Annotated in this window: 118 protein-coding genes and 1 pseudogene (2 of these 119 cut by a window edge); 63 read left to right on the top strand and 56 right to left on the bottom strand. The window is 73.6% G+C overall.

From position 1 onward, the window contains the following. Positions 1-682: the 3' portion of an SCO4651 family lipoprotein gene (locus tag ACZ5NJ_RS04435; protein ID WP_468762634.1), read on the top strand. 158 nt of this gene lie to the left of the window's left edge; only the last 682 of its 840 coding nucleotides appear in the window; its start codon lies off the left edge, out of view; it ends in the stop codon at positions 680-682. A 35-nt stretch (positions 683-717) separates the two neighbouring features. Here the strand turns inward: ACZ5NJ_RS04435 and ACZ5NJ_RS04430 are convergent, their stop codons facing one another. Then, positions 718-1,311 (bottom strand): MBL fold metallo-hydrolase, encoded by a 594-nt coding sequence (locus tag ACZ5NJ_RS04430; protein WP_468762632.1) that lies wholly within the window; start codon positions 1,309-1,311, stop codon positions 718-720. A 175-nt stretch (positions 1,312-1,486) separates the two neighbouring features. Here ACZ5NJ_RS04430 and ACZ5NJ_RS04425 point away from each other — a divergent pair, with 175 nt between their 5' ends. Continuing rightward, a complete protein-coding gene (locus tag ACZ5NJ_RS04425; protein WP_468763143.1) occupies positions 1,487-2,389 on the top strand; it encodes a GlxA family transcriptional regulator in 903 nt (300 codons plus the stop codon). Between the two features lie 254 nt (positions 2,390-2,643). After that, positions 2,644-3,483: a class II glutamine amidotransferase gene (locus tag ACZ5NJ_RS04420; RefSeq protein ID WP_468762630.1), complete on the top strand. Its 840-nt coding sequence runs from the start codon at positions 2,644-2,646 to the stop codon at positions 3,481-3,483. On the opposite strand, the gene ACZ5NJ_RS04415 is transcribed toward ACZ5NJ_RS04420, so the two are convergent. Beyond that, positions 3,428-4,456, bottom strand: a complete 1,029-nt coding sequence (locus tag ACZ5NJ_RS04415) for a GlxA family transcriptional regulator (protein ID WP_468762628.1) — start codon at positions 4,454-4,456, stop codon at positions 3,428-3,430. The genes ACZ5NJ_RS04420 and ACZ5NJ_RS04415 overlap by 56 nt on opposite strands. Before the next feature lie 137 nt (positions 4,457-4,593). Between ACZ5NJ_RS04415 and ACZ5NJ_RS04410 the strand changes: the two genes are divergently transcribed. The 3 genes from ACZ5NJ_RS04410 to ACZ5NJ_RS04400 are packed head-to-tail and all read left to right on the top strand — an operon-like array spanning position 4,594 to position 7,162. After that, positions 4,594-5,295 (top strand): HD domain-containing protein, encoded by a 702-nt coding sequence (locus tag ACZ5NJ_RS04410; protein ID WP_468762626.1) that lies wholly within the window; start codon positions 4,594-4,596, stop codon positions 5,293-5,295. Positions 5,296-5,336: 41 nt separating this feature from the next. Next, positions 5,337-5,876: an ArsR/SmtB family transcription factor gene (locus ACZ5NJ_RS04405; RefSeq protein WP_468762624.1), complete on the top strand. Its 540-nt coding sequence runs from the start codon at positions 5,337-5,339 to the stop codon at positions 5,874-5,876. Then, positions 5,873-7,162 carry an MFS transporter gene (locus ACZ5NJ_RS04400; RefSeq protein ID WP_468762621.1) on the top strand — a complete coding sequence of 430 codons (1,290 nt, stop codon included), beginning with the start codon at positions 5,873-5,875 and terminating at the stop codon, positions 7,160-7,162. Before ACZ5NJ_RS04405 ends, ACZ5NJ_RS04400 begins: the two co-directional genes overlap by 4 nt. Before the next feature lie 47 nt (positions 7,163-7,209). Here ACZ5NJ_RS04400 and ACZ5NJ_RS04395 read toward each other — a convergent pair whose 3' ends face one another. Further along, positions 7,210-8,574 (bottom strand): NAD(P)/FAD-dependent oxidoreductase, encoded by a 1,365-nt coding sequence (locus tag ACZ5NJ_RS04395; protein ID WP_468762619.1) that lies wholly within the window; start codon positions 8,572-8,574, stop codon positions 7,210-7,212. Positions 8,575-9,123: 549 nt separating this feature from the next. On the opposite strand from ACZ5NJ_RS04395, the gene ACZ5NJ_RS04390 reads away from it, so the two are divergent. From ACZ5NJ_RS04390 to ACZ5NJ_RS04365, 6 genes are all read left to right on the top strand, one after another. After that, a complete protein-coding gene (locus ACZ5NJ_RS04390; protein ID WP_468762617.1) occupies positions 9,124-9,600 on the top strand; it encodes a tRNA adenosine deaminase-associated protein in 477 nt (158 codons plus the stop codon). A gap of 258 nt (positions 9,601-9,858) precedes the next feature. After that, positions 9,859-11,121, top strand: a complete 1,263-nt coding sequence (locus tag ACZ5NJ_RS04385; RefSeq protein WP_468762615.1) for a phenylacetate--CoA ligase family protein — start codon at positions 9,859-9,861, stop codon at positions 11,119-11,121. Then, positions 11,118-12,437, top strand: a complete 1,320-nt coding sequence (locus ACZ5NJ_RS04380) for an MFS transporter (RefSeq protein ID WP_468762613.1) — start codon at positions 11,118-11,120, stop codon at positions 12,435-12,437. Before ACZ5NJ_RS04385 ends, ACZ5NJ_RS04380 begins: the two co-directional genes overlap by 4 nt. After that, positions 12,434-13,606: a GNAT family N-acetyltransferase gene (locus tag ACZ5NJ_RS04375; RefSeq protein WP_468762611.1), complete on the top strand. Its 1,173-nt coding sequence runs from the start codon at positions 12,434-12,436 to the stop codon at positions 13,604-13,606. The genes ACZ5NJ_RS04380 and ACZ5NJ_RS04375 overlap by 4 nt, the downstream gene beginning before the upstream one ends. Further along, on the top strand, positions 13,603-14,751 hold the full coding sequence (locus tag ACZ5NJ_RS04370) for a LuxE/PaaK family acyltransferase (protein ID WP_468762609.1): 1,149 nt from the start codon (positions 13,603-13,605) through the stop codon (positions 14,749-14,751). Before ACZ5NJ_RS04375 ends, ACZ5NJ_RS04370 begins: the two co-directional genes overlap by 4 nt. Next, positions 14,748-17,300, top strand: coding sequence for an acyl-CoA reductase (locus ACZ5NJ_RS04365; RefSeq protein WP_468762607.1), 2,553 nt, complete (start codon positions 14,748-14,750; stop codon positions 17,298-17,300). The genes ACZ5NJ_RS04370 and ACZ5NJ_RS04365 overlap by 4 nt, the downstream gene beginning before the upstream one ends. Before the next feature lie 64 nt (positions 17,301-17,364). Here the strand turns inward: ACZ5NJ_RS04365 and ACZ5NJ_RS04360 are convergent, their stop codons facing one another. Next, positions 17,365-18,657, bottom strand: coding sequence for an MFS transporter (locus ACZ5NJ_RS04360; RefSeq protein ID WP_468762606.1), 1,293 nt, complete (start codon positions 18,655-18,657; stop codon positions 17,365-17,367). A 122-nt stretch (positions 18,658-18,779) separates the two neighbouring features. Between ACZ5NJ_RS04360 and ACZ5NJ_RS04355 the strand changes: the two genes are divergently transcribed. Both ACZ5NJ_RS04355 and ACZ5NJ_RS04350 read left to right on the top strand, forming a co-directional pair. After that, complete coding sequence (locus ACZ5NJ_RS04355; protein WP_468762604.1) at positions 18,780-19,739, top strand: helix-turn-helix transcriptional regulator; 960 nt, start codon at positions 18,780-18,782, stop codon at positions 19,737-19,739. Positions 19,740-19,857: 118 nt separating this feature from the next. Beyond that, complete coding sequence (locus tag ACZ5NJ_RS04350; RefSeq protein WP_468762603.1) at positions 19,858-20,712, top strand: dioxygenase family protein; 855 nt, start codon at positions 19,858-19,860, stop codon at positions 20,710-20,712. 41 nt (positions 20,713-20,753) lie between these two features. Here the strand turns inward: ACZ5NJ_RS04350 and ACZ5NJ_RS04345 are convergent, their stop codons facing one another. Further along, positions 20,754-21,485 (bottom strand): TetR/AcrR family transcriptional regulator, encoded by a 732-nt coding sequence (locus ACZ5NJ_RS04345; protein ID WP_468762601.1) that lies wholly within the window; start codon positions 21,483-21,485, stop codon positions 20,754-20,756. A 123-nt stretch (positions 21,486-21,608) separates the two neighbouring features. Beyond that, positions 21,609-22,616 (bottom strand): YVTN family beta-propeller repeat protein, encoded by a 1,008-nt coding sequence (locus ACZ5NJ_RS04340; RefSeq protein ID WP_468762599.1) that lies wholly within the window; start codon positions 22,614-22,616, stop codon positions 21,609-21,611. Positions 22,617-22,837: 221 nt separating this feature from the next. Here ACZ5NJ_RS04340 and ACZ5NJ_RS04335 point away from each other — a divergent pair, with 221 nt between their 5' ends. Genes ACZ5NJ_RS04335 through ACZ5NJ_RS04325 form a run of 3 tightly spaced genes read left to right on the top strand, consistent with a single transcriptional unit; the run spans position 22,838 to position 26,636 of the window. Then, positions 22,838-23,458 carry a 2Fe-2S iron-sulfur cluster-binding protein gene (locus tag ACZ5NJ_RS04335; RefSeq protein WP_468762597.1) on the top strand — a complete coding sequence of 207 codons (621 nt, stop codon included), beginning with the start codon at positions 22,838-22,840 and terminating at the stop codon, positions 23,456-23,458. Beyond that, entirely contained in the window at positions 23,455-24,486 is a 1,032-nt protein-coding gene (locus ACZ5NJ_RS04330; protein ID WP_468762595.1) for an FAD binding domain-containing protein, read from the top strand. The genes ACZ5NJ_RS04335 and ACZ5NJ_RS04330 overlap by 4 nt, the downstream gene beginning before the upstream one ends. Continuing rightward, positions 24,483-26,636, top strand: a complete 2,154-nt coding sequence (locus ACZ5NJ_RS04325; protein WP_468762592.1) for a xanthine dehydrogenase family protein molybdopterin-binding subunit — start codon at positions 24,483-24,485, stop codon at positions 26,634-26,636. The genes ACZ5NJ_RS04330 and ACZ5NJ_RS04325 overlap by 4 nt, the downstream gene beginning before the upstream one ends. A 7-nt stretch (positions 26,637-26,643) precedes the next feature. Here ACZ5NJ_RS04325 and ACZ5NJ_RS04320 read toward each other — a convergent pair whose 3' ends face one another. The 4 genes from ACZ5NJ_RS04320 to ACZ5NJ_RS04305 form a co-directional block, all read right to left on the bottom strand. Beyond that, positions 26,644-27,945 carry a M48 family metallopeptidase gene (locus ACZ5NJ_RS04320; RefSeq protein WP_468762590.1) on the bottom strand — a complete coding sequence of 434 codons (1,302 nt, stop codon included), beginning with the start codon at positions 27,943-27,945 and terminating at the stop codon, positions 26,644-26,646. Between the two features lie 90 nt (positions 27,946-28,035). After that, on the bottom strand, positions 28,036-28,296 hold the full coding sequence (locus ACZ5NJ_RS04315) for a hypothetical protein (protein ID WP_468762588.1): 261 nt from the start codon (positions 28,294-28,296) through the stop codon (positions 28,036-28,038). Then, positions 28,293-28,589, bottom strand: coding sequence for a DUF6247 family protein (locus tag ACZ5NJ_RS04310; RefSeq protein WP_468762586.1), 297 nt, complete (start codon positions 28,587-28,589; stop codon positions 28,293-28,295). The genes ACZ5NJ_RS04315 and ACZ5NJ_RS04310 overlap by 4 nt, the downstream gene beginning before the upstream one ends. Before the next feature lie 100 nt (positions 28,590-28,689). Then, complete coding sequence (locus ACZ5NJ_RS04305; RefSeq protein WP_468762584.1) at positions 28,690-29,544, bottom strand: helix-turn-helix transcriptional regulator; 855 nt, start codon at positions 29,542-29,544, stop codon at positions 28,690-28,692. A gap of 173 nt (positions 29,545-29,717) precedes the next feature. On the opposite strand from ACZ5NJ_RS04305, the gene ACZ5NJ_RS04300 reads away from it, so the two are divergent. Beyond that, complete coding sequence (locus ACZ5NJ_RS04300; protein ID WP_468762582.1) at positions 29,718-30,497, top strand: NAD(P)H-dependent oxidoreductase; 780 nt, start codon at positions 29,718-29,720, stop codon at positions 30,495-30,497. Between the two features lie 3 nt (positions 30,498-30,500). On the opposite strand, the gene ACZ5NJ_RS04295 is transcribed toward ACZ5NJ_RS04300, so the two are convergent. Further along, entirely contained in the window at positions 30,501-31,397 is an 897-nt protein-coding gene (locus tag ACZ5NJ_RS04295; RefSeq protein ID WP_468763141.1) for an endonuclease/exonuclease/phosphatase family protein, read from the bottom strand. A 58-nt stretch (positions 31,398-31,455) separates the two neighbouring features. Continuing rightward, complete coding sequence (locus tag ACZ5NJ_RS04290) at positions 31,456-32,439, bottom strand: LuxR family transcriptional regulator (protein WP_468762580.1); 984 nt, start codon at positions 32,437-32,439, stop codon at positions 31,456-31,458. 147 nt (positions 32,440-32,586) lie between these two features. On the opposite strand from ACZ5NJ_RS04290, the gene ACZ5NJ_RS04285 reads away from it, so the two are divergent. Next, a complete protein-coding gene (locus ACZ5NJ_RS04285; protein ID WP_468762578.1) occupies positions 32,587-33,999 on the top strand; it encodes an aminopeptidase P family protein in 1,413 nt (470 codons plus the stop codon). Between the two features lie 16 nt (positions 34,000-34,015). Here the strand turns inward: ACZ5NJ_RS04285 and ACZ5NJ_RS04280 are convergent, their stop codons facing one another. The 5 genes from ACZ5NJ_RS04280 to ACZ5NJ_RS04260 form a co-directional block, all read right to left on the bottom strand. After that, on the bottom strand, positions 34,016-35,044 hold the full coding sequence (locus ACZ5NJ_RS04280) for a hypothetical protein (RefSeq protein WP_468762576.1): 1,029 nt from the start codon (positions 35,042-35,044) through the stop codon (positions 34,016-34,018). A gap of 162 nt (positions 35,045-35,206) precedes the next feature. Continuing rightward, complete coding sequence (locus tag ACZ5NJ_RS04275) at positions 35,207-35,716, bottom strand: hypothetical protein (RefSeq protein ID WP_468762574.1); 510 nt, start codon at positions 35,714-35,716, stop codon at positions 35,207-35,209. Between the two features lie 76 nt (positions 35,717-35,792). Further along, a complete protein-coding gene (locus ACZ5NJ_RS04270; RefSeq protein ID WP_468762572.1) occupies positions 35,793-36,233 on the bottom strand; it encodes a DUF2267 domain-containing protein in 441 nt (146 codons plus the stop codon). 71 nt (positions 36,234-36,304) lie between these two features. Beyond that, positions 36,305-36,700 carry a DUF2267 domain-containing protein gene (locus tag ACZ5NJ_RS04265; protein WP_468762570.1) on the bottom strand — a complete coding sequence of 132 codons (396 nt, stop codon included), beginning with the start codon at positions 36,698-36,700 and terminating at the stop codon, positions 36,305-36,307. Positions 36,701-36,860: 160 nt separating this feature from the next. Beyond that, positions 36,861-37,289 (bottom strand): Hsp20/alpha crystallin family protein, encoded by a 429-nt coding sequence (locus ACZ5NJ_RS04260; RefSeq protein WP_468762568.1) that lies wholly within the window; start codon positions 37,287-37,289, stop codon positions 36,861-36,863. Between the two features lie 127 nt (positions 37,290-37,416). Between ACZ5NJ_RS04260 and ACZ5NJ_RS04255 the strand changes: the two genes are divergently transcribed. The 3 genes from ACZ5NJ_RS04255 to ACZ5NJ_RS04245 all read left to right on the top strand — a co-directional run bounded on the left by ACZ5NJ_RS04255 (position 37,417) and on the right by ACZ5NJ_RS04245 (position 39,293). Continuing rightward, entirely contained in the window at positions 37,417-38,085 is a 669-nt protein-coding gene (locus ACZ5NJ_RS04255) for an HSP18 transcriptional regulator (RefSeq protein WP_468762566.1), read from the top strand. Between the two features lie 70 nt (positions 38,086-38,155). Continuing rightward, positions 38,156-38,593: a glutaredoxin domain-containing protein gene (locus tag ACZ5NJ_RS04250; RefSeq protein ID WP_468762564.1), complete on the top strand. Its 438-nt coding sequence runs from the start codon at positions 38,156-38,158 to the stop codon at positions 38,591-38,593. A 55-nt stretch (positions 38,594-38,648) separates the two neighbouring features. Then, positions 38,649-39,293, top strand: coding sequence for a GNAT family N-acetyltransferase (locus ACZ5NJ_RS04245; protein WP_468762562.1), 645 nt, complete (start codon positions 38,649-38,651; stop codon positions 39,291-39,293). A gap of 22 nt (positions 39,294-39,315) precedes the next feature. On the opposite strand, the gene ACZ5NJ_RS04240 is transcribed toward ACZ5NJ_RS04245, so the two are convergent. Both ACZ5NJ_RS04240 and ACZ5NJ_RS04235 read right to left on the bottom strand, forming a co-directional pair. Next, positions 39,316-39,765 carry an SRPBCC family protein gene (locus tag ACZ5NJ_RS04240; RefSeq protein WP_468762560.1) on the bottom strand — a complete coding sequence of 150 codons (450 nt, stop codon included), beginning with the start codon at positions 39,763-39,765 and terminating at the stop codon, positions 39,316-39,318. Between the two features lie 256 nt (positions 39,766-40,021). Continuing rightward, complete coding sequence (locus tag ACZ5NJ_RS04235) at positions 40,022-40,201, bottom strand: hypothetical protein (RefSeq protein WP_468762558.1); 180 nt, start codon at positions 40,199-40,201, stop codon at positions 40,022-40,024. Positions 40,202-40,333: 132 nt separating this feature from the next. Between ACZ5NJ_RS04235 and ACZ5NJ_RS04230 the strand changes: the two genes are divergently transcribed. Further along, positions 40,334-40,636: a hypothetical protein gene (locus tag ACZ5NJ_RS04230; protein ID WP_468762556.1), complete on the top strand. Its 303-nt coding sequence runs from the start codon at positions 40,334-40,336 to the stop codon at positions 40,634-40,636. 22 nt (positions 40,637-40,658) lie between these two features. Here ACZ5NJ_RS04230 and ACZ5NJ_RS04225 read toward each other — a convergent pair whose 3' ends face one another. Then, on the bottom strand, positions 40,659-40,958 hold the full coding sequence (locus ACZ5NJ_RS04225; protein ID WP_468762554.1) for a DUF6479 family protein: 300 nt from the start codon (positions 40,956-40,958) through the stop codon (positions 40,659-40,661). A 133-nt stretch (positions 40,959-41,091) separates the two neighbouring features. Between ACZ5NJ_RS04225 and ACZ5NJ_RS04220 the strand changes: the two genes are divergently transcribed. After that, positions 41,092-41,499, top strand: a complete 408-nt coding sequence (locus ACZ5NJ_RS04220; RefSeq protein WP_468762552.1) for a TraR/DksA family transcriptional regulator — start codon at positions 41,092-41,094, stop codon at positions 41,497-41,499. Positions 41,500-41,529: 30 nt separating this feature from the next. Here the strand turns inward: ACZ5NJ_RS04220 and ACZ5NJ_RS04215 are convergent, their stop codons facing one another. Further along, entirely contained in the window at positions 41,530-42,300 is a 771-nt protein-coding gene (locus ACZ5NJ_RS04215) for a class I SAM-dependent methyltransferase (protein ID WP_468763139.1), read from the bottom strand. 278 nt (positions 42,301-42,578) lie between these two features. On the opposite strand from ACZ5NJ_RS04215, the gene ACZ5NJ_RS04210 reads away from it, so the two are divergent. Next, positions 42,579-42,782 (top strand): cold-shock protein, encoded by a 204-nt coding sequence (locus ACZ5NJ_RS04210; protein ID WP_468762550.1) that lies wholly within the window; start codon positions 42,579-42,581, stop codon positions 42,780-42,782. A gap of 80 nt (positions 42,783-42,862) precedes the next feature. On the opposite strand, the gene ACZ5NJ_RS04205 is transcribed toward ACZ5NJ_RS04210, so the two are convergent. The 4 genes from ACZ5NJ_RS04205 to ACZ5NJ_RS04190 all read right to left on the bottom strand — a co-directional run bounded on the left by ACZ5NJ_RS04205 (position 42,863) and on the right by ACZ5NJ_RS04190 (position 44,903). Further along, on the bottom strand, positions 42,863-43,195 hold the full coding sequence (locus ACZ5NJ_RS04205; RefSeq protein WP_468762548.1) for a hypothetical protein: 333 nt from the start codon (positions 43,193-43,195) through the stop codon (positions 42,863-42,865). 186 nt (positions 43,196-43,381) lie between these two features. Beyond that, positions 43,382-43,600 carry a hypothetical protein gene (locus ACZ5NJ_RS04200; protein WP_468762546.1) on the bottom strand — a complete coding sequence of 73 codons (219 nt, stop codon included), beginning with the start codon at positions 43,598-43,600 and terminating at the stop codon, positions 43,382-43,384. Between the two features lie 179 nt (positions 43,601-43,779). Then, positions 43,780-44,250, bottom strand: a complete 471-nt coding sequence (gene cynS, locus ACZ5NJ_RS04195) for a cyanase (protein ID WP_468762544.1) — start codon at positions 44,248-44,250, stop codon at positions 43,780-43,782. A gap of 65 nt (positions 44,251-44,315) precedes the next feature. Next, the gene (locus tag ACZ5NJ_RS04190) at positions 44,316-44,903 is read right to left on the bottom strand and encodes a carbonic anhydrase (protein WP_468762541.1); all 588 of its coding nucleotides are present in this window, start codon (positions 44,901-44,903) and stop codon (positions 44,316-44,318) included. Positions 44,904-45,017: 114 nt separating this feature from the next. Here ACZ5NJ_RS04190 and cynR point away from each other — a divergent pair. The 6 genes and pseudogenes from cynR (at position 45,018) to ACZ5NJ_RS04160 (ending at position 50,489) form a co-directional block, all read left to right on the top strand. Beyond that, positions 45,018-45,936 (top strand): annotated as a pseudogene (gene cynR, locus ACZ5NJ_RS04185) (transcriptional regulator CynR). Positions 45,937-46,060: 124 nt separating this feature from the next. Then, a complete protein-coding gene (locus ACZ5NJ_RS04180) occupies positions 46,061-46,933 on the top strand; it encodes a CPBP family intramembrane glutamic endopeptidase (RefSeq protein ID WP_468762539.1) in 873 nt (290 codons plus the stop codon). Then, positions 46,930-48,222, top strand: a complete 1,293-nt coding sequence (locus ACZ5NJ_RS04175; RefSeq protein ID WP_468762537.1) for a sensor histidine kinase — start codon at positions 46,930-46,932, stop codon at positions 48,220-48,222. Before ACZ5NJ_RS04180 ends, ACZ5NJ_RS04175 begins: the two co-directional genes overlap by 4 nt. Next, positions 48,186-48,830 (top strand): response regulator transcription factor, encoded by a 645-nt coding sequence (locus ACZ5NJ_RS04170; protein WP_468762535.1) that lies wholly within the window; start codon positions 48,186-48,188, stop codon positions 48,828-48,830. Before ACZ5NJ_RS04175 ends, ACZ5NJ_RS04170 begins: the two co-directional genes overlap by 37 nt. Before the next feature lie 79 nt (positions 48,831-48,909). Next, on the top strand, positions 48,910-49,605 hold the full coding sequence (locus ACZ5NJ_RS04165) for an NAD(P)H-binding protein (RefSeq protein ID WP_468762533.1): 696 nt from the start codon (positions 48,910-48,912) through the stop codon (positions 49,603-49,605). Between the two features lie 77 nt (positions 49,606-49,682). Further along, a complete protein-coding gene (locus ACZ5NJ_RS04160) occupies positions 49,683-50,489 on the top strand; it encodes an SDR family NAD(P)-dependent oxidoreductase (RefSeq protein ID WP_468762531.1) in 807 nt (268 codons plus the stop codon). Positions 50,490-50,508: 19 nt separating this feature from the next. Here the strand turns inward: ACZ5NJ_RS04160 and ACZ5NJ_RS04155 are convergent, their stop codons facing one another. Together ACZ5NJ_RS04155 and ACZ5NJ_RS04150 are read right to left on the bottom strand one after the other, a co-directional pair. Next, the gene (locus ACZ5NJ_RS04155) at positions 50,509-50,862 is read right to left on the bottom strand and encodes a YrdB family protein (protein WP_468762529.1); all 354 of its coding nucleotides are present in this window, start codon (positions 50,860-50,862) and stop codon (positions 50,509-50,511) included. Between the two features lie 114 nt (positions 50,863-50,976). Next, positions 50,977-51,558: an SMI1/KNR4 family protein gene (locus ACZ5NJ_RS04150; RefSeq protein WP_468762527.1), complete on the bottom strand. Its 582-nt coding sequence runs from the start codon at positions 51,556-51,558 to the stop codon at positions 50,977-50,979. A 137-nt stretch (positions 51,559-51,695) separates the two neighbouring features. On the opposite strand from ACZ5NJ_RS04150, the gene ACZ5NJ_RS04145 reads away from it, so the two are divergent. Together ACZ5NJ_RS04145 and ACZ5NJ_RS04140 are read left to right on the top strand one after the other, a co-directional pair. After that, positions 51,696-52,382: a DUF5701 family protein gene (locus ACZ5NJ_RS04145; protein ID WP_468762525.1), complete on the top strand. Its 687-nt coding sequence runs from the start codon at positions 51,696-51,698 to the stop codon at positions 52,380-52,382. Positions 52,383-52,537: 155 nt separating this feature from the next. Continuing rightward, positions 52,538-53,095, top strand: coding sequence for a DUF3291 domain-containing protein (locus ACZ5NJ_RS04140; protein ID WP_468762523.1), 558 nt, complete (start codon positions 52,538-52,540; stop codon positions 53,093-53,095). Positions 53,096-53,117: 22 nt separating this feature from the next. Here the strand turns inward: ACZ5NJ_RS04140 and ACZ5NJ_RS04135 are convergent, their stop codons facing one another. Next, positions 53,118-54,284 (bottom strand): cytochrome P450 family protein, encoded by a 1,167-nt coding sequence (locus ACZ5NJ_RS04135; protein ID WP_468762521.1) that lies wholly within the window; start codon positions 54,282-54,284, stop codon positions 53,118-53,120. 180 nt (positions 54,285-54,464) lie between these two features. On the opposite strand from ACZ5NJ_RS04135, the gene ACZ5NJ_RS04130 reads away from it, so the two are divergent. The 8 genes from ACZ5NJ_RS04130 (at position 54,465) to ACZ5NJ_RS04095 (ending at position 60,991) form a co-directional block, all read left to right on the top strand. After that, entirely contained in the window at positions 54,465-55,037 is a 573-nt protein-coding gene (locus ACZ5NJ_RS04130; protein WP_468762519.1) for a dihydrofolate reductase family protein, read from the top strand. Positions 55,038-55,081: 44 nt separating this feature from the next. After that, positions 55,082-55,492, top strand: coding sequence for a nuclear transport factor 2 family protein (locus tag ACZ5NJ_RS04125; RefSeq protein ID WP_468762517.1), 411 nt, complete (start codon positions 55,082-55,084; stop codon positions 55,490-55,492). A 114-nt stretch (positions 55,493-55,606) separates the two neighbouring features. Further along, complete coding sequence (locus ACZ5NJ_RS04120) at positions 55,607-55,876, top strand: hypothetical protein (RefSeq protein WP_468762515.1); 270 nt, start codon at positions 55,607-55,609, stop codon at positions 55,874-55,876. 47 nt (positions 55,877-55,923) lie between these two features. Continuing rightward, on the top strand, positions 55,924-56,580 hold the full coding sequence (locus ACZ5NJ_RS04115; RefSeq protein WP_468762513.1) for a hypothetical protein: 657 nt from the start codon (positions 55,924-55,926) through the stop codon (positions 56,578-56,580). 248 nt (positions 56,581-56,828) lie between these two features. Next, positions 56,829-58,079 (top strand): DNA gyrase subunit B, encoded by a 1,251-nt coding sequence (locus ACZ5NJ_RS04110; protein WP_468762511.1) that lies wholly within the window; start codon positions 56,829-56,831, stop codon positions 58,077-58,079. A 116-nt stretch (positions 58,080-58,195) separates the two neighbouring features. Then, a complete protein-coding gene (locus ACZ5NJ_RS04105) occupies positions 58,196-59,716 on the top strand; it encodes a hypothetical protein (RefSeq protein ID WP_468762509.1) in 1,521 nt (506 codons plus the stop codon). Positions 59,717-59,770: 54 nt separating this feature from the next. After that, complete coding sequence (locus ACZ5NJ_RS04100; protein WP_468762507.1) at positions 59,771-60,478, top strand: hypothetical protein; 708 nt, start codon at positions 59,771-59,773, stop codon at positions 60,476-60,478. 9 nt (positions 60,479-60,487) lie between these two features. Next, on the top strand, positions 60,488-60,991 hold the full coding sequence (locus tag ACZ5NJ_RS04095) for a macro domain-containing protein (protein WP_468762505.1): 504 nt from the start codon (positions 60,488-60,490) through the stop codon (positions 60,989-60,991). Positions 60,992-61,181: 190 nt separating this feature from the next. Here ACZ5NJ_RS04095 and ACZ5NJ_RS04090 read toward each other — a convergent pair whose 3' ends face one another. Continuing rightward, entirely contained in the window at positions 61,182-61,787 is a 606-nt protein-coding gene (locus ACZ5NJ_RS04090) for a DUF6461 domain-containing protein (protein WP_468762503.1), read from the bottom strand. A 138-nt stretch (positions 61,788-61,925) separates the two neighbouring features. Here ACZ5NJ_RS04090 and ACZ5NJ_RS04085 point away from each other — a divergent pair, with 138 nt between their 5' ends. After that, positions 61,926-62,759 (top strand): hypothetical protein, encoded by an 834-nt coding sequence (locus tag ACZ5NJ_RS04085; protein WP_468762501.1) that lies wholly within the window; start codon positions 61,926-61,928, stop codon positions 62,757-62,759. Between the two features lie 148 nt (positions 62,760-62,907). On the opposite strand, the gene ACZ5NJ_RS04080 is transcribed toward ACZ5NJ_RS04085, so the two are convergent. The 3 genes from ACZ5NJ_RS04080 to ACZ5NJ_RS04070 form a co-directional block, all read right to left on the bottom strand. After that, entirely contained in the window at positions 62,908-63,666 is a 759-nt protein-coding gene (locus ACZ5NJ_RS04080) for a trypsin-like serine peptidase (RefSeq protein WP_468762499.1), read from the bottom strand. 411 nt (positions 63,667-64,077) lie between these two features. Further along, positions 64,078-65,154 (bottom strand): protein kinase family protein, encoded by a 1,077-nt coding sequence (locus ACZ5NJ_RS04075; RefSeq protein ID WP_468762497.1) that lies wholly within the window; start codon positions 65,152-65,154, stop codon positions 64,078-64,080. A 46-nt stretch (positions 65,155-65,200) separates the two neighbouring features. Continuing rightward, positions 65,201-65,827: a hypothetical protein gene (locus ACZ5NJ_RS04070; protein WP_468762494.1), complete on the bottom strand. Its 627-nt coding sequence runs from the start codon at positions 65,825-65,827 to the stop codon at positions 65,201-65,203. Between the two features lie 66 nt (positions 65,828-65,893). On the opposite strand from ACZ5NJ_RS04070, the gene ACZ5NJ_RS04065 reads away from it, so the two are divergent. The 5 genes from ACZ5NJ_RS04065 (at position 65,894) to ACZ5NJ_RS04045 (ending at position 69,229) form a co-directional block, all read left to right on the top strand. Then, a complete protein-coding gene (locus ACZ5NJ_RS04065; protein WP_468762492.1) occupies positions 65,894-66,727 on the top strand; it encodes a class I SAM-dependent methyltransferase in 834 nt (277 codons plus the stop codon). Positions 66,728-66,848: 121 nt separating this feature from the next. Beyond that, positions 66,849-67,151 carry a DUF6087 family protein gene (locus ACZ5NJ_RS04060; RefSeq protein WP_468762490.1) on the top strand — a complete coding sequence of 101 codons (303 nt, stop codon included), beginning with the start codon at positions 66,849-66,851 and terminating at the stop codon, positions 67,149-67,151. Positions 67,152-67,177: 26 nt separating this feature from the next. After that, a complete protein-coding gene (locus ACZ5NJ_RS04055) occupies positions 67,178-67,645 on the top strand; it encodes a hypothetical protein (RefSeq protein WP_468762488.1) in 468 nt (155 codons plus the stop codon). A gap of 52 nt (positions 67,646-67,697) precedes the next feature. Then, positions 67,698-68,315 carry a hypothetical protein gene (locus ACZ5NJ_RS04050; RefSeq protein WP_468762485.1) on the top strand — a complete coding sequence of 206 codons (618 nt, stop codon included), beginning with the start codon at positions 67,698-67,700 and terminating at the stop codon, positions 68,313-68,315. A 305-nt stretch (positions 68,316-68,620) separates the two neighbouring features. Further along, positions 68,621-69,229, top strand: coding sequence for an RDD family protein (locus tag ACZ5NJ_RS04045; RefSeq protein ID WP_468762483.1), 609 nt, complete (start codon positions 68,621-68,623; stop codon positions 69,227-69,229). 37 nt (positions 69,230-69,266) lie between these two features. Here ACZ5NJ_RS04045 and ACZ5NJ_RS04040 read toward each other — a convergent pair whose 3' ends face one another. Continuing rightward, positions 69,267-69,704 carry a DUF5959 family protein gene (locus tag ACZ5NJ_RS04040; protein ID WP_468762481.1) on the bottom strand — a complete coding sequence of 146 codons (438 nt, stop codon included), beginning with the start codon at positions 69,702-69,704 and terminating at the stop codon, positions 69,267-69,269. Positions 69,705-69,866: 162 nt separating this feature from the next. On the opposite strand from ACZ5NJ_RS04040, the gene ACZ5NJ_RS04035 reads away from it, so the two are divergent. Further along, on the top strand, positions 69,867-70,745 hold the full coding sequence (locus ACZ5NJ_RS04035; RefSeq protein WP_468763137.1) for a PhzF family phenazine biosynthesis protein: 879 nt from the start codon (positions 69,867-69,869) through the stop codon (positions 70,743-70,745). A 57-nt stretch (positions 70,746-70,802) separates the two neighbouring features. Here ACZ5NJ_RS04035 and ACZ5NJ_RS04030 read toward each other — a convergent pair whose 3' ends face one another. From ACZ5NJ_RS04030 to ACZ5NJ_RS04005, 6 genes are all read right to left on the bottom strand, one after another. Continuing rightward, positions 70,803-72,062 carry a hypothetical protein gene (locus ACZ5NJ_RS04030; RefSeq protein ID WP_468762479.1) on the bottom strand — a complete coding sequence of 420 codons (1,260 nt, stop codon included), beginning with the start codon at positions 72,060-72,062 and terminating at the stop codon, positions 70,803-70,805. A gap of 203 nt (positions 72,063-72,265) precedes the next feature. After that, entirely contained in the window at positions 72,266-73,738 is a 1,473-nt protein-coding gene (locus tag ACZ5NJ_RS04025; protein ID WP_468762477.1) for a hypothetical protein, read from the bottom strand. Between the two features lie 107 nt (positions 73,739-73,845). Then, positions 73,846-74,739, bottom strand: a complete 894-nt coding sequence (locus tag ACZ5NJ_RS04020) for an AraC family transcriptional regulator (RefSeq protein WP_468762475.1) — start codon at positions 74,737-74,739, stop codon at positions 73,846-73,848. 85 nt (positions 74,740-74,824) lie between these two features. Then, positions 74,825-75,487 (bottom strand): hypothetical protein, encoded by a 663-nt coding sequence (locus ACZ5NJ_RS04015; protein WP_468762473.1) that lies wholly within the window; start codon positions 75,485-75,487, stop codon positions 74,825-74,827. Positions 75,488-75,642: 155 nt separating this feature from the next. Beyond that, positions 75,643-76,962 (bottom strand): ParB/RepB/Spo0J family partition protein, encoded by a 1,320-nt coding sequence (locus ACZ5NJ_RS04010; RefSeq protein ID WP_468762471.1) that lies wholly within the window; start codon positions 76,960-76,962, stop codon positions 75,643-75,645. Beyond that, positions 76,959-78,119: a ParA family protein gene (locus tag ACZ5NJ_RS04005; RefSeq protein WP_468762469.1), complete on the bottom strand. Its 1,161-nt coding sequence runs from the start codon at positions 78,117-78,119 to the stop codon at positions 76,959-76,961. Before ACZ5NJ_RS04005 ends, ACZ5NJ_RS04010 begins: the two co-directional genes overlap by 4 nt. A 435-nt stretch (positions 78,120-78,554) precedes the next feature. Here ACZ5NJ_RS04005 and ACZ5NJ_RS04000 point away from each other — a divergent pair, with 435 nt between their 5' ends. Beyond that, the gene (locus ACZ5NJ_RS04000) at positions 78,555-79,283 is read left to right on the top strand and encodes a hypothetical protein (protein WP_468762466.1); all 729 of its coding nucleotides are present in this window, start codon (positions 78,555-78,557) and stop codon (positions 79,281-79,283) included. Between the two features lie 74 nt (positions 79,284-79,357). On the opposite strand, the gene ACZ5NJ_RS03995 is transcribed toward ACZ5NJ_RS04000, so the two are convergent. Beyond that, positions 79,358-79,753, bottom strand: coding sequence for a cupin domain-containing protein (locus ACZ5NJ_RS03995; protein WP_468762464.1), 396 nt, complete (start codon positions 79,751-79,753; stop codon positions 79,358-79,360). Positions 79,754-79,805: 52 nt separating this feature from the next. Between ACZ5NJ_RS03995 and ACZ5NJ_RS03990 the strand changes: the two genes are divergently transcribed. After that, positions 79,806-80,810 (top strand): GlxA family transcriptional regulator, encoded by a 1,005-nt coding sequence (locus tag ACZ5NJ_RS03990; RefSeq protein WP_468762462.1) that lies wholly within the window; start codon positions 79,806-79,808, stop codon positions 80,808-80,810. A 51-nt stretch (positions 80,811-80,861) separates the two neighbouring features. Here the strand turns inward: ACZ5NJ_RS03990 and ACZ5NJ_RS03985 are convergent, their stop codons facing one another. Then, on the bottom strand, positions 80,862-81,392 hold the full coding sequence (locus ACZ5NJ_RS03985) for a hypothetical protein (RefSeq protein ID WP_468762459.1): 531 nt from the start codon (positions 81,390-81,392) through the stop codon (positions 80,862-80,864). Positions 81,393-82,746: 1,354 nt separating this feature from the next. Here ACZ5NJ_RS03985 and ACZ5NJ_RS03980 point away from each other — a divergent pair. Both ACZ5NJ_RS03980 and ACZ5NJ_RS03975 read left to right on the top strand, forming a co-directional pair. Continuing rightward, positions 82,747-83,448: a hypothetical protein gene (locus ACZ5NJ_RS03980; protein WP_468762457.1), complete on the top strand. Its 702-nt coding sequence runs from the start codon at positions 82,747-82,749 to the stop codon at positions 83,446-83,448. A 63-nt stretch (positions 83,449-83,511) separates the two neighbouring features. Beyond that, positions 83,512-83,931: a hypothetical protein gene (locus ACZ5NJ_RS03975; protein ID WP_395509394.1), complete on the top strand. Its 420-nt coding sequence runs from the start codon at positions 83,512-83,514 to the stop codon at positions 83,929-83,931. Positions 83,932-84,074: 143 nt separating this feature from the next. Here ACZ5NJ_RS03975 and ACZ5NJ_RS03970 read toward each other — a convergent pair whose 3' ends face one another. Next, entirely contained in the window at positions 84,075-84,812 is a 738-nt protein-coding gene (locus ACZ5NJ_RS03970) for a VOC family protein (RefSeq protein ID WP_468762454.1), read from the bottom strand. 815 nt (positions 84,813-85,627) lie between these two features. Here ACZ5NJ_RS03970 and ACZ5NJ_RS03965 point away from each other — a divergent pair. From ACZ5NJ_RS03965 to ACZ5NJ_RS03955, 3 genes are all read left to right on the top strand, one after another. After that, on the top strand, positions 85,628-86,731 hold the full coding sequence (locus ACZ5NJ_RS03965) for a bifunctional DNA primase/polymerase (RefSeq protein WP_468763135.1): 1,104 nt from the start codon (positions 85,628-85,630) through the stop codon (positions 86,729-86,731). Then, positions 86,728-88,380, top strand: a complete 1,653-nt coding sequence (locus ACZ5NJ_RS03960) for a DNA primase family protein (protein ID WP_468762452.1) — start codon at positions 86,728-86,730, stop codon at positions 88,378-88,380. Before ACZ5NJ_RS03965 ends, ACZ5NJ_RS03960 begins: the two co-directional genes overlap by 4 nt. Positions 88,381-88,600: 220 nt before the next feature. After that, positions 88,601-88,987: a DUF6009 family protein gene (locus tag ACZ5NJ_RS03955; protein WP_468762450.1), complete on the top strand. Its 387-nt coding sequence runs from the start codon at positions 88,601-88,603 to the stop codon at positions 88,985-88,987. Between the two features lie 151 nt (positions 88,988-89,138). On the opposite strand, the gene ACZ5NJ_RS03950 is transcribed toward ACZ5NJ_RS03955, so the two are convergent. Together ACZ5NJ_RS03950 and ACZ5NJ_RS03945 are read right to left on the bottom strand one after the other, a co-directional pair. Then, positions 89,139-89,504 carry a hypothetical protein gene (locus tag ACZ5NJ_RS03950; protein ID WP_468762448.1) on the bottom strand — a complete coding sequence of 122 codons (366 nt, stop codon included), beginning with the start codon at positions 89,502-89,504 and terminating at the stop codon, positions 89,139-89,141. A 7-nt stretch (positions 89,505-89,511) separates the two neighbouring features. Continuing rightward, on the bottom strand, positions 89,512-90,270 hold the full coding sequence (locus ACZ5NJ_RS03945) for a class I SAM-dependent methyltransferase (RefSeq protein ID WP_468762446.1): 759 nt from the start codon (positions 90,268-90,270) through the stop codon (positions 89,512-89,514). Positions 90,271-90,372: 102 nt separating this feature from the next. Between ACZ5NJ_RS03945 and ACZ5NJ_RS03940 the strand changes: the two genes are divergently transcribed. Beyond that, positions 90,373-91,134, top strand: coding sequence for a DUF4839 domain-containing protein (locus tag ACZ5NJ_RS03940; protein ID WP_468762444.1), 762 nt, complete (start codon positions 90,373-90,375; stop codon positions 91,132-91,134). An 11-nt stretch (positions 91,135-91,145) separates the two neighbouring features. On the opposite strand, the gene ACZ5NJ_RS03935 is transcribed toward ACZ5NJ_RS03940, so the two are convergent. Then, on the bottom strand, positions 91,146-91,847 hold the full coding sequence (locus tag ACZ5NJ_RS03935; RefSeq protein WP_468762441.1) for a nucleotidyltransferase domain-containing protein: 702 nt from the start codon (positions 91,845-91,847) through the stop codon (positions 91,146-91,148). Between the two features lie 115 nt (positions 91,848-91,962). Here ACZ5NJ_RS03935 and ACZ5NJ_RS03930 point away from each other — a divergent pair, with 115 nt between their 5' ends. Both ACZ5NJ_RS03930 and ACZ5NJ_RS03925 read left to right on the top strand, forming a co-directional pair. Next, complete coding sequence (locus ACZ5NJ_RS03930; protein WP_468762439.1) at positions 91,963-92,448, top strand: NUDIX domain-containing protein; 486 nt, start codon at positions 91,963-91,965, stop codon at positions 92,446-92,448. 157 nt (positions 92,449-92,605) lie between these two features. Beyond that, positions 92,606-93,151, top strand: a complete 546-nt coding sequence (locus tag ACZ5NJ_RS03925) for a GNAT family N-acetyltransferase (RefSeq protein WP_468762437.1) — start codon at positions 92,606-92,608, stop codon at positions 93,149-93,151. A 29-nt stretch (positions 93,152-93,180) separates the two neighbouring features. Here ACZ5NJ_RS03925 and ACZ5NJ_RS03920 read toward each other — a convergent pair whose 3' ends face one another. From ACZ5NJ_RS03920 to ACZ5NJ_RS03895, 6 genes are all read right to left on the bottom strand, one after another. Next, a complete protein-coding gene (locus tag ACZ5NJ_RS03920; RefSeq protein ID WP_468762435.1) occupies positions 93,181-93,471 on the bottom strand; it encodes a hypothetical protein in 291 nt (96 codons plus the stop codon). A gap of 172 nt (positions 93,472-93,643) precedes the next feature. Next, the gene (locus ACZ5NJ_RS03915) at positions 93,644-95,092 is read right to left on the bottom strand and encodes an NAD(P)/FAD-dependent oxidoreductase (RefSeq protein WP_468762433.1); all 1,449 of its coding nucleotides are present in this window, start codon (positions 95,090-95,092) and stop codon (positions 93,644-93,646) included. After that, a complete protein-coding gene (locus ACZ5NJ_RS03910; protein WP_468762431.1) occupies positions 95,089-96,330 on the bottom strand; it encodes an MAB_1171c family putative transporter in 1,242 nt (413 codons plus the stop codon). The genes ACZ5NJ_RS03915 and ACZ5NJ_RS03910 overlap by 4 nt, the downstream gene beginning before the upstream one ends. Next, positions 96,327-97,490 (bottom strand): MAB_1171c family putative transporter, encoded by a 1,164-nt coding sequence (locus tag ACZ5NJ_RS03905; protein WP_468762429.1) that lies wholly within the window; start codon positions 97,488-97,490, stop codon positions 96,327-96,329. Before ACZ5NJ_RS03905 ends, ACZ5NJ_RS03910 begins: the two co-directional genes overlap by 4 nt. A 2-nt stretch (positions 97,491-97,492) precedes the next feature. Continuing rightward, complete coding sequence (locus ACZ5NJ_RS03900) at positions 97,493-98,086, bottom strand: toxin-antitoxin system, toxin component (protein WP_468762427.1); 594 nt, start codon at positions 98,084-98,086, stop codon at positions 97,493-97,495. Positions 98,087-98,613: 527 nt separating this feature from the next. After that, complete coding sequence (locus tag ACZ5NJ_RS03895) at positions 98,614-98,883, bottom strand: DUF6225 family protein (protein ID WP_468762425.1); 270 nt, start codon at positions 98,881-98,883, stop codon at positions 98,614-98,616. Between the two features lie 478 nt (positions 98,884-99,361). Here ACZ5NJ_RS03895 and ACZ5NJ_RS03890 point away from each other — a divergent pair, with 478 nt between their 5' ends. From ACZ5NJ_RS03890 to ACZ5NJ_RS03875, 4 genes are all read left to right on the top strand, one after another. Continuing rightward, the gene (locus ACZ5NJ_RS03890) at positions 99,362-99,997 is read left to right on the top strand and encodes a class I SAM-dependent methyltransferase (RefSeq protein ID WP_468762423.1); all 636 of its coding nucleotides are present in this window, start codon (positions 99,362-99,364) and stop codon (positions 99,995-99,997) included. A gap of 54 nt (positions 99,998-100,051) precedes the next feature. Further along, positions 100,052-100,873 carry a phosphotransferase gene (locus tag ACZ5NJ_RS03885; protein WP_468762421.1) on the top strand — a complete coding sequence of 274 codons (822 nt, stop codon included), beginning with the start codon at positions 100,052-100,054 and terminating at the stop codon, positions 100,871-100,873. A gap of 14 nt (positions 100,874-100,887) precedes the next feature. Then, on the top strand, positions 100,888-101,397 hold the full coding sequence (locus ACZ5NJ_RS03880; RefSeq protein ID WP_468762419.1) for a GNAT family N-acetyltransferase: 510 nt from the start codon (positions 100,888-100,890) through the stop codon (positions 101,395-101,397). 453 nt (positions 101,398-101,850) lie between these two features. Beyond that, a complete protein-coding gene (locus ACZ5NJ_RS03875) occupies positions 101,851-102,327 on the top strand; it encodes a hypothetical protein (RefSeq protein WP_468762417.1) in 477 nt (158 codons plus the stop codon). A 40-nt stretch (positions 102,328-102,367) separates the two neighbouring features. On the opposite strand, the gene ACZ5NJ_RS03870 is transcribed toward ACZ5NJ_RS03875, so the two are convergent. Beyond that, entirely contained in the window at positions 102,368-103,372 is a 1,005-nt protein-coding gene (locus ACZ5NJ_RS03870) for a glutathione S-transferase family protein (protein WP_468762415.1), read from the bottom strand. A 268-nt stretch (positions 103,373-103,640) separates the two neighbouring features. Here ACZ5NJ_RS03870 and ACZ5NJ_RS03865 point away from each other — a divergent pair, with 268 nt between their 5' ends. Beyond that, complete coding sequence (locus tag ACZ5NJ_RS03865) at positions 103,641-104,756, top strand: FAD-dependent oxidoreductase (RefSeq protein WP_468762413.1); 1,116 nt, start codon at positions 103,641-103,643, stop codon at positions 104,754-104,756. Between the two features lie 120 nt (positions 104,757-104,876). Here the strand turns inward: ACZ5NJ_RS03865 and ACZ5NJ_RS03860 are convergent, their stop codons facing one another. The 4 genes from ACZ5NJ_RS03860 to ACZ5NJ_RS03845 all read right to left on the bottom strand — a co-directional run. Then, on the bottom strand, positions 104,877-105,050 hold the full coding sequence (locus tag ACZ5NJ_RS03860) for a CsbD family protein (protein WP_468762411.1): 174 nt from the start codon (positions 105,048-105,050) through the stop codon (positions 104,877-104,879). 178 nt (positions 105,051-105,228) lie between these two features. Beyond that, the gene (locus ACZ5NJ_RS03855) at positions 105,229-106,566 is read right to left on the bottom strand and encodes a hypothetical protein (RefSeq protein WP_468762409.1); all 1,338 of its coding nucleotides are present in this window, start codon (positions 106,564-106,566) and stop codon (positions 105,229-105,231) included. Between the two features lie 121 nt (positions 106,567-106,687). Next, a complete protein-coding gene (locus ACZ5NJ_RS03850) occupies positions 106,688-107,041 on the bottom strand; it encodes a hypothetical protein (RefSeq protein ID WP_468762407.1) in 354 nt (117 codons plus the stop codon). A gap of 101 nt (positions 107,042-107,142) precedes the next feature. Beyond that, on the bottom strand, positions 107,143-107,627 hold the 3' portion of the coding sequence (locus tag ACZ5NJ_RS03845) for an ADP-ribosylglycohydrolase family protein (protein ID WP_468762405.1). The gene runs 427 nt beyond the window's last position; the window shows 485 of its 912 coding nt (coding positions 428-912); the start codon falls outside the window, past its right edge; its stop codon occupies positions 107,143-107,145.

Here is a 107,627-nt window from a genome sequence, read left to right as displayed (position 1 = left end):
GGACGAGGCCTCGAAGGCGGGCTCGGCCGAGATCAGCGCCACCATGTCGGGCCCGGCGACCGGCGGCAAGACGGTGACGATGAAGGGCCTCTACTCGTGGGGCGACGGCGGTCTGGCCATGGAGACGGCGATGCCGGCCAAGGACGCCCACATGGAAAACCTGGTCAAGGACGGCACGGTCACCATCCGCCTCGTCAACGGCTCCTACTACTACCGGGTCGACCCCATGGGCAGCGGCCCGTACGAGGGCAAGTCCTGGCTGAAGGTCGAGGCGGCCGCCGTCGTCGGCGAGAAGGGCGCAGCCGGTATGGCCCAGGGGCAGGGTGACCCGACGGCCGGCCTCAAGGGCCTGAAGTACGCCCAGGACGCCGCCTGGGTGGGTGTGGAGACCGTCAACGGGAAGAACACCAAGCACTACCGGGCGTCGATCCCCCCGGCCAAGCTGGGATCCGCCGCCGAAGACATGCACAAGAGCCTGGGGCTTTCCGGCGACGTCGTGATGGACGTGTGGCTGGACGAGAAGGGCGCCCCGGCCCGGCTGAACCAGGTCATGGGCACGACCAGCATATCGCTCGACTTCCTGTCGTTCGGAGGCACGAGGACCGTCGAGGTGCCGCCCGCGGCCGACGTCGCGGACATGACCGCGGTCTTCAAGGAGCAGAGGGACGGCAAGGCGGCCTGAGGGCCCTCCCGGGTGGGGAGACGAGCGGATCGCGGTCAGAGCGGCACGTTCTCGCCCGCCGCGAACGGGGCACCGTGGCCCGGGACGATCAGGTCCGCCGCCGCCAGGACGCGGAGTCGGGCGGTGCGCAGGGCCTCGCGGTCGGGGGCGACCGGGTCGTCCGCCGGGCCCTGGGCGTGCCACCACAGGTCTCCGGCGAAGGCCACCACTCCGGATTCCGTGCCCGCCAGCAGGGTGATGTCCTCCGGGCTGTGCCCCGGGGTGCGGATCAGCCGGAGCGAGGGGGTGAGCTCGTACCCCTCGGCGTCGCGGTCGTGCCACTGGTGGCCGTTGTACTCCGCCTTGTGGTCGTGGACCCGGGCCCGGGGGAACAGTCCGGCGTTCATGATGTTGTCCGGGTGATGGTGGCTGAGCACCACATCGGTGATGTCGTCCGCGGTGAGGCCGAGTTCGGCGAGCGGGCCGAGGATGTCGTCCGGGCTCGCCACCATGCCCGGGTCGAAGACCATGTGCCGGCCGCCGTCGGTGACGTAGGAGACGGTGGCGGCTACGCCGGGGCCGGTGGAGCTGGTGTAACCGGTGTTCAGGATCGTGTAGGCGGCGCTGCGGCCGGCCGGTGCGTCGGTCATGACCCCATCCTCGCCGGGGGCCGGGCGGGCCACGAGTGGCACTGATGACACCGATCGCAGGTTTCGTGCCACTTCCTGCCGAGGTGCCGGCGGCCGACGTGTCCACCCCTGGCAGACTGCCTCCGTGCAGCAGCCCTTCCTCAGCGTCGCCGCCTACGCCCCGCCCGGCGTCGGCATGCTGGCCGTCGGTATCGTCACCGAGGTGTTCGGGCCGAGGGGGCCGGGGGCGCCGGCGTTCGATTTCGGCCTGTGCACCGACCGCCCCGGGACCGTACCCACCGACCTCGGGGTGCCCCTCGCCCTCACGCACGGCCTGGACCGGCTGGCGCGGGCGGACCTCGTGATCGCGCTGCCCTGGGCCGGGTTCCGTACGCCGCCCGCCCCGCCGGTCCTCGAAGCGCTGGCCGCCGCGCACGCGCGCGGGGCGCTCGTGGCGGCCCACTGCGTCGGCACGTTCGCCCTCGCCGCCGCCGGGCTGCTCGACGGCCGGCGGGCCACCACCCACTGGCGGTTCGCCGGCCTGCTGGCCGAACGCCACCCGGACGTCACCGTCGAGGCCGACGCCCTCTATGTCGACGAGGGCCGCGTCGCCACCGGCGCCGGGGCCGCCGCGGGCTTCGACCTGTGCCTGCACCTGCTGCGCCGCGAGCACGGCGCCTCCACCGCCAACGCCGTCGCCCGGGAGATGGTGCTGCCCTCCCACCGCGAGGGCGGGCAGGCCCAGTACCTGAGCGCGCCCGTACCGGAGAACTGCCGGGACGACCGCCTCGCCGAGGTGCTCGCCTGGGCCCGCGCCCACCTCCACGAGCCGCTCCCCGTCGCGGAGCTGGCCCGTCGCGCGCTGATGAGCAAGCGCTCCTTCGCCCGCCGCTTCGCCGCCGCGACCGGCACCACCCCCCACGCCTGGCTGCGCGCGCTGCGGCTGAGCAGCGCCGAGGAGCTCCTGGAGACCACCGACCTGCCGGTCGAGGAGATCGCCCGGCGGGTCGGGTACGGCAGCGCCGCGGTGCTGCGCGAGCAGTTCGTCCGCCGCCGCGGGGTCCCGCCGCGCTCCTACCGGCGGTCGTTCACGCGTTGAGCGCCGAGCAGGGCCACTGGCCGCCGGGAGAGCCGCGTCGCCGACCGTGCCGGGCACCGGGCCGGTGCCGGATGCCGTCGCGGTCCCGGTGAGCCCGGCCACCGCGCCCGTCGGCAGTGCGCGGCGGGCTGCCGCGGCGGGCTGCCGCGGCGGCGCCGGCGGATTACCGTGAGGGTGAGGAGGTCACGGCTCGGGGAGCCGCCCGGTGCCGCCGTCCGGGAGGAGCAGGCCGCGAAACAAACGAGGTGGTGCGGATGTGCCGCTGGCTCGCCTACTCGGGTTCGCCCGTGTTGCTCGACGCCGTGCTCTACCGGCCGGAGCATTCGCTGATCAACCAGAGCCTCCGGGCGCGGATGGGCGTCGAAACCACCAATGGCGACGGCTTCGGCGTCGGCTGGTACGGCGCGGACGGGGACGGCACACCGGTGGTCTTCCGGGACACCGCACCGGCCTGGAACAACCGCAACCTGCGGGAACTCGCGGGGCACGTCCGTTCCCCGCTGTTCTTCGCGCACGTGCGCGCCTCGACGGGCTCGGCGGTCCAGCAGACCAATTGCCACCCGTTCCGTCACGGCCGGTGGCTGTGGATGCACAACGGCTCCATCGCGGAGTTCCACCGGCTCCAGCGGGACCTGTGCATGGCCGTCGACCCGGTGCTCTTCCCGTGCATGGAGGGGTCGACCGACTCCGAGGTGATGTTCTACCTGGCCGTGACCTTCGGGCTCGACCAGGACGTGCGGGGCGCGGTCGCCAGGATGGCCGGGTTCGTGGAGCGGCTCGGCAAGGAGCACGGGGTGCCGGAGCCGCTCCAGATGACGGTGGCGGTGAGCGACGGGCAGCACGTCTGGGCGTTCCGGTACTCCAGTCGGGGCGCGTCCCGGTCCCTGTTCTACAGCAGCAGCGCCGACACCGTCCGCCACCTGCACCCGGATCTCGGCTACCTCCGTGAGATCTCCGACGACACCCGGATCGTGGTGTCCGAGCCGCTCGGTGATCTGCCGGGGATGTGGAACGAGCTCCCCGAGGCGAGCTGTGCGGTCATCCCGTCCGGGCCGGAGCCTGACTACCTCCCCTTCCTGCCGGACGCGGGCTGACGCTCCCGGAGCCGGGGGCGTTCGGGGTGCCGAAGGTGGAGCGGTAGGTCTGGGGGGAGACCCCGGCGTGGCGGGAGAAGTGGCGGCGGAAGGCGGCGGGGGAGCCGAAGCCGGTCTCGGTCGCGATGCGTTCCACGGGGATGGCGGTGGTCTCCAGGAGTTCACGGGCCCGTCGGACCCGGGCCCGGAGCAGCCATTGGAGCGGGGTGGTGCCGGTCTGGGCGCGGAAGTGGCGGTTGAGGCTGCGGATGCTCATCGAGGCCTGGTGGGCGATGTCGTCGAGGGTCAGGGGGTCGTGGAGGCGGGTTTCCAGCCAGCGCAGGGTGGGTTGGAGGGTGGTGCCGGGGGCGTCGGGGGCGGGGTGTTCGACGTACTGGCTCTGGCCGCCGTCGCGTTGCAGGGGCATGACGGTGTGGCGTGCCGTGCCGGCGGCGATCGCGGCGCCCAGGTCGCGGCGCAGGAGGTGGAGGCACAGGTCGAGGGCGGCCGCGATGCCCGCCGAGGTGAGCAGGGTGCCGTTGTCGACGAAGAGGCTGCCGGGGTCGACGTCGACGGCGGGGTGGCGGCGGGCGAGTTCGGCGGCGTGGTGCCAGTGGGTGGTGGCCCGGTGCCCGTCCAGCAGGCCGGTGGCGGCGAGGGTGAAGGCGCCCACGCAGAGGGAGGCGATGCGGGCCCCGTTGCCGGCCGCGGCGCGGAGCGCCCCGAGCGCGGGAGCGGGGGGCTCGTCCAGGAACGTGGCGTGACCGGGGATCACGACGGTGTCGGCGTCCAGGAGGCCGTCGAGGTCCCAGGGGGTGCTCAGGTCGAGTCCGCCGTATCCGGCTGCCGTGGCCGCTCGGCGGCCCGCCGCGCAGACGCGGAGTTCGTAGTGGTCCCGGCCCATCACTTCGTTCGCCTTGCCGAAGATCTGACCGGGCACGGACAGCTCGAACGGGAGCACCCCGTCGAGCGCGAGAATCGCCACAACAGCCATGGCCAGAACGTAGCGGACGGTGTCATTCGTGCCACTGTCGGGGCGGCTCCCGTACCCGCAGGATCGTCCTGTCACCCCCTCCCCCCTCCCCCGGCCCCGGTCTCGCCCGGGGCACGTCACACGAAGGACGCCTCACCGTGCAGCAGCCACCCTCTCCGCCCTCCTCGTACGCCGGCGTGGACCTCCCGCGCTCCGAACTGGCCGTCTCCGCCCTGCGCTACGCCGCGGAGCTCACGGATCCCGTCGTCTTCCGCCACAGCCTGCGCGGCTATCTGTTCGCACGGGCGATCGGCGGGGCACGGGCGCTGCGGGCGGGCGCCGACTACGACGACGAGCTGGTGTTCGTGGCGAGCGTGCTCCACGACATCGGCGTCAGCGACGCGGGCAACGGCGACGCGCGCTTCGAGGTCGACGGGGCGGACCTGGCCGTCCGGTTCCTGCGCGAGCACGGCATGGCGGAGGACCGGGCGGCGGTCGTCTGGGACGCCATCGCCCTGCACACCTTCGAAGGAATCGGCGACCGCAAGGGACCGGAGGTCATGCTCTGCCACGCCGGCATCACCGTCGACATCCTGGGCCGGGGCCGGGACCTGCTCCCCGCCGGTTTCGCCGACCTGGTGCACGCGGAACTGCCGCGCGAGGACCTGGCGTACGTGCTGACCGACGCGATCGTCGCGCAGTGCCTGGACAACCCGCACAAGGCCGGCCCGCTCTCCTTCCCGGGCCAACTGGTCCGCCCCCACCTCCCCCGGGGAACCCTGCCCGACTGGTACGACCTGATCGCGGCCGCCGGATGGGGAGACCGGCCGGCAGAGGGCGGGGACGGGGAGCTCGGGTAAACCCCTTGCGCAATGGTCAAGAAACGTTGACCATTGGGGACATGCCAACCGATGATCTTCCCGAGACGTTTCGCGTCACCACGGACGAGCAACTGCGCGCCGTCTCCAACCTCACCCGCCACCGGATCATGGCCGTGCTCCGCTTCGAGCCGGCGACGATCACTCAGATCGCCGAGCGGGTCGGCCTCGCGAAGGGGAGTTCCAGCTATCACGTGCGGCTGCTGGAGCGGGCCGGCCTGGTGAAGGTGGTGCGGACGCGGAAGGTGCGGGGGGTCAACGAGCGGTACTACGCGATGGCCGCACGGTCGATCGTGCTGCCGGATCCCGGCGAGGGCGGCCCGGACGTGCTGATGCGGCACGCCGTGGCGGACCTGGAAGCCGCGCCGGCGGACGGCGAGCGGCACGTGCGGATGGCGCACCTGCGGCTCACCGACGAGCAGTTCGCGGAGCTCGGGGCGCGGCTGGAGGCGCTGGCGGACGAGTACCGGGCGCTGTCCGACCCGTCGCTGCCGGACACGTCGCTCGTCTTCGCACTGTTCCACCCGGGGTCGCGCGCGCAGGCCGAAGGGGACGTCAAGTGACTTCTGAGGTTCGGAAGCTCCCGTCCGGGTTCGGACGGCTGTGGACCGCGCAGACGGTGTCCTCGCTCGGTGACGGCGTGACGCATGCGGCGCTGCCGCTGCTCGCGCTGACGTTGACGCGGGATCCGCTGGCGCTCGCCGTCGTCACGGCCGCCGGGACGCTGCCGTGGCTGCTCTTCGGGGTGCTCGGCGGTGCGCTGGTGGACCGCTGGGACCGCCGGCGCACGATGTGGGTCGTGGACGCGGCGCGGGCGGCGCTGCTCGCGGTACCCGCGGCGGCGGCCGCGCTCGACGTGCTGAGCATCGCGCTGCTCGCGGGCGTCGCCTTCCTGCTCGGTCTCGGCGGGCTCTTCTTCGACACGGCCGCCACGGCCTATCTGCCGGATCTGCTCGGCCGCGACCCCGCGCTCCTGGAGCGCGCCAACTCCCGTCTGCGCGGCACGCAGACCGCCGCGTCGGGCTTCGCCGGGCCGCCCGCGGGCAGCGCCCTGCTCGCGCTCGGCCGGGCGGTTCCGCTGGTCGCCGACGCGGTCTCCTTCGCGCTCTCCGCGCTGCTCGTACGGTCGCTGCCCGCGGTACCCCGGCCGGTGCCTCAGGCCCGTGAGTCCCTGCTGCGGCAGGCACGGGCCGGCGCCTCGTACGTGTTCCGGGACCGGCTGCTGCTCGGGCTCGCGCTGCGGCCGGCGGTCGGGAACGTCGCGTTCCTCGCGGTGGAGACCGTACTCGCCCTCTTCGCGCACGACCGGCTCGGCATCGACACCTTCGGCTTCGGCCTGCTCCTCACGGCGGAGGCCACCGGCGGTCTGCTCGGCGCGGGCTTCGCCTCCTTCCTCGGCCGGCGGCTCGGCACCGGCACGGCGCTGACCTGCACGGCCGCGGTCGAGGGCCTGGCCGTCCTCGGCCTGGCCGCCGCCCCGAACCCGTACGTCGCCGGCCTCGCGCTCGCCGTCTGCGGGGCGGGCATGGGCGCCACGATGGTGCTCGCGCCCTCCCTCCGGCAGTCGATCGTCCCGCCGCAGCTGATGGGCCGGGTGGCCTCCACCTCCCGCATGCTGGCCATGTGCGCCGCCCCGTTCGGCGCGTTCCTCGGCGGCTGGCTGGCCACCGCCTACGACGTGCGCACCCCGCTCTACGCGGCCGGCGGCCTCCTCCTGGCGATGACGGCGGTCACGGCGACCATGACCGGCAACCGCCGGGTCGAAGCGGCACTCCGCGCCGCCGCCGCACCTTCCGACGAGCCGGAACGCCCGCAGTCCCGGGAGACCGCCCCGGAGCGGGCCCTGTAGGGCCCCACCGCTGCGCGGGGCTCCGGTGGGCGGTCCCCCGTGGCGGGTCAGTCGGTGGGGGGCAGGGACGCCGTGTGGGCGCGTAGCTGGTCCGGGGTCAGGTAGGCGTCGGTGTGTTCGAACTCGCGGAGGGTGGGCGGCTTGGAGGCGCGCAGGCCCATGCGGACGAAGTCGTCGCCGGCCACCGCGTTGAGCAGCCAGTTGGTCAGGACGCGCGTCTTGGCGACGTTGGTGCGCAGCGCGGACCAGTGGTAGCCGCGGGCCACGGCCTGGGCCGGGAGGCCGCGCAGCGGGACGCCCAGCGGCTTGGACACCGCGTCGGTGCCGCCCAGGTCGACGACGAGGCCGAGGTCCTTGTGCACGTACGGCCGCAGCGGCTGGTGGCGCAGCGTCGCGATCAGGTTGTCCGCGAGGGTGCGGCCCTGGCGCAGGGCGTGCTGTGCGGTGGGCGGGCAGACGGCGCCCTCCTGTCCGGCGGCGAGGTCGGGGACGGCCGCGGCGTCGCCCAGGGCGAAGACCCCGGCCGCGCCGGGCACCGTCATCTCGGGGGTCACCAGGAGCCGGCCGCGGACGGTTTCCGCGCCGAGCGTGCCGATCAGGGGGCTGGCGGCCACCCCCGCCGTCCAGATGAGGGTCCTGCTGGGCAGCACCCGGCCGTCGGTCAGCGTCACCTCCGTGGGTCCGGCCTTGGCGACGCTGACGCCGAGGGAGACCTGGATGCCGCGGCGGCGCAGGATGTCCAGGGCCGTCCGCCCCAGGGAGTCGCCGAGTTCGGGCATCAGTTTGGGGGCGAGGTCCACGAGGTGCCAGCTGATCCGGCGGTGGTCCAGGCGGGGGTAGCGCTTCACGGCGTGGTGGGTGAGCCGTTGCAGGCAGGCCGCGGTCTCGGTGCCGGCGTAGCCGCCGCCGACGACGACGAAGCCCAGCCGCGAGGCCCGTTCCGCCTCGTCCTCGCTCGCGTCGGCCAGGTCCAGCTGGGAGATGACGTGGTCGCGCAGGTACGTGGCCTCGGCGAGGGTCTTCATGCCCCGGGCGTGCTCGGCGAGGCCGGGGATGTCGAAGGTGCGGGTGATGCTGCCGGGAGCCAGCACCAGGTAGTCGTACCTCTGTTCCGTCAGCTCGCCGGTGATCTTGCGGATGACGCAGACCTTCGCCCGGGTGTCCACGCCGACGGCGCCGCCGGGGATGATCCGGGTGCGGTAGCGGCTGCTGCGCCGCAGCGAGACGGCGACGGACTGCGGGGTGAGCACTCCCGACGCCACCTGTGGCAGCAACGGCAGGTAGAGCTGGTAGGAGTTGGGGGTGACCAGGGCGATGTCCGCCTCGGCCGGCGCCAGCCTGCGCTCCAGCCGGCGGATGCACTCCACCCCGGCGAATCCGGCTCCCACCACGAGGATCCTCGGTCGTTCCACGGTGTCCGTCCCTTCTCGGGCCTGCCATGTCTCCCCCGCACCTGCCCCGCCCGGCACCGGTCTGCACGCGCAATCGCCCACCCGGGGTGCGGAGGGAGGGGGGAAAGGGAGGGGAAGGCCGCGGCTGGAGCAGCTGCCCGGGCGCACCGGCGTCGTCCCGCCGCGTGCCCGGGGACCGCTGTACGGTCAGTGGTCGCCGGGGGCTTGGGCCGGGCCGGGTCCGCGGGGAGGCGGGGTACGCGGCCGCGGGCCGTGCCTGGGGCGGGACGACGGAGCGGTGCCGTGACGGTGGCCCGCCGGCGGCGTCCCAGGGGGAAGGGGACGCCGCCGACGGTCACCGGCCGCGAGGTCCGCCGGTCCGGTGAGGCGTACCACCGTCATGGCGCGTGTGTCCCCGCACGGCGCCCTCAAACCCCTTGAAGGGAAACGGTTTTCCCGTCGGGCGGCGATCCCGGACGGCCCGTCACGTCCGGAGGCCGACTGCTCCGTGCGGGGTACGCCCGGCGGCATCGCGGCTTACCGGGGTGCGGGCCGGGCAGGTGTGGAGGCGTGAAAGCACACGCGAACCACCGCTACGCCGTCGCCGTCGTCCGCCGCGCCGGGGGCTGGGAGTGCGTCCGGCTGGAGCGCACCGCGCTGACCGGGCTCGACGAGGCGATCAGCGCGGTGCGCGGGGCGGCCCCCGACGACGCGGACGCGGTCTTCGGGTTCTTCAACGCGGACGAGGCGTTCTTCCTCGTCGTGCGCCCCACGGCGGCCGGTACGGACCTGATGCTGTCGGACACCCGGGCCGCCGAGCAGCACACGCTCGCCGCGCAGGTCCTGGACGTCCTGCGCGTCGAGGGGCCGGGGAAGGGGGTGTCCGGTCCTTCGCCGGCCGGCGCGCTGGGCATCCTGGGCGACGCGGGGATCGGCCCGGGCGACATGGCCGCCGTCCTGCGGTCCGGTGCCGTGCCCGACGACCAGTTGCGGGACCTGGCCGAGCGGGCGGGTTTCGGGGGCCGGTTCGAGGCCGCGCGGCGGTAGGGCGGTCAGCGAACCCCCTCTTAGTTGAGCGGAAAATCTTTTCTCTGGAGCCGTGCTGGCCGAAAATATTTTCCCAATTTGGTGTTCGACGCATTGATGTTTCATCATCGTGACTGAGCGTCATGTTCTGGCGCACATCGAGCAGACGAGGGCACCGGGGGGTCCCTCGTGCACCCCGGCCGATCCGGCCGGAGCGTGCCCGCTCGCGCCGCGCACCGCCGCGGCCTCCGTACCGACCCGTCACCTAGGCAAAGGCCCATGTCCGCCCAGCAGCTCTCGGACCTCATACGTTTCGCCCGTCACAACTCGCCCTTCTACCAAGCGCTCTACGCGTCCCTGCCGCCGCACACCGACCGCCTCACCGACCTGCCGGTGGTCGACCAGCAGGCGTTCTGGGCGGCCAACACCCCGCACGACAGCCGCGTCCTGACCGGCCCGCTCAGCGAGGCCACGGTCTACAAGACCGGGGGCACCACCGGCTCCCCCAAGTTCTCCGTCTACACGCGCGACGAATGGCGCACGTTCGTCACCGCCTTCGGCCACGGGCTCGTGGACGCCGGCCTGCGCCCGGGGCACCGCGTCGCCGACCTCTTCTACGCCGGGGAGCTGTACGCCAGCTTCCTGTTCGTCCTCGACTCGCTGGCCCACGCGCCCGTGGACAACGTCCGCCTGCCCGTCGGCGGCGGCGCGCCGCCGGAGTCGACGATCCCCACGCTGCGCGACCTCGCCGCCCAGGTGCTGACCGGAACGCCGACCACCCTGTGCCGGCTCGCCGAGCAGGTCGTCTCGTCCGGAGTCCGGCTCGACGCGGTCGAGCTGCTGCTCTTCGGCGGCGAGGCCCTCTTCGACGACCAGCGGCGCCTGCTGGCCGCCGCGTTCCCGCGCGCCGAGGCCCGTTCCGTCGGGTACGCCAGCGTCGACGCGGGCCTGCTCGGCCGCCCCGTCCCCGGGCCCGACGCCCGGGTGCACCGTGCCTTCACGCCGTACTCGGTCGTCGAGATCCTCGACGACTCCACCGGTGAGCCCGTCACCGAACCGGGCCGGCCCGGCCGGGTCGTGGTCACCAGCCTCTTCCGCCGCCTCATGCCGATCATCCGCTACCCGGCGGGCGACCGGGCCGAGTGGACCGGCACCGGACCCGGGCACTTCCGTATCCTCGGCCGCGCCGAGGAAGGCGTACGGGTGGGTCCCGTCTCCCTCTACACCCAGGACGCGCAGGACGCCGTGGCCGCGGCGGACACCGCGGGCCGGGTGGTCGGCGTGCAGCTCGTCGTCCGCCGCTGGGACGGCCGCGACGGGCTCGTCCTGCGGCTGGCCACGGCTCCCGGCGACCACGGCCGGGAGGAGCTGGCCGGGGCCGTCGTCGCGGAGCTGGAGAAGGTCCGGCCGCTGTATCCGGACAGCGTGCGCGCCGGGTTCGTGCACCCGCTGTCCGTGGAGTGGGTGCGCCACCGCGACCTCGCCGTCAACCCGCGCTCGGGCAAGCTCGTCCGGGTCCTGGACGAGAGGCCGACGGCATGACCACCGCCCCACCCCTGGCGGAGACCGGGGCCGGCCGGCGGCGCGTTCCGCTGGTCCTGCGCAACCGCGCCTTCGGCGCCGTATGGCTCGGGCAGGTCCTCACCCAGGCCGCCGTGCGGATGTTCCAGGTCGGCACGGCCTGGTGGATCGTCGCCTACGCCGTGCGCGACGCGCGCGGGCTCGCCTCCGGGCTGTTCATGGCGGCCTGCACCCTGCCGGCCGTGGCACTGGCGCCCGTGGTGGCCGCCGCGGTGGCCCGGTTCGCGCACCGTTCGGTACTGCGGACGGCCGCCGCCCTGGCCGGGGCCGCCTCGGGGGCCCTCGCGCTGTGGGCGTCCGGCGGTGGGCCGCCGCTCGCCACCGTGTACGCGGCCGGTCTCGCGCTGGCGGCCTGCCAGGCGTTCTTCGACCCCTGCCTGACCACCTCGGTACCCGAACTCGTCGACGACGCCGACATCGAGGCCGCCACCGGCTTCGAGCTGTCCACCCAGTCCCTGGCCGGCCTCGGCGGAGCCCTGCTCGGCGCCCTCACGGTGGACCGGGCCGGTGTGGCCGGGCTGGCCTCCGGCTGCGCGGCCGCCTACCTGGGGGCCGCCCTGCTCGTCGCGAGCGCCCGGTTCCGTACCGCCGACGCGGGCACCGGCGGCGACGCGCCGAGCGCCGATGCCGGCGTGCCGGTCGCCGGGGCCGATGCCTCGGCGGCCCCGGGCGAGCGGCGCACGCTGCGCCGCATCCTCGGGGAACTCCCCTACGTACGGCGGATCCTGGTCTGCTTCACCGCGGCGAACCTCTTCACCACCGCCGTGTTCGTCGTCATCCCCCTCTACACCCGCTCGGTCCTCGCGGGCGGCGGCGCCACCGTGGCCCTGCTGGAGGCGTCCCTGGGCACCGGCGCGCTCGTCGGCTCCTTCACCGGCACCCGCGTGCCGGGCCGCCCCACGGTCGCCGGTGCCTGGTGCCTGGGCCTGATGGCCCTCGCCCTCGCGCTGCCGGGGCTCCTCCCGCACCGCCCGGCCGTCGCGGGCTGCCTGGCCGTGGCCGGCTGGTGCGCCGGCGCGGTCAGCGTCCGCTTCGTGGCCCTCTTCCAGCGGCTGGTCCCGCCGGCCGACAAACCCGGCTTCTTCGCCGTGATGCAGGCCGTGCTGGGCGCCTCCCTGCCGGTGGCCTCCCTGGCCTTCGGCTTCGCCGGGGACTTCGTCTCCCCGCAGACCCTGTGCCTGGTGCAGGGCGCCGGACTGGTCCCCGCGGCCTGCGCCCTGGCCCTGCTGAAGTCGCCCGCGACCGCGACCGCGCCGTCCGCCGGAGGTGTGCTGTGAACCCCCGCGCCACCGCCCCCGCCACCCCCACCCCCGTCGTCACTCCCGCCGCCTGCTCGGACATCGCCGAGCTGCGCCAGCTGTACTACGCCGTCTACGGACCCCACTACCCCGTGGCCCTCGGCACCGACCCGGCCGAGATGGCCCGGCTCATCGAGGACCCGTACTCCCTGTGGCTCGTCGGCCGCTGCCCGGACACCGGGGCGCTGACCGCGTCCGCCGCCATCCACGGCGAGGCCGGCAGCCGCATCGGCCGCCTGGAGGGCATCGCCGTCCACCCCGGGCACCGCTCGGCGGGCCTGGCCGCCACCCTCACCGAGGCCCTGTGCGCGGGCATGCTGGACACGGGCCGGCTGGACTCGGTGTACGCGACCGTGCGCACCGTCAGCGCCGGCCCGCAACGCGTCGTCGCGCGCAACGGCTTCCGCCCGCTGGGCATCCTGCCCAACGCGGTGGACCTCCGCAGCCGCGAGAGCCTCGCGCTCTACGCGCGTCACTCCGCCGGGGTGCTGGAGCGCCGGATCCCCGTCACCGAAGTGCCCGCCCCGCTCCTGCCGTTGCTGCGCGCCGCCGAAGGCGCCCTGGGCATCGGCTACCCCGGGGTGCGCGGTGTTCCGGCGGCGCCCGGGCCCGGGCCGCGGGGCGCCGACGACCGGCTGGAGCTGATCGAGGCACCGGCCTTCGTACGCCGCCGCTTCCGCGAGCGGTTCCCGAGCGCCGAGGGCTGGTTCTACCCGCTGCACACCCCGAACGTGCTGCTCACCCCCGAGGACGGCCGGTTCGAGGTGTACGCCTACCTCAACCGCGCCGGCGGCTACTGCTCGCTGCTCACCGCCCACCCCGACCCGGCCGCCGCGGCCGCCTGCCTCGAACCCGTCACCCGGGCCCTGGCCCGCGCGGGAGCGGGCTACGTCGAGGCCCTGGTGCCGCTCGCACACCAGGAGGTCCTCGCGGCGTTCCTGGCCGAGGGGTTCGTCGCCGGGGCCGTCTACCCGGCGATGCGCGCGGACGGCGACGGCTTCCACGACTACGCCGTCCTGTCCCGCTCCGGCGAGCGCGTCGACTTCCGCGGCGTCGCCGTCGAACCGCCCCTCCAGCCCTATCTGGACTGCTACGTGTCGGCCTGGGCGTCGGCACACCTGCCCACACCATCCGAGGTTGCCCCATGAACCCCCATCTCGCGCCGGTCGCCGTACCCGACCCGGCCCTCCTGCCGCACGTACAGCAGCTGTGCGACCTGACCGACCCGTACGCCTTCGGGCCCGCCGAGGACGAGCTGTTCGCCGCCGCCATGGCGGAGAGCCACGCCTGGCACGTGGAGCGCTCGCCCTTCTTCCGCTCCCTGTACGAGGCCACTCCCCCGGCGGCGCCGTACCGGACGCCGCTCGTCCACGCGAACTTCTTCAAGCGGCACGAGGTCCTCTCCATCCCGCGCGAGGACGTCGAGCTGCACCTGACCTCCTCCGGCACCACCGGCCAGAAGTCGCAGATGTTCTTCGACCGGTGGACGATCCGCTCCGCCCAGCGGATGGTCGCCCGGATCTTCGAGCGCAACGGCTGGATCACCCCCGACCAGGAGGTCAACTACCTCCTCTACAGCTACGAACCGGCCCCCTCCCTGAACCTCGGGACCGCCTTCACCGACAACTACCTCTGCGATTTCGCCCCGGCCCGCAGCGTCGCGTACGCCCTGCGCAACACCGGCGGCGACCACGAGTTCGACCCCTTCGGCTGCATCGCCGCGCTGCGCCGCTTCGAGCGGGAGGACGCCCCGGTGCGCATCCTCGGCTTCCCGGCCTTCCTCTTCTTCACCCTGGAGCGGATGCGGGCCATGGGGCTGCCCCCGCTGCGCCTGCCCGAGGGCTCCCTCGTCGTCCTCGGCGGCGGCTGGAAGGGGCACGCCGACCGGCGCATCGGCAAGGAGGAGCTGTACGCCCGCGTCACCGAGCAGCTCGGTGTCCCGGGCGAGCGGATCCGGGACACCTTCGGGTCGGTGGAGCACTGCATCCCGTACATCGAGTGCGACCACCACCGGCTGCACGCCCCCGTGTGGTCGCGGGTGACGATCCGCTCCACGCGCACGCTCGAACCCCTGCCGTACGGGGAGCGGGGCTACCTGCACCTGGTGTCGCCGTACATCACCTCGGTGCCGGCGCAGAGCGTGGTCATGGGCGACCTCGCCTCCCTCCGGCCGGGCGACGCCTGCGGGTGCGAGCTGAAGACCCCCTGGTTCACCGTCCACGGCCGGGCCGGGGTGAGCCGCAACCGCAGCTGCGCGGTGGCCGCAGCGGAACTGATGAAGGGCATGGCGTGACCGTGACGGAGAACATGACCGGGGCCGTGGACGCGCCCCACTTCTGGCAGGGTGCCTTCATCGGCGACGAGGAGGCCGGGCGGCGCCTGGCCGGCCTGCCGGCCGCCGTGGAGGCCGCGCTGGCCACGGTGGTGGAGACGGAGACCGTGCTGGCCGCCTGCGACGCCCTCGCCACCGCGCTGTGCGACCCGGCCCACCCGGTGCGCGCCCGGCTCGCCGCGCACCTGCCGGCGGGGGAGGACCCGGCCGTGCTGGCCGAGCTCGGCGGTCTGCTGGGCCGGCGGGAGCTGACCCGCAAGCTGCGCCGCGAACTCGGCGGCGCGACGCCCGGCCGGCTGGACCGGGCCGATCCGCGCGAGACCGTCTACGAGGCGTGGGCGCCCGTCGGCCTGGTCGCCCACATCGCGCCCGGCAACGCCGCGACGGTCGCGCCGCTGAGCATCGTCGAGGGGCTGCTCGCCGGGAACGTCAACGTGCTCAAGACCAGCAGCGCCGACACCCTCTTCACGCAGCACCTGGTGGCCGAGCTCGCGGCCCTCGATCCCACCGGTGCGCTGGCCGCGCGGGTGGTCGTCCTGCGCTTCCCGTCCTCCCGGCAGGAGTGGCTGCGCCTGATGTGCGCGCCCGCGGACGCCGTCGCCGTGTGGGGCGGGGAGGACGCCGTCCAGGGGATGGCGGCCCATGTGCCGGCCGGATGCCGGCTGGTGGAGTGGGGGCACCGGATCTCCTTCGCGTACCTGACGGGCGACGCCTGGTCGGATCCCGGCACGCTCGAAGCCCTCGCGGACGACGTGTGCCTGCACGAGCAGCAGGCCTGCTCCAGCCCCCAGGCGGTCTACCTCGACACCGAGGACGAGGCGGAGGTGTTCGCCTTCGCCGAACGGTTCGCCGCGGTCCTCGCGGCCCGCCCCCCGGCGGCGGACGACGCGTCGGCGGATGACGCGTCGGCGGACGACGCGGACCCCGCCGAGGCCGCCGAGCTGACCACCACCGAGCTGGTGGCCCGGCTGGAGGAACACCTCGGCCTCACCCGGGTGTTCGCCGCGCCCGACGGCTCGTGCCGGGTCATGGCCGACACCCGCTCGCCCCTCACGGCCTCGCCGCTGCACCGCAGCGTGTGGGTCAAGCCGCTGCCCCGCGAGCGGCTGATCGCCACCCTGCGCCCGATGCGCCGCTACCTGCAGACGGCGGGCCTCGCGGGCAGCCGGTCCGACATCGCCGAGCTCGCCCGGACCGTGCTGGCCGCGGGCGTCACCCGCGTCACCCCCGTCGGCGCCATGCTGGAGAGCTACGCGGGCGAGCCGCACGACGGGGTCTACGCCCTCCAGCGCTACAGCCGCCGCGTCGCGGTCCGGGCCGACCCGGCCCGGTTCGCCACCACCGCCTGCCTCGACGACCTCGTCCGGCCCGTCGTCCTGCCGCCGCCGACGGGCCCGCTGCGGGGCAAGGAGGACATGCGGGGCCCGGCCCGGGAGCTGGCCCGGGCCGATGCCGAGCTGTACTTCCACAGCGGCGGCAGCACGGGCGCGCCCGCCCTGTCGGTGTTCAGCTACGACGACTACGACACGCAGATGCACGCCGCCGCCCGCGGCCTGCTCGCCGCCGGCTACGACCCGGCCGGGGACCGCACCGCCAACCTCTTCTACTGCGGCGGCATGTACGGCAGCTTCATCAGCTTCTTCTCCGTCCTCGAACGGCTCGGCGGGGTACAGCTGCCGCTGGCCGCCGGACCGGACCACCGGGCCACGGTCCGGGCCCTGGTCGAACACCGGGCCGACACCCTCTTCGGCATGCCCTCCTACCTGTGGCAGCTGCTGCACGCGGAGGAGGACGCGCTGCGGGCGTACGGCGGCCTGCGCAAGGTCTTCTACGGCGGCGAGCACTTCACGCGGGAGCAGCGGCGCACGCTGGAGGAGAGGTTCGGCATCGAGGTGATCCGCTCGATCACCTACGGCAGCACCGACCTCGGGCCGCTGGGCTACCAGTGCGAGGACAGCTCCGGCGGCGTCCACCACCTGCACGCCGACCTGCACACCCTGGAGGTCGTGGACCTGGCCGAGGACCGGCCGGTGGCCCCGGGCGAGACGGGCCGGCTGGTGTTCACCACGCACGCCCGGCGCGGCCAGCGGCTCGGCCGCTACCTGATCGGCGACCTCGGCCGGGAGCTCCCGGGCCGCTGCCCCTGCGGCCGGCGGTCGCCCCGCTTCGAGCTGCTGGGGCGCACCGGTGACGTGATGCGGGTGGCCACGTACTTCCTCAACCACCGCCGCTTCCTGGCGCTGGCCGAGGAGGAAGGCGGCCACCGCGGCGAGCTGCAGGTCCGGCTCGACGCCGCGCGGGCGCGCGAGCGGCTGACCGTACGGGTGGAGCGGACGGCGGCGACGGAGCCGGAGCGGCTGCGGGAGGTCTTCCTGTCCGGCTACCCGGAGCTCCGCTCGGCGGTGGCGGAGCGGCTGCTGGACCTGGTGGTCGAGGCGGTCGACGGGGCGTCGCTGGACCGCAGCCCGACCAGCGGCAAACTCCTCACGGTGGTGGACGCGCGCCGCTAGGAGACGCGCACCCTCCGGCCCCGGGGGCCGGAGGGTGCCGGCCCCGGGGCGCCGGCGGCCGTCGTCAGCGGTCGAGGGGCTTGTGGGCGGTCTCCGGCAGGCGCAGGTACACCGCCGAGGAGACCAGGCACAGGGCGGCGACGTACCAGGGGAACAGGCCGGGCCTGCCCAGGTCCTGGAGCAGCGTGCCGAGGTAGGGGGCCGTGCCGCCGAAGAGGGCGACGGTCAGCGAGTACGGGAAGCCGATGCCCGCCGCCCGCACCCGGGCCGGGAAGACCTCCGCGTTCACGGCGGCCGAGATCGAGGTGAAGCCGGTGAGCAGCACCATGCCCGCGCATTGGACGAGCAGCAGGGTGGCGAACGAGCCGTCCAGGGCGCGCAGCAGCGGGACGACGAGCACGGCGAAGCCGAGGCCGAAGAAGAGCAGGAGCGGCTTGCGTCCGAAGCGGTCGGACAGCAGGCCGCCGACGGGCTGGAGCAGGGCGAAGAAAGCCAGGGACAGCGTCCCGGCGAGGAGGGCGTCGCGCTTGGCGATGCCGGTCTCCAGCTCGGCGTAGGTGGGCAGGTACGAGGTCCACGTGTAGTACGCGAGGGTGCCGCCGGCCGTGATGCCGGCGATCCGCAGCGAGGCGCGGGGGTGGTGGCGGAGCGCGTCGAGGAGCCCGGGGCGGGGGGCCGCGGCGGGGTGGGCGGTGAGGGTCTCCTGGGCGCCGCGGCGGATCCAGAACCCCGCGAGGCTGAGGAGGGCGCCGAGGAGGAAGGGCACGCGCCACCCCCAGCCGTTCATGGCGTCCTCGGGGAGCACGGCCACGAGCAGCGCGGCCAGGCCGGAGGCGGCGAGCTGGCCGAGGGTGGTGGAGACGTACTGGAACGACGAGAAGAGGCCCCTGCGGCCGGGTCCGGCGGACTCCACGAGGAAGGTGGTCGAGGCGGCGAACTCCCCGCCGACGGACAGGCCCTGGAGCAGCCGCGCGGTCACGAGGACGACCGGTGACAGCAGGCCGACGGCCGTGTAGGCGGGCGTGAGGCCGACCAGGAGGCTGCTGCCTCCCATGAGCAGGATGGTGACGGTCAGCGCGGTGCGCCGGCCGCGCCGGTCGGCGATGGCGCCCATCAGGAGCCCGCCGACGGGGCGCATGAAGAAGCCGACGGCGAAGACGGCGAAGGTGGAGAGCAGCGGGACGAGGGAGCCGCCCGCGCGGGACGGGAAGACCTGCCGGGCGATGTGGGTGGCCAGGAAGGTGTAGGCGTACCAGTCGTACCACTCGACGGCGTTGCCGACCGAGGCGGCGAGAAGCTGGCGTAACGGGTGACGGGGCGGGGCGGGGGCGGGGGCGGGCGTCGCGATCTCTGTCATGATCATGCTCTGCCCGTCGGGGGCCGCCCTCACGCCATGGCGTCCTCCGGGGCGGGGGCCGGCCGCACAGCTCCTCCAGGTTTGGTCTGTACCTGTCGCGGGACGGGCCGGAGACTGCGGGGATGGACCGGATCCGGAACACCCGCCTCCCCGACCTGCCCCTGCACCACCTCGACGTCCCCCTCCCCCACCTGCTGCCCTTCGCGATCGGGACGTTCGACACCATCGGCCCGCTCTCGCGCGCCGCCTTCCCGCACCGGCACACCTTCTACGAGATCGTCTACCTGACCGGCGGGAGCGGCGCGCACGTGCTGGACCTGGTCCGCCGGCCGGTGGAGCCCCCGCAGGTGTGCGTGATCGCCCCCGGCCAGGTCCACCACTGGGCCGAGGCGGAGGAACTCACCGGGCACGTGGTGCTCTTCAACGAGGACTTCCTCCTGCCCCACGCGGACGACGCCTCCGCCCTGCGGCTGCTGGCCGGCCGGCCCGGGCACCCGGCCGGCGACCAGGCCGCGCCGCTCGCCGCGCTCCTGGCCGACATGGGCGGCGAGTACCGGGAGCTGCGGCCGGGGTACCAGAACGTGCTGCGGGCCTGCCTGCACATCCTGATCGCCCGGGCGTCCCGGACGCTCGGGGGTCCCGGGGGGCCGGGGGGTCCCGGGGGTCCCGGCGGGCCGGCGGACGCGCCTGCTCCGGTGCCCGACCGGGCCGCGGAACTCGCCTCGGCCTTCGGCCGGCTGCTCTGCGAGCCCGGCGGAGCGGGGCGGCCGGTCGGCTGGTACGCACGGGAGCTCGGCATGTCCGCCGGGCACTTCCAGACGCTCGTGCGGCGGGCCACGGGACGTTCGCCCGGCAGCCTGATCCGTCAGCAGCAGACGCTGGAGGCGAAGAGGCTGCTGTCCGGAACGCAGCTGACCGTCCGGCAGATAGCGGGCCTGGCCGGCTTCGCGGATCCGGCGTACTTCTGCCGGTTCTTCAGGAGGGAGACGGGCATGTCGCCGGGCGAGTTCCGGAACTGGGCCGGTCGAAATCACCACGATCCCCGGATCGAGTCCATCGCCGCGCACCCGGACGGACCGTAGGTTGACTGCTGGCCGCGATCGGACGGGCCGCCCGGGCGGACGCCCCGGCGGTACCCGCCCTCCCCCGTCGCGCCCCCCACCCCCCAGCCCCACCACCCGTCCAGCCGAGGAGGCCTCGATGCCCGCACCGGAGGAGCCCACCACCACACCCGAGACCCCGGCAAGCGGACGCCGGGTCAGCCGCAAGACCGTGCTGCGCGCGGCCGCCGCGCTCGGCGCCGCCCCGCTGCTGATCGGGGGGCGCGTCGCGCTCGCCCGTGACCAGCCGGCGTCGGGCGGCGCCACCCTCGCCCCGACCCCCGACTGCCACGACGGCGACGGGCCGACGGTGGAACAGACGGAAGGCCCGTACTTCAAGCCCGCCTCGCCGCTGCGGGACTCGCTGATCACGAGCGGTACGCCCGGCACCCGGCTCACCGTCACCGGATACGTCTTCGGGCGGGGCTGCCGCCCGATCCCCGGCGTGCTGCTGGACTTCTGGCAGGCGGACGACAACGGGGCGTACGACAACAGCGGCTACGGCTTCCGCGGGCACCAGTTCAGCACGGCGCAGGGCTCGTTCGGCCTGACCACCATCGTCCCGGGGCTCTACCCCGGGCGCACCCGCCACCTCCACGTCAAACTCCAGGCACCCGGGCGCCGGGTGGTCACCACCCAGCTGTACTTCCCGGGCGAGCCCCGCAACGGCACGGACGGCCTCTTCGACAGCCGGCTGCTGATGAACCTGCGCCAGGCCGGGCCCGGCCTGGAGGGCACCTTCGACTTCGTCCTGGACGTGCCCCAGGACCCGACCACCCCGCCCACCACTCCCCCGCCGACGATTCCGCCCACGGGCACCTGGACCGCGGGGCGGGCGTACCGGGCCGGCGACGGGGCCACGTACGCGGGACCGGCCTACCGCTGCCTGCAGGCGCACACCGCGGCCGTCGGCTGGGAGCCGCCGAACGTGCCGGCACTCTGGCAACGCCTCTGAGGGCACCGGTCCGGCCGCACCCGCCCGGATCGCGGGACCGGTCAGGCGGCGGACCGGGCGTCCGGGGCGCCGAGGGAGGTGAGGACGTCGGCGACGGCGTGCTCGAAGAGGGGTTCGGGGTCGGTGAGGGCGAAGTCGAGGTGGCCGAAGACCTCCACCGCGACGGCCCCGTACAGCCGGGCCCAGCCGGCGACGAAGACGTAGATCACCTCCAGCGGCACCGGCTCGCCCGCCAGGTGCTCGCGGACCTCCTCCAGCTGGGCCGCCCAGACGGGGTCCAGGTCCGCGGGTGCCCGTACGCCGCCGAGGCGCCAGAGGTCGACCATGAGGTCCAGGACCACCGACCCGAAGCGCCAGCCGGCGTCGTGGGCGGCGGCGCCGGGTGCGGTGTCGGCGTCCGCCACGGGCTTGGCGAAGAGCAGGGCGAACTCGTGGGGGTGGGCCAGCGCCCAGCGGCGCAGCTCCCGGGCGACCTCGCGCAGCCGGGCTCCGGGACGGCTGGCGGGCTGCCGTTCGCGGGCCGAGGCCAGGGTGGCGGCGAGTTCCTCGTACAGGTGGGAGACGAGGGCCTGGACCAGCTCGCGGTGCCCGGCGTAGTAGCGGTAGAGGCCCGGCGCGGTCAGGCCCATCTCGCGGGCGACCGCGCGGACCGTCACCGCGGCGGCCCCTTCTTCGACGAGGAGCCGGCGGGAGATGCGTATCGCGTCGGCCAGGGCCTCCTCGCGCACGCGGTGGCGGCGCCGGCCGGCGGTGCTCCCCTGGGTGTCCGTCATCTCCGCGCGTCCGCCCTCCGCTTGACAAAGTTAACACCTGTCACTTTAGCTTGTCGCAAGAGTTAACGGTGTAAACATCTGCTTTGGCGGCTCATGCCTCGGCGTGCGCGACGGCTTCCGGACCTACGAACGCCACCTCGCCCCCGCCGCCACGCCCGTCGGACCGTCGCCCACGGGCACCGTGTCCGTCACGCGGGCCCGCGCGGTGTCGATGACCGACAGGGCGTCCGAGTCGAAGTCGCTGACGTAGACCCGGGAGCCGTCCGGGGCGACGGCGAGGCCGTTGGGGGCGCGGCCCACCGCCACGGTCGCCGTGACGGCACGGCGGCGGGTGCTGATCACGGACACGGTGTCGGACCCGAGGTCGGCGACGTACACCTGGCGGCCGTCCGGCAGCACCCCGATGCCGGCCGGCCGGTCCCCGACGGGAATGCGGTCCGTTTCCACGCCGGCGCGGAGGTCGACCACCGACACGTCGTCGGAGTCCAGGTTGGAGACGTAGAGGCGACGGCCGTCGGGGGCGAGCGCCAGTGCGGTCGGTCCGCTGCCGACGGGGATGGTGCCGGTGACCGTCGCGTCGGCGGTCCGGACCACCGAGACGGTGCCGGATCCGGCGTTGGCGACGTAGAGGGTGCATCCGTCGGGTGCGACCGCCACGCCCAGCGGGGCGTCGCCCACCTTGATGGTGTCCGTCACGGCACGGGTGCGGGTGCTGATCACCGACACGTCGTCCGAGGCGACGTTGGCGACGTAGACGCTCCGGTTGTCGGGAGAGACCGTCACCCGGCTCGGTTCGTCGCCGACGGGGACGGTGGCGACGACCGTCCTGGTGCGGGCGTCGACGACCGATACGGTGTCCGCCGCGGAGTTGGTGACGTAGACGCGCGAGCCGTCCGGGCTGACGGCCACGCTGTCCGGCCCCTTCCCCACGGGAACGCTGTCCACGACCCGGCCGGTGCCGCCGTCGACGACCGACACCGTGTCGGAGTGGAGGTTGGCGACGTAGACGACGCCGGAGGGCCGCGGGTCCGGCCCGGCGGACGCGCCCGCCACACCCCCCGGTCCCATCAGCGCCGCCGCCACACACATCACCACGGCCACGCGCCGCCCCATGTCCTGATTCCTCGTCACGGGGCCACGCTAGGCCGCCGCACCCCGAACCCCCGGGAGGCCCACGCCCGGGCACACCCGAACGGCCACCCCGGGCTGTTCTCCGTCCGCCCCGGCGTCGGCCGTACGGGGGAGGCCCGGGGAGGGTGTCGGGGGTGTGCGGTGCGGGTGGGGGTCAAAGGGGTCAGGCTGGGGCAGGGGGGCGGACGTCCCTCCCCCAGCGGACGACAAGGGAGCTCGTCGTGGCCCACGCATCCGACCCGCCGCCCCGGCCGGCGCACGGCACGCCGGACGGCGGGGTCGCCGATGAGACCCGCTCCCGCGTGAGCGTGCGCGTCAACGGGGTCCGTCACGACCTCGACCTCGACCACCGCGTCACGCTCCTCGACGCCCTGCGCGAGCACCTGGACCTGACCGGCGCGAAGAAGGGGTGCGACCACGGGCAGTGCGGTGCGTGCACCGTCCTCGTGGACGGCCGGCGCGCCAACAGCTGTCTGCTGTTCGCCGTCGCCCTCGACGGGTGCGCGGTCACCACCGTGGAGGGCCTCGCCGGTCCCGACGGCGCCCTGCACCCGCTGCAGCGCGCCTTCATCGAGCAGGACGCCTTCCAGTGCGGTTACTGCACCCCCGGCCAGCTCTGCTCGGCCGTCGGCGCCCTGCGCGAAGCCGCCGCGGGCGACCCGTCGCACGTCACCGCCGCCGGTCCCCGGTCCGGGCCCGCCGCGCTGACCGCGGAGGAGATCCGGGAGCGGCTCAGCGGCAACCTGTGCCGCTGCGGCGCCTACCCGGCGATCGTCCGGGCCGTCGCCGACGCCGCGGCGGACGCCGCGGCCACCAGGACCGGTGCGGACGTGACCGGATGAAGCCCTTCGCCTACGTACGCGCCACCAGCCTCCGCGAGGCCACCGACGCCCGTGCCGCGCACCCCGGTTCCCAGTACCTGGGCGGCGGCACCAATCTGGTGGACCTGATGAAACTGGGCGTCGAGACCCCCACCGCCCTGATCGACATCTCCCGGCTCCCCCTGGACGAGATCACCGACCTCTCCGACGGGGGTCTGCGCGTCGGTGCCACCGTCCGCAACAGCGACCTCGCCGCCGACCCCCGGGTGCGCTCCCGCTTCCCGCTGCTCGGGCAGGCCCTGCTCGCCGGCGCCTCCGGCCAGCTGCGCAACGTCGCCACCACCGGCGGCAACCTGCTCCAGCGCACCCGCTGCGCGTACTTCCAGGACCTCTCCAAGCCGTGCAACAAGCGCGAGCCCGGAAGCGGGTGCGCAGCGCGGGAGGGCATCCACCGCGACCACGCGGTCCTCGGCCACTCCGAGCACTGCATCGCCACCCACCCCTCCGACCTGGCCGTGGCCCTCGCCGCGCTGGACGCCGACGTCGAGCTGTACGGGGGACCGGACACCACGCGCACGGTCGCGGCCGCCGCGTTCCACCGGCTGCCCGGCGACCGCCCCGAGCAGGACACCGTGATCCGCCCGGGAGAGATCGTCACGGCGGTGCTGCTGCCCCCGCCGGCGCCCGGCGCCGTCTCCTCGTACCGCAAGGCCCGCGAACGCGCCTCGTACGCCTTCGCCCTCGCGTCGGTCGCCGCCGTGCTCGACCTCGACCCCGGCACGGGTCGCGTACGCCGGATCGCCCTCGCCTTCGGCGGCCTCGCCCACCGGCCCTGGCGGGCCACCACCGCCGAGGCGCGGCTGACGGGCGCCGTGCCGCATCCCGACGCCGTGCGCGCGGCGGTCGACGCCGAGCTGGCCGCGGCGCAGCCCCTGCGCGACAACGCGTACAAGGTCCCCCTCGCCCGCAACCTCGCGTGCGACACCATCGCCACACTGGCCGGAACGGGGCCACGGACCTCGGACCACGGACCCCAGGACCCACCATGAGTGCCACCTCCGCCACCCTCGACACCGCCACCGAGGCCCTGCTCGGTACCCCCGTCCCACGCCGCGAAGGCCGGGAGAAGGTGACCGGCACCGCGCTGTACGCCGCCGAACGGCACCTGCCGCGACGGGCCTACGCCTGGCCGGTGCCCGCGACGATCGCCCGCGGCCGGATCACCGCCGTCGACACCGCCGCGGCCCTGGCCCCGCCCGGCGTCCTGGGCGTCCTCACCCCGTACGACGCACCGCGCCTGGGCCCCTCCGACGACCCCACCCTCCAGCTGCTCCAGGACCTGCGGGTACCGCACCGCGGCTGGTACGTGGCGCTGGCCGTCGCCGACACCCTGGAGGGGGCCCGCGCCGCCGCCGACGCGGTGCGCGTCACCTACGAGGAGGAGCCGCACGACGTCGTCCTGCACGAGGGACACCCCGGCCTGTACACCCCGGAGGAGGTCAACGGCGGCTACCCCGCGCACCGCGAACAGGGCGACCCGGACGCGGCGTTCGCCGCAGCGCCCGTACGCGTCGACGTCCGCTACGCGGTACCGCCCCTGCACAACCACGCGATGGAGCCGCACGCCGCCACCGCGGACTGGGACGCCGGGCGCGGCCACCTCACCGTGTACGACTCCTGCCAGGGCACCACGGTGGTGCGCACCGTCCTGGCCGGGCTGTTCCGGCTGCCGGAGGACCGGGTCACCGTCCTGGCCGAGCACGTGGGCGGCGGATTCGGCTCCAAGGGCACGCCGCGGCCGCACGTCGTCCTCGCCGTCATGGCCAGCCGGCACTACGGGCGCCCCGTCACCGTGGCCCTGCCCCGGCAGCACATGGCCGCCACCGTCGGGCACCGCGCTCCCACCCTGCACCGCGTCCGGCTCGGCGCCCTCGCCGACGGTACGCTCACCTCCCTCGGCCACGAGGTCACCACGCACACCTCACAGGTGCGCGAGTTCGTCGAGCAGGCCGCCGTGCCGGCGCGGGTGATGTACGCGGTCCGGGACAGCCGCACCACGCACCGCGTCGCCGCGCTCGACGTGCCCACCCCCTCCTGGATGCGGGCCCCCGGGGAGACGCCCGGCATGTACGCGCTGGAGTCGGCGATGGACGAGCTGGCCGACGCCCTCGGCATGGACCCCGTCGAGCTGCGCGTGCGCAACGACCCGGCCACCGAGCCGGACAGCGGCCGCCCGTTCAGCAGCCGGCACCTGGTGGAGTGCCTGCGCGAGGGCGCGGCCCGCTTCGACTGGGCCGGCCGCCGGGCGCCCCGGCGGGAGGGGTCGCTCCTCATCGGCGCCGGCACGGCGGCGGCCACCTATCCCGTGTACGTCGCCCCGGCGGGCGCGCGGGCCCACGCCCGCCCCGACGGGAGCTACCTCGTCGAGGTCAACGCCACCGACATCGGCACCGGCGCCCGTACGGTCCTCTCCCAGATCGCCGCCGACGCCCTGCGCGTCCCGCTCGACGCCGTGACGCTGTCCCTCGGCAACAGTGCGCTGCCGGCCGGCCCGGTGGCGGGCGGCTCCACCGGGACGGCGTCCTGGGGCTGGGCGGTGCACGACGCCTGCACCGCCCTGACCGACCGGCTGGCCCGGCACCACGGTCCGCTGCCCGACGCGGGGCTCTCCGCGTCCGCGGACACCACGCAGTCGGCGAAGCAGAAGTCCCCGTACGCGCGCCACGCCTTCGGCGCCCACTTCGCCGAGGTCCAGGCGGACACGGTCACCGGCGAGGTCCGGGTCCGCCGGCTGCTGGGCGTCTTCGCGGCCGGCCGTATCCTCAACCCGCGTACGGCCCGCTCCCAGTTCATCGGGGGCATGGTGATGGGGCTGGGCATGGCGCTGACCGAGCACAGCGCCCTGGACCCGGCGTTCGGCGATTTCGCGGAACGCGACCTGGCCGCCTACCACGTGCCGGTGAACGCCGACGTCCCCGTCGCCATCGAGGCGCACTGGATCGACGAGCACGACAAGCACCTCAACCCGATGGGCGGCAAGGGCATCGGGGAGATCGGCATCGTCGGCGCCGCGGCGGCCATCGGCAACGCCGTGAGCCGTGCGACGGGCCGCCGCCTGCGCGAGCTGCCCCTGACCCCCGACCGGGTCCTGGCCGCCCTCGGCGCCGGGGACGAATCCGCCCGGCGTCCGGGGCGGTGACGTCCCCTCAGCGGAGGTCGGCCCTGACGACCTGCCGGGCCACCGCGGTCCGGGCCGCGGCGAGCTCCGCGGCGATCGCCGCGGCCCGCTCGTCGCCGAGGTCGACCCGAGCGGACCGGGGCTCGCTCCGCGCCAGGCACTGCAGGCGCAGGTGCGTCGGCGGGTGGGTGTCGTCCACGCCGTGCCCGCGCCGTGCGGAGACCCGGAGCAGCCGCTCGTACTCATGGGCGGGGATGGACGACACGTGCGAGGTCAGCCGCTCCCACAGTCCGCGCTCGGCGGCTTCCCGGGCTGCCCGGCCGGCCGCTCCGCCCGTCATCCGGGCGGCCACCGACTCCCGCCGCATCAGCGTCTGGACGGAGTCGGCGACGAGGAGCCGTTCCATCAGCCCCACCGCGCCGCCGGTCGAGCCGGCCCGTGCCGCGCTCAGGTCGGCCTCGTACTCGGCGCGCTGAGCGGCGCGCAGGGTCAGATGGTCGAGCAGTGCCAGCAGGCCGTACGCCGCGCAGCGGGGCAGGTAGGTCAGGATGTTGAACAGCGTGTCCCATACGGTGGTCGCGCGGCTGGGCGCCAGTGTGTCCACCCACAGGGCCAGGGAACGCAGCGCCTGGCGGATGAGCAGCCCGTGCCGGATGTCACCGTGGGCGAAGTGCCCGAGCTCGTGGCCCAGCAGGGCGACGCGTTCCGGCGGTGTGAGGACCTCCCACAGGCCGAGCCCGAGGAACAGCATGCGGCGCTGGCGCCGGCCGTACGCCGCCACCGCGGCGTTGACGTCGCTTCCGACCACCACGGCGTGCACGCCGGTGGTGCCGGTGACGGCGGCCACGTCGTCGATCAGCTCGAACAGCCGGGGCGCGTCGGCCCGGTACAGGACGGGCCCGTCCTGCGGGATCCGGTGCGTCCGCGGCCGCAGGACGAAGGCGACCACGAGCAGGACGACGCCGGCGATCGGCTGGACCACGGTCTCCCACCCCAGCACGACCAGGAGCAGCCCCGCCACGGCCAGCGCCAGGGTGACGCCGTGGACCAGCAGGGCGATCCCGAGGGCGAGGAGGGATGCGGCGTCACGCCGCGGCCGGCCCGCCCCTCCGCCGGACATGGCGGCCGCGAGCTCCTCTCCGTGCCGCCGTGCCAGACGGCGCCGTGCCGCGGCGAGACGGCCCGGTTCGGAGTCCGGGGCAACGGGGTCCACGTTCCAGTCGCAGGCCGCGCACCAGCGGGGGAACCGCTCGTCGGTGGCGACGAGTGGTTCCGCGCACGCGGGACACAGCTGTCTCTCGGCTGCCCGGACAGCCAGGTCGTGCTCCATGATTCCCTCCCCCCGCGGCCTCCCCTGGCGCGCGGCTACGGCAGCGTAGCCGACCGCCGACCGCCGACCGCCGACCGGAGGGCGCGGGGCTCAGCCGAGCCAGACGATGTCCAGGATGGACAGGTGGCGGGTGAGTCGGTTGATGACGTAGACGACGGAGAGGTGGCCGACGGACGCGGCGCGGACGTCTTCGCCCTCCGGGTCACCGGTGTTCCACTGGGGCCAGCCCCACGGGGAGCGCACCGCGATGTCCAGGACGTCGCGGACCATCTCCTTCGCGTGCTCGGGGAGCGCGGTGAGGACCTTCGCGGCCTGCGGGGACAGGCGCACCGCCCAGGGCCGACCGGTCACCGGCGGGTGCCCAGGATGTCGTCCACGTCCACGAAGGCGGTCTCGTCGCGGCCCGAGTCCATGTACGCGTCCACGGCGGGGGCCGCGGCGACGCGCAGTTGCCAGCTGCGCACGACGTCGTGGAGCGGGGTGAGGCTGTAGGTGTGGCGCGAGTCCTCCAGGGCCTTGGCCCAGTCCCGGTCGAAGGCCGGCACCCAGGTGTCGGCGCGGCGGTCGTCGCGCAGCCGGGCCAGGAGTTGGGCGGCGGCGGCCGGGGCGGGCGGGGCGGGGGCTTCCTCGGGGTGCGCGCTCACGGGCTCCTCCATGCGGGTCGTACGCCCACGGTAGCCGTCGCCGGGGCGCCGGGAGAGGGGTTCGACGAGGAGGGAGGAGGGGGGACGGAGGGGGCTCGGGTCAGTCTCGGGTGCGGGCGCTCAGCGGGGGGCGGGCGTCGGCGGTGTCGGCGTCCAGGCCCGCGAGCAGGCGCAGTCCGTCCTCCGCCGGGCTGCCGGGAGCCGCCGACAGCACCACGAGCTCGGTGCCGGATCCGTCCGGCAGGGCGAAGTTCTCCTGGTGCAGTTCCAGCAGTCCGACCAGGGGGTGCCGGTACGCCTTGGTGCCATGGGTGCGGGCGCGTACGTCCGCGCGGGCCCAGAGGCGGCGGAAGCGCTCGCTGCCCATCGCCAGCTCGCCGACGAGTGAGGCCAGGCGCGGGTCGTCCGGGTACTTGCCCGCGGCCAGGCGCAGGTGCCCGACCACGTCGAGGGTGCAGTTCTCCCAGTTCCCGTAGAGGCTGCGCTCGCCCTCGGCCTCCTCCAGGAAGAGGTGCCGGGCGATGTTCGGGCCCGGCATCGGAAGGCCGAAGAGGAGCTCGGCGAGACGGTTCCCGGCGAGCACGTCCAGCCGGTGGTTCATGATCAGCGCGGGTGCGTCGGCGACCAGGGAGAGGATGCGCAGCAGCTCCGGCCGGACCCGGCCGCCCGGCGCGTTGGCCCGGCGGCCGCGCTGCCGGGCGAGGCGGCAGAGGTGCCCGCGTTCGGTGTCGTCGAGGCCGAGGACGCGGGCGAGCGCGTCGAGGACCTGGTCGGAGGGCTGGGTCGCGCGGCCCTGCTCCAGGCGCACGTAGTAGTCGACGCTGACGCCGGACAGGTGCGCGACCTCTTCGCGGCGCAGCCCTTCGACCCGGCGGCGGTGGTCGGTGGGTATGCCGACGGCGGCCGGATCGACCCGGGCGCGCCGGGTCCGCAGGAAGCCAGCGAGATCGTCCATGGCCCCAGTATGGCCGCTGCTCCGCCGGTGAGGGTGCCGGTGAGGGTGGTACTGCCGTTACCAGGAAGCCCCGTCCGACGGAAGCGGCGCCCCTGAACGCCGGCCGCCGCGGCGGCCAGGATCGAAGGCAGCCGAGAGGCAGTCGAAATGCAGCCCGATCCCAAGGAGTTCCCGTGAAGACGCTGATCGTCCACGCCCACCCGGAGCCCACGTCGCTCAACAGCTCCCTCAAGGACCTCGCGGTGTCCACGCTGGAGGCCGCGGGGCACGAGGTGCGGGTGAGCGACCTGTACGCGATGAACTGGAAGGCCGTCGTGGACGCCGCCGACTACGGCCCCGAGGCGTCGAGTCCGCTGAAGGTCGCCCTGGACTCGGGCCGGGCCTTCGACGCCGGAACGCTCACCCCGGACGTCCTCGCCGAGCAGGAGAAGCTGCTGTGGGCCGACACGATCATCTTCCAGTTCCCGCTGTGGTGGTACACGATGCCCGCGATCCTCAAGGGATGGGTGGACCGGGTGTTCACCTACCGTTTCGCGTACGGCGTCGGCGAGCACAGCGACACCAAGTACGGCGAGCGCTTCGGCGAGGGCACCCTCGCGGGCAGGAGGGCCCTGCTGTCGGTGACCACCGGCGGCCCGGAGTCGCACTACGCCGCTCGCGGGATCAACGGCCCCATCGACGACCTGCTGTTCCCGTTCCAGCACGGCATCCTCTACTACCCGGGCATCGAGGTGCTGCCGCCGTTCGTGCTGTACGGCGCCGACCGGATGACCGGCGCGGACTTCGCGGAGGCCGCCGCGGCGTGGGAACAGCGGCTCCTCACGCTGGAGTCGACGGAGCCGATCGCGTTCAGGCGGCAGAACTTCGGTGACTACGCGATCCCCTCGCTGCACCTGAAGGAGGGCCTGGAGCCGTCGGGCCGTACGGGGTTCGGGCTGCACGTGCGGGGCTGACCTTCAGTCCCGGTTCAGGTCGGCGTACAGCACGTGGTGGTCCGAGTACGGGCTGGGGCGGACGTGGTGCGCGCGCGGGGTGGTGCCGCGCAGGAACACGTAGTCGAACGTGCTGTTCCAGTCGGTGGTCGCCGCGCAGGCCTCGGAGTCGGCTCGGGCAACGGCATCGGCGTCGGCGTCGGCGGTCGAGGGGCGGCAGCCCGGGTCCGTGTCCGTGGCCAGGGCCCACATCGGGCCGAGTTCCGGCGCGTCCGGCACGGCGTTGAAGTCGCCGAGGACGATCGCGCGGTCGTGCCGGGCGACGTCCGCGGCGAGTACCCGTACCTGGCCCGCCCGCGCCTGCGGCTGCCGGCGCTCGGCGAGGTGGGTGTTGAAGACGCGGACGGGACGGCCGCCCACCAGCGTGGTGACGGCCAGGTATCCGCGCGCCTCGGACCCGCCGTCGGGATAGACGACGCTCACCGGTTCCGTCATCGGCGCGGCCGACAGGATCGCCTGGCCGAAGCCGCCCGGCCGCCACGGCAGCCCCCCGCAGCGGTTCCAGTTGCGCAGGACCGTCCCGTACTCGACCCGGTAGACCAGCCCGTAGGTCGCCTCCAGGTGTCGGCGGATCTGCTCGACGTCGCGTACGCACGCCTCCTGCAGGCCGATGACCTGGGGCGCGATCGTGGCGATCTCCTTCGCGCGACCGAAGTCGAGCCCGGTCCCGCCGCACGGATTGCAGAGGTTCCACGTGCCGACCCGGTCCGGTACGGCCTCCCGGGCGGCCCCGCCGAGGGGGGCGCCGCCGGCCGGTGCGCCGGGGCCCAGGAACAGCGCCATGCAGACCGCGGTCAGCACGCCCGCGGCCCGTCGCGCGCCCCTGCTCGCCACCCTCGCCTCCCCGGACTGGACGGACATCATCACACGGCGCCCGCCGGTGCGCTCCCGGTCCGGGAGGCCCGGCGCCGGGCCGGGGTCAGAGCCAGCCGTTGCGCTGGGCCTGGAGGGCCATCTGGAAGCGGTTCTCGGCGCCCAGGCGGGCCATCAGGATCTGGAGCCGGCGGAAGAAGGTGCGGCGGCTGATGCCCAGTTCGCGGGCGATGACCTCGTCGCCCGCGCCGCCGGCGAGGAGGCGGAGCAGCCGGCGGTCGGCGGGCGGCAGGCCGGCCGGGCGGGTGGCGCGGCCGTGGAAGGGCAGGGCCTGCTGCCAGGTCTGCTCGAAGAGGGCGACCAGTGCCGAGAGCAGGCCGCACGGCTGCACCACCAGCGTCGTGTTGTGCACGTCGGCCTCCCGGATCGACAGGGACACCAGCGCGTACGCCTCGTCGATGATCAGCAGCTTGACCGGCACCGCCGGCGCCACCCGGGCCTGCTCGCCCGCCTCGATGCACGGCTCGATGGCCGTCTCCAGCCGCCCGGGCGTCTCCAGCGACGCCTTCGAGTAGACGACCCGCTGCCTCACCCCGCGCGCGAGGGTGGCCAGCGCGTCGTCGAGGGCCTCGGTGTGCGGGAAGTAGGGCGGCGATTCGAGCTGGCGGATCTGCTCGCGGGCGCTGGCCCAGGCCTGGCGGAGCCTCGGGCCGACGGCGTCACCGGTGACCACCTCCACGAGGTGGTCGTCGTACGCCGTGAGCCGCCGGCGGCGGAACGATTCGAACGCGCCGCCCACGGTGATGCGGGAGGCCTCCAGCTCGGCCGCGCGGTGCCGGGCGAGGACCTCCAGGCCGGCGGCGGGCGGGACCGGCGCCACCACGTCCGCGCCCTCCTCGGCGGCGCCGGCCAGCCCGGCGTCGACGAGCTCGGCGTACGCCGCGGCGCTCTCGCCGCGCTCCAGCCCGGCCGCCCGTCCGATGTCGGCGAGCGGTGCGGGGGCCAGTTCCAGGAGTGACAGGTACACACGGCCCGCTGCGGGGCCGATCCCCAGCATCCGCAGGGCCTCGTCGAGTTTCGCGTTCGCCATGCCCGCATTATCGACGGCCCCGGGGCCCGGATGGCCGATCAGTGCCACTGGCACGACAGGGCCTCCCGGGGGCGCGCGGCCGCAGTACCGTCCGGGCAGCGCCGGGGCCTCCCGGTGGTCGGACCCGTCCGGAAGAAGGAGCACGACGTGGCGAACGCACGCAAGAACGGCCTCTACCCGGAGATCTCCGGGGAACTGTCCGCTCTGATGAAGACGGGCTGGGCGGACACCGAACGCCGCGGCCTCCCGCTCGACGAGCAGGCCCCGTACGCGGCCCTGCGCCGCGCCGCGCTCTCCGCGCGCTTCCCCGGGGAGCGGCTGGTGGTCCCGTCCGGCAACCTCAAGACCCGCTCGAACGACGACCCCTACCCGTTCCGCCCGTACTCCGGTTACGTCCACATGACCGGGGACCGGGCCCGTGACGGCGCGCTCGTCCTGGAGCCCCGCCCGGACGGCGGCCACGACGCGTACTGCTACCTCCTGCCCCGCGACGGCCGGGACACCGACGAGTTCTGGCTGGGCTACACCGCCGAGCTGTGGATGGGCCGTCGCCGCTCCCTCGCCGAGTCGGAAGGCGTGCTCGGGCTGTCCTGCCGCGACGTCCGCACGGCGGTGGGCGACCTGGCCGCCGCGCCCGACGTCCCCACGCGCATCGTGCGCGGCGTGGACCCGGCGCTGGAGGCCGCGGTCACCACCGACGCCGGGCGCGACGCCGAGCTGGAGGAGGCGCTGAGCGGGCTCCGGCTCGTCAAGGACGCCTGGGAGATCGGCGAGATGCGCAAGGCGGTCGACTCCACCGTGCGCGGTTTCACCGACTGCGTCGGCGAGCTCTCGCGGGCGGTGGCCTCCTCCGAGCGGTGGATCGAGGGCACCTTCTTCCGCCGGGCACGGCTGGAGGGCAACTCCGTCGGATACGGCTCGATCTGCGCCGCGGGCGACCACGCCACGATCATGCACTGGACGGACAACGACGGCCCGGTACGCCCCGGCGACCTGCTCCTGCTGGACGCGGGCGTGGAGACCCACACCCTCTACACCGCCGACGTCACGCGCACCCTGCCGATCAGCGGCACGTTCACGCCCGTGCAGCGCCGGGTGTACGACGCGGTGTTCGAGGCCCAGGAGGCCGGGTTCGCCGCCGTGAAGCCGGGGGCGGCCTACCGCGACTTCCACGTGGCGGCGCAGCGGTACCTGGCGGGGAAGCTCGTCGAGTGGGGCTTCATCGAGGGCCCGGCGGACCGCGCGTACGAGCTGGGCCTGCAGCGCCGCTTCACCATGGCCGGCACCGGGCACATGCTCGGCCTGGACGTCCACGACTGCGCCCAGGCCCGGACGGAGGAGTACGTCGAGGGCGTGCTGGAGCCGGGCATGGTCCTCACGGTGGAGCCGGGCCTGTACTTCCAGCCGGACGACCTCACGGTGCCGCAGGAGTGGCGGGGCATCGGCGTCCGCATCGAGGACGACCTGCTGGTGACCGTCGACGGCCACGAGAACCTGTCGGCGGACCTGCCGCGCTCGGCGGACGAGGTCGAGGCCTGGATGGCCCGCGTGGCGGGCTGACCGGCGGGCCGGGAGGTCAGGTGTCGATCGGCGTGAGCTCCGGGTGGATGTCGTTCCAGCGGTAGCGGCGGCACCGGAGGTGGAAGTAGACGTAGCCGGCCGTGTAGCGCTCCAGGTGCGGACGCTGGTCGTCGGTGGCGAGGCCGAGGATGCGGTCGCGGGCGGACAGCCCGCTGTCAAGGGTGCGGCGGGCGACCGCCGGGTACGCGGTCCCCTCGCGGACGCTGCCGCGGTAGAGCCTGCTGCGGACGAAGTCGGCCCCGTCGACCGCCTCCTTGTAGGACGACAGCACGTCGTTGAGGTCGTTCAGGAACGCCACGCCGGAGCACAGTGACGCCGCCCAGAACGCCCGGTGCGTACGGGCCTCCAGGCAGGGGTCGGTGAACTGCAGCGAGACGAACCAGAACTGCGAGAAGCCGTTGTAGGCGCGGACGAAGTCGCTGTCGACGCCGTCGGAGACGTCGGGCGTGAACTCCGCCTCCATCAGCACGCCGACGAGGGCGTCGTGCAGGAAGGCCCGGTAGACGGCCAGGAACGTGGGGTCGCAGAACGGCGCGATCCCCGCGAACGCGTGCCGCAGGTATCGGGTGGTCGGCCGGGTCGCGGTCCGCTCGGGCAGCAGGGCCTCCCGCAGGACCGCCGCGGCCTCGGCCGGCTCGCGGCTGCACAGGTCGTCGAGGTGGGTGCCGAACACCCAGACACGGTCGAGCGCGAAGGCGAGGCCGGCGTCGGCGACCGGCACCATCAGGCTGCGCATGAGGGTGATGGTGCGGATCGTCGCGGCCGGGACGGCGAGGCCGAAGGCTTCCAGCTCTGCGGCCAGCAGGCCGGCCCGGGTCCGTACGGCGGCCCGGTCGACGTCCGGCTCGTACGCGCCCGCGAACGCGACCAGCCCGTCGAGGAGGCCGGAATCCAGCAGGCCGGCCACCATGGCGCGGTGCCGCGGGTCGGGGACCGCGGCCAGCCCGGACCGCGCCGTGCGGCGCAGGGTGTCGATGCCGGGCGGGCGGGGATGCCGGATCGCTCGGTACGGGGTCAGGCTCACGCGCTGTCCTTCCCTGCCGGGTGGCCGTCGGCGGGGTCCGCCCGCGGGCTCACCGGCCACGGCTCGCCCGGATGATCACACGGCGGGAGGGTCCGCCGCCTGCGCATCCGGGCGGCCCGGCACGAACGGGTGGTTGCGGGGCGGTGCGCTTGACGTCGGGGGTCAGTGGCCGGTGGCGGCCTTGACCGCCGCGACCGCCGTGCCGATCGCCGCGTCGATCGCGCCGGCGAACAGCGCGAGGGCGGTTCCCGCGCCCATCCGGAGGCCGCCGTAGCAGCCCCAGGCGAAGAGGGTGGCGATGTTGACGCCGGCTGCCGTGTACAGCGCCGTCTTCAGATGCATCGCGCCCAGGGCCGAGACGCCGATCAGGAGGAGCGGGCCCACCGCCGACAGCAGCAGGGGGCTGCTGACGAAGAGCATGAGGCGAAGGTCCCGTCCCCGGGCGAGGGCGCCGTGGGTGACGCGGTGGGCCTGCTGGTCGGCGACGAGGGCGGCCAGCCACAGCCCCACCGCGGCGGTCCCGATGGTGGCCGCGGCCCCGGCGGTGCCCGGGTGGCCGGTGCCCGCGAGACCGATGACGACGGAGATCATGGTGATCGTCGCGTAGAGCCGCTCCTTGAGGTGCGCCGTGGCCGTCGCCGTGTCCACCGCGTCCGTCACCCGTTCCGCCACGGGGTCCAGCGTAGGGTGCGGCGGCCGTGGGGCCGCGGAGCAACGCCCGGCGCGGGGCCGGCGCCCGCGTGATGCGTCAGGCCGCGGGGCGGACGGTGAGGTCGGCCTGGCCGAAGAGGAGGGCGTAGCCGCTGGGGAGGCTGCGCAGGACGCGGGCGAGGAGGTCGGGGCCGGCGAGGCGGGCGACGACGGCGAGGACGGCTCCGGTCTCCCAGCGGGCGACGGCCTGGCTGGTGCCGGCGCGGGTGGCCAGGTCCTTGACGAAGCCCCAGCCGGTCAGCTCGTCGAAGGCGGGCACCTGGGCGGTCAGGACGAGGGCGGCCTCCGTCGGCAGCCGGGCGGCCAGGTCGACCCGTTCGTCACCGGTGAGCCGCCGGCCGAGCCCCGCCAGGACGCGGCGGACGGCCTCGTCCGCGCGCGCGGTGTCGGGGTAGGCACCCTCGTATCGCACCGCTTCCAGCAACTGCTCGTACGTCATCGCCGGTGCGGGCCGGCGGAGTTCGGCCTGGTCGAACACGGGACTGCTGCCTTTCCTGTCGATGGCGGCGGGGGGCGGGGGTGGGTCGGCGTCGGGGCGTCGGGGGTGGGTCAGGCGGGGCCGGGGTGGCCGAAGAGGAGGTCGTACCCCGGGGGGAGCTGGAGGAGGAGTCGTTGGAGCAGGTCGTCGTCGATGGCGTCGGCGACGACGCTCAGCACCGCGCTGACGTCCCAGGCCGCGGTGGCCTCCGTCGCGCCCTCGATCCACGCGGCGGTGGCGCGGACGAACCGCTGCGCGTCCAGCGGCTCGTACGCCTCCAGCGGGTTGAGCAGGATCAGCGCGTACACCTCGGGAAGCCGGGCGGCGACGCGGGCGCGGTCCTCGCCGACGAGGTGGGCGCCCAGGAGGGCGAGGACCACGCGGGCGGCGCGGTCGGCTTCCGCGCGGGAGGCGTACTCACCGCGGTCTTGTACGCGCTCGATGAAGGCGTCCCAGCGCAGGGTCATGACGCGTGCCTCCAGGATTGGGGCGTGGCTCGCGGGGGAGGGAGGGCCGGGGCGGCGCCCGGCGGGGGCGGGAGGAGGGGAGGGGAATCCTCCCGCCCCCGGCCGGTGGCGGTGGCCGCGGTGGCGGGGGCCGCGGTGGTGGCCGCGGCCCGCCGGGGCGTCAGCCGGCGATCTGCTTGATGCTGCCGTCGCCGATGGCGACCTTGCGCGGCTTGGCGCGCTCGGCGATCGGGATCCGCAGGGTCAGCACGCCCGCCTCGTAGTCCGCGGTGATGTGCTCGGTGTCGAGGGTGTCGGCCAGCATGACCTGACGGGAGAACACCCCGAGCGGCCGCTCGGAGAGCTCCATCTGGGCCTGGTCCGACTTCGCGGTCGGCCGGCGTTCGGCCTTGACCGTGAGCATGTTCCGCTCGACGTCGATGTCGATCGCGTCCTTGGCCACACCCGGAACGTCGAAGGCGATCACGTACGCGTCGCCGTCGCGGTAGGCGTCCATCGGCATGGCGGACGGCTTCGACCAGGTCCCCGGGCCCGTCAGCTGCTGGGTGAGGCGGTCGAGCTCACGGAAGGGGTCGGTGCGCATCAGCATGGGAACCTCCTGATCGGTCTGCATCGGGTGCCAGTGCGCTTCAGGCACCTCCGTTGTAACATGTCATCGAAACGATGACAACCACATCCGGCATCGAATGGATGACATCCCCCCTCCTGGAGGCGACGTGCCCGCTGCTCCCCCGCCCGGCCCCCGGTCCGCCGGGTCGCCGGCGTCCTTCCTGGCGGCCGCGGCCGCCCTGGCCGCCATCGAACGGGAACTCGGGGACGCCCACGCCCCGGCCGGCAACACGCCCAGCGATCCGCGGGAGGCCCTGGCCGCCCTCCTGCTCCTGCGCGAGGTGCGCGAGCAGCTCGCGGGCTGGGAGTCCGGCCTGATCGAGACCGCGCGGGCGGCCGGCGCCAGCTGGGCCGACCTCGCCGCCCCGCTCGGCGTGGCCAGCCGCCAGGCCGCCGAACGCCGCTACCTGCGGCTGCGTCCCGGCGCCGAGGGCAGCACCGGCGAACAGCGCGTCCAGGCCACCCGCGACGGGCGCGCCGCGCAGCGCGCGGTGGACACGTGGGCCCGTGACCACGCCGCCGACCTGCGCCAGCTCGCCGGCCAGGTCACCGCCCTCACCCCGCCCGACGCCCCCGGCCGCGCGTCCCTGGGCCAGGTTCGGGCCGCCCTCGCCGGCAGCGACCCCGCCGACCTGGTGGATCCGCTGACGGCCGCCGAACCGTACGTACGCCCGGACGACCCCACCCTCGCGGACCGCATCACCAGCCTCCTCGACGAAACGGCCCGCCTCCGGCACACGAGCGGCCGACAACGCCGCACGGGCCCCGGGAAGTAGCGCGCGCCGGGTCGGGCGGTCAGGAGGGCACGGGGGCAGGGGGGCGGCGAGACGGCATACCATGCGCACCATGACGCGCGCTTGGATCATGCCGATGCTGCTCGTACTCGGCGGCTCGGGCGTCGCGGCCGGGCAGCTGCTCGACGGCAGCCCCGGCACGGCCACGGCGCTCTTCCTCGTGTTCCTGGCGCTCGCCGGCGTCAACTCGCCCCTGATCTTCCCGCCGTCGATCGGTGCCGAGGAGGCACGGCGCCGCAGCGCGGTCGACGGCCGGCCGGTCGTCTTCTGGCGGCCGGGCTGCAAGTACTGCATACGCCTGCGCATCCGGCTGGGCCGCAGCGCCCGGCGGGCGCACTGGGTCGACATCTGGCGCGACCCGGCGGGGGCCGCGGCGGTGAGGGCCGCCAATGACGGCAACGAAACGGTGCCGACCGTCGTCGTGGCGGGCCGGCCCCGGACCAACCCCGACCCCGCATGGGTACGCGAACAGCTCTCCCCTTCCGCGTAAGAGAAGTTGTGTAATGATCCTTATCGTTCGGGGATCATTACAGGCGGGGGGAAGCATGTCCGAGGACCGGCTCATCGGATGGGTGCGGCAGTGGGTCGACGGCTGGACCGTTTCCCGCGGCGCGGCCGATCCCGTCGGCGAACCGTGGGGGTGGACCATCGCCGTCGGGGTGACGAGGGAGGTCGCGCGGCACGTACTGCCCGTGCCGGCGGAGGCCGACGTGCGCCGGCTGGCCGCCACCGCCCCGCCGGGGACCTGGCTCAAGCTCTTCGCCCCGGACGAGGTGGTGCGGCCCTGGGCGGGGGACGCGTGGGAGGCGGACGTCGCCGGCTTCCTGATGACCCTGCCCCTCGCCCCGGTCTCACCCGGGCCGCCGCCGGCCGGGTACACCGTGACGACCTGGAGCCGGGGCGGGGTGCTCAAGGTCCTGGTCCGCGCCGGGGACGGCCGGCTCGCCGCCCGGGGTCAGGCGGGCCTGGCCGGCCGCGTCGCGGTGCCGGACCAGATCGAGACCGCCCCGGACCAGCGGCGCCGGGGCCTGGGCGCCCTGGTGATGCGCACGTTGCAGAACGCCGCGTGGGAAGCGGGGGCGCGGGACGGGGTGCTGGTGGGCACGCCCGACGGCAGGGCCCTGTACGAGGCCCTCGGCTGGACCTTCCGCTCCCCCATGGCCAGCCTGACCCGGAGCGCGGCGGACTGACGGCGGGTGGGTGGAGGGCCCGTCAGACGTTGCCGCGCCAGGCGCCCGTCGCCGTGCCGCGCTCCTCGATGAAGTGCTTGAACCGCTTCAGGTCGCCCTTGACCTGCCGGTCGACGAAGCCCAGCTTGTCACCGATGTTCTCCGCCATCCCCTCGGGATCGAAGTCCATCATCAGCGTCACCTCCGTGCGGGCCGGGTCGATCGGCCGGAAGGTGACCAGGCCCGACTGCTCGGTCTCCCCGCCCACGGTCACCCAGGCGACCTTCAGGTCCGGGACCTGCTCGGTGATCTCCGCGTCGAACTCCCGCTCCACCCCGGCGATCTTCGTCACCCAGTGCGTGAGCGTGTCGCCGCGCTGCTCGATCCGCTCCACGCCCTCCATGAACTGCGGGAACGATTCGAACTGCGTCCACTGGTTGTAGGCCGTCGTCACCGGCACGCCGACCTCGATGGACTCCTTGACCTGCGACATCAGCAAGCTCCTTCGGCTTCGGGTCGTACCGCCGGCAGTCGCCGGCGGCCGGGGCGTCCCCGCCCCGCCGCCTCGCCTGCCCCGCACCGGCCCGCCGACACCACCCGTCCGGGCAACCTTTTCCCGGCGTGACGGCGACGGGCGGGTCAACGGGTGCGACGGGTCAGCGGATGCGGCGGATGCGGACCGGGCCGCGGGCCCGCGCCGGATCGACGGGACGGCATCGCGTCGGGCCCGCGCCGGTCCGGCCCGGCGCTCAGCGGTCGCGGCCGGTCGGCGGGTCGTCCGCCGGCGACAGGCCGAGCATGTCCAGCAGTATCTCCAGGTCCTCGCTGCTGGTGGCACGGGAAGCCACGGTACGGCGGGCCTCGGCCCGGTCCGCGGTACCCGTACGCGCCAGGAGTGCCGGCTCTTCACAGCCGAAGGGATCTCTCATCCCACCGATGCCACCATCCCCGGGGCCGTTCCGCAGCCGAGGCTGCTCCATCAGGCCCCCGTCGCACGAACCTGGTTGCCAGCGCGTCTTCGGGGTAAGGGGGCCGCAGGCAAGGGAGAGGGGGCGGGCGTCATGTCCGACGAAACAGAGGCCGCCGTCGAAGCCGTACTGGAGCCGCACGAGCCGGCACCGGGCGAGGCCGAGGCCCGCGACCGGGTACGGGCCGAGGCCACCGGCATGCGCCACCACCAGGCGGCGGCCGAGCTGGAGCGCCTGCTGGACGGGGTCGACGACCCGGCCGGCGCCGACGCGCCCACCAGGGCGGCCCTGGCGGAATGGCATCGGATCACCGACCTCCTCGCCGGCCACGGCGGCCCCTACCTACCCGAAGCCGACCCCTACGCCCAGGGCCAGCTGACGGCGCGCCACCGTTGACGCGGCCGGGCCCGCGTCGACGTCACGGCCGCTCGTCCTCGGGCGAGCCGAAGTTGCCGTAGCCCTTGAGCTCGTGCGCGGTCCGCCGGCTGCCGTCCGACGGGAAGGCCTGCGCTTCGGTCTCACGGCTCTGCTCGGGGCCGCCCGCGCCGGCCGGCCGTCGGGGCTGCTCAGCCGTGGTGGGCGGCTTCGGCTCGGCGGCACGCCGCTTCACGCCCCACCAGACGGCGCCGATGAGCAGGACGACGACGATCACACCGGCCGCCGAGGCGAAGGCGGTTCCCGAGGCACTCGTCGCGAGTGCGGAGGCAGAGTTGATCATGGAGCCGTATCCTTCCGTCGGACGTCCTGTTCTCCACGGCGCGGCTGCCCGCCGGGTGGGGGTCGAAACGGCGGACGTCCTGCGCGTGGCCGCGTCCGGGGAATCGGGGACCGCGCCCCGGCGTTGCCGCAGCATGGACTCGTCCCCCGACCCGCCACCCGCCCCGGCCACCGTCGCGGCCGCCCGCGGACGGCTCGCGGCCGACCGTGCGGACACCCTCGCGCGGCTGGCCGCGCTGAGCCGCGACTTCGAGGGGATCGTCGCGGCGAACGCCCTGATCGCGGTCGACGACGAGCACGACCCCGAGGGCGGGACGACCGCGTTCGAGCGGGCTCACGTGGCGTCCTTGATGGAGCAGGCCCGCGCGCACCTGGAAGAGCTGGAGCTGGCACTCGACCGGCTCGAACGCGGCGCGTACGGGCGGTGCGAGGGCTGCGGCGGGGTGATTCCGCCGGAGCGGCTGGAGATCCGCCCGGCGACGACGACGTGCGTCCGCTGCGCGGCGGCGGCCCCGGGCCGGCCGCCGCCACGCCCCGCCTGACACCGCGCCCCGGCCCGGGGCGTCCCGCGTTCAGGCTGCGGCGGCGCGGAAGACGTACGCCGTCATCGGCGCGCTGGCCGGCCCGGGCCCGAGGCGGGCCGTCATCTCCTGGATCACGGTCGCGCGGACGGCGGCGGCCGGCCCGTCGCCCCGCTCCTCGACGGCCGCGCGGACCGGCGTCCCGGTGAGGTACCCGGTCGCCAGGTCGGCGATCGACCCGGACCGGCCCTGGAGCGTCACTTCCCGCTGCTCCTCGACGGCGAACCCGGCGGCCGCCAGATCGGCGGCCACGACAGCGGGGTCGGCGTAGCCGTGCGGAACCGTCGGGAAGAACCGCGGCGGGTCGTCCGGAAGGGCCCGCTCCAGCCCTGCCTGCAGCGCGACTTCGAAGCCGTGCGTCTCAAGCGGGCCCCAGGTGTTGAACAAGAACCGGCCCCCCGGGGCCAGGACCCGCCGCACCTCGCCGAAGGCCGCGACGTGGTCGGGGAAGAACATGACACCGAACTGGCAGACGACCAGGTCGAAGCCGCCGTCCGGGAACGGCGGCCGCTGTGCGTCGGCCTGCCGCCACACCGCGCCCGGGACCCGGGCCGACCCGAGGGCGACCATCGCCTCGTTCAGGTCGGTGGCCGTCACCTCGGCCGCCGGCTCCCTGGCGACCAAGTACGACGTCAGCACTCCCGTTCCGGCCGCCAGTTCGAGTACGCGACGGGGGCGGAGTGCGGCCGCCCTCGCGGCCAGGTCCTCGGCGAAGGGCCGGAAGACCACCGGCACCAGGTACTGCTCGTACGCCGCCGGCATGGACTCCGACCACAGATGGTCGGCAGGGGTTCCCGTCACTCCTCCGACGGTAGTACCGCGCCGGCCGACCTCTCCCCCCGCCGCGCCGCGACGGTTCCACCGGCGACGTTCCGCTGATCCGGTACCTTCTTCCCGGCAGTCCTGGCCGCCGCGCCCCGACGCCCCCGGTGTATGCCGTGGGCGCGGTTGCGTATCGCGTGCGCCGGTCGGGGAGTTCGTTGTTTCTGCAGGGTGCTGGTGATCTCCCGCGCTCTGTGATCGTGGCAAGGAGAACAGGTATGGCGACGGGCACGGTGAAGTGGTTCAACGCGGAGAAGGGCTTCGGGTTCATCGCGCAGGACGGTGGCGGGCCGGACGTCTTCGTCCACTACTCCGCGATCAACGCGGCGGGCTTCCGTGAGCTGCAGGAGAACCAGCAGGTCACCTTCGACGTCACCCAGGGCCCCAAGGGCCCCCAGGCGGAGAACGTCTCGATCGGATGACCGGCGCCGCCGTCTCCCGGTAGCGGCCCGGCGCGGTCCCGCCCTCCCCGAGGGCGGGCGGGACCGCGCGGACCCGGCCGTCATCCGACCGGGCCTACGGAGGGGTACGCGCCCGTCCAGGCGGCGGCATGATGCCGGGGCCGGGTCTGGACCTCGTACAGGAGGAACACGAGGCCGGTGACGCACATCGTGCCGGCCGACAGCACCATGGCGACCGGCCACCAGTAGTTGCCGGTCCCCGCCACGCAGGGCCACAGCAGCGCCAAGGAGAGGGCGGAGAACGGGAGCAGCACGCTCCTGGCCCACAGCGGCAGCGAGCGGCTCACCCGCACGTACACGAACCCGAGGAGCACGCCGGGCACGATCGCGGCGGCCAGCCCCAGGGCGATGAGCAAAAGCAGGGCGAAGATCATGCGGCTGGCCTCCGGGGCGCGGCGGAACGGGCACGCGGACGTGCGCGGCGGCCCGGCGATCAACCGGCGGGTGCGCTCGCAGGATTATCCTGACAGAGTCCTTGAACGCGTTCAATAGCGGCCGCCCACGATCACGTCGCCACGTCTTGAGGGGGAGTGCCGATGTCCCGTGCGCCCTCGGCCGGGTCAGGTCACGGTGGGAAGGTGACGTGCCGCTGCCAGGCCGGCCATCGTCCGGAGCTTCGCGAAATAGGCGGCGCAGTACTCCGCATCGATCAGGGGGACGACCTCGTCGAGGTCGGCGATGCACGCCCAGAGGAGGGCGATGCCCCGGTCGTCGAGCCCGCCGTCCAGTTCGGTGTGGACGAGGCCGGCGACATTCGCGTCCAGGAGGATGAGGCTCACGCCCTTGACGTCGACTCCACGAAAGCCGTCGGGGTACGGGGCGCGCCGGTGTTCCTCCCAGAGGCGGGCGAGTGGCGGCACAGGAAGCGGGGCGGCCCGCGGGGGCATGGGATGCACCGGCGCAGTCTTGCCGGGTGAGGGCTTCCGGCGCCAACGGATTTACCTGGAGTCCTGGGGAGTCAGAACGGCTTGGTCGGCAGGTACTTGCCGTCGAGGGTGATGACCGCGCGTTCGCCGCCGTCGGGGTCGGCGACCTTCTTCACGTCGAGCCTGAAGTTGATCGCGGAGATGATGCCGTCCCCGAACTCCTCGTGGACCAGGGCCTTCAGCGTGGTGCCGTAGACCTGGAGCATCTCGTAGAAGCGGTACATGGTCGGGTCGGTGGGGATCCGGTTGGGCATCGAACCGCGGACCGGGATGGTCTGCAGGAGCAGCGCCGCGTCCGCGTCCAGGCCCAGCAGCTCGGCCACGGCCTTCGCGGATGCCTCCGGCAGCGGGTGCTGGCCGAGGACGGCGGCGGTGGTGAAGGCCACCGACAGGCCGGAGGCCTCGGCGATCTGCTTCCAGGACAGGTTCTTGACGGTCTTCGCCGCGACGGCCTCGTCGGCCAGGGCCTCACGGGCGGTCTGCGTGAACTGTGCCTGCACCATGGTCGGTACGTCCTTTCAGGGATGTTCGGGTGAGGGGTGGGAGTGGGGTGGAGTGGGGGCGGGGGTCAGGCCGCGGGGGCGGTGGCCGTGGCGGTGAGGTCCTCGACGCGGCCGGTGGGGATGTCGTAGACCCAGCCGTGCAGCGCGACCCTCCCCTCCGCCAGGGCCCTGGCGACCGACGGGTGGGTGGCCAGGTTCGCCAGCTGGGCGCGTACGTTGTGCCGCACCAGGGACGGGACGTCGCCGGCGGTGGCGGTACGGGCCACCGAGGCGTCGGCGAGCCGCAGCCAGTCGGCCACCGCCGGGGCACCGCTGAGGTCGTGGCCCTGGGCGAGGTCGGTCATCGCGCCGCACGCGGAGTGACCGCAGACGACGACGTCCGCCACGCCCAGTGCGGCGACCGCGTACTCGATGCTCGCCGCGACCCCGTCGGCCCCGGGCGCGTAGGCCGGCACCAGGTTGCCCGCGGTGCGGACGACGAACAGGTCACCCGGCTCGGTGCCGGTGATCAGCTCCGGGACCACGCGGGCGTCGGAGCAGCCGATGAACAGCGTGTGCGGGCTGTGGTGTGTGGCCAGTCGGGCGAAGAGCTCCGCCTTGGCGGGGAAGACGTCCCGCTGGAAACGGGCGACGCCCTGGATGAGGTCCTGCACGGTCACTCCCTCGGTCGGGTGGTGGGCTCGTGAGATTCACCCTGCATGACCTGTGCCTATAGTGTCCAAGAGCTGTTGTCCATAGAAGCTATTGTCCGCATCTATAGTCGTCGCATGGCCGTTCTCGAACTGCGTCACCTGCGCTACCTGCTCGCCGTGGCCGAACGGCACCTTCACGCGCGCCGCCGAGGAGCTCCACCTCTCGCAGCCCACGCTCTCCCAGCAGATCAAGCAGCTGGAGCGCACCCTGGGCGTGCAGCTGCTGGACCGCTCCGGCCGCACGGTGCGGCTCACCGACGCCGGCGCCGTCTACGCCGACCACGCCCGCCGCGCGCTGCGCGACCTGGCCGCCGCCGAACGCGCCGTGCACGACGTCCAGGACCTCTCCCGCGGCCACCTGCGCCTGGGCGTCACCCCCACCTTCACCGCCTACCTGATCGGCCCGCTCACCGCCGAGCTCCACGCCCGTCACCCGGGCATCGGCCTCACCCTGACGGAGATGCCCCAGGACCGCATCGAAGCGGCCCTGCTGGCGGACGGCCTCGACCTCGGCATCGCCTTCGCCGGCGCCCACCCGCCCTCGATCACCGCCACCGCGCTGTTCACGGAGACCCTCAGCCTCGTCACCGCCGCCGCCCGCGCCCGGGAGCTGCCCGACCCCCTCCCGGTCGGCGCCCTCAAGGACGAGCAACTCGCCCTGCTCAGCGCCGACTTCGCGACGCGCGGCCATATCGACGCCTACTTCGCCGGCCAGCGGGTCCGACCCCGCATCGCGGTCGAGGCGAACTCCCTCCAGGCCCTCACCGAAATCGTGCGACGCACCCCGCTCGCCACCGTCCTGCCCGACGCCGTCACCCACGACCACCCCCACCTCACCCCCGTCCCCCTCGACCCGCCCCTGCCCACCCGCACGGTCACCCTCCTGCGCCGCGAAGGCGCCTACGAGAGCGCCGCCACCCGCGCCTTCACCCGGCTCGCCCACGACCTCGTCCGCGCCCGCGGCTACGCCCCGGCCCTGCCGTCGCACGGGTAGCGGGGGCCGGGGGTGTATCCAGGTCCACCCCGGCCCGGTTGCCAGGTGCAGTGGCCCGCCGCGCGGCGGACGGCATCGTGGTCCGCGTGACCGATGGATCGATCGGACGGACGGGGAAGGTGTCATGGGACGTGGGGACGGGGACCGTACGGGGCTGCGGGCGGAGCGTGCCGGGGTGTGGGGCGTCGCGGGTGTGTTCACCGCCGTGGCCTTCGTGGCGGCGGGGGTGCTGGGGGCGGCGCAGCCGGGGACGGGGATACCGGAGGAGGTCGTGCAGCTGACGCAGTTCGGGCCGGCCCTCGCGGTGGGCGCGGTCGCGCTGTGCCGGCGCCGGCAGACGCGTGAGCTGCTCCGGGGAACGGGGGCGGGGCCGGGGCCGGGGGCGGAGGCGGGCGTCCGGTCCCTCGGGGGTGCGGTGCTGCTCGGTGCCGCCGGGCTGATCGTCGCGCTCGCCGTACTCGGGTACTCCGCGGTCCACGGCGGGGCGCGCTTCACACCGCCGGGATCGCTGCACCACCCCTTCGCGCTGATCGCCGTGGCCCAGCTGGTGGGGGCGTGCGGGGAGGAGGTCGGCTGGCGCTGCTGGCTCCAGCCGCTGCTGCGCACGCGTCTGGGAACGGTCGCCTCCTCGGTGACGGTGGGAGTGCTGTGGGGCGCCTGGCACGTGCAGGTCTTCGCCCAGGCACCCCTCTACGCCGCCGGGTTCCTCGTGGCCACGGTGGCGATGTCGGTGGTCCTGGGCGTCGCCCTCGACGGGGTGGGCGGGTGGCGCCGGCTGCTGCTCGCGGGCGGCTTCCACGCCCTGGTCAACCTCGGCCTGCTCCTCTTCATGGACGAGGAGTCCGGAGCCGTCCGGCCCATGCTCTGCTTCGGCCTGTCCTGCCTGCTGGTGGCGGTGGTCTCGGTGGTGGTCCCGCCGGCGGTGGCCGCCCGCAGGACGGCACCGCATGCGCCGGGGGCGGCGCCGGCCGGACCGACTACCCTGCACGGGACATGAGTTCGACATCCCCTCCACCGCGTCCCCTCCGTGCGGGGTGGTCCCGCGGCCTGACCGCCGTCGGCCGCTGCCAGCTCGCCGGCCTGCTGGGCCTGAGGGTGACGGCCGTCGGAGCGGGCGTGGTGGGAGCCCTGCTGTTGCTGCCCGTCGGCCTCGGCCTGTGGCTACTGCCGCCCGCCGCGGCCGCGTTGCGCCGCTGCGCCGACCTCGCCCGGCAGCGGGCGCAACGGTGGTCGGGGGTGCGGATCACGGCGCCGGATCCGCTCCCGCGGGTCGCGGGAGCGCGCGCCGTCCTGGCCGACGCCGGGTTCTGGCGGGAGCTGACCTGGGCGTGGCTGGAGCCGCTGGTGGGCGGCCTGCTGGTCGCGGTACCACCGATCCTGGTGGTACAGGGGCTGTTCGGGGCCGTCGTGCAGCCGTTCGTGTGGCGGCTGTTGGACGACGGTGGCAACTGGTACGCCTTCGTGCCCGTGCGCAGCACCGGTCTGATGCTCGCGGCGGCGGTGCTGGGAGGCGGCTTCACGGCTGCCGGGCTGCTCCTCGCCCCGCCCGTGCTGCGCCTGCACGCGCGGTGGGGCCGGCGGCTGCTGGCCGCCCCGCGCGTCACCGAACTACAGCGCCGCGTCGGGGAGCTGACGGACAGCCGGGCCGGGGTGCTGGACGACCGGGCGGCCGAGCTGCGGCGCATAGAGCGAGACCTGCACGACGGGGCGCAGGCCCGGCTCGTCGCCCTCGGGATGCGCCTGGACAGCGCGACCCGGCTGCTGGAGGACGATCCGCCGGCCGCCCGGGCCGCACTGCTGGAGGTGCGCGAGCTGTCCGGGCGGGCCCTCGAGGACCTGCGCGGCCTCGTTCGGGGCATCCAGCCGCCGGTCCTCGTCGACCGCGGCCTGGGCGACGCCGTGCGCTCCCTGGCCCTCGACAGCTTCCTCGACGTGTACGTCGACGTCCGGACGGCCGGGCGGCTGCCGGCCGCCGTGGAGTCGGCCGCCTACTTCGCCGTCAACGAGCTGCTGGCCAACGCGGCGAAGCACTCCGGTGCCGGCCGCGTGGACGTCCTGCTGGTGCACGAGGACACGGACGCCGGCGGGCCGCGGCTGCGCGTCACCGTCACCGACGACGGCCGCGGTGGTGCGGACCCCTCCCGGGGGACCGGGCTGCTCGGCGTCCGGGGGCGGTTGGCTACCTTCGACGGGAGCCTCGTCCTGCACAGCCCGCAGGGCGGCCCCACCACCGTCACCCTGGAGATCCCGTGCGCGTCGTCCTTGCCGAAGACCTCTTCCTCCTGAGGGACGGCCTGGTCCGCACGCTCACCGAGCACGGCTTCGACGTCGTCGCCGCCGTGGACAACGGCCCCGGACTGCTGCGCGCCCTGCTGGAGGAGCGGCCGGACGTGGCGGTCGTGGACGTGCGCCTGCCGCCGACCCACACCGACGAGGGCCTCCAGGCCGCCCTCGAAGCCCGGCGCCGCCACCGCGGGCTGCCGGTACTCGTGCTGTCGCAGTACGTCGACCAGCTCTACGCGAACGAGCTCCTGTCGAGCGAAGACGGCGCGGTGGGCTACCTGCTGAAGGACCGGGTCACCGACACCGGCCAGTTCGTCGACGCCGTACGCCGGGTCGCGGCTGGCGGCACCGTCCTGGACCCGCAGGTGATCGGACGGCTGCTGGCCCGCGGCCAGGCCCGCGGCACCCTCTCCGCCCTCACCCCGCGCGAGCGCGACGTCCTGGAACTCATGGCGGAGGGCCGCTCCAACGCCGCCATCGCGGGAGCCCTGCACTTCAGCGAGAGCGCCGTCGCCAAGCACACCGCGAGCATCTTCGCGAAGCTCGGCATCGCCCCCTCGGCCGAGGACAACCGGCGGGTCCTCGCCGTCCTCGCCTACCTGCGGCGCTGAACGGCCGGTGTACCCGTACGGATGTGACATCCTGCGGGGATTCCGGCGGGCCGGCCGCCGGCGGCGGAAAGGAACCCCCGTGAACCGCAGCGCGCTCCTGGTCGGAGCCACCGGACTGGTCGGCGGGCAACTGCTGGCGCGGCTGCTGCGCGACCCGCGCTACGACCGCGTCACCGTACTGGCCCGCCGCCCGCTCGGCCTCGTCCACCCGCGGCTGGACGCCCGGGTGGTGGACTTCGCCGCGCTCGGGGCGGACGACCTGCCGGCCGGGCAGCCGGGCGGGACGGACGTGTACGGCGCGCTGGGCACCACCATCCGGCAGGCCGGGTCGCAGGAGGCCTTCCGCGAGGTCGACCAGCACCACACCGTACGGGTGGCCGCGCTGGCCCGCGACGCGGGCGCCGAGCGGATCGCCGTCGTCTCCTCGGTCGGCGCCGGGTCCGGCTCCCGGGCCTTCTACCTGCGGGTCAAGGGGGACATGGAGGCGGAGGTGACGGCGCTGGGCTACCCCCAGACCGAGTTCTTCCGGCCCTCGTTCATCCTGGGGCACCGCCCCTCGCACCGCCCGGGCGAGGGCCTCGGCGCCACCGCCGCGACCGCACTGGCCCCGCTGCTGGCCGGGCCGGCGCGCCCCTACCGGCCGGTGCCGGCGGGCCGGCTGGCCGCGGCGATGATCGCCGCGCTGGCCGAGGACCGTCCCGGGGTCCGGGTCCGCACACACGACGACTTCCTGGCCCTGGCCCCGGAGCCGGACGCGGGCGCGGCCCGGGCGTGACCCGTGCCGCCGGGCGCTCGTTGGGGGGCCGGTGGCCGGGAGGGGCCCGGTCCCGGGGCGAGCGGAGGCGGTGCGCCGTGCGGGCTGGCGAAGGACGGGGCGATCGGACCGATCTGATCGATCTGACCGGCAGGTCGTGCCTGGTCACGGGCGCGGCCAGCGGCATCGGACGGGCCACCGCGGCCCTGTTCGCCCGGCTCGGCGCCAGGGTCACCGCCGCCGACCTGGACACGGCCGGGCTGACCGCGCTGCGCCGGGACTGCGCCGACCGGGGTGACGCGTACGAGGTGACCGTGGTGACGGGGGACGTCGCCCGGCCCGAGGACGCCGAGCGGATGACCGGCGCCGCGGTGACGGCGGGCGGCGGCCTGGACGTGCTGGTCGCCAACGCCGGGATCCTGCCGCTCTCGGGCCTCCTGGAGACCAGCGCCGAGGACTGGGACCGGGTGATGGCCGTCGACGGCCGGGGGATGTTCCTCACGTGCAAGTACGCCATCGCGCAGATGGCCGGGCAGCCGACCGGCGGGTCGGTGGTGTGCGTCTCCTCGATCTCCGGCGTGGCCGGCCAGGCCCGCCAAGCGGCCTACGGCCCGGCGAAGTTCGTCGCCTCGGGGCTCACCAAGCACCTCGCGGTCGAGTGGGCCGGGCGCCGCATCAGGGTCAACGCGGTGGCCCCCGGCACCATCCGCACCGAACGCGTCCAGCGCCTCGCGGACGAGCCCGGGGGCGCCGAGTACCTCGACCACATGGCGACCCTGCACCCGCTCGGCCGCCTCGGTGTGCCCGAGGAGGTGGCCCGTGCCATCGCCTTCCTGGCCTCCGACGCCGCCTCCTTCATCACCGGCAGCATCCTCCCCGTCGACGGCGGCTACCTGGCCCAGTAGCCGCCGCCCTCTTCCGGCGTCAGGCGCGGCGCAGGCGGTCGAGTTCCGCGAGGGCGGTGTTGGCGACGGCCACCACGGCGAAGACGACGGCGGGCTGGGTGCGGCCGAGGGCGTAGAGGGCGGCGGTGGCGGAGCCGAAGAAGAGGGCCTTCACGGCGAGCACGGCCACGAGCGGAACGGTGAAGGTCGCCTTGGGCGCGGCGAACAGACCCCAGACGGTGGCCGCGAGCGCGGGGGCGCCGACGGCCAGCAGGACCCGCACGACGGTGTTCTGGCCGGTGGACCACCCCCACCAGGCCAGCAGGGCCAGCCCGGCCAACTCCATGAGGAACGCCAGGCCTTCGTTGACGACGTGGAGCGGGGTGGGAAGCATCGGCCGGTGTGCCTTCCGTGGGCGACGGCGAGCGGTTGGTGCATTAGACCAGGCCGAGCATGGACATGAACAGGCCAAGCGCGGGGTTCTTTCCCGGCCTCCCGCGGGGCGGGTTCACCGGTGCTCGATGCCCTCCCCGGCAGGCACTGCCCCGCGGGCCGCGGGCGTGAAGCGGTGGTGCGTCGGCTTCGGCAGTTCGCGGAGGTGGCCGAAGTAGTCCGTGTCCGCGGTGCCGGTGAGCACCGCCAGCAGGAAGGCCAGGCACCCCGTGTCGTGGGCCTCCCAGAGGGGGCCGCGCCCCTCGTTGTAGAGCACGGTCCACGTGTCGGGGTGCCGGCCGGGCCGGGCCAGCCAGTACAGGTACGCCCCCGTGCCCTCCTCGCCCGCCCAGGGCAGGACCCTGGCCCCCGCCTCCCGCAGGCCGTCGGGCTGGTCCTCGTACTCCCAGAGTTCGGCGAGGATCTCGTTCCGTTCGGCGGTCAGCGCGAGCAGGTCGAAGTCGTCGTGGGAGGCGTCGGGGACGAGCAGCCGGATCGTCTCGTCGAAGGTGCCGGCGCCGTACGCCCCGACGAGCCGCTTGTAGTCGGCGGGCAGGGCGGTACCGAGGTCCCGCTCGGCCTTCGCCCAGTCGACCACGGGTGGCGGCGGGTCGAGGGGCGGCGGGCAGAGACGGACGAGCGCGTCGAGGGCATTCACGGCACGGACGCTACCGGACGCATGGCCGGTGCCCCGGTGCGAGCCGTTCCGGGGCCGGTCGCCGGGGCTGGGAACGATCCGGCGGGCCGTCTCGTTGAGCCGGGGCCGCCGCTTCGATCACGAAACGAGGGAGTTCCATGCCCACGCCCGAAACCGCCTCCGATTCCGGTTCCGCTCCCGCCCTGCCCCCGCTGTCCCCGCTGCCGCCGCTCGCCGCCCAGGCGGAGCGCCTGATCGAGCTCGGAGTGCCCCGGCTCGCCGGTATGTCCGACGCGGAGCTGCGCACCTACGCCAAGCGCGCCGAGCCCGGGGACGGCAGCGTGCTCCTCGCCCTCCACCCGGACCGGGCCCCCTCCTCCGTGCTGGCACCGCTGCTGCGCCACGGGGACAAGCCGGGCTTCGTCGTCACCGACATGACCGACGTCGACCGCTTCGAGCCCCACCACGCGGAGGTGCCCGACGCGCCCGTCTACCTCGTCTCCGGCCCCGACCGTGGTGACCGCATGGCCGACTGGAGCCCGGAGGAGGCCCTGCCCGCCCTCGTCAAGGAGGACCGCACCCCCCTCGTGCTGACCGAGGGGATCCACTGGCTGCTGCAACGGCCCGAGGTGCTGGAGCGCAACCACTGCTTCATGACCATCGGTTCCCGGCTGCGCAAGGCCAACGGCACCCTGGACGCCCGCACCCCGGCGATCTGGATCAGCAACGGCACCGGGCGGGACGGCCGCGAGCGTCGCGACGCCCCCAAGGTGGGCTGGTGCTGGTGGAACAACCGTCACACCTGGCTGGGCTTCGGCTCCGCCACCGGCCGCAAGGCCACTTGAACGGCAAAAACGCAACTTCGACAGGATCCGCGGAGGCGGCTACCTTCACCTGGTCTTCGGCAATCACCCACGGCGACACGGGAGTTCCCGTCCTCGCCCCGCGCGGGTGAGCCCCCGAACCCGTCCACACCAGGCACCCCGGCAGGGAGAGACGCATGCCCCATCTCGCGCTGTACACGTTCGGCATCCTGAAGTCACCCCTCGCCGACCCCGGACCCGTCACGCGCGAGTTCTACGAACGCGGTGAGGCCGTCTACCGGAAGATCGGTCGGCAGCCCGGGTACCTCGCGCACGCCGAACCGGCGGGCAGCGACCCGGGCGTGCTCTTCGACGCGGACTGGGGGGCCTGGGGCGAGTTCGCCGTTCCCACCTGGTACGACAAGGGCCGTACGCCGGAGACCACCGCCCTGGCCGCGACCCTCTCGCTCTGGACCGGCCTGCGCCCCGCCTTCGAGGCCGTCTACGGCGGCCTGCACCGTGCGGCGCTCAACAGGCGTCACGACTGGTTCGAGAGGACGGGGCACCCGAACCACGTGGCCTGGTGGGTCTCCGACGGCGTGATACCCACCTGGCGGGAAGGGGTCTCCCGGCTGGAACACCTCCGGGACCACGACTGCGCGCCGCACGCCTTCACCTTCCACCACGCGTTCACCCCGGAGGCGACCCCGGCCAGGGTCCGCGGCATCGAGCCGAGGAGCGGCCGGGTCGGCTGACCTCGCCCCGGCAGAAGCCGCCCTACGCCGTGAGGACGGGGAGCGCGACCGGCCCGCGGACGAGGCGGGTGCGCCGCCACCGGAGGCGGTCGGGGGGTACGGCGAGGCGGAGCGCGGGGAAGCGGGTCAGCACCGCTCGCAGGGCGATCTCCAGCTCGGCCAGGGCCAAGGGGGCGCCGACGCAGCGGTGGATCCCGTGCCCGAACGCGAGGTGGGAGGCCGCGTCCCGGTCCAGGTCGAGGTGGTCCGGTGCCGGGAACCGGGCCGGGTCCCGGTTGGCGGCGCCGAGGGCGACCAGTACGGGGACGCCCGCCGGGACCTCGGTGCCGCCGAGCGTGACGGCCTGCGTGGTGAAGCGGAACGTGGCCGTGCTCACCGCCGAGTCGAAGCGGAGCAGTTCGTCCAGCGCGGCCGGGATCCCGTCGGGGTCCTCGCGGAGGCGATCCGCCGCGGCCGGGTGCAGGAGCAGCGCGAGGAGGCCGTTGCCGAGGGCGTTGGTGGTGGTCTCGTGCCCGGCCACGAGCAGCAGCACGGCCAGGGAGACCAGTTCCTCCTCGCTCAGGCGGTCCTCTCCGTCCCGGGCCGAGACGAGCCGGTCCAGGAGCGAGTCGCCCGGGGCCCGGCGCTTGGCGGCGATGAGGTCCGTCAGGTAACCGGCCAACCCGTGTGACGCCGCGTCGATGACCTCGGGCTCCCCCGCCGCGAACAGCTCCGCGGACCAGCGCTGGACCGCGGGCCGGTCGGCCCGCGGCACCCCGAGCAGCCGGCAGATCACGATGACCGGCAGCGGCACCGCGAGGCGGGCCACGAAGTCGACCGGTTCGCCGACGGGCCACTGGTCCAGCAGCTCGTCGGTGACCCGGGCGATGAACGGACGCAGTTCCCTGACGGCCCCGGTCGTGAACGCCTTGGTCACCAGCTTGCGCAGCCGGGTGTGGTGGGGCGGGTCGCTGGCCAGCATGGTGTGGGCCACCGCCGGGTGCAGGCGGCGGCGGGACTCCTTGCCCGCGAAGAAGACGCCCGTGTCCTTCGACAGGCGGGGGTCGGTGAGGGCCGCGCGGGCCTCGGCGTAGCCGGTCACGAGGTAGCCGGCACGCCCTGCGGGGCCGGCGGGCAGGGGCTGGACGGGGCATGCGGAGCGCGTGGCCGCGTACGGCGCGTAGGGGGCATAGGGGTCTGTCTCCGCCATTCCCCCGCCCCCCTCCTCCGTACGGCCCGGCCCGATCCGGCCCACCTGGCTCACCTGGCTCACGTCACAAAATAGCCGGTCGGAAATCGGGCCGCGAGGACCGATGAGTTTCTCCCCGACCGGCAGTCAGAGATCATGACTGGACGACCCAACCGCCCCACAGGACACCGAGGACCTCAGATGCGCACCCTGATCAGCACCGCTTTCCTCTCGCTCGACGGCGTCGTCGAAGCCCCGGGCGGCGAGCCCGGCTACCGCAACTCCGGGTGGACCTTCAAGGACATCGAGTTCCTCCCCGAGGCCTTCGCCATCAAGGGCGCGGAGCAGAAGGAGGCCACCGCGATGCTGCTGGGCCGGACCAGCTACGAGGCGTTCAGCCCGGTGTGGCCCGACATGCCCGACTTCGCGGACTACAAGGTGATGCCGAAGTACGTCGTCTCCACCACCCTCACCGAGCAGGACCTGGTGACGAACTGGGGCGAGACGACGATCCTGCGCTCCCTCGACGAGGTCGCCGCGCTCAAGGAGACCGAGGGCGGCCCGATCATCGTCCACGGCAGCGCCACACTCCACCACGCCCTCTCGGACGCCGGCCTCGTCGACCGCTACCACCTGCTCGTCTTCCCGCTGCTCCTCGGCGCGGGCAAGCGGCTCTTCAGCGCCACGGACAAGGACGCCCAGAAGCTGAAGCTGGTCGAGCACGAGGTCTACGCCAACGGCCTGCAGAAGCAGATCTTTGACGTCGTCCGCTGAGCGGTACCCCGGGCCTGCATCAGCTCGATGTGGCCCATGCACGCATGAGCGGAGTGAACGACGAGGTGAACGACGAGGTGAGCGACGAGGTGAGCGAAGCGATCGCTTGCGAGTTGCGCCTGATGGACCCCAGCGTGCGCATGTCGCAGGCGGCGGCCCGGCGGCTCCTCGACCCCCACTTCGTGGAGGTGGGCGCCTCGGGCCGGCGTTGGACGTACGAGGAGATGCTCGCCGCGCTGCCCGAGATGGCCGGTGCGGCGGAGGACGGCCCGCGCTATGAGCCCTCGGAGATGGTCGGCGTCGTGCTGGCGCCCGGTCTGGTGCACCTCACCTACGAGACCACGATCGGCGGAACCCGCGCACGCCGGAGCTCGCTCTGGCGGAGACAGGACGCGGACGCCGAGTGGCGGATGTACTACCACCAGGCCACCCGGGTTCCGCCCGAGGGCGGGTGACGGCAGACTGTTGCCTCCCTACGGAGGGGGCCTGCCGATGGACCGACAGCCGATGGACCTCGACGCGTACGTGCGCCGGACGCGGATCTGGACGAGGCGGCCTACGGCCGGCTGATGCTGGTCGTCCGGGAGGTGGCTCTCGCCGTCGAGGCCGTGTGCGGGCCCGAGCGCACCTACCTCTACTCGCTCGGCAGCCAGCAGGGCAACGCGCACCTCCACTGGCACATCGCCGCCCTGCCGCCGGGCGTGCCCTACGCCGAGCAGCAGTTCCACGCGTTGATGACGGAGAACGGGGTCCTGGCACCGTCGCCCGACCAGTCGGCCGCGCTGGCCGCCCGCCTGCGCGAGGCGGTCCGGGCCCGGGGCCGACTCGGGCGCGCCTGACCGGATCCGCCTCACCGCCCTGCCGCGTCGCAGGGGAAGATCGGGGGATGACGACCTCCAGGAAGACGCGGGACCGGCTCGGGATGCTGCCGTTGGCGGTGGTGCTCGTGCTCACGGCCGGGTGCGGAACGCAGCGGGGAGGGGACGCTGCCGCTACCGCCCGGGGTTCGGGTCCCGCGCCGTCCGCTACGGCCGCGCCGAGCGCACCGGCGGACTTCCCCTGCCCGGGCGAGAGCCCCGCGCCGGCGAAGTCCGCGCCGTCCGGGACGCCCCCCATACCCGCAACCCCCCTCTCCCCCTCGCCGGCGGACCCCTCGGACACCGGCACACCCGGCCCGCCGACCGCCCCGCCCGCCGACCACTACGCCGAGAACCACGCCTTCAGGGTCCCCCTCCCCCTCCACGGCCAGAGCCGCTGCGACGGGCTCGCGGCCGTCGGACGTGTCGAGCGCGCCCTCGAACCCCTCCGCCGACGCGGCGACTTCGCCCCCGAGAGCGTCCGCGGCGCGCTCACCGCCCTCGGCTACGACGCCGGGAAGGTGCGGGCGTACCAGAACGGCCTCACCGGCGTCGGCTTCCTCGTCGACGTCGGCGCCTCCCCCTGGTGCGTGGAGGGGACGATGACCAGTGCTTCCACCAGGGCGGAGGCCTTCGGCGGCTACCCCGACGGCACCGGCTGCGAGCCCCCGAGGGGCGGCCACTGACCGCAGCCGTACCCCACCGACCGAACCGGTTGAATCGGGGACCCGAGGGCCCCCGGAAACGGTGTCCCGGGCTGCCTCCACAGGGTCGTGGCCGTCCTCCGGGAGCCTCCAGGCCCCCTGTGCCCCACCAGGCCCCGGCAGGGGTCCACCGGGCCGCCCAGACCCTCGCCACAACAGCTCTGACCTGGCGTTTCTCCGGATTCCCCCTAGGCTGTGGAGGTCTACTGGACGCTACCGAAGGAGACTTCGTGAGTGAGGACCGGACCACGTACGACGCCTCCCCCATCCAGGTGCTGGACCCTCGGGAGGCCATCCGGAGACGGCCGGGGATGTACGTCGGCTCGACCGGCGAACGCGGGCTGCACCACCAGCTGTTCGAGCTCTGCGACTGGGGGGTGAACGAGGTCCTCGCCGGCCGCGCCGACCGCGTGGACGTCACCCTCGCCCCGGGAGGGTGGGTACGGATCGCCGTCGACGGCCTGCGGGTTCCGCCGGACGGCGGCGCCGAAGCCGCCCATGGCCCTGGTCTCGACGCCCTGTTGGCCGACCTGGGCGCCCACCCGCTGCCGCGCAGCCGCACCTTCGTGGAGCTCACCCGCTTCGGCTCGCGCATGGGCCCCTTCGTCGCCAACGCCCTGTCGAGCCGGCTGACGGCGGAGTTCGGGCACGGGCACACCCGCCGGGTGCACCGCTACGAGCGCGGCTTCGCGATCGAACCGGAGACGGCGGACGCCCCCCACGCCCAGGACGGCCCGCGCACGCCGGACGGGCCGCACACGCCGGACGGGCCGCACACGTCGGACGCGCCCGGAACCGTCATCACCTTCCGGCCCGACACCGACGTCTTCGAGACGGTGGAGCACTCGTTCGACGCACTGGCGGACCGCTTCAGGGAACTGGCCTTCCTCAACCCCGGCCTCGACATCCACCTGTCCGACCAGCGGTCGCCGGCCCGAGCCCGGTCGGAACGGTTCCGCTTCCCGGGCGGCACACGGGACTTCGTCGCCTTCCTGGCCGGGCAACGGACCCCGGGGTCCGCGTACGGGAACATCCACGGCCTCACCCTGGAGGAGCCGCGGATGGCGGGCTCGCTCGACGTCGCCCTGAGCTGGGGCAGCGCCACCGGCGAGGAGGTCCGTACGTTCGCCAACAGCTCCCCCACACCCTGCGGCGGCACGCACCTGGAGGGCTTCCGCGCCGGGCTCACCGCGGCGGTCACCGCCTTCGCCCGCCGGCGCGGGCTGATCACGGCGACGGACCCCGGTCTCGACGCGGCCCGGATCAGCGGGGGCCTGACGGCGGTGGTCTCGGTGAAGCTCGACCGGCCGGAGCTCACCGGTGCCACCCGCGGTGCGCTGGGGAACGCCGACGTACGCGACCGCGTGGCGGAGGCCGTACGGGAGCACCTGGGCACCTGGCTGGCCGAGGACCCGCAACTCGCCGCGACCGTCGCCTCCCGCATCACCCCACCCTCACCCCCGCACCCTCACGGCGACTGACGCCGACGCCGACGAGTACCGCACAGTGGACCAGCGCACCGAGCCGGAGCGGGCCGGAGCCCGGCAGCGGAAGAAAGGGGAGGCGCACCGCTCCGTACGTGCAGCAGGATGACCCGGTGCATCCCGCGCTCCTCGGCCTTGCCGTGAACCCCGCCCTCCCGTCCCACCTCCTCGACCGGCTGATCGTCATGGCGGACGAGGACCTCGCCGCAGAGCTGGCGCAACGCGCGGACCTGAGCCGTTCTCAGGTGCTGGCGCTGGCGGCCCGGTTCGAGGGTGAGGCCGCCGGGCTGGCCCGCGACGGCCGCCTCGGGCCGTCGGACGTCGATCCGGCCACGCAGCCGCTCGCCGCGCTCGCCCTGCTCGACCGGGGGGCCGGCCCGCCCTCGTGGGCGCGGCGGTTCGCCACGGATCCGCTCGTGCGGCACCGGGAGTGGCTGGCCGAGTGCCCCGGGCTCCCGCCGGACGTGGCCCGTCGCCTCGCGGACGACCCCGACGTCCGGGTCGTCACCGAGTTCGCCCTGTGGGCCCCGGCCCCGCTGGCCGCCGCGCTCGCGCGGCACCCGCACGCCGCGGTCCGCCGGTCGGTCGCGGCCAACGCGTCGACGCCGCCGGAGGTATTGGCGGCGCTGCTCGGCGGCGAGGGGCTGCCGCCGGTCCGGTCCTGCCGGGTCTGCGACCAGGAGGAGACGCCGTTCGTCCATGCCGGGGACTGTCCGCGTACGGACTGCGCGCTCATGCCCGGGGACGCCTGCGACGGGCGGTCCCACCGGTCCGCCGTGCACGAGGTCCGATGGCAGGCACTGCACCATCCGGCAACCCCGGCGGCGGCCGTGGCCCGTTTCGCGGACGACCCGTCGGCGCTGCTGCGCGAAGCGGTCGCCGCGCGCGAGGGGCTTCCGCGTCCGGTCTACGAACGGCTCGCCGGGGATCCGGTACCGATGGTCCGCGCGGCACTGGCGCGGAACCCGTCGATCGACGAGGCCCTGATGCGCCGGCTGGCGGAGGACGGCGGACACGACGTCCGGGGCTCCCTCGCACATCACCCGCGCCTGCCGCTGGACCTGCTGGCGCCGCTCGCCGCCACCGCGAAGCCGGGCTCCGGGCCGCTGCCCCGGATCTCCTCGGCCACGCCGGCGGAGCTCGCCGCCCTCGCGGCGTCGGCGGATGCGGGCGTACGCAGGCTCGTCGCGCTGCGCCGTGACCTGCCGGACGCGGTACGGGACGCGCTCGCCCGCGACCGGGACGCGAAGGTCCTCGGCGCGATCGCCCCGCACCCGGGCCTGGCGGAGCCACAGCTTCTGGCCATGATCGACCGCCACGGCACCCGCGTCGCGTCGGCCGTCGCCACGAACCCCGACGCGACGGCCACCGTCCTGGAGCGCCTGGCCCTCCGGCCGGGTCCGGGGCGGAAGGTCTTCCGCGAGATCGCCCGCCATCCGAACGCACCGCTCCGGGCCCTCCTCGCCTGCCTGGCCGCCGACCCGCGGTCCCGCGCCATCGCCGCCGCCCGTCCGGAGCTCCCCGGCCCCGTCGTCGTGCAGCTGCTGACCGACGAGGACGAGCGGGTCGTCGAGGCGGCCGCCGCCAACCCCTCCCTCCCCGCCACCGCGATGCCCGCACTCCTGCGGCCCTGAAGCGCGGCGCACGGCCGGCTCACGTTGTCAGCGCGGGCGTGTTCCATGACGGGCATGAACGGCATGAACGGCATGACGGTCCGCGAACTGGTGTCCGTACTGGCCACACCCGAGACCCTGCGCACCCGCTGCCGAGCCCTGGCGCTGCTCGGCCTCCTTCTCGACGACCCCTTCCCGAGACACGGCTACCTCCCGAACTGGCGCCCGGGCGTGGACCTGGCGACGATGGACAACGCCTCCGGTGACCTGTACCGCATCGTCTTCGACCCGGCCGGGACCTTCCTGTACGGCTTCGACCACGCGTGCGAGGCCACGCCGTGGCGGGAATGGCCCCGGGCGCACTGGCCGGGGCTGCTGGACGGCCTGCCCGCCGCGCTGGCCCGCTATCCGGCGGACCCGGAGCTCCACTTCGAGGGCTTCTTCGACGCGACGGTGTGCGCGTGGCGCGCCGCGGCCGCGGGGGCGTGGGAGTGCGGGCCCGTGGAGTTCGGGCCCCAGCAGTCCGACGGGGCCGACTGGCTCTTCGAGGCGCTGGCGGACGGCGGCGCCGAGGCCCTCGCCCAGGACGCCCAGGACTACCACGGCCGTCCCGTCGACCGACGGGCCGTCACCGCCCTGCTCGCGGGCGCCCCATTGCGCCCGCGCACGGTGGCCGCGCTCAACCCGGAGGCGGACTTCGACACGATAGCCGACCACGCCCGCGCCCTGGGCCACCCGGTGACGGACGGGCGCCGGCCCGGGGGTGTCAGTGGTCGCCCGTAGGCTCGTGACATGACGCCGATCACGATCATCTCCGGGGATGCCACCAGCCCGCAGGCCAAGGGACCCAAGATCATCGCGCATGTGTGCAACGATCTCGGCGGCTGGGGCAAGGGCTTCGTGCTGGCGATATCCAGGCGCTGGCCCGAGCCCGAGAAGGACTTCCGGGCCTGGCACCGCGGCCGCGCCGGCAACGACTTCGGACTCGGTGCGGTCCGGCTGGTCCGGGTCCGGCCGGACACCTGGGTCGCCAACATGATCGGCCAGCGGGGCATACGCACCGGCAGCTCGGGGGTCCCGATCCGCTACGACGCCCTGGAACGCTGCCTGACCGCCCTCGCCGGCCACGCTCTCGAACTGGGCGCCTCGGTCCACATGCCCCGCATCGGCTGCGGACTGGCCGGCGGCAAGTGGTCACGCGTGGAGCCACTGATCAGCGAGGCCCTCTCCGCGAAGGGCGTGGCGGTGACGGTGTACGACCACGACGGCGCGGGGTCTACGCCGTCCCGCCACTGACCACCACCCCGGCGGTGGAGCGGTGGGTGCCCCGGGGCGGCTTCCGCCGGGACACCCACCAGCCTGCGGCCGTCGCCCGGCCTCGCGGCGGACGGGCGACGCGCCGGGTTCGAACGCTAGTACCGGAGCGAAATGTTCCGACCCGGGTACCGGGGAAGTGGCCTGAACATGGTGCCGAAGTGCGGCAGCATTACCGGATCCGGACGGTGGCACAGGTGAAGGTCGCGCCCTGAAGCAGTGCCGGGGTGACGGCCACACCGGTCAGATGCTCGGCCAGGGCGAACGCCGCCGACGCGGAAAGGTCCGTTCCCGGCGGTTCCTCGTCGAGCGGGAAGCCGATCCGCCGCATGACGTCGAGGAGTTCATCGGCTGCGATGCCCCAGCGGTCCTCCGGGAACAAGGGGTCGAAGCACAGGCGCACGGTCTGGTCCTCGACCCAGAGGAACGTGCCGACGCCGTTGACGTTGACGAAGTGCGAGATCCAGCTCGTTCCGGTGGAGGCCGGCAGCACTCGGCCCTCGGTGACGCCGAGGTACCCGTTGGGCTCGATCAGGAGGGCCCAGTCCCCCACGGTCGCCATGGCGATCAGCTGGCGTTCGCCCTCCGCTCGGTCGTACTGGGCGAAGGCGGCGTCGGTGGCCGCGGCGATGCCCTGGAGGGGCGCCTCCGGCCGGCCGTCGAGCCGCGTCACCACCTCGGCGGGCGACAGCCCCCGCACCAGCGTGAAGCAGTACGCCTCGGCGATGTCGGGAAAGTCCTTCTCGAACCAGGTGTAGTCGGCTGCGGTCTTCGTCATGCCGCCCATCCTCCCCTCCCCTCCCTGGCCGGGCCGGGCCGGGCCAGCTGCCACATCCCTTATTATCGTCGCAACGACGATAATAAGGACGGGAACGTGCCCGTTCGCGGCCTGCAACACCACCTCCGGAGCACTGAATTGACGATCCGTCAGCGCCTGACCACCCAGGCCGGCGCCCTTCCCAGTCCCATAGCCGCCGCCCGGGCCGTGGCCGGCCCCTCCGGTCCGGACCGCATCGAGGACCCGGTCATCACCTGGGTACAGGGCATCCGGACGGCACTGGGCATGGCGGCCACCGTCTGGCTCCTCCTCTCCTACCCCCTGAGCAGTGGCCGCCAGAGCTTCGTGCTCGGCAAGCTGGCGGAACTCCTGATCGGCTGCGGCATCGTCGTGGTGACCGGGATCCTCGGCGTCACCGTCTGCATCCTGATGGCTCGCCCGCCCCTGCGACGCTTGTACGTTCGACGCCTCCCGGGCCCCCTGATGGCCCTCGGCGCGCCGCTGCTCGGAGCCGGTGTGATCTGGCTGATGGTGGCGGCCCTCAGCGGTGACATCGTCTCGCCCTCGGACTTGGGCGCGCACGACATCACCTTCGGATTCTTCGGTACGTTCCTGGGCACGATCATCACCGGTCTGCTGGTCTTCCTGTTGTTCGCGGCCGCCGCCGTGGTCTGCGCCGGCGTCTTCGTCATAGCGGTGCTCTTCACCCTCACCGCCGCCGTCGTCGGCCTGAACGGCTGCTTCCGCATGGGGGACGTGCACGAGCTGCTGCCGGCCCTGCTCTCACCGCTGCTGGTCTGGTCGCTCTTCGGCTTCCAGCTGTTCGACGGCCCGGACGTGGCCGCACCGCCCCTCGTGCTCTACACCTTCATGCTCGGCGGCCCGCTGTCCGTGACCGCCCTGTCGCTATGGGAGATACACCGCCTGCGCACCCGCCACGGCCTGCCCCTGACCTCCCTCTTCGGCCGCTGACCCACATCACCCCACCGAGACCACCCGACGCCCTTCAGGAGCCCGCTTGGGGGGATCCCTCAGGAAGACCACCCCGAGATCACCGCAGCGGCCCGCCACCCGCGACACTCCAGCGGTGCTACGTTCTCGCAGGGCGGAGGCCGGCTCGTCAGCCGTGCTCGGACTGCTGGTAGAGGTCCTGTGCGAATGCGCCGAGAGCTGTTCCGTAGCTTGCGTGCTCATCACCGCTGACGTTCACCGCGACGACGCTGCCCTCCGCCGAGTCGCCCGAGAGGTACGGGCCGCCGCTGGACCCCACCCCCATCACGCAGGGAACGCGCACCATCGTCCTGCGGGCCGCCCAGGTGGTGGCGCCCGAGCAGTGCAGCACCCGGTCCGTGTAGGGGTAGCCGAAGAAGTGCGCGGGCGTGCCAGGTTGCGCGGTGAATGATATGGGCTGTGCTCCGACGACGTCGGAGATGTTCCGTCCGTCGGTGTCGGGGTTCATCTCCAGCATCGCGACATCTCTTCCGCCGGTCTGCCAATCCTCGGCCATCCGTACCCGGCGAACCGTGAAGCCGCCGTGCGGCCCCGCCCCACCCTGGTAGCCCGGCACGAACAGGAGGTTCTGATCCCAGGCGGCGGCGCGCGCAGGTGTCCCCTCGGTCGACGTCCTGACACAGTGCGCGGCGGTGATCACCGTACGGACCCCCACAACGGTTGCCGTGCACGCACCCGAGCCGCCGTCCACTCCCGACGAGGCGTACAACCGGCCGACCGTACGGGCTATCGATCCGCCGCCCGTCCAGGCCGGCTGGACCAGATCGTCCTTGGCGTCACCCCGGGCCACCTCGGCCATGGCTCCGCCGGTCCAGTAGGCCTCGACGACGCGGCGGTGCTCCTCGGTGGTGGCGGCGTCGTGGCTCACGGTGCTCACTTCGGCCGGTATCCCAGGGCTCCCGGACAGCGTGGCCCGACCGCAGCCCGAGACCCCCGCGAGGATACAAGCCGCCGTAGCTGCCGCGGCCGCTGCACGCATGTTCCCCATGTCCCTTACGCCTCATCCCAGTTCTTCGTTCGCCTCCCGGATCCATCGGGGCTCCGTGGCCTCCCGGTCGCGGTTCGACCGTCCCTCGTGCCCGGTCGATCACTGCGCGGAGCCTACGACAGCGCCGACAACGGACAACAACCGGTCCGCCGCCACGGGGACGGCGCGCGACGGGACGCCCACGCGCTCGCGGGTGCGTCTGGACCGGATCGCCTCCCTCGACGACGAGGACGGCGGACCTGCCGGGCGGCGGCGGGGCGGCGGGGGCGCGGTCCGGGGTGGCCGCGTCCCTCACGCGCGTGTCGTCCCGGCGGCCGCGGCGCGGTCGAGCTCGGCCGCCGGGAACGGCGTCCGCTTGCTCTCCCTGAGCAGCCTGCCGTAGAAGCCGTACAGGATCACGGCGGTCCGGACGTGCCGTTCGATGATCGCCGCGATCTCCGGCGGCACCCCGTCCGGCCTTCGGCCCGCGATCCACTCCTTCAGGAACGCGTCCCTTTCCGTCGCGCCCCGGAGGCGGTCGACGAGGTGCCGGCGGAGCAGATGGCCCGCGGTGTGGTGGCGGTCGTACGCGAGGTGGTCCGACAGGAACTGCCTCTCGTCCGGCGCGAGTTCGAAGCCGGAGCTCAGGGCCAGTCCGAAGTCGGCGAAGTAGATCTGCCGGCCGTCGGTCAGGACGTTGTCGAAGTGGGCGTCGAAGTGCACGAGCCCGCGCGAGCTCATGAACGCCGCCCCGCGCGCCAGGGCGTCCTCCACCCAGGAGCAAGGGGAGCCGGGGCCGGCCGGCGAGGCGTCCAGTCGCTGCTCGTGCAGCCACGCACCGAGGGTCTGCGGCACGTGCTCAAGGAAGAGCACCAGGCTGTGGGAGGACCGGCCGATGGCCTCCAACCGCTCGCGGACCGCCGGGGAGCCGTCCCAATATGCGACCGCTCCGTCGATGCCCCCGAGCTCGTCCATGAACCCCTCGGGAGGGGTGTCGGGCAGGACGCGCCAGTGGTACATGAGCGGGAAGGCCCCGTACTCCCTCCCCAGGACCCAGTTGGTGGTCATGGTGTGGACCGCCAGCTCCCGCCAGGCGCCGAACCCGGCCGAGCCCACGCCGTACTGGTAGTACATCGGCAGACCGAAGAGGTTCGCGGTGGACCGTACGTTCTCCGGCCGCATCTCCAGGTCCGTCAACGGCACCCTTTTGACGAAGACCCGTGTCCCGTCGACGTCCAGCTCCGCCGACCTGCCGCCGACGCCGGACCCGGCCGGGCGGGCGGACGCCACGAGGTCGCCGAGCCGCCGGTCGCTCAGCAGCGACAGACCGGTCGCCACGGTCTTGTAGGCGGCCAGACGCGCGGCGTACGGGGAATCGCGGTGGCCCATCGACGATTCCTCACCGCTGCCCCCGAGCATCCTCCCCCTCCCCGCCTCAGCCACCGAGCGGCCACTGCGCCGGTTCCGCGTTGTACCCGCGGAACAGCTCGACCGCCGCCGGCTTCTGCCCGGCCGGGATGAGGAACGCGGTGCAGACCTTCTCCGACTGGCCCGGACCCAGGATCTTGGTGGTCTGCACGGGCGGGCAGTCGGCCCACTTCGCCGAGCCCATCATGACGATCAGGGCACGCGTCCGCAGGCCGGACTCCGTCCTGATCATGATGTCCTGGTCCATGTCCCCGAGTTCCATGGGCGTACCGCTCTTGTGGGTGAGCGTCGACCAGACGAAGACGGGGATCTGCGGACCGTCCTTGTCGTCCTTGCGCAGACCGGAGTTCTGCAGGTCCGCCTCGGTACCGGTGCGCACCTCCTGCGGCGTCACCGTGAACCGCGCGTCCTGCGAGTTGAGCTTCGGGCTCTCGTGCAACGGCCCCGCCTCACCCAGGCGGTACGTCCTCTTCACCCCCGCGGCGCCCGCCTTCCCCGGCTGCCCCGGCTGCCCCGAGGGGGACCCGCCGGATCCGCCGGCCTTCCCCGAGCCCGGCCCGTCGCACCCGGTCAGCACGGCTACGGCGGCCAGCGCGCCGGCCGCGCCCAGCGCAGCCCTCGTCCACGTACGCATACTCGTCACCCCACACGATCCAAACGATCATTCTCGCAGAAGCGGCCGGGGTCATAGGTTGGTCCCGTGACGACCACGACGAGCACCGCATCGCAAGAAGCGTTCCTGCAGGCGTTCCACGCCGCGCATCCGGCGGTGACCGCGGAGGCGTTCGCCCACGGCCGTGCTCCGGATGGCCGGTCCAGCTATGAGCTGTTGTGCGACCGGGTCGCCGGGTGTGAACGCGTCCTGGACCTGGGTTGCGGGGACGGCCTGCTACTCGACTTCCTGGCCCGGGAGGGCGGGCGGAGACAGCTCGCGGGCCTGGACCTCTCTCCGGAATCCCTGGCACTGGCGCGGCGCCGGCCAGCGCTCGCCGGAGCCAGGCTGGAGGAGGGCCGGGCCCAGGCCCTCCCCTTCGCCGACGACAGCTTCGACGCCTGCGTGTCCCACCTGGCGCTGATGCTGATGGGCGACATCGAGCGCGTCGCGGCAGAGGCCGCCCGTGTCCTGGCACCCGGCGGCGTCCTGGCGTGCGTACTGGGAGGCGGGGCGGTCGGTGGCGAGGCCTATGACCGGTTCCTCGGGCTGCTGCGGGACACGATCGCCCGGGCACCCGCCGCGCAGCGGATCCCGGCGCTGGGAGACAGGAGGACGCGCAGCCGCGACGGACTCGACGGGGTGCTCACGCCGGCGGGCTTCACGGCGGTGGAGTGGGAGACGGTTCCCATCGACCTGAGCGGGCCGGTCGAACAGGTGTGGGCCACCGTCTCGGGCCTCTACGACCTCGGGCCGCTCGACGGCCCGGCCGTGGACCGCCTGCGGGACGCCTTCTTCGCCGGCGCGCGCGACATGACAACACCGGAGGGCACCGTCCCCTGCGGCTTCAGGATCCACATCGCAACGGCCCGACTGCGCTAGCTTCGCCTCAGGGGGCCGACTCCTCTGCGGGACGCGAGTGGTGCGCACCGGCTGGTCGAAGCTCGCCACAGCGCCTGCGGCGTAGCGGTAGGGTGCTGCCCCTGCCGAGGGAGGTACGACGATGGACCCTGAGGACGAGCCTCTGGAACTGTGGGCCGCGCGGCGTCAGGGGCGGCTGCGCAAACCGGGCGAACGGAAGGCCGTCACCCTCGGGAGCGGCCCGCAGCGTGCCGCCCACGTGGACCCCGGTGCGCCTCGCCTGATCCTGGAGTGGGACGGTTTCGCCTGGCAGCCGCTGGCCACGGTGAAGGACTACGCGGCGGCCCGCCAGTTCCTCAACCCGGTCCCCACCCCAGCCGCTCGGCAGCCCGCACAGCCCGTCCCGAAGAAACAGCCCGGCCGGCATCGCAAACCCCGGCCCTGACGGCCACTCGGTCCGAGAGGAAATCGATGCCCAGCAGCCCGTCCGCGGAGGAGGCCCTCGGCGTCCTGCGCACCGAACTCGCTGCCGGGCAGCCGCCGTTGAGGGGCTTGACCACATGGGACGTCTGGTCGGCCTACCTGCGCTTCGGTCAACGCCGCTTCGCCACCGCTCCCGTACCCGACGCGGATGGCCTGCTCGTCCAGTACGGCACCCACGCCTTCACCGGTACACCGACCTTCACTCTGGATCTCGCACGGCAATTCGCCGTCGTCGATGCCCACGGCGAGCACGCACACTACCTACAGGTCCACTGCGAGCTCCGCTACGAGCCCACATCCGACCTGGAACGCCTCGGCAGCTTCCATTCCTGGTTCTTCCACGACGCCGATGCCGATGCCGATGTCGCCTCGTGGGCCCACGCGACTGGTGGTCATCTCGCGCCGCTGCTCGACTGTACGCCCAGTGAAGTCAAGCTCTACCTGGAACAGGTGTAGGCGGCCCGCGGAGCAGAACCGCCGGTGGCCGCTGCTGTCTATGCTGCGGCTCATGGGACTGGACCTCACGCTGTTCATGGCGGACTGGGAGCGGTTGGGGACCTTCCCCGTCGAAGACCGGATCGACGCGCTCGACGACACCGTCTGGCCGCCCGGCGCCGACGAGAGCCTGCGGTGGGGGCGGTCCGGCGGCTGGCGGTGGCCGCCGGACGCGCGGGCGGGGTGGTGTGCCGCGTACGAGTTCTTCACCACGACCGGTTCCTACCGCCCGCATTCCCGCGCGGGCGACGGGTGGGCGGACATGCGGCCGTTGATCGACGCGCCGGTGCGGGAGGCGATGGACGCCTTCCTCGGGGGTCTGATCTGGGACGCGGAACCGGCCGAGGATCCTGCGCTGAGGGGCGGCGAGGGGTTCTTCCCGCCGGTCACCGATGTGTTCCGTCCCCACCTTCTGCTGGTCTGCCCTCCGGTGTCGGTGGAGAGGAAGGCTGCTGCCTGGAAGGAGGCGGAACCGTGCCTCGACGCACTGCGTGCGCCGTTCGCCGCCGAGTGCGAGGGCTGGGCGGGCCGCCCGGAATCCTTCGACGGCTTCGTCGCGCTGCTCCGCGAGTGGGGTGACGTGGTCACGGAGGCTGCCGGGCGCGGATGGGGCTTGGTGGGGGTTCCGTAGCCGGGTGGCGGAGCGCGGGTGAGCGGGGGGCGGGTGAGCGGGGGGCGGGTGGCGTCGGCCTGACCGGCATGCGGTGCGCTCTCGCTGGTGGGGGCCTCGTGGCGGTGGGTCGGTGTGGTGTGCTCCGCATTGGATCCGGCCACCGGCCTGTAGCCGACCCGCGTTGGCGATTGGACAAATGATCACGTGGGCAACCACGATGACGCAGCGACATCACGACTGCCCAGGGGGGCGACCGGGCGCGTGGTGCTGTTGCTCCGCGCGGTCCGCATCGCCCCCGTTTCCGACCCCGGAGAAACTTCTTCATGAGCTTCGGCGACCCGAACAACCCCTACGCCCAGCAGCCCCCGCAGGGCCAGCCCGGATACCCGCACCCGCAGCAGCAGGCGCCCCAGGGCGTACCCCCGCAGTACGGCTACCCCCAGCAGCCCCAGCAGCCGCAGGGCGGCCCGTACGGCTCCTACCCCGCTCCCGGCATGCCGGGCGGGGCGCCCGAACTCGCCCACTGGGGCCTTCGCGTGGGCGCCGACCTGCTCGACACGCTGATCATCCTCGGCCCGATGTACGCCCTGGGCTTCATCGACCTGGCCGCCGCCGCCGACCCGGAGACGGCCCAACCCGGCATCTTCTTCACCGTCGGTGTCGTGTACGCGATAGCGATGGGCTTCTTCCAGCTCTTCAAGGAGGGCTCGACCGGCCAGAGCATCGGCAAGAAGGTGCTCGGCATCAGCCTGCGCCGCGAGGCCGACGGCAGCACCCTGGGTTTCGGCATGGCCTTCGTCCGCAAGCTGGCCCACATCCTCGACAGCCTCCCCTGCCACCTCGGCTGGCTGTGGCCGCTGTGGGACCCGAAGAGGCAGACCTTCGCCGACAAGGTGTGCGGCACCGTCGTCATCCGCACCCCCAGGGGCTGAGCCACGCCCTTCCGCGGGCAGCGCAGCGCGGTCCGGCTCAGCGGGCGTCGGCGAGAGCGTCCGGCAGCCGGCCGAGCCGGGAGGCGGCGCGGGCGGCCCAGCCGTCCCGCAGGTTCAACGGCACGGTCACCGTCACCCCGCTCTGCACCGGGTCGCGGACCTCCACCACGAACGGGTCGGCGGCGCTCAGCCGCAGGTAGGCGCTGCGCCCCGCCTCGGGCCAGTCGGTGGACGAGCCGTCGGGCGGGGCCCCGTCCTCCTCTGCGGCGGCGCGGGCGGCGAGGAAGGCGACGAGGTCCGCCAGGTCGGCGTCGGTGCAGTGCACCGGCAGGCGGGCGCTGACGAAGCCGGTCTCGATCACGATCTCGGCCTCGTACCAGCCGTCACGACGCCCGCCGCCCGGCGCGTCCTCCAGCACCACCGCTACGCTCCGCCCGCCCCGGTCCGCGAACCTGACGACGTCGAGATCCCCCACCCGCACTCCTCCTTCGGTTGCGCCGCAGCGGCCATCCGACCGCTCCCGGCGCCGGCATCATGCCACGTGCCGCCGACAGTGACCCGAACGCCTGCGCCTTCCGGCTTCGGTTGAGAGAGTCGAAGGACTACTACCGCCGAGGGAAAGGGAGTTCATCGCGTGATGGAGGCCGGAGCGACCGTGATCGTCCGTGCCTGCCTGCGGAACGGCGCGGGGGGCAGCCCCACCGCCGTGGTGTGGGACGACGGGCGGCTCAGCGAGGAGAAGCGTCGGCGCGTGCCCGTGGTGCACGGGACTTCGCACGCGGTCTTCGTCGAGGCGGAGCAGCAGACGGCGCGGGGCGGCCCCTCCCCCGCCGTGGGCCTGCGCTTCTTCACGTCGGAGGGGGAGCTGCCCGCGTGCGGGCACGGTACGGTCGCGGCCCTGGCCTTCCTCGCCTCCCGCGCCGAGGCCGAGGGTGACTACCGGGCCGTTCTCCGCACGGGCATACGGACCTTCGCGGGCCGGGCGGGGCGGAAAGGGGCGCATCACGCTGCGGCCTTCGACCCCGGACCCGTCAGCCTCCGCCCGGCCGGCGCTGCCGAGCGGGGGCTCGTACTCCCCGTGCTGGGCATCGCGGCTGCGGACGTCGGCCGGGAGGTGCGGGTGGCCGGGGTCGGACGCGAGCGCCTCCTGGTTCCCGTGGGCGACCGGGCGGCGCTCGCCGCCCTCGACCCGGACCTCGACGGACTCCGTGACGCCTGCGATCGCCTGGGACTGCTGGGGGCGTACGTCTACTCGACCCCCTCCCCCACCGGCGCGTTGGCGGCCCGGATGTTCGCACCGTCCATCGGGGTCCCGGAGGACATCGCCAACGCCAACAGCACCGCCTGCCTGGCCGCCCATCTCGCGGGGGCGGGCACCACCCGCATCTCCGTGGACATGGGCGACGCCGTCGGCAGCCCCGCCACCATCACGGCCACGACGCACCAGGACCCGTCGGGCCCCCGGATCCGCGTGGGCGGCACGGCCGCGGTCGAACCGCCACTCCCCCGCGCCTGAAGTCTCCTCAGCTGAACTGGACGGCTCCTTCCTCGGCCTCGTCGAAGAGCTTGATGGTCAGTTCCCTTGGAGTGCGTGTGACATCCGCGGCGGCCGACTTTTGTCCGCGGACAAAAGTCGGCCGTCGCGCCGCTGGAGGAGTGCCAGGGCTTGCTCGACCCGGCCGAGGGTGATGAGGTGGCCGGCCAGGTGGGTGGGGTGGGCGTCGCCATGCGGCTCTATGACGGTGACGGCCTCCTCGGTGCGGCCGGCTGCGGCGAGGAGGTCGGAGAGGGTCCAGGCCGTGGGCCAGGTGTCGCCCTCGGGGTGGGTGCGCGCGAGACCGATCGCCTCGTCGAGCCGGCCGCAGGCGGCCATGAGGCCCAGCCGCAGCCTCAACCGCTCCCCCGCGTCGTGGCCATCGCGGCGTGCCGTGAGGGTGTCGAGGTAGGCCAGGCCGTCGGCGGCGCGGCCGTGGTCGGCGTACAGGGTGCAGAGCATCGCGACTACATGGTCGTCAGGGCCGCCGCCGGAGGAGTCGGCGAGGGTGTGCATCACGTCGACCGCTTCGTCGACCCGGTGATGCCGGGCCAGCAACCGGGCGAGCGCCACCGCGGCGTGGAACCGGTCCATCGGTGGATCGTGCCGGAGCACGGCGATGGCGCCGTCCAGGTCGCCGCGCCCCTCCCGCAGCTCGGCGAGACGCTGTGCGGCATGCCCGTGGGGGTCGGAGCCTGCGTACGTGCCTAGTTCTCCGACCCGCTGCTGCCGCGCGAGCAGCTCGGCGAGCTGGTCCTGGCCTGACGGAAGTGATCTGACGGGTACGCAGCAGGGCGATCGCTTCGTCGACGCGACCCTGCCGCTCACGGACCGCGGCGAGCAGACCGATGGCCGTATCGGGATCGAGGCCCCGGCAGCACCAGGGGTCCTCGCACCGGTGCCCGTCCGGGATACGGACGGCGAGGAGGAGGGCGATCTCCTCGTCGGTCCCGCCCCCTCGGTGAGCTCGACGAGGGCGGAGGCGAGGGCCGCGTCTTCGATCCCGCCGCTCAGCAGCGCGACCGCTTCGTCCAGGTGGCCGTGCCGGGCGAGCAGGCGCGCGAGCAGCTCCAGCTTGAACCCTCCGCCCCGGGCGGGCGGACGGGCCTGGGCGATCGCCTCCTCCACCCTCCCCCAGGCCTCCAGCAACAGCACCTGGGCCCGGACGGCCGTCCACCAGCCCGTGGCGACGTACGGGGCGAGCACCGCCAACGCCTCCTCCTGCCGCCCCCGGTCACCGAGCAACCGCGCCCACTCCAGCGCGCAGAACCACTCCCCCTGGCCGGCCTGGCGTTCCACTTCCCCGTCGTGCGGCGATGCGGCGGCCGGCTCTGTGGCGCCGTCTTCGACGGGTAGCTCGGTGAAAGCGGTCCCTCGTCGCCGGCGCCCGGGTGGTCGCGCGCCCTCGACTTTTGTCCGCGGACAAAAGTCGAGGGCGTCCGCGTCCGCGATCGGGGAGCGACCTCATGGAGGTCCGACTTTTGTCCGCGGACAAAAGTCGGTCAGCGGTGCAGGCAGTGGTCGAGGAGGGTGTGCAGGCGGGGGGCCGGGAGGGACGGGTTCGATGCGGCGCCCTCCGCGGTGCGGGGGCCGGTGAGGAGGGGCTCCAGGGCGTCCGGTCGGAGGGTCGGGTTGGCGGCGGCCGCGCGGCGTACCGACGCGTCCGGGTCGGTCAGTGGGGGCGCGGGGAGCGTGGGGTCGGCTGCGGCCAGGGTGCGTACCTCGGGGTCCGGATGGGTGAGGAGGTGGGCCAGGCCGGTGCGGGGGAGGTGGGGCAGCGTGAGGAGGTGGGGACGGTGGGCGGGGCGGGTGACGAAGACGGCCAGGAGCAGGGCCGGGGGAGCCAGGGGGTGGTGGCAGGCGAGGCGGATGCGGACCTCCTCGTCGTCGTCCCGGGAGAGGGGCTCCACGAGGTGCGCCGGCAGGCCCGGCCAGGTCGCGGCGACCCGGCGGAGTACCGGCTCCTCGGACACCGCGCAGGCGGCGTACCAGTCGGGGGAGGGCTCGGCGGCCGGCTCGGTGAGGGGGCAGGTGCAGTCCGGGCCGTGTCCGATGACCCGTTCGATCGCCCCGTACTCGGGCCAGGTGCGGGGGAAGGGGTGGAGGCGGACGCGCATCCGTACGTCTTCGTCCGGATCTCGCCCCAGTGCGGTGGCCAGGTCCGCGCCGAGGTCCGGGCGAGCGGCGATGATCTTCCTGATCTCGGCGTCGGGGTGGCGGGCGAGCCGGGCAAGCGCGGAGGCCGGGGTGTGGCGGTTCCAGGCCAGGGGGCGCACCGTGTCGTCCGCGAAGCACTGCTCGACGAGCCCGGGGGACAGGGCGCAGGTGCTGAGCACGAACGGCTTGCTGAGCGAGCCGATGGACGGCAACTTCGCCTCCACCGCTTCCGGGTCCAGTTCCCAGCTGCTCGTCCGCGCCGCTTCCCGGACGGCCGGGTCCGGGTCGTCAAGGAGGGCCTGCCGCTGTGCGGGGGTGAGCAGCTGCCACCTGAAGGAGGCCTGGATCCGGAGTTCGGGGTGCTCGTGATCGGCCATGGCACGGTGGAAGGACAGGGGGATCTGCCGGGAGGAGAGCAGCTCCTGGATGATCTCGGGTGCGGTGAGCAGCCCGTCCTCACCACCGCCCTGGGCGGTGAGGAGGGTGACGAGGATGTCGTCGGGCAGCGGCCGCACCCTGCGGGGGCGGGGCCAGGGATTACCGGCCAGGCACGCCCGGACTGCGCTGGAGGGGTCGGTCGCCAAGGGGGCGAGCCGTGCGGGGTCGACGTGCCGGTTGAGGGCCAGGGCGCGGCGGACCTGTCGATCGGGGTGCCGTAGTACGGCGTCGACGACCTCGTCCGGTAGGTCACGGCTCTCGCACATCAGCTGCCGGGCCGGGCCGGCCGACGCGTCCAGCAGGCGTATCAGGACGTCGGACGGCGCGGCCGGATTGAGGGCGATGCCGCGCAGCCAGGCTTCACGGAGGGAGTCGGACACCGCGTCATCTTGTCACCCGCCGCTGGTGCGGTGCTTTAGGGATGGCGACGGCCCGACTTTTGTCCGCGGACAAAAGTCGGGCCGTCGTGGTGGGCGGCTCGGGCGGCTCAGACCGCGGTACGGGTGCCGGTGCCGGTACGGCTCACCGGGATCCACAGCTGCGCGTCGGAGTGCGTCGGGTCGTCCTGGGACGGGCGGGTGCGGAGGATCTCCGGGCCCGGGCGGTACTCGTACGGGTTGGAGGGGATCCACTGGGCCGCCACGTCGCCCCACATCCGCTGCAGCGCCTCCGGGAACGGCCCGGTGTTCTCGAAGACGGCCCAGGTGCCCGCCGGGCAGTCCAGTACGTCGAGGTCGTCGGGCAACTCGGCGCCGGCGGCGGCGACCACCGCGTGGTAGTAGTCCAGTTCGCTCCCCTCCTCGAAACCGTCCGACAGGCGCACCGTCGCCGACACCACGCCCTCCGGGTCCTGGCCCGAGAGGCCGACGATCCGCAGCATCGTCTCCGCGGGGATGCTCTGGATGTGCTCGGCGATGTGCGGATTGACCCCCTGGTAGATCAGCGGGACGCGGGCCTTCTTGCCCACGACCCTGAAGGCTTCCTTCTCCACGATGCGGTACCGCATGGTGCTGTTCCCTTCGACGGTGAGGCGGAAGGAGAGCCGGGGCTGTGCGTGCAGAGCCGCACCGGTGCGCCTGGCCTCGCCGGGACCGACACCGTGCACGCCGCGGAACGCCCGGGCGAAGGCCTCGCCGGAGGTGTAGCCGTAGCGAACCGCGATCTCCAGCAAGGTCGGCTCCCCGGCCAGCACGTCGGCGGCGGCGACGGTGAGCCGCCGGCGCCGGACGTACTCCGACAGCGGCATTCCCGCCAGCGATGAGAACAGCCGCCGGAAGTGGTACTCCGACGTGACCGTGATCCGGGCGAGCTCCGACACCTCGATGTGGTCGTCGAGACGTGCCTCGATGTACTCCATGGCATGGTTCAGCCGATCCAGCAACCCCGGCCTCCTTCCCTTTCGATCACCACGTTAGGAAGGATCAAGCCTGCACCACCCGACATCCTGTGCCCGCTCCGGTCGGGTATCAGCTGGTCCCCGGGGCGGGGGTCGGACCGACGCGGTAGATCCGCTCGCGGAGTTCTGTCTCGGCCCAGTCGAGGTCGGCCCGCAGGTCGAGCCAGACCCGGTCCTTGCGGTGTCCGGGCTGGTCGAGTCCGACGGCGACCCAGGTGAACACGCCCTGCAGGGTCTCCCGGGCATTCCCGGGGCTGATCACGGACAGCGCGAAGGACACCGCGATACCGGCTCGGGTGACGGTCATACGGTTCGGGTCGGCCGGGTGGGGACGGCCTCCGGTGAGGTAGCGCGGATCGTCGAGGATCTTGAGCCATTCCACGACCGCGCCCGTGACCTGCTCGCCCAGGATTCCCGCGATGGAGTCGCGTACGGCGGCGGCGGGCTGGTCGGAGAGCCATTCCAGCCAGTGCCCGGAGTCCGTGAGCTTGGTGAAGTCGTCCTTGGGCGGTCCGTAGTTCGGGTTCTCGACGAACTCGCCGGTCAGCTTTCCGTCCTGGCCGACCACCCAGACGCCCTGCACGGCTTCCCCCGGAACGTATCCGTTCGGGTCGCCGACGAGGGCCGGGTCGATGACGGCGACCGACCCGCCCGGGTTCGCGGCCGCCTCCGCGACGAGCTCGGGCGGAGGCGACTGCAGGATGCGTCGCCGCTCGGCTGATGTGTCCCCCATGTGAGCAACCCTTCTCTGATCTCTGGTTCTTCATCGCTCCGTCTGGTGCGTGCTTCCATGATCACGGGTGGGGTGCGGCTTACGACAACGGCCCGACTTTTGTCCGCGGACAAAAGTCGGGCCGTTGGGAGGAGGGTGGATCGACCGGCGGTCAGTCAGCGACCGCCGGTGGTCCTGCCGTTGCTGTCGATCAGGAGCATGGTCAGCTCCGCGCGCTGCTTCGGCGGCATGTTCAGGCGGATCGCCTCGAAGACCGCCTGGGGGTCGGTCCATGCCACCGCGCCCGTCTCGGGGCTCGTCGCCTGTTCCGGGATGACCGTCTCCGTCTCCGTCTCCGGCTCCGTCTCCGGCTCCGTCTCGGGCTCCGGCTCAAGGGCGGGGGCGGGAGCCGCCTCGGCCCCGGTCGGCGCCGGAGCGGCCGTCGGGGGAGCGGTGAGGGGGGCTGCCGGAGGAGACTCCGGGGCCGGACTTTTGTCCGCGGACAAAAGTCGGGGCTCCCCGGCCGCCTGTTCCGGGCCGGTTGCGGCCGGGCCCGGCTCGGCCGCAACCGGCACCGGGGACGGCTCTGCCACCGATACCGACACCGGTACCGGGGCCTGCGCTGGGGCCTGCACCGGGGCCGGTTCCTGCGCCGCAACCGGCACCGCAACCGGCACCCCGACCGGCGCCGCGAGCGGCTCGCGTGCCTCGCGCAGGATCTCCCGCTGCGCCGCCTTCGCCCGCGCCTCCTGCGCCTTGTTCTCCTGGAGGAGGTCCAGCAGCGCAGCCGCGTCCACGCCCGGCCGGTCCTTCGCCGCCCGCGCCAGGAGGCGTCCGTCGCGCTCCGGCATGTCACCGGAGCTCAGCATCCCCTGGATCTCCTCCGGGAGTTCCAGCAGCACCAGCTGGTTCGTCACCCAGGACGGCGACTTGCCCAGCCGCTCCGCCGCCCGCGACTTCGCCCCGTGCTCCCGGCCCTGCTCGGCGCAGGAGTCGACCAGCTGCTGCACGCCCCGGGCGCGCTCGATGACGTCGAAGTCCTCGCGTTCGAGGTTCTCCGCCAGCAGGTGGTCGAGGAAGTCGGTACGGGAGGCCGCCAGGTCGTCACGTACGACGAAGTCCAGCGCCTCCAGCCCCACGTGCACCGCGCTGCGGAAGCGGCGCTCGCCGTTGATGAGGACGTACGCGGCCGCGCCGATCCGGCTCTCGTGGTCCGGGTAGAGGGACAGGTACGCGCCCCTGCTGACCGCGACGCACGCCGAGAGCTGCGCCTGGCGGAGCTCCTCGCCGAAGCGGGTCTTCTCCTCGTCCGTGCCGAAGTTCCGGCGCGGGTTGAGGGGGGTGGGGGAGACCTGGTCGAGGGGGACGCGGATCAGCTCGTACGCCGGTACGTCGCCCTGCGCGAGGGCCTTGGCCCGGCCGCGCTCGCTGCGGCCGGCGGTGCGGCGCGCGTTGCTGAAGGCGGCGCCGGTGCCGAGGAGGTCGCTCTTGCTCATGCCGCGATCCTCCGGGCGATCTCGCGCATGGCCTCGGACTGCTCGCAGTCCGGCGCGTAATGCAGCAGGGGCAGCTTGACGCGAACGGCCTCGCGCTGCTCCTTCAGGTCGGCGATGACGGTGATGACCGGCGGGTCGCCGAACTCCTTCCAGCTGTTGAGGGAGGAGGTGACCACGTAGCCCTTGCGGCTGTCGTAGAGGTTGACCACGAAACCGAGCTGGGTGATCTCGATGCCGAGGTCGTCGACCAGGTCCTCAAGCTGCTCGCTGAGCATGTCGTACGCGTCGGCCGAGGTGTCCTCCGCCTGCACGGGGATGATCACGCCCGAGGTCTTGCTGGACTCGCCCTCGCGGGTGCGGGCGTAGTAGAGGGCGGTGTCCATCGTGTAGCCGAGGCTGGGCGGGCAGTCGACGACGATGTAGTCGAACTCCTTCTCCAGCTCTTCGAGCGCCTTCTCCAGCGCGGTCTCCTTGGTGCGGACGTGGCGGGTGGTGGCCAGCCGCGCGTCGAGGAGGAACGCGTCCTTGCAGGAGGGGAGGAGGAAGAGACGGCCGGCGAACACGCCGTGCTCGATGGGGACGAGGAGGTCGCGGACGCGGCCGTCGATCTCGCCGAGCATGTACTTGGCGAGGCTGGGCTCCTTGATGCTGAGCATCTGGGCGCCGAGGTGGCGGGTGAGGTGGCCCTGCGGGTCGAAGTCGATGACGCAGACGCGGGCACCCGTCTCGGCGAGGGCCTGGGACAGGCCGTTGCTGATGGCGCTCTTGCCGACGCCGCCCTTCTGGTTGCAGACCACGATCCGGCGCGCACCCTCGTTCGCGGGGCGGCGGCGGCCGGTGGGGGAGGGGTGGGTGTCGAGCCAGAGCCGGATCGACTGGGCGAGGCCCTGGTTGTACGGGACTTCCCGTACCCGGCAGTCCTCCTTGAAATCCCCGTACAGGCCGGTGGGGAGGTACGTCGAGAAGGAGGAGGCCCCTGAGGTGTCGACGACGGTCGCCGCGGACGCGTCGGCACGCCAGGCGTGGACGCCCTCGGTGACGGCGTCCTGGATGTCCACGCCCAACTGCGCTGCGCGGACCTTGAGTTCCTGCCGCAGGGAGGAGGGCAGCTTCGCGACTACCTTTTCCCTGACTTCCGGATCGTATGGAGCGGTCATGCGGGTACCTTACTAACCTTCTGGCGGGAAGGCGAAGAGGCACACCGAAGTATGTTGCCCTGGTATGGGGTCGGTTGACAGGAATGATCACCGGTTACCTTGGCCCGGCACCTGCGGTGAAGGCCGCCGGGCGGCGTTGCTCCGTCAAGGTGACGGCCCGAAACCTTGAGGCGGCTCCACCTTCCACAAACGCGCTGTGCGCCCCGCTGGCGGCCTGTGGCGACGTAGAAGGTCGCGGCATACCGGGGCGACGGAGTTCGGCGCCCTGAGGGCCCGTTCTGGCGGTCACTTTTTGCCCGTTCCGCCGGAAATGCCGTTCGACGGGGCGCGCCTGCCGATCCTGAACCCGATCGAGGGGTCTTTGCCTGTGGTAACTTGAACGCGTTCAGTTGAACATGTTCAAGCCGGGGGGGTGGGGTCGTGGGCGCAGCGTCCATGGAACGGAAGGTGCGGGCGCGGCAATGGGGGTGGGTGGTGGTGGCCCTCGTCCTCGCGGTCCCCGGGGTGGCGATAGGGCTCTTCACCCCGCTGGCCCTCCTGTTCCTGGCGCCGACCGCTCTCATCGCCCTGCCGCTCGGCCTGCGGCGTGACCCGGAGGTGTTCTCGCGGGCCTGCCTGTTCCTGGGGATCGGGGTGGGGTGCTGGGCCGTGATGGCCGTGAGCCTCTGGCAGTTCTTCTTCCTCCCCTCGGCCTCGCTGCTGGTGCTGGCCGCCTTCACCGACGGACGCAACCGGCCCGGCCGGCGCTGGCAGCTCGCCGCGGCCGGAGCTGTGGTGGTGGCCTCCGTACTGGTTGCCGTGGGAGTGTCGGTTCCGGACCCGAACACGTCCTCCCTGTTCAGCGCCGGATCTTCGGACGCGCGGGAGCCGTACTACCGCGCGTCCCTCGACTCACCTGACCGGATGAACGACCCCGACCTGCTGAGCAGCGTGCGGTGGCTGAAGTCTCAGGGGGTCGAGTCCACCGACACCTACCAGCTCGAAGGACGCCCCTACCTCTCCGTCAACGTCAGCCCCTGGGTCAACGGGGAGGCCGCGAAGGCCCTCCGGCACCGTGTCGAGGGCCTGGCCGGCGTCGTCGAGGTCAGCATCTGCCGGGGGCAGACCTGCCATTCCATGACCGGGAAGACGACGCGGCGAGACGTGTGGGAGAGCGCGGGGTAACTCCCGCAGCGAGCGGTCGAGCCGATGGTCGAGGTGTGAGGCAGCCCGGTCAGATCAGGTCCGGTCAAGTCCGATCAGGTCGTGAGTGTGTGCCCCGTCGTTGCGTCCACGTGGTCCGGGATCTCGTCGTGGCGATCGCCCACGCTCGGTGTCCCGGTGGGTTCGAACATGAGGATCGCCGCGCCGGACGGGGCGTACGGCCTGTGCTCCGTGCCCCGGGGGACCGTGAAGACCGACCCCCGAGGAAGCAGGACCGTGCGTTCCCCGGCGGGCTCGCGCAAGGAGATGTGCAGTGCGCCGTCGAGTACGAGGAAGAACTCGTCGGTGTCGTCGTGAACGTGCCAGATGTGTTCGCCCTCGACCTTGGCGACGCGGACGTCATAGTCATTGACGCGTGTGACGATACGGGGGCTCCACAGGGCGTCGAAGGAGGCCAGAGCCTTGCCGAGGGAGATGGGTTCGCTGCTCATGAGCTCATCCTGGGCCGTTTCGCATGCCGCCCGTGAGTGCTAGGAATCGCACATGTCGAAAGAATCCTCGCATCAGGTTCAGGGGGGCGGGGCCGCTGCCGGCGTGCACCGGGTCGTCGTGATCGTGGACGAGAACTCGAACCCCTTCGAGCTCGGCTGCGCGACCGAGGTCTTCGGTCTGCGCAGGCCGGAGATCGGCCGTGACCTCTACGACTTCAGGCTCTGTTCCCCCGAGCCCCGCACCCTGATGCGCGACGGGTTCTTCACGCTCACGGGAGTCGCCGGCCTGGACGCGGCGGACACGGCGGACACCCTGATCGTCCCCAACCGACCGGACGTCGACGTGCCGCGGCGTCCCGCCGTACTCGACGCCGTCCGCCGGGCCCACGCGCGCGGCGCGCGCCTGGTCGGCTTCTGCAGCGGCGCCTTCACCCTGGCTGAGGCCGGAGTCCTCGACGGGCGCCGGGCCACCGCGCACTGGCAGTGGGCCGATGCCTTCCGGGCCCGGTTCCCCTCGGTCCGGCTCGAAGCGGACGTGCTGTTCGTGGATGACGGCGACATCCTCACCGCGGCGGGGAGCGCGGCCGCCCTGGACCTGGGACTGCATCTGGTCCGCCGCGACCACGGCGCGGAGATCGCCAACTCGGTGAGCCGACGACTGGTCTTCGCGGCGCACCGGGACGGGGGACAGCGGCAGTTCGTAGAGCGGCCCGTCCCCGACCTGCCGGACGAATCCCTGGCGCCGGTCCTGGCCTGGGCCCAGGAACGGCTGGACTCGCCGCTCACCGTGTCCGACCTCGCGGCCCGTGCGACGGTCAGCCCGGCCACGTTGCACCGCCGCTTCCAGGCACAGCTGGGCACGACACCGTGGGCGTGGCTCACGGGGGAACGGCTCGCTCTGGCATGCCGGCTGATCGAGCGGGGCGAGTCCCGGTTCGAGGTCGTCGCCCGACGCAGCGGGCTGGGCACGGCTGCCAGTCTGCGCACGCTGATGCGCCGCGAGACCGGCATCACGCCGTCGGCCTACAGGCGGCGGTTCGGGCCGGAGGCGCAGTGACGGCAGCCATCGGACCGGCGGCCCCGGACCCGCAGCCATCGGACCGGTGCCCTAGGGGTGGTTCCACTCCTCGCTCGGCAGGGAGTGCCACAGGTCGAGCCAGTCGTGGAGGAGGAAGAGCGGCCGGGTCAGGACGACGTCGCCGGCCCGTTGGCCGCGGAGGGCCAGGCCGAGGGAGCCGAACACCGGATCGCCTCCGGGGCTGTACCTCAGGAGGCCGGGCCGCACGGCTTCGGTGTGGTGGACGAGCCAGTTCTCCAGCCGCGAGGGCACACAGCCGGTCAAGGGGGCCGGTCCCACGCGTACCTGGGGGCCGGTGAGCGCCTCCGCCGCCACGCACCCCAGGCGGCCGTAGCGGAAGAGGGCTCTGATGCCGGTGGTGGTGAAGTCGGCGGAGTCCAGGTGCCGGACGGCGCCGTGGTGGTGGCTGGAGGACGTGCGGGTCGGGGGTTCGCCGAGGGCGGCGGTGATCTCGTCCAGGGTCATGCCGAAGTGCAGCGGACCCACCCCGATGTACGGCGTGAAGGCCCACTCCGCCCGCTCCCCGGCCCCGGAACGGGTTCTCCGCCAGGGTGCGGGCACGCTCCAGGGCCTCCTCCTGCTCCTCCTCGGCGTCGAGGAGCCCGGTGATGTCCGATCCCCAGGCCGCCAGCCGCTCCCGGGCGACCCACCGGTAGTACGAGTCCGGGCTCGTCGCCAGGACGCTGCGGACGGCGGGCGCGTACGCGGGTGCCGTCGGCGCGAGGGCCGGGTCTGCCAGCAGCAACGCCGTGGCCGCGAGGGCGGCTTCCCTCACCCGCGGGTCGTCGTCCTGACAGAACACCGCCACACGGGGGTGGAGCACCGGTCGCACCCTGCGCGCAGCGGCCACATCCTGCGCGGTGGCGGCGTCGCCCTCGTCGCCCTCGTCGCTCTCCTCGTCCAGGCGGGCGAGATCGGCGAACGCGGCCAGCCAGCTCAGCAGTTCCGCGCGCAGCGGCCGCCGGCACGCCCGGCGTTCCCAGGTGTCCTCGGCGAGGGTCAGCGTCGAGCACCCCGAGGAGGATCTCCGGGGTATCGGGCAGACCGTGCCGGCCCGTACTGCAGTGTGGCAGCCGCTCCCAGGCAGCACCGCCGAGTTCGGCCTGTGCCGCAGGCGGCAAGGCGCCGACCGGGGTGCCGGTCCGCTGGTCGAGGGGGATCGCGTGGGTCACCAGCGCAGTGTGGCAGCCCCCACTGACAACCGGTGCGTGCGGGCGCCCAGGGTCGGTAGCTCCTCAGCCCTGGCGGGCTTGCGGTGCCCCGCCGGGGTGGCGGGGCGTCGCGGGCGACTGCGGGCCGGAGGGGGCTGGAAGAAGGAAGCGTGGCCAGGACTGGGGGTGGTGCGGGTGGCCGCTGGCCGTGCTCGTTCGTCGCAGCCCGCATGGGGGCTCGCGTGTGGTGGTGCGGGTTCGGGCGGGTCCTCGATCGCTGCAGCGGCACGGAGTTGCTCGTGAAGGGCGTCGTCGGGTTGCTCTTTTAGTAAGAGGGCGCCGCGTTTTCAAGGCTCTGACCTGCTGCTTTGTCCGGAGTGATGTGTCGCCCAGGACACATTCGGGGTGCCTGAGTGTGTACCTGGCGGACACATATCGCGGAAAACTCAAGCAGTGGTTGACTTTTGGGCGGCGCCGGGGCGCTCGGCGACGTCGCAGGTCAGCGCGTTGTGGGGGAGGGGCCGTGCTGGCGCCGGGCATGCGTGGCCGCTACATGAACGTGTCGCCATCGCGGCAACCCAAATCAAGCAGGCGTGTACTTTCGGCGCTTCACGGCGCTGAAAGTACACCGTGCGTGTACTTTCAGCGCCGCGTTCGAACAGAGCGCTGCTCAGCCGCCACCCTCGGCGCGTCGCCGCGTCAAAAGACAAGCTGTGGTTGATTTTTTGGATAGCCTCGGACCGCCTGAGTAACAAGGAGGTCTCGTGACATCTGATCCGCCCGCCCGTCGTCGGCGCGGGCCCCGACCCGTGCCCGCCCCCACCTCGGGGGGCAGCGAAGCCGAGTACGGGGACATCCTGGCGGTCCTGGGCCAGCAGCTCGGGGAGAAGGTCGCCGAAGCCGCCGACCCCGGAGGCCGCCGCAGGCTCAAGGGCGTCCACTTCGAGTACGCCGCCGATCCGAAGGCCGTCCACGACATGGCCGGGGGCTCCGGTTACAGCCTGGCCAGCAACTGGTTCACCCAGCTGCTCGCCCAACTGGCCGTCGCGAACAGCATCACCAAGTCACAGCTCTGCGTCTTCCTCTTCGTGGCCGGCGGACAGGTGCCGGGGACCGGCGTCACCCCGTACACGCAGCAGGAGATCACCGATGGGCTGAACAAGATCGCCGCTCAGAAGGGCGGCAAGATGATCACGCGTTCCACCGTCAACCGCGCGGTGCAGGCCCTGTGCGGCTACAACTGGGTGGAGAAGGCGGGCAGGGGCCGGATCCAGCTCAACGTACGCCTGTGGTTCCACGGAAACAGCAGCGCCCAGCACGACGTACTCGCCGAGATCGCCGACCGGCACGAGCACGACGTCGCGGCCTTCCCCTACGCTGTGGGCCCGCAGGGTGCCCATCAGGAGGAACTCGACCTCGACTTCGGGGCGGCAGCCGACTACCGCGGAAGGAAACGTACCGGGTGATAGTGCTGCCAGGCCCGTCCTCCATCACGGACCACCGCCACCGCTCACGAGGAAGGCCGTCCCATGGCTAACGTCATGTCTCCGATCGTCGCGGAGCGCATCTGGGCCCTGCCCCTGTCAGGGTCCGCCGTCAAGTTCCTCCAGTACCTGGTCGCCCGGAGCGACTTCGGGGGGGCGCTGACGGTCCGGCAGAAGGACATGGCGGTGGAGTACGGGGTCACGCCGCAGGCCGTCAGCGGGCTGATGGCGCCGCTGTGCGAGCTGAACATCGTGCTCAGGCCGCGCAGCGAGGAGCGCACCGGCAACTCCTACCGGCTCCACCCGCTCGCGGCGAAGTACGAGAGCCCCGAGAGCATGGAGGCGGCGTTCCGCGCGGCCCTCGTCCGCATCCAGGCCGGCGACCTGCCCAACCTGAAGCTGCCGACGTACCACCAGGCCCCGCCCACGCCGACGACGGGCCGGCCGAAGCTCCAGGTGGCCTGAGCGGACGCGATGCGGGCAAGACGAAGGGCCCTCCACTGGGTGGAGGGCCCTTCGCGCCTGAGTAACTTGCGGCCCACTATATCCGCCGCACCTGGGTTGGGACAGCTGAACCCTGATGAGCCGTGCTCGTACGGGGTGACGGCCTAGCGCGGGCTGAGGAGGCAGAACTCGTTGCCTTCGGGGTCGGCGAGGATGGTCCAGGAGATGGAGCTCTGGTCGATGCCGGGATCGGTGGCGCCCAGGGCGCGCAGCCGGGCCGCCTCCGCCGCCGGGTCGTCGCCCCGGTAGGGGGCGACGTCGAGGTGGACGCGGTTCCACCCGGTCTTGGTGTCGGGGTTGCGGACGAATTCCAGGTAGGGGCCGACGCCCTGGGCCGAGCGCAGGGTCGCCTGGTCGTCGGTGACCTCGTGGAGCGTCCAGTCCGTGGCCCGGCTCCAGAACCGGGCCATCTCCCGCGGGTCGGTGCAGTCGACGACCACCGCGGCGATCGGTCCGGTGTCCCGGTAGAGGGGGCGGGGCTCCAGGACGCAGAACTCGTTGCCTTCGGGGTCGGCGAGGACCGTCCAGGGGACATCGCCCTGGCCGATGTCGGCGGGGGTCGCGCCGAGGTCCTTGAGGCGTGCGACGAGTTCCGCCTGGTGCGCGGTCGAGGTGGTGGCCAGGTCGAGGTGGACCCGGTTCTTGACCGTCTTGGGTTCCGGGCGGGCAATGATGTCGAGGCAGACGGCCGTGGGGTCGGGGTAGGTGAAGCCCACGGGTTCCAGGTTGGTCACGCCGGGTCCCTCGCTGTCGATGCCCCAGCCGAGGGCCTCCGCCCAGAACCTGCCCAGCGCGGAGTCGTCGTGAGCCTTCATGTTGATCTGCACAAGTCGCGTTGCCATGCCCAAGATCCTAAAACTTGCTCTCTCCCGCACCCTTCTCAGCCCCTCCTTCCTGGGCCAGGGACTGAAGCTCCGTGTCCTCTGCGATGGCCGCCGGGAGACCGTGCGTGGGGCCTCGTGGTGGGGCTTCGTGGTGGGGTGCGTTCGGTCCCTCGGTCCCTTGGTCCCTGAGTCCCTGGAGATTTCCGCAGGTCAGAGCAGGTGTAAGGGAAAAGTCAGGGACTGAAGGGACTGAGAATTCACTCTTCCAGCCTTTACGTGCGTGTGTGTATGCGCGGGCGTAAGGAGTACTGGTGTCATATTGGCGTCATAACTAGAAAATTGAGTCCCTTCAGTCCCTTGGATTCGGGCGGCGAGCGGCTGACCTGCAGGTTTGTCAGTGACTGAAGGGACCAGGGGCTGAACAGGGTCTGACGGCGGTTCCGTCCCTGGTTCAGGGGGAGCGGGGATCCGGGGGAGAGGGCCTTGAGGGGCGCTGGAGCCCTCAGTCCCTGACTCCAGCCGAGGGAAACCCGGCAATTGGGGCGGATGCCCCCACCAGGCCCTGCCGGGGGCCATCCTTCGGAGGGACTCAAGGGACTGAAGAATCAAAACAGTCGCAGCAGCCTGCACTGCCTCGGCGTGTCGCTGCGCTAGGCTCCGGCATTGTGAAAGTTTGGTCCCTTCAGTCCCTGCCCGGGACGGGGGCCAACACCCCCCACCAGCCCACACAGCCGAACCGCCCCACCGCACCGCCGAGGAAGACACACGTGCCAGCCCACAGCGCAACGCCGCCACCAGCGGCAGCAGTCGGCACGGGGCACGGCGGCCTGGACGTGGCGCTCTGGCTGGCGTCCAGGGGCATGCCCGTCCACCCCCTCTCCCCAGGGACCAAGACGCCCCCCGCGAACTGCGCCCGCTGTCGGGAACAGCCCCACGCCCCGTCCGGCTGCCCCTGCCCGGCGGAAGGACGCTGGTGCCACGGCTTCCACGCCGCCACCACGGCCGCCGACGTCATCAGGGACTGGTGGCGCCAGGAGCCGCGGTTCGGGGTCGGCGTCTCCTGTGGTCCGGCCGGCCTCGTCGTCATCGACGTGGACACCCACCCGGCCCCGCTGCCGGACCGTCAGCGCCTGCTGCCCGGCATTCCCATCGACGAACGGGTCGACCTGACCGGGCTCAGCTCCGGCTACGACACCCTCGCGCTCCTGGCCGCCCTCCGCCGACAGCCCGATCCCGCCGGGGACGAGGGCACCCTGCGCGTCCGTACGCCCAGCGGCGGTCTGCACATCTGGTACCGCGCGCCCCTCGGAAGCCCGGCCATCCGCTCCTCCAGCGGCAGCGGCGCCCGTACCGCCCTCGCCTGGCAGGTCGACGTACGGGCCACGGGCGGCTATATCGTCGCGCCCGGCACGCGGACGCCGCAGGGCGCCTACGAGGCCCTGCCAGGCGCCCGTACGCCCGCACCCCTGCCGCTGTGGCTCAACGCCGAACTCGCCCGCACCGGCCACCACCCCGCCCCTCAGGGACCGGACAGCGCTCCCGCCCCCCGGAGCACCCGCACCCGCACCGGCACGGCGCAACCGGCATCGGCAACGGCACGGAAGGGGACGACGAAGGCGGCAGCGGCGGCCACCGCGGCGGTCACCGCGACCGGGAGCGACGACGCCCACCGCATCCTCGCCCCCCTCCTCGCCGAAGTCCGCGACTGCGCCCGGGCCCCGTCCGGCACCGCGTTCAGCGAGAAGCTCAACCGTGCGGCCTTCACCGCCGGAGGCCTCGCGGCCGCCGGCCACATCCCGCTGCCCGAATGCGCCGGCCTCCTCACGGACGCCGCCCACGCGGCCCGCCCGGACCAGCCGCGCCGCAACCGACTCGTCATCGACTCCGCGCTCCGCGCCGGCAGCCACCGCCCTATCCACCCCAAGGGACGCTCATGAGCAGCGCAGGAAGCACCGGCTTCGACGCGCACGCCGCCGCGGAGCAGCTCGCGGTGTTCGCCGCCGAATCCGCGGGAACCGGCGAGTCCGCCGGAATCGCGGAATCCGCAGGGACCACGGGAACCGCCGCCATCGCCGCCACCGTCGAAGCCGCCCACGGCCCGGCCCACGGTCCCGCCGCGACCGCCCAACTGCCCGCCCAGCAGGTCGCCACCCCGGCGGCGGTGTCCCGCCCCGGTGACTTCGTCCAGTCGGGCCTGCTCGTCAACCTCACCGACCGTGGCAACGCCAAGCTCTTCGCCCACCTCCACAACCACCGCTTCCGCCACGTCGAGGGCCTCGGCTGGTACGTGTGGGACGAGTACCGGTGGAAGCGCACCGGCGGCGAGAAGGCGGCCATCTGGGCCGCCGGCGACATGGCCGAGGAGATGCCCCTGCACGACCCCCGGGGCCACTTCACCGACCGCGAGCTCATCCAGCACCGCAAGCGCGCCATGTCGACCTCCGGCGTCAAGGCCATGCTGTCCCAGGCCAAGGCGTCCCCGGAGCTCGCCCTCGACCCCGACACCCTCGACGGCGACAAGTTCGCCCTGTGCACCCCCGCCGGCGTCGTCGACCTGCGCACCGGCGAGCTCCGCAAGCCCGACCCGCTCCGTGACCTGCACTCGCGCGCGACCTTCCTCGCCCCCGAGGCCAGCCCCACCCCCCGCTTCGCCCGCTTCCTGACGGAGACGTTCGGCGACGACGACAAGGGCAGGGAGATGATCACGTTCGTCCATCTCCTGCTCGGCTACTCCATCACCGGCGACGTCGGGGGCCAGGTCCTGCCGTTCCTCTACGGCATCGGCGCCAACGGCAAGTCCGCCCTCATGGACATCGTCATCAAGATCCTCGGCGACTACGCGGACGTGGCACCGCCCGGCTTCCTGATGGAGCGCGGCAAGTTCAACGAGCACTCCACCGAGCTCACCGAACTCCACGGCCGTCGCCTGTTCGTGTGCAGTGAGCTCAAGCCGCACGACAAGTTCGACGAGGCCCGCGTCAAGCTCCTCACCGGCGGCGACCGGCTCAAGGCCCGCCGCATGCGGCAGGACTACTTCAGCTTCGAGCCCACCCACAAGCTGTGGCTGCTCGGCAACCACCGCCCCGAGGTCGGCACCGGCGGACACGCGTTCTGGCGCCGCATCCGCCTCATCCCGTTCGACAAGGTCGTGCCCGACCACCGCAAGATCGACAACCTGGCGGAGGAACTCGTCAACCACGAGGGCCCCGGCATCCTCCACTGGATGATCCAGGGCGCGATGGCCTACCTGAAGACCAAGCCCTCCCTCACCGGACCCACCGTGGTCCGCACCGCCACCCAGGCGTACGCCACCACCGAGGACCACATCGGCCGCTTCCTGGCCGAATGCTGCACCACCGGGGACGGGTCCGACGAGCCGCGCGACTTCAAGGTCGAGCAGGGCGCCCTGTACCGGGCGTACAGCACCTGGTGCCAGGAGGGCGAGGGCCTGCGCCCCGCCACCACCCGCGCCTTCGCCACCCGTATCCGCGCCGAGGTCGGCATCTCCTCACCCGGCGAGATGCTCCGCTCCAACGGCCAGAAGTTCTACCCCGGCCTCGCCCTGCTCGCCGACGAGACGGGGTGAGGGCACACCGGAGCGACCGTCGAACGGGGCGGCTCCGGGGTGAACCGCCCCGGCCTACTGTCCGCCACCGCATCCAGCCGCCTACCATGGACACGCAACGAATGAACCGGCCACAGGCCGCCACCGCCCCGCACACCGGTATAGCCCATGCCCGGCGCCCGGTAGCGTGGCCGGCGCAGCCCGTACAGCAGCTACGTCAGACCGAGAAGGGACCACGGCCATGAGCTCGCTACTCCAAGCAAGCGATCTCACCCACGAGGACAAGGTGGTGTGGCTGGAAGACCCCGCACAGCTCGACTACGTACGCCAGGCCCTCGACAAGACCCCGCGCCGGCGCGGCAAGCCCCGCTACTACCGGGACGGCCGCATGGTCGGCTTCGCCGAGCTCTGCGACAGCGCGGAGGCCGACCCGGACAGCGGGCTGCAGAAGCGCCGCGTCTTCTACCTCCTCCCGCACGACCGCGACGCCGAACCGGACGGCCTCTACCGCGCCGGCGCCCCCGGCGAGGCGGTGGACCCGCGCACGGTGGAGCCCCGGCACGTGGGCATGAAGACGGAACGCTCCCAGCGGGGCGTCGCGGGGACGGGCACGCGCACGGTCGCCTGAGACAGCGCACCCACTTCGAAACTCCGGTCCCTTCAGTCCCTGTCCGCAGCCTTGCCGACGCTCTGACCTGCGATGACCGCCAGGGACCGAAGGGCCCGTCCCGGCCACGGAGGCCAGAAACCGCCGACGCCGCCGCAGGCCGCGCCGAGGCTCAGGCCACGGCGGACGCGGCCGTCACCAGCTCGGGGAAGGCTTCCTCCCAGGCCTCCCTGATGTACCGGCTGACCAGCGTGCGCAGCACCGGCCACTGGGCCAGGAGCAGCTCCCGGTCGAGGAGCCGGACCAGATCCTCGCGCCGCCCCTCGGCCAGGACGGTGCGGTACAGCCCCATGCGCAGGCGCGGCCGGTCCAGGTCATAGGACCGCAGCCCGGACCAGGCGACGTGCAGGGGCAGCTCGACGACGCCGCCCACGGGCCCCACGAGCTCACCCAGCGCCCCGGGCAACCGCCCCGCATACCGAGCCCGCAGCACATCGACCGCCGCAGGGGCGGGGTCGGGGGAGTAGGGGATGGCCACAGCCCGATTATCCCCCGCCGCCCGGTTCACCAGCGGTGAGGACGAAGAACAGGAAGCAGGGTGTGGTCGCGAGGCCGTGGAAGTCGTCGGGGAACAGTTCCCGGGCGGCCGGATCGGGCTGCGGCTCGCTGATGACGGCCAGCCGGAAGCCCGCGGTGGTGAAGGCATCGGTCATGGCGTGCAGCGGCCTGCGCCAGAACTTCATGGGGACGGACTGTCCGCCGAACGTCCAGTCGAAGGCATAGCTGGTGGTCGCGGAGTAGTCGGGCCGAGGATCCTTGTTCGTGTAGGCCACGAACGGGTGGTCCACGGACGTGATGAGCCGCCCGCCGGGCTTGAGGACACGGCGCAATTCCGCCAGTGCCGGCTCCCAGTCCTCCAGGTAGTGCAAGACGAGGGAGGCCACGACGTCGTCGAACTCGCCCTCGTCGAAGGGCAGCCGGTCATTCAGGTCGGCCTGGTGCAGGGGTATCGCGTCGCCGAGCCGGCGCCTCGCCAATTCGAGCATCCGGGCACTGGCGTCGACACCGCTGACCATCGCACCACGGTCGTGCAGCGCGGCGGCCAGGGGGCCCGAGCCACAGCCCGCGTCCAGGATGCGACGACCGGCCACGTCGCCGGCGAGGGCCAGCATCGCGGGCCGCTCGTAGTACGCGTTCACGAGGTTTCCCTCGTTCTCCGCCGCATACGCCTCGGCGAAACCGTCGTAGTCGTTCGCCCGGCCCTGTAACGCGGACCGTGCGTGCCGCTCGGGCCCCTCAATCATCCGATTCAGAGTGGCGCTCGGATGCCGAGTTGCTCGTGGAATCCCCTATGCTCCCGGGGCAGTTGGTGTGAACAGTTCGTTCGTTCAGGGGGGCGGCGTCGGATGGCCGACGAGATCAAGTACGAGTACAAGACCGTGCAGACAGTTCGCGGCACCGACGGCCTGGTGATCTCGAAGATGCAGAAGGAGGGCTGGGAGCTCGTCGGACAGGACCAGGGCCTGCTGCGCTCCACCCTCGACTTCCGCCGCCCGAAGAAGCCGCTGCCGCGGGTTTTGATCGGCGCCGTGGTCGGCGGTTTCGTGGTCCTGGCCGTCGTCATCGGCGTGGGGGCGGCACTTGAGGGTGGAGGCGGGAAGAAGGGCGGGTCGGACAAGCCGACGGCGGCCGCTGCGGGCGCAGGTCCCTCCGCCGCGTCGGCTCCGTCCGCGTCCGTGTCCGCTTCGGCTGCCGCTGCCGCTGCCGCTGCCGCTGCCGCTCCCGCCGTGATCACGCCGCAGAACGACCCGGAGTTCGCGGCGCTGCTGAAGAGCGACTCGTGCGCCGAGGCGAACCTCGACTTCGCGACCAGGCACAAGGGCAAGACGGTGGCGTTCGACGGCTCGATCGTGCACATGGCGCCCCACGGCAGTGCCGACACCCGCTACGACGTCCTCCTGGGCCCGGGCGACGAGGGGCCGAAGACGGGGATCGGGCCGGCCTTCAAGTATGAGGACGTCAACGTCTCCGACCTGAAGCTGACCGGCCCGAACACCCCCGCCACCGTCCGCGCGGGCGACAGGTTCCGTTTCGTCGCCGAGGTGGGCGCGTTCAACGCGAAGCAGTGTCTCTTCTTCCTCCGCCCGGTCTCGACGGAAGTCCGGTAGGCCGTAGTCCGTCAGCGCAGCCGGGCGAGCCAGGGGTGGGGGCCGAGGGTGCGGGTGATGGCGTCCGCGAGCCAGGTGCGCCGGCCGGCGTCGAGGAGAGGGAGGACGGCGTCGAAGTCCTGCTCGTCCTTCGGGCGGGGCCGCTTGGCCTTGTAGTACAGCTGGACCTCAGGCCTCAGGTAGGGGATGCCGTCCGGGCTGACGGCGCCGATCTCGGCCACCGGCCGGCGCACGCCGTCGTCGCGCCGGGACACCCACTGTCCGTCCCGCGACGCTTCGTCCAGCATCACCTGGATCCGCCAGGGCCCGCCCGGCGCGGGCCGGCACCAGACGTCGTGGACCCCGGGGCGCAGATGCTCTCCCGCACGCCACGGACGCAGACTGCCGGGCGGGTCGGCGGCCCACCACTCCCATCCGGCGAGGGCCTCCTGCACGGCGTGCTGGTCGTCCCGCAGGACCAGGACGTCGATGTCGTCGTGGGGCCGCAGTGCGCGGCCGACGGCCAACTCGATGGCATGGCCCCCGGCGATCCACCACGGGCACCCGGCCCGGCCGAACAGGCCGGCCACCTCACGCAGGGGTGCCGGATCCCAGTGTGCGGCCGGTCCGGAGCCCGCCCCGGGCCCGGGCTTCCCGGACCCGGGCAGACCGACCAGCGGTAAGGCGGGCGGCGGCCCGACGGTGCTTTCGCGCACAGGGGTGTTCTCAGACATCCGGGCACGCTACCGCCGCGCGGCCGGATTCCCGCCTCAGCCGTGCCGGGAACGGCGACGGGGTGGTCCACTACGGGTTCCACCACGTCCGCCCGGCGGCCGAAGGAAGGCGCTCATGACCGGTACCTGGCTCCCGCCCGAGGAGTACGTCAAGACCATCGCGCACTCCACCAGCTACGCAGGCTTCTACTTCACCGACACCGCCGGCCGCCCGGTGCAACTGCGTTCGGCCCACAGCGCCGAGACCTGGCAGTGGCCGGGCGGGAACATGGACCCCGGCGAGAGCCCGTGGGAGTGCGCCCTCAGGGAGTGCTTCGAGGAGACGCGGATGACCTTCGCGGGTCCGCGGAAGCTCCTCGCGGTCCACTTCATCGCCCAAGGCACCGGCTGGCCGCTGAACAAGTTCGGCGTGATCTTCGACGGCGGCCGGCTCACCGACGACCAGATCGACGGCATCGTCCTCGACCCCGCCGAGCACACCGAACTCCGCGTCCGCACCCTCGCCGAGTGGGAGGAGGAGATGAGCCCCGAGAGCTTCGCCGGCCTCAAGGCCGCCGACGACGCACGCCGGACGGGGACCGTGGCCTACCTCGAACGCTGATCCTCCGCAGCCGCTCAGCGCCTCGACCTCGTCCCTCCGGCCGGGCCGGTGCGCCCCGGCCCGGCCGGGGTACGCACGCCGGACGGAAAATCCGGGTGCTCCGGGGCCTTCCCCGGTTATCTTGCCTCGTCATGAACAGGCCAGGGAGGTCCACAGCATGAGCAGCAGCACCACGTCGTCCTTGCCCGAGCGGATCGAGCTGTCGGGGGAGGGGCTCGTCCTGCGCGACTGGACGGAGGGGGACCTGGCCGCGATGCCGGCGCTGTTCGACCATCCCGACATCGCGTACTGGACGCCGATCGTCTCGCCCTTCGACGACGCGGCCGCCCGCGCACGGCTGGTCCGGGACCGGCAGTTGCGGCGGGAGGGCACGAGCATCCTGCTCGCCATCACCGTCGACGGCGGCGCACCGCTCGGCGAGATCATGCTGCGGCGCGCGCCCGAGGGGATGGAGATCGGTTACGCGGTCGGCCCGGCGCACCGGGGCCAGGGTCTGGCGGCGCGGGCGGTGCGGGTGATGGCCGCGTACGCGTTCGAGCAGTGGGGTGCGGAGCGGGTGATCCTGGAGCTGGAGGCCGAGAACGCCGCCAGCGTGGCGGTGGCCGGCAAGGCGGGCTTCAGGCTGCTCGACGTACCGCTGATCACGGGCGAGGAGAAGGGACGGCCGTTCGTCCTCCAGACGTGGGGCCTGGACCGCCCTTGACGGACCGCCGCTGACGGACGGGCCGCCGCCTACCCGAGGGGGTGCCGCCCCGCGATGGCGATGAGTTGGACGTCCATCTCGTCGGCCTGGGCGCGCAGGATGCCCGCGACCGCGCGCATCGTGTTCCCGTCCAACGGTGCCGGGGGCGCCTGGCCCTCCGCAGCGGGGGCGGGGTCATCGGACTCGGCGTGCAGGTCGAACGTGCGCGCGAGGTCGCGGAGCAGTTCGGTGACGTCCTGGGCGGCGACGTAGAAATGCCCGTCGGCGCCGCGCCGTACGGCGGTCTCCGCGTCCGTGTGCCGCCAGACCATCTTCCTCACCCCACTGAGATCCCGCCCCACCAGGCGGTGCGTCTCCGCCCGGTCCCATCTTGCTCCCCACGGGTTCCGCCCGCGCAGGGATTCGGGTCGGTCGGCGCGTCGGCGGGCCGATGTCCACTCTTCTCTGGTCCTCCGGAGCGACGGGCTCCTCGGCGGGGCGGGAAGCGGCTGGTCAGCCGGCGCCCCCGGACTCCACGAGGGCCAGCTCCCGTGGGGTCAGGGGCGGTCCGTCCAGGGGCGGGTACTGCGGTCCCCGTAGGGCACCCAGCAGGACGCGCGGCCTGGCCAGCGAGGTCAGCGGAGCCTGGAGCGACGTGACGTGCGTGAGGTCCTCCACCATGCTGAAGCGTCCGCAGCTCGTCCTCACCAGCCGGTCCACGTAGCGGGACAGGATCCTGTCCCGCAGGCCCGGAGCGCCGCCCTGGACCTCCGGGTAGAACACGTCCTGCCCCATGGCCAGTTCCCAGGCCGCGCCGACCGGCTTCGCCATGGCCCTCTGCACGCGCCGCGCGAGGTGCGGTGCCTCCACGCCCCGGGCCTCCACCTCCTCGCGCAGGACGGCCGCCGTCTGCGCGGCGACGGACATGCCGTGCCCGTACAGGGGGTTGAACGCCGCGAGCGCGTCACCCAGGACGACGAACCGCTCCGGCCAGTCCCGCACCCGCTCGAAGTACCGCCGCGTATTGCGGGTGCTCCTGCTCACCGACACGCCCGTCAGGGGTTCGAGGCGGGAGATGATCTCCCCGACCACGGGATGACGGAGCCCGCGCGGGAACGCCGCGAAGTCCTCGGCGTCACCCGTCGGCTCGCCGGCCCTGCTGCCCGTCTCCGTGACGATCCACCGGCCGTCCTCCACCGGCAGGATGCTCGCGCTCTGCCCCGGCCGACCGCTGCGGGGGTCCGACTGCACGCTGACCAGCGGGAACCCCTCGGCCCCGGTCGGGGCGCGGAAGATCCGCGTCGCGTAGACCAGGCCGAGGTCCAGGGAGCGCTCGGGTGCCGGAGGCACCCCCAGCTCCTCCAGGTGGCGGGGAGCCCGCGAGGCGCGCCCGCTCGCGTCGACGACGAAGTCGGCCTCCAGGACGTGCCCGGGGCCGTCCTGCCCGCGGACCCGCACCCCGGTGACGCGGGACGCGCTGCCGGTCAGGCCTTCGACCCGGGTGCGGGGGAGGACCCTGACCCCCGGTCCGGCCAGGACGTGGTCGCGTACGACGGAGTCCAGGAGGTCGCGGCTGCACCCCAGGACGAAGTGGGTCTCGCGGTCCCAGCGCCTCAGCCAGCCCTGGGCGGTGAGCGCGACCATGCCCGTCGGGGTCGGGATGCGGTTCGCGCCGGCGGCCAGCCAGCGGTCGGTGATCCCGGGCAGGACCGCTTCGGCCGCCCGGACGCCGCCGCTCCAGAGCATGTGCGCGTGGCGCGCCTGGGGAAGGCCCTTGCGGGGAAGCGGACCGTCCGGCAGCTCGTCGTTCTCGACGACGAGGACCTCGTCGACCGCGCCGCGCAGCGCGGCGGCGGCCAGCATGCCCGCGAGGCCGCCACCGATGACGAGCGCGCGCCGGCGGACCGTCCGGGGGCCGGGGCCGGGGCCGGGGCCGGGGCTGGAGGTGTGCGGAGCGCTCATGACGCCGCCTTTCGCGGGGCCGTCGAGGGGTTGTGCCCGTTCCGGCCGGCCGCGGGGGCCGCCGGGATCGTACGAGGCGTCATCATGCTCCGTACGGCGTCGGAGAGGCAGACGAGCCCGTCGTCACTGTCGAGCAGGCACTGGATCCCGCTCCGGCCGCCGCCACCCGCATGGTGGTCACCTTCGCGGCCATCGGTGTCGTCGTCGCCCGGCCCCGGACGGGTGCGCAGGGAGTCGAACGCGGCGATGACCAGGGCCGCGTGGGCCGCCGCGGCGGGCTTCAGCGCGCCGGGGCCCTCCGTGAGCGCCCGCGCGTCCGTGCCCGGGCCCCGTTCGAGGTAGGGGGCGAGGAGGCGCAGGCCGTCCCGGATGTCGCACGTCCGCCGCAGATGGCGTCGGCTCAGCGAGGCCCACGGGGGGATCCGTACCAGCTCGTACGGGATGACCACCCGCATGACCTCCCACAGCGGCCCCAGCCGGCGGTACCGCGCCCGGCGCCGCCACCGCTTGCGCAGGCTCTGGCCGAGGGCCGGAAGCGCGAACCCGACGCACTGGAGCAGCGAGGAGAGGGCGGCCATCGAAGGGGCCACCGTGGTGCTGATGCCGTCCCAGTCGTGGCCGGCCCAGCGCGCGCCGACGGCGAGGAGCTTGCCCGCGGTGTACCCGAGCCCCAGCACCCCGCCGGCCACGATGAGGGCGAGTCCGGCGCGCAGCAGGCCGGCCACCTCGCGGGCCCAGCGCCAGCACAGGACCGACAGGATGGCCGTGGCCACCGCGTGGGCCACGAGGTAGAGGACGATCATCTCGCGGAGGTACGGGGTGGTGGAGTAGTACGTGTCGAAGTCACGGAGGCGTTCGTCGGGGGCGTGGCCCAGCGCGAACAGGCCCAGGAGCACCACGATGACGGCCGCGTAGACCCCGGCGCACCAGAGGGTGGCCGCGCGGCGGCGTTCCTCCGGTCCGCCCTGCCACGTCAGCATCAGGTTGATGACGCCGGCGCTCCCGGCCGTGACGACGGCGTAGACCAGCGGGGCGGAGAAGTTGGCGACGCCGGTCAGCGCGTTCACCTCCGACACCGTCGGCGGGGCCGCGAAGAAGAACACCACGGCACCCAGGGGGATCACCACGCCCACGGAACGGACCAGCGGATCACGCCAGTGCCGTACGAGGCCGGGCACGCGCAGCGCGAAGGACACGAGCAGGAGGAGGGCCGGAAGGTAGTAGTAGACGCTGCTCAACAGCCCGCCCCCCGGTGCCCGTGCATGTGCGGGCGCGTCTGCGTGAGCGCCTCTGCGATGCGGACGAGGTCACGGTCCTCGCCCGCCGGACCTTGGAGGGCGCGCGAGGAGGCGATCACCCGCCGCTCGGGGTCGGCACGCATCGTCTCCACCGCGGCCAGGACCATGGCCGCGTCCGCGTCGGCCGCCGCGCGGTCGGTGGTGGCGCCGCCGGCGACGGCGGCGGCCAGCACCCGCTCCCGCAGGCCGAGGTCGAAGTAGGGGTTGAGGGTGAGCAGCCCGTCGTGGATGAGCGACTCGCGCTGGAGGCGCCGTACGCCCACGGAGGCCAGCAGCGGTACGCCGACCGACGCCGGGGTCGGCCCCAGCCCGCCGACCAGCTGGGACAGCGGCTCCAGCCGCCGGTAGCGGGTCCAGTCCTGCCAGCGTCCCCGGAAACGCCGCACGACGAGCGGGAGCACCATTCCGATGGCGATGAGGGGAGCGGCCACCGAGGTGAAGCCCCGTGCCACCTCGGTACTGAGGACGTCCCAGTCCGTGCCGGCCCACCGGGCCCCCAGGGCGGTGAACTTGAGCAGGCCGAAGCCGATCGAGAGGCCGTAGCCCGTCACCACGAGGGCCAGGCCCGCCCTCAGCTCCCCTCCCACGTGGCGCATCCAGCGCCAGCACAAACAGGTCATGACGGTCGACGCCGCGGTGTGGCCGACCAGGTAGAGGACGATCATCTCGCGCATGTACGGGGTGTTGGCGTAGTAGGTGTCCAGGTCCCGCAGCCGTTCGACGGGCGCCTCCGCCAGCGCGAAGAGGACGACCAGGGTGGCGCACAGGGCCCCGTACCCGGCGAGGCACCAGCGGGTGGCCCGCCGGATGCGCTCGGGCGGGCCGCCCCGCCAGTTGATGACCAGCACAATGGCCGAGGCCGCGCAGGCCATGGCCCAGAAGTAGTCGACGGGGGCGGCGGCGTTCGGAATGCCGGTGATCTCGTTGACCTTCGCGACCACCGGGACGGAGGTGAAGAAGAACACCCCCACGCCCGCCACGAGCATCGCCATGACCGCGCGGAGCAGGGGGTCGCGCGGGTTCCTCAGCAGGCCGGGGAGCCTGAGCAGGGCGGCCACGCCGCCCAGCACCGTGGGAAAGAGAACGGTCGGATCGGGCACGGTCAGCCTTGGACCCCGCGGTTGCAGAGCGCGGCCTCGATCCGGCCGGAGCGGGTGGCCCGGTCGAGTCCCGGGGCCGTGGGGGCCGTCAGGAGGTGGCGTACGGCGTGCGCCAGCTCCAGTCCGTAGCGCTCCGCCGCCCGCTCCTCGACCCTGTGCCTGCGGGCGGCGGTCCCGTCCTCCTTCAGCAGTACGGGGCTCTGCCGGCCGGCGACGGCCAGGGCGGAGGCGACCACCTGCCGGAGGTCGGCGTCGTGGTGGAGGAGACGGGCGGCCACGGAACCCTCGGACACGTGCTGGTGGCAGTGGCCGAGTTCCAGGTGGCGCAGCTCGTGCCCGGTGATGACGATCCGGTGCTCGGCCACGGTCCGCTGCTCGACGACGATCAGGTCCCGGTCCCCGAGGTCCAGGGCGAGTCCGCTGGCGGTGCCCGGAGGGAAGGAGGTGCTGCGGAATTCAATCTTCCGGTTCCGTCGCCGGCCCATGGCATCGCAGAGCGCGCGGCAGATCACCTCGGCCGCCACCGGAGACTGCAGATGGCCGAGCCCGCCCAGCATGGCGCTGACGGACTGCCGTAACTCCCGCTGCTTGAACACCTGTCTCCCCCATGCCCCTCATTCCCCGAGGGCAGGAACCCTTGCCCCGGCGGATTCCACGCGACCGGCCCGCACCCCCCTGCCCCGCACCGCCCCGCCCGGTACGGCAGTCGACCGCTTGACGAGTCTCCCCGCCCGGCGACGGCCGGCGAAGGGCCCGATGTGCTCAGTGGTCGAGCCGGGCGAGCGGCGTGGTGCGCTCCCGGTCGGGCGGCGGCGTCGTACCTCTGCGGCCGTGCGCGGTGGTCCGTCGTCGGCCGGCGGTCGCTGCGGAGCGGGGCCCGGACCGGTTGCCGGGGGACACCGCTCTCCCGGGCGATCTCCCCGTGCGTCCCGGGATCCGGCACCTCGTCCCGACTCCGGTCACGCCGCCGATCCTGCCACGGGGGTGGCAGACGAGCCATGGATGTTCGGCCAAAACTGCCACGGGGGTGGCAGGATCGCGACGGTCCCTCGGTGCTTCCGCCGGCCCGAACGGGATACGGCGGTACGACGGTACGGCGATACGGGCCCGGGCCGGGCCGGGGTCAGTCGACGTCGAGGTGGTAGGCGCCCGCCCGGGCGTCCGCGAACAGGGTGAACTGGACGTGCGGCGGGCCGTCGGGGCCGTCGGCGCCGTCGGGGTCCAGCTCGACGGGCTCGGCGTCCACCAGGACGTAGTCGCCGTACCCGTCGAAGTCGCCTGGCCCGTCCGCGACCCCGATGTGGATCGGGGTCTCGTCCGGCAGGTCCGCGAGAGCTTCACGCAGCCGCGCAGCGGTCCATACCTGCGGGGCGTGCTCGAACATGTCAGCCATGTAGAGAAGTTAGGACCCCGGCCGCCGGAACCTGGGTTCGCCGCGCCGTCGGCACACGATCCATGACCCGTCCCGGGTGCCGGCGCAACCTCGCCCGGTGCGGCGACCGCCCCGTCCGGCGGCGATCCCGTCAGGCCTGCGCCGTGCCGCCTACGAGGCCTTCCCCTCGGAGTGGATCCGGCCGAACTCGGGGGCCGTGTCCGGCGACAGCGGCGGCTCCCGCCCGTCCGGCCCCGAACACGACGGCCACGTACGGGCCGCCCGCCCCGCGCGCCGAACCGACGCCGACCACCGACGCGCGCACGGCGCCGGGTGGGGGCCCGCCCAACGCGGCCTACCCGGGCGTGCGTTCGTCGGTGATCCCGTCCGGGCGGTCCGGGCTCGCAGCGGCCGCCTCCCTCTCGGCACGCCCGCCGCAAGCGCGTACCGCACCCACTGCGTCGACCGCAGCGGTTGCCACCCGCTAGCTTCTTCCCCAATGCCGCCGCACCACCACGACCGGACCAGGGCCGCCTACGACGGGGTCGTCGAGCTCTACGCGTCGCTGTTCGCCGACCGCCGCCTGGAGACGCAGCCCTTCGCCCGGGCCATGATCGCCACCTTCGCCGAGCTGGTGCGCGATACGGGTAACCCGCGGGTGGCCGACGTCGGATGCGGTCCGGGACACCTGACGGCCCTGCTGCACGACCTGGGCGTGGACGCCTTCGGCCTCGACCTCTCCCCGGGCATGGTCGCCCACGCCCGGCACGCCCATCCGGACCTGCGCTTCGAGGAAGCCCGGATGGAGGACCTGCCCGCCGAGGACGGCACGCTGGGCGGCGTACTGGCGCACTACTCGATGATCCACACCCCTCCGGCGGAACTGCCCGCCCTCCTCGCCGAGCAGGCGCGGGTCCTGGCTCCCGGGGGCCTGCTCCTGGTGTCCTTCTTCGGCACCGACGCCCCGGATCCGGTCCGCTTCGACCACAAGGTGACCCCCGCCTACAGCTGGCCGGCGGACCGCCTCGCCGCCCTGCTGTCCGCAGCCGGCCTCACCCCCTTCGCCCGCCTCCTCCACGACCCGGCTTCCGAACGCGGCTTCCTCGACGCCCACCTCCTGGCCCGCCGCTCCTGACCGAGCCCGTGCCGCGGGTCCGGGCCGGCCCGGCGCATCCCCTAGGCTGGCCCCATGATCGAGGACGGCGCCACCGACCAGGGCAGCGTGACCACCGTGCGGCGGGTCGGCGAAACGATTCGCCGCCCCGCAGGCGAGTGGACCCCGGCGGTGCACGCCCTGCTGGCCCACCTGGAGGCGGCCGGCTTCACCCGCGCCCCGCGCGCCCTCGGCACCGACGGTGCCGAGGAGGTCGTCTCCCTGCTCCACGGCGAACCGGCGTACTCCCCCTGGCCGCCCGCCCTCCGTTCGACGCCCGGCATCAGGGAACTGGGCACCTGGCTGCGCGACTACCACGCGGCGGTACGCGACTTCCGGCCCCCGGCCGACGCCCGCTGGCGGGGGCAGGAGCAGGAGTGGCGGCCCGGCCTGATCATCCGGCACGGCGACCTAGGCCCCTGGAACTCCGTCTGGAACGGCGACCGGCTGACCGGCTTCATCGACTGGGACTTCGCCGCCCCCGGCGACGCCCTCGACGACCTCGCCCAGCTCGCCTGGTACGCCGTCCCCCTGCGTCCCGCCGAGAGGCAGAGCCGGGAATCCTTCACCGGGGACCACACCCTCCGGACCCGCCTCGACGCCCTCTGCACCGCCTACGGCACGCGCCCGGAGGCGGTCCTGGACGCCTTGGACGCCCTCCAGTCCCGCGAGGCGGACCGCATCGAACGGCTCGGCGGCCAGGGCGAGGAGCCGTGGGCGACGTTCCTGGCCCGGGGCGACGCGGCCGAAATGCGAGCCGAACGAGCCTGGCTCCACGCGCACCGCGCCCCCCTCCTCGGCGCCCCGCCCCTCACCCCGCCACCGACAATCCCGGTGCGGTCCCCCCACTCCGCGTGATACTCCTCCCTCCCATGGGGGAACTTGAGACGGCGCGGCTCGTCCTGCATCCGATGACCGCCGGCGAAGCCGAACGCGTCGTGGCGGGCGCGCCGGACGGCGATGCCCGCTGGGCGACCGGATACCCGACCGAAGGCGACGTGCTCGCCGCCCGGCGCTTCCTGCGGACCTGCGCCGACACCGGCGACCCCGGCCCCTTCGGCAACTACGAGATCCGCCTCCGCGAGGACGGCACGGCGATCGGCGGCGTCGGCTTCCACGGCCCCGCGGACGAGACCGGCACCGTCACCATCGGCTACGGCCTCATCCCGTCGGCCCGCGGCCGCGGCTACGCCTCCGAAGCCCTCCGCGCGCTCCTGCGGCTCGCCCGGGCGCGGGGCGCCGCCCGAGTGAAGGGCGACGCCGACCACGACAACACCGCGTCCCACCACGTCATGACGGCAGCCGGCATGCGGCCGGCCGGACAGGACGAACACGTCAGGTACTTCGAGACGACCTGGACCGAAATCCCCGAGGCCCTCTGACAACCGGGAGGCTGCGCCCTGGGCCGGTTCGTTTGGATCACTTCCGTCTGGGGCCTCGATCCTCTGGCTCGTGGCTGGAGCCGTGATCTTCCTCAGCGCTTCGTACACGCTCGTGCGGGACGTCCGACGGCTCCGCACCGGGCCGACCGCCTGACAGGGGCACCGCTCCGGCCGGCGCCGCCAGTCGTTGTTCGTGTGTGCCGTTGACTGACGCACAGTGGGCGCGAATCGAGCCGTTACTCCCAGCCGGGACCCGATGCGAAGCCGCATGTCGCTGGCGGCCCGCCGTACGTCCTCCGACGGTGCGGGGGCGGTCACGGCCGGCGTGCCGTCAGGACTGCTCGACGACGCGGAAAACTCCTCGACCGGAACACCCCCGTCCAAGATCATGGACCGATGACCCCGGCCGAATCAGCAGCGAGAACCCTGGAAAACCGTGCCGCGCTCTGGAGCATGAGGGAGATCCCGGCCGGCGACGTCGTCAGCGCCGCCTGTGACGCGCTCGTCGCCGGCCTCGACAGCCCCGCCCTGCGGATCCTCGCCGCCTGCACGCGCGCCGAGGCGGACTACGACGTCTGGGACCTCCTCCCGCCCGCCCTCGACGAACTGGGCCTCGACTTCCACCCGGTGAACAGCCACTCAGGACAGGAAGCCGGCGTACGGGCGCTGGCCGACCGGATGCTGGCCGGCGAGATGACGCCACCCGAGCTGGCCTTCCGGATCCACCAGCACTTCGGGCACCGGCTGCCCCTGGCCGAACGGCTCGCCGAACTGGACGACGAGTACGCCCTCCTCGAATGCGGGGGGAGAACAGCGGCCCAGGTCGACGCCGACGTCATTGCCGAAGCCCGTCGGGTCGCGACGCAGCTGCATCCCCGCGTCCCGGCCGGCCCGACGGCCGACGGGGGCCGAGGCCGGGACTGGGGCTGACCCGCCCGGCCTGCCCCCGCCCGCCGGGCAGCGGAACGCGTTACGACCGGGCGCGCTGCGGCGGAACCGTCTCCGCCGCCGAGGGCGGCCCCGGCGGGGTGCCGTGCCCGAACGGGCGCCCGCCCAGGGCCTCCCGGCCGTGCGGTTCGAGCCAGCCCGACGGGTCGGGGCCGGCGGGAACGATCCCCGTCGGGTTGATGTGGGCGTGCACGACGTAGAAGTGCTTCTTGATGTGGTCGAAGTCGACGGTGTCCCCGAATCCCGGCGTCTGGAACAGGTCCCGCGCGTACGCCCACAGCACCGGCATCTCGGTCAGCTTCTGCCGGTTGCACTTGAAGTGCCCGTGGTAGACGGCGTCGAAGCGCACCAGCGAGGTGAACAGCCGGATGTCCGCCTCGGTGATCGTGTCGCCGACGAGGTAGCGCGAGTCCTCCAGCCGCTCCGAGAGCCGGTCGAGGCGGGCGAAGAGACGCTCGTACGCCTCCTCGTACGCCTCCTGTGACTTGGCGAACCCGGTGCGGTAGACGCCGTCGTTGACGTCCCGGTAGATCTCCTCGCCGACCGCGTCGATCTCCGGCCGCAGCGCCGCCGGGTACAGCTCCGGCGCACCGTCACGGTGGTACGCCGTCCACTCCAGCGACAGGTCCAGGGTGAGCTGCGCGTAGTCGTTGGTGACGACGGCGCCGCTCGGCACGTCCACGATCGCGGGCACCGTGATGCCCCGGTCGTAGTCGGGGTCGCGGGCGAGGAACGCCTCCTGGAGGCGCTCGATGCCCAGTACCGGGTCACGGCCGCCCGGGTCGAGGTCGAAGGTCCAGCTGCGCTTGTCGTGCGTCGGTCCGGCGATGGCCATGGGCAGGGCCTTCTCCAGCCCGAGGAGCCGCCGCGTGATCACCGCGCGGTGCGCCCAGGGGCAGGCGCGGCTCACCACGAGCCGGTAGCGGCCGGGTTCCACCGGGAAGCCGTCGCGGCCGTCGGCGGTGATCCGGGTGGTGATGTACCGGCTGTCACGGGAATACCCCTTGGCGGGGTTCACAATGCTCATCCCCGCCCCTTACCCAGGAACCGAGCCGCCGACCGGCCGCTCCACCGGGACTCCGCCGTCCCTCGTCCCCGAGGACGCGGCAACGGCGGTGGCCGCGGCGACCGCGGCGGTGCCGGCTGGCGTGCGGGGCTGTCGGCCGGCTGTCGGTGCCCGTGGGCGGGCTGTCGGTGCTGTCGGCCGCCTGTCGGCCGTCCGTCGGCCGCGCTTGGCACCGTTCGGTGAGACGGCCGGCGCCCATCCCGCCGGCCCCGGTCCCGAAGGAGCCACCATGCGCATCCCGCACGTCACGATCATCGGCGCCGGACTCGGCGGACTCACCCTCGCCCGCGTCCTGCACCTGCACGGCATCCCCGCCACGATCCACGAGGCCGACCCCTCCCCGACGGCCCGCGCCCAGGGCGGGCTGCTCGACATCCACGACCACGACGGCCAGCTCGCCCTCAAGGCGGCCGGCTTGACGGACGAGTTCCACTCCATCGTCCTGGAGGGCCGCCAGGCCCTCCGCGTCCTCGACCGTGAGGGCACCGTCCTGCTCGACGAGCCCGACGACGGCACCGGCGGACGCCCCGAGGTCCAGCGCGGCGAACTGCGGCGGATCCTGCTCGACTCCCTCCCGCCCGGCACCGTCCGGTGGGGGCGGAAGGTCACCGCCGCCCGCGCCCTCGGCGAGGGCCGCCACGAGGTGGCCTTCGCCGACGGCAGCACGCTCGTCACCGGCCTGCTGGTCGGCGCGGACGGCGCCTGGTCCCGGGTGCGGCCCCTGCTCACCCCCGTCACACCCGAGTACGCCGGCACTTCGGTCGTCGAGACCTACCTGTACGAGGCCGACACCCGGCACCCCGCCGCCGCGAAGGCGGTCGGCGGCGGATCGATGATCGTGTCCGGGCGGAACGGCAGGCAGATGTTCGCGCACCGCGAGAGCGGCGACACCCTGCACACCTACATAGGGCTGTCCGAGCCCCAGGACTGGTTCGCCGCCATCGACTTCACCGACCCGGCCGCGGCCACCGCCCGCATCGCACGGGAGTTCGGCGACTGGGCACCGGAACTCCGGTCGCTGATCACCGACTCCGACACCGCCCCCTTCGTGCGCCCCTTCCACACCCTGCCCCCCGGCCACCGCTGGGACCGGGTGCCGGGGGTGACCCTGCTCGGCGACGCCGCCCACCTCGCGCCCCCGAACGGCGAGGGCGCCAACCTGGCCCTGCTCGACGGCGCCGAACTCGGCCAGGCCCTCGCCACCGCCCGCCCCGCCGACGTCGAAGCCGCACTCGCCTCGTACGAGGGGGCCATGTTCCGGCGCAGCAGCGAGGCCGCCGCGGGCTTCGGGGCCACCGCCGAGGCCTTCGGACTGGAGCCCGACGGGCACACCGGCCGGCCCTGACGGCAGCCGGACCGACGGCGGCACCGGCAGACCGGGCCCCGGCCGAGGGGGAGTCGGCCGGGGCCCGGAGGCTACTGCGGGGCGTGCGTCGTCGCGCGTCGTCGCGCGTCCCCGCGCGTTCTAGTGGCGGAAGGTGTCCTTGACGTCTTCCTTGGTCTGCCGCGCATCACCCTTGACCTGCTCGCCCTGGCCTTCGGCGGTCATCCGCTCGTTGCCGGTCGCGCGTCCCAGCACTTCCTTGGCCTTGCCCTTGGCCTGCTCGGCACGGGCCTTGCCCTTCTCCGTACCCGACATCGGGACCTCCTCGTGGTCTGGGGAATCGGTCGTCGTGACCGCTCTTCTGTTCCCGATCGGCGCCGTGAAACCTCCGATTTCCCCGCGAGAAGCGACGGCGGCTGTTCCACGGCCACAGCCACGGCCACGGCCACGGCCACGGCCACGGCCAGAGCCACGGCCACGGCCTGGGCCGCCGTCAGGCGAAGCGGCTGCTGCGCACGGGGCCCGCGGAGCCGATCCGGGTCCGGGGGCCCTCCGCCGGCAGCCCCGCCGTGCGCGTGGCGAACGCGGCCAGTACCGCGTCGGGGTCGTCCGGCGTCTGCCCGTCGCCCTCCGCCGGGGCGGGATCCGCCGCCAGGATCGCCTCGGCCAGCTCCTCGGCCGACCGGCCGTCGGGCTCCGTCCGTTCCGTCTGCCCGCCCTCGGAGAGCCGCAGGCGGGGCTCCCAGGGCGCGGTCACGGTCTGTACCAGCAGGGTGGAGACGTCGGCCGTCGCGCCGGGCATGTCGGTCCAGCAGGTGGCGTGCTCGAAGAGCAGCTCGCCGGCGGCCCGCTCGGTCAGCGCGTCCACCGTGCCGGGGTCGCAGGCGGTCAGGTCGTACGCGACCACCAGCACGTCCGGGGTGCCCGGCCGGTAGGGGGAGGCCGGGACGCCGAGCAGGCGGGCCGCCGCCAGGCCGAGCGCCCGGCTGCCGCGGTCCGGCAGCAGGCCGACGGACGCAGGCCTGCGCCCGGTGGCGTCCAGGACCGTCCGCAGCCGCTCCAGGCCGTGCCGGCAGGAGTCGAAGTCGTCCTGGAGGAACGCCCAGCGGCCGGTCATGCCCCGGTCGAAACCGTGCGGGGAGAGGGTCAGGAGCAGCCCGCCGGTCAGCACGTAGTGCCAGCCGCGCAGGTCCTGCGGGCCCGTCGGCGGCACGGCCGCGGCCCGCTCCAGCATCCGCCCGACCCGTCGGCCCGGTTCCACCCAGACGTCCTCGGGCGCCGAAAGGCCGTCGAAGACCCGCCGGGCGATGTCGATCCGGCCGGCCATCAGGGCGTTGTAGACCGTCAGGTAGCGGTCCGGCCAGTCGGCCAGGAGGGAGTCGTGTGCGCGCAGCAGCTCCAGAGCGTCGGTGTGCCGCTCGACCTCCTCCAGCGATGTCACCAGCTCCAGGAGCACCCGCCGGGGCGCGAGCCGCTTCTCGGCCCGCGGTGTGGACCTGCGGCGGAACAGTCCGGTGCGCTCGGGCGGGCTCGGCAGCGCCAAGGTCAGGCGCAGGGCCGCACGCAGCGCGGGGACGGCCAGGGCGGGGATGCCGCGCTCGACGCAGGCGTAGCCGAACGCGTACAGCCGCTCGGCGTCCGCGGGCTGCGCCGCCAGTCCTGTCGAGGCCTCGGCGAGGTCCGTGAAGCCGGCGCCTTCGGCCAACTTGGCCACGAGCGGGGCGATCTCTGCGGACGCGAGCTCTTCGGCGCCGAGCCGCAGGGTCCGCATCGACCCTTGCGGGTCGCCGGCTTCGAAGAGCTCCCAGGCCTTGGACAGTTGGGTGGTCATGTGTCTCCGGTGATCGGGGGCGAATCCCCAGGATGATCGCTGGCCCCGCGACACCCGGGCAACCGCTTTTGAACCCGGCACCGGCACCTCGGCCCAACCGGACGGCTCCGCCGCCCCGGAGTCAGAGGGACCACCGGCAATACAGGCCCATGCGGCCGGCCCGGGCACGGGAGGCCAGGCCGGCCAGGGCATCCAGGACACGGGCCGCGATATCGGCGTCGACCCGGCCCTGCCGCAGTGGCCCCGTGTCGGACCAAGGCCCCGCGAAGCGCACGAGGTCGTCCGCCGTCGCGGCGGCGAGTGCCTCGGCCAGGGAGTCCGACAGGCTGAACACAAAGGCGCCCTCGGCTTCCGGAGAGGACACCAACTGCCCGGACCGCGGGCGTTGTGCGGCCTCCTCATAGCCGCAGCCGGTCACTATCCCCTCCAACTCGGCCATGGCGACCACCGGGTCGATTCCCTTCAGGAACACCACGTCGAGTCCGGCCCGGGCAGGGCCATCGGGCACCTGGGCCACGGCGGCGGCCGCGTCGTCGTCCTCGGCGGCGAAGTAGTCACACAGTGTTATGTCCTGGATTACGCCTCCCCCACCGGCGGCAGCGGTTCGCAGGCTGCGTGCCAGGCAGGGGGCAGGGCGGTGACGCCCGTGCGCGCGGCGATCACACCGCCCGCGATGGCGCAGGTGGTGTCGATGTCCCCGCGCCCGCCGACCGTGGACCACAGGCCCTCCTGGAGGTCGTCGAGGTGTCCCGCCGCGCACCACAGGGCGTACGGGACGGTGTCGGGGCCCGACATCCGGTAGCCGGAGCCCAGTACCTCCGCGGCGTGCCGCACCGAGGTGTGCTCCGGCATCCGGGCCGCGATCCGCACCCCCGACCGGACGTCGCCCTCGGGGAGTCGCTCGGCGACCGCCCGGAGGAAGTCCGGCCTGGCCGGGGCGGCCCCGCCCCGGCTGCGGGTGGCCAGCGCCGCCGCGAGGGCGACGGCCACCGCCGCGGCGACCGCCTCCGGGTGGTGGTGCGAGACCGCGCCCTGGCGGGCGGCCTGCTCGGCGACCGCGT

It is taken from the genome of Streptomyces sp. NPDC032091 (assembly GCF_055580265.1).
Note: the sequence above shows the minus strand (reverse complement) of the source record. Positions and strands in the feature narration are given on the sequence as shown.

Bases quoted from the DNA above. Each gene is read 5' to 3' on its own strand.
- ACZ5NJ_RS04095 (WP_468762505.1), top strand. From the start codon at position 60,488: ATGACGCCGATCACGATCATCTCCGGGGATGCCACCAGCCCGCAGGCC.
- ACZ5NJ_RS04230 (WP_468762556.1), top strand. From the start codon at position 40,334: ATGTCCGACGAAACAGAGGCCGCCGTCGAAGCCGTACTGGAGCCGCAC.
- ACZ5NJ_RS03865 (WP_468762413.1), top strand. From the start codon at position 103,641: ATGCGCATCCCGCACGTCACGATCATCGGCGCCGGACTCGGCGGACTC.
- ACZ5NJ_RS04145 (WP_468762525.1), top strand. From the start codon at position 51,696: ATGCCCACGCCCGAAACCGCCTCCGATTCCGGTTCCGCTCCCGCCCTG.
- ACZ5NJ_RS04380 (WP_468762613.1), top strand. From the start codon at position 11,118: ATGACCACCGCCCCACCCCTGGCGGAGACCGGGGCCGGCCGGCGGCGC.
- ACZ5NJ_RS03925 (WP_468762437.1), top strand. From the start codon at position 92,606: ATGAGCAGCAGCACCACGTCGTCCTTGCCCGAGCGGATCGAGCTGTCG.
- ACZ5NJ_RS04220 (WP_468762552.1), top strand. From the start codon at position 41,092: ATGGACTCGTCCCCCGACCCGCCACCCGCCCCGGCCACCGTCGCGGCC.
- ACZ5NJ_RS04155 (WP_468762529.1), bottom strand. From the start codon at position 50,862: ATGCTTCCCACCCCGCTCCACGTCGTCAACGAAGGCCTGGCGTTCCTC.
- ACZ5NJ_RS03875 (WP_468762417.1), top strand. From the start codon at position 101,851: ATGAGGGAGATCCCGGCCGGCGACGTCGTCAGCGCCGCCTGTGACGCG.
- ACZ5NJ_RS04125 (WP_468762517.1), top strand. From the start codon at position 55,082: ATGAGCGGAGTGAACGACGAGGTGAACGACGAGGTGAGCGACGAGGTG.
- ACZ5NJ_RS04405 (WP_468762624.1), top strand. From the start codon at position 5,337: ATGCCAACCGATGATCTTCCCGAGACGTTTCGCGTCACCACGGACGAG.
- ACZ5NJ_RS04325 (WP_468762592.1), top strand. From the start codon at position 24,483: ATGAGTGCCACCTCCGCCACCCTCGACACCGCCACCGAGGCCCTGCTC.
- ACZ5NJ_RS04415 (WP_468762628.1), bottom strand. From the start codon at position 4,456: ATGGCTGTTGTGGCGATTCTCGCGCTCGACGGGGTGCTCCCGTTCGAG.
- ACZ5NJ_RS03855 (WP_468762409.1), bottom strand. From the start codon at position 106,566: ATGACCACCCAACTGTCCAAGGCCTGGGAGCTCTTCGAAGCCGGCGAC.
- ACZ5NJ_RS04210 (WP_468762550.1), top strand. From the start codon at position 42,579: ATGGCGACGGGCACGGTGAAGTGGTTCAACGCGGAGAAGGGCTTCGGG.
- ACZ5NJ_RS04010 (WP_468762471.1), bottom strand. From the start codon at position 76,962: ATGAGCAAGAGCGACCTCCTCGGCACCGGCGCCGCCTTCAGCAACGCG.
- cynS (WP_468762544.1), bottom strand. From the start codon at position 44,250: ATGGTGCAGGCACAGTTCACGCAGACCGCCCGTGAGGCCCTGGCCGAC.
- ACZ5NJ_RS04240 (WP_468762560.1), bottom strand. From the start codon at position 39,765: ATGTCGCAGGTCAAGGAGTCCATCGAGGTCGGCGTGCCGGTGACGACG.
- ACZ5NJ_RS04305 (WP_468762584.1), bottom strand. From the start codon at position 29,544: ATGGACGATCTCGCTGGCTTCCTGCGGACCCGGCGCGCCCGGGTCGAT.
- ACZ5NJ_RS04330 (WP_468762595.1), top strand. From the start codon at position 23,455: ATGAAGCCCTTCGCCTACGTACGCGCCACCAGCCTCCGCGAGGCCACC.
- ACZ5NJ_RS04045 (WP_468762483.1), top strand. From the start codon at position 68,621: ATGAGCTTCGGCGACCCGAACAACCCCTACGCCCAGCAGCCCCCGCAG.
- ACZ5NJ_RS03990 (WP_468762462.1), top strand. From the start codon at position 79,806: ATGTCGAAAGAATCCTCGCATCAGGTTCAGGGGGGCGGGGCCGCTGCC.
- ACZ5NJ_RS04205 (WP_468762548.1), bottom strand. From the start codon at position 43,195: ATGATCTTCGCCCTGCTTTTGCTCATCGCCCTGGGGCTGGCCGCCGCG.
- ACZ5NJ_RS04355 (WP_468762604.1), top strand. From the start codon at position 18,780: ATGGACCGGATCCGGAACACCCGCCTCCCCGACCTGCCCCTGCACCAC.
- ACZ5NJ_RS03860 (WP_468762411.1), bottom strand. From the start codon at position 105,050: ATGTCGGGTACGGAGAAGGGCAAGGCCCGTGCCGAGCAGGCCAAGGGC.
- ACZ5NJ_RS04120 (WP_468762515.1), top strand. From the start codon at position 55,607: ATGCTGGTCGTCCGGGAGGTGGCTCTCGCCGTCGAGGCCGTGTGCGGG.
- ACZ5NJ_RS04005 (WP_468762469.1), bottom strand. From the start codon at position 78,119: ATGACCGCTCCATACGATCCGGAAGTCAGGGAAAAGGTAGTCGCGAAG.
- ACZ5NJ_RS04290 (WP_468762580.1), bottom strand. From the start codon at position 32,439: ATGGCGAACGCGAAACTCGACGAGGCCCTGCGGATGCTGGGGATCGGC.
- ACZ5NJ_RS04035 (WP_468763137.1), top strand. From the start codon at position 69,867: ATGGAGGCCGGAGCGACCGTGATCGTCCGTGCCTGCCTGCGGAACGGC.
- ACZ5NJ_RS04425 (WP_468763143.1), top strand. From the start codon at position 1,487: ATGCTGGCCGTCGGTATCGTCACCGAGGTGTTCGGGCCGAGGGGGCCG.
- ACZ5NJ_RS04055 (WP_468762488.1), top strand. From the start codon at position 67,178: ATGCCCAGCAGCCCGTCCGCGGAGGAGGCCCTCGGCGTCCTGCGCACC.
- ACZ5NJ_RS03895 (WP_468762425.1), bottom strand. From the start codon at position 98,883: ATGGCTGACATGTTCGAGCACGCCCCGCAGGTATGGACCGCTGCGCGG.
- ACZ5NJ_RS04295 (WP_468763141.1), bottom strand. From the start codon at position 31,397: ATGTCCGTCCAGTCCGGGGAGGCGAGGGTGGCGAGCAGGGGCGCGCGA.
- ACZ5NJ_RS03940 (WP_468762444.1), top strand. From the start codon at position 90,373: ATGGCCGACGAGATCAAGTACGAGTACAAGACCGTGCAGACAGTTCGC.
- ACZ5NJ_RS03970 (WP_468762454.1), bottom strand. From the start codon at position 84,812: ATGGCAACGCGACTTGTGCAGATCAACATGAAGGCTCACGACGACTCC.
- ACZ5NJ_RS03995 (WP_468762464.1), bottom strand. From the start codon at position 79,753: ATGAGCAGCGAACCCATCTCCCTCGGCAAGGCTCTGGCCTCCTTCGAC.
- ACZ5NJ_RS03885 (WP_468762421.1), top strand. From the start codon at position 100,052: ATGATCGAGGACGGCGCCACCGACCAGGGCAGCGTGACCACCGTGCGG.
- ACZ5NJ_RS04000 (WP_468762466.1), top strand. From the start codon at position 78,555: ATGGAACGGAAGGTGCGGGCGCGGCAATGGGGGTGGGTGGTGGTGGCC.
- ACZ5NJ_RS03960 (WP_468762452.1), top strand. From the start codon at position 86,728: ATGAGCAGCGCAGGAAGCACCGGCTTCGACGCGCACGCCGCCGCGGAG.
- ACZ5NJ_RS04265 (WP_468762570.1), bottom strand. From the start codon at position 36,700: ATGACCCTGCGCTGGGACGCCTTCATCGAGCGCGTACAAGACCGCGGT.
- ACZ5NJ_RS04360 (WP_468762606.1), bottom strand. From the start codon at position 18,657: ATGACAGAGATCGCGACGCCCGCCCCCGCCCCCGCCCCGCCCCGTCAC.
- ACZ5NJ_RS04100 (WP_468762507.1), top strand. From the start codon at position 59,771: ATGAACGGCATGAACGGCATGACGGTCCGCGAACTGGTGTCCGTACTG.
- ACZ5NJ_RS04015 (WP_468762473.1), bottom strand. From the start codon at position 75,487: ATGGGGGACACATCAGCCGAGCGGCGACGCATCCTGCAGTCGCCTCCG.
- ACZ5NJ_RS03955 (WP_468762450.1), top strand. From the start codon at position 88,601: ATGAGCTCGCTACTCCAAGCAAGCGATCTCACCCACGAGGACAAGGTG.
- ACZ5NJ_RS04090 (WP_468762503.1), bottom strand. From the start codon at position 61,787: ATGACGAAGACCGCAGCCGACTACACCTGGTTCGAGAAGGACTTTCCC.
- ACZ5NJ_RS04250 (WP_468762564.1), top strand. From the start codon at position 38,156: ATGACGCGCGCTTGGATCATGCCGATGCTGCTCGTACTCGGCGGCTCG.
- ACZ5NJ_RS03975 (WP_395509394.1), top strand. From the start codon at position 83,512: ATGGCTAACGTCATGTCTCCGATCGTCGCGGAGCGCATCTGGGCCCTG.
- ACZ5NJ_RS04370 (WP_468762609.1), top strand. From the start codon at position 13,603: ATGAACCCCCATCTCGCGCCGGTCGCCGTACCCGACCCGGCCCTCCTG.
- ACZ5NJ_RS03915 (WP_468762433.1), bottom strand. From the start codon at position 95,092: ATGAGCGCTCCGCACACCTCCAGCCCCGGCCCCGGCCCCGGCCCCGGC.
- ACZ5NJ_RS04430 (WP_468762632.1), bottom strand. From the start codon at position 1,311: ATGACCGACGCACCGGCCGGCCGCAGCGCCGCCTACACGATCCTGAAC.
- ACZ5NJ_RS04070 (WP_468762494.1), bottom strand. From the start codon at position 65,827: ATGCGTACGTGGACGAGGGCTGCGCTGGGCGCGGCCGGCGCGCTGGCC.
- ACZ5NJ_RS04130 (WP_468762519.1), top strand. From the start codon at position 54,465: ATGCGCACCCTGATCAGCACCGCTTTCCTCTCGCTCGACGGCGTCGTC.
- ACZ5NJ_RS04245 (WP_468762562.1), top strand. From the start codon at position 38,649: ATGTCCGAGGACCGGCTCATCGGATGGGTGCGGCAGTGGGTCGACGGC.
- ACZ5NJ_RS04175 (WP_468762537.1), top strand. From the start codon at position 46,930: ATGAGTTCGACATCCCCTCCACCGCGTCCCCTCCGTGCGGGGTGGTCC.
- ACZ5NJ_RS04180 (WP_468762539.1), top strand. From the start codon at position 46,061: ATGGGACGTGGGGACGGGGACCGTACGGGGCTGCGGGCGGAGCGTGCC.
- ACZ5NJ_RS04235 (WP_468762558.1), bottom strand. From the start codon at position 40,201: ATGAGAGATCCCTTCGGCTGTGAAGAGCCGGCACTCCTGGCGCGTACG.
- ACZ5NJ_RS04320 (WP_468762590.1), bottom strand. From the start codon at position 27,945: ATGGAGCACGACCTGGCTGTCCGGGCAGCCGAGAGACAGCTGTGTCCC.
- ACZ5NJ_RS04420 (WP_468762630.1), top strand. From the start codon at position 2,644: ATGTGCCGCTGGCTCGCCTACTCGGGTTCGCCCGTGTTGCTCGACGCC.
- ACZ5NJ_RS04350 (WP_468762603.1), top strand. From the start codon at position 19,858: ATGCCCGCACCGGAGGAGCCCACCACCACACCCGAGACCCCGGCAAGC.
- ACZ5NJ_RS04140 (WP_468762523.1), top strand. From the start codon at position 52,538: ATGCCCCATCTCGCGCTGTACACGTTCGGCATCCTGAAGTCACCCCTC.
- ACZ5NJ_RS03935 (WP_468762441.1), bottom strand. From the start codon at position 91,847: ATGTCTGAGAACACCCCTGTGCGCGAAAGCACCGTCGGGCCGCCGCCC.
- ACZ5NJ_RS03930 (WP_468762439.1), top strand. From the start codon at position 91,963: ATGACCGGTACCTGGCTCCCGCCCGAGGAGTACGTCAAGACCATCGCG.
- ACZ5NJ_RS04115 (WP_468762513.1), top strand. From the start codon at position 55,924: ATGACGACCTCCAGGAAGACGCGGGACCGGCTCGGGATGCTGCCGTTG.
- ACZ5NJ_RS04385 (WP_468762615.1), top strand. From the start codon at position 9,859: ATGTCCGCCCAGCAGCTCTCGGACCTCATACGTTTCGCCCGTCACAAC.
- ACZ5NJ_RS04135 (WP_468762521.1), bottom strand. From the start codon at position 54,284: ATGGCGGAGACAGACCCCTATGCCCCCTACGCGCCGTACGCGGCCACG.
- ACZ5NJ_RS04260 (WP_468762568.1), bottom strand. From the start codon at position 37,289: ATGCTGATGCGCACCGACCCCTTCCGTGAGCTCGACCGCCTCACCCAG.
- ACZ5NJ_RS03880 (WP_468762419.1), top strand. From the start codon at position 100,888: ATGGGGGAACTTGAGACGGCGCGGCTCGTCCTGCATCCGATGACCGCC.
- ACZ5NJ_RS04225 (WP_468762554.1), bottom strand. From the start codon at position 40,958: ATGATCAACTCTGCCTCCGCACTCGCGACGAGTGCCTCGGGAACCGCC.
- ACZ5NJ_RS04075 (WP_468762497.1), bottom strand. From the start codon at position 65,154: ATGGGCCACCGCGATTCCCCGTACGCCGCGCGTCTGGCCGCCTACAAG.
- ACZ5NJ_RS04060 (WP_468762490.1), top strand. From the start codon at position 66,849: ATGGACCCTGAGGACGAGCCTCTGGAACTGTGGGCCGCGCGGCGTCAG.
- ACZ5NJ_RS03870 (WP_468762415.1), bottom strand. From the start codon at position 103,372: ATGAGCATTGTGAACCCCGCCAAGGGGTATTCCCGTGACAGCCGGTAC.
- ACZ5NJ_RS04345 (WP_468762601.1), bottom strand. From the start codon at position 21,485: ATGACGGACACCCAGGGGAGCACCGCCGGCCGGCGCCGCCACCGCGTG.
- ACZ5NJ_RS03945 (WP_468762446.1), bottom strand. From the start codon at position 90,270: ATGATTGAGGGGCCCGAGCGGCACGCACGGTCCGCGTTACAGGGCCGG.
- ACZ5NJ_RS04050 (WP_468762485.1), top strand. From the start codon at position 67,698: ATGGGACTGGACCTCACGCTGTTCATGGCGGACTGGGAGCGGTTGGGG.
- ACZ5NJ_RS03890 (WP_468762423.1), top strand. From the start codon at position 99,362: ATGCCGCCGCACCACCACGACCGGACCAGGGCCGCCTACGACGGGGTC.
- ACZ5NJ_RS04215 (WP_468763139.1), bottom strand. From the start codon at position 42,300: ATGCCGGCGGCGTACGAGCAGTACCTGGTGCCGGTGGTCTTCCGGCCC.